Annotated in this window: 82 protein-coding genes (2 of these 82 running past the window's edge); 38 read left to right on the top strand and 44 right to left on the bottom strand. The window is 70.6% G+C overall.

Annotation, left to right across the window (positions count from 1 at the left end):
• Both ABD743_RS18745 and ABD743_RS18740 read right to left on the bottom strand, forming a co-directional pair.
• A protein-coding gene (locus ABD743_RS18745; RefSeq protein WP_344723388.1) for a thiolase family protein crosses the window boundary here: on the bottom strand, positions 1-981 show its 5' portion. It extends 174 nt beyond the left edge of the window; 981 of the gene's 1155 nt are visible here — the first part of the coding sequence; it begins with the start codon at positions 979-981; its stop codon lies off the left edge, out of view.
• A gap of 78 nt (positions 982-1059) precedes the next feature.
• A complete protein-coding gene (locus tag ABD743_RS18740) occupies positions 1060-2733 on the bottom strand; it encodes an extracellular solute-binding protein (protein ID WP_344723387.1) in 1674 nt (557 codons plus the stop codon).
• Between the two features lie 546 nt (positions 2734-3279).
• On the opposite strand from ABD743_RS18740, the gene ABD743_RS18735 reads away from it, so the two are divergent.
• From ABD743_RS18735 to ABD743_RS18715, 5 genes are all read left to right on the top strand, one after another.
• Entirely contained in the window at positions 3280-3828 is a 549-nt protein-coding gene (locus ABD743_RS18735) for a UGSC family (seleno)protein (protein WP_344723386.1), read from the top strand.
• Positions 3825-4895, top strand: a complete 1071-nt coding sequence (locus tag ABD743_RS18730) for a hypothetical protein (protein ID WP_344723385.1) — start codon at positions 3825-3827, stop codon at positions 4893-4895. Before ABD743_RS18735 ends, ABD743_RS18730 begins: the two co-directional genes overlap by 4 nt.
• The gene (locus tag ABD743_RS18725) at positions 4892-5134 is read left to right on the top strand and encodes a hypothetical protein (protein ID WP_344723384.1); all 243 of its coding nucleotides are present in this window, start codon (positions 4892-4894) and stop codon (positions 5132-5134) included. Before ABD743_RS18730 ends, ABD743_RS18725 begins: the two co-directional genes overlap by 4 nt.
• Positions 5131-5988 carry an IclR family transcriptional regulator gene (locus tag ABD743_RS18720; RefSeq protein ID WP_344723383.1) on the top strand — a complete coding sequence of 286 codons (858 nt, stop codon included), beginning with the start codon at positions 5131-5133 and terminating at the stop codon, positions 5986-5988. The genes ABD743_RS18725 and ABD743_RS18720 overlap by 4 nt, the downstream gene beginning before the upstream one ends.
• Before the next feature lie 65 nt (positions 5989-6053).
• Positions 6054-6983 (top strand): SDR family NAD(P)-dependent oxidoreductase, encoded by a 930-nt coding sequence (locus tag ABD743_RS18715; protein WP_344723382.1) that lies wholly within the window; start codon positions 6054-6056, stop codon positions 6981-6983.
• Positions 6984-7001: 18 nt separating this feature from the next.
• Here the strand turns inward: ABD743_RS18715 and ABD743_RS18710 are convergent, their stop codons facing one another.
• From ABD743_RS18710 to ABD743_RS18685, 6 genes are all read right to left on the bottom strand, one after another.
• Positions 7002-8174: an acyl-CoA dehydrogenase family protein gene (locus ABD743_RS18710; RefSeq protein ID WP_344723381.1), complete on the bottom strand. Its 1173-nt coding sequence runs from the start codon at positions 8172-8174 to the stop codon at positions 7002-7004.
• A gap of 176 nt (positions 8175-8350) precedes the next feature.
• Entirely contained in the window at positions 8351-9973 is a 1623-nt protein-coding gene (locus ABD743_RS18705; RefSeq protein ID WP_344723380.1) for an ABC transporter substrate-binding protein, read from the bottom strand.
• A gap of 135 nt (positions 9974-10108) precedes the next feature.
• Entirely contained in the window at positions 10109-11731 is a 1623-nt protein-coding gene (locus ABD743_RS18700; RefSeq protein WP_344723379.1) for an ABC transporter substrate-binding protein, read from the bottom strand.
• Positions 11732-11970: 239 nt separating this feature from the next.
• Positions 11971-13320 (bottom strand): Rieske 2Fe-2S domain-containing protein, encoded by a 1350-nt coding sequence (locus ABD743_RS18695; RefSeq protein WP_344723378.1) that lies wholly within the window; start codon positions 13318-13320, stop codon positions 11971-11973.
• A 1192-nt stretch (positions 13321-14512) separates the two neighbouring features.
• Positions 14513-15700 (bottom strand): LLM class flavin-dependent oxidoreductase, encoded by a 1188-nt coding sequence (locus tag ABD743_RS18690; protein ID WP_344723377.1) that lies wholly within the window; start codon positions 15698-15700, stop codon positions 14513-14515.
• 24 nt (positions 15701-15724) lie between these two features.
• Entirely contained in the window at positions 15725-16519 is a 795-nt protein-coding gene (locus ABD743_RS18685) for an alpha/beta fold hydrolase (RefSeq protein ID WP_344723376.1), read from the bottom strand.
• 381 nt (positions 16520-16900) lie between these two features.
• On the opposite strand from ABD743_RS18685, the gene ABD743_RS18680 reads away from it, so the two are divergent.
• From ABD743_RS18680 to ABD743_RS18650, 7 genes are all read left to right on the top strand, one after another.
• Positions 16901-17782 carry an AraC family transcriptional regulator gene (locus tag ABD743_RS18680; RefSeq protein ID WP_344723375.1) on the top strand — a complete coding sequence of 294 codons (882 nt, stop codon included), beginning with the start codon at positions 16901-16903 and terminating at the stop codon, positions 17780-17782.
• Between the two features lie 85 nt (positions 17783-17867).
• A complete protein-coding gene (locus ABD743_RS18675) occupies positions 17868-19475 on the top strand; it encodes an ABC transporter substrate-binding protein (protein WP_344723374.1) in 1608 nt (535 codons plus the stop codon).
• A 41-nt stretch (positions 19476-19516) separates the two neighbouring features.
• Positions 19517-20683, top strand: a complete 1167-nt coding sequence (locus ABD743_RS18670) for an acyl-CoA dehydrogenase family protein (RefSeq protein WP_344723373.1) — start codon at positions 19517-19519, stop codon at positions 20681-20683.
• On the top strand, positions 20680-21855 hold the full coding sequence (locus tag ABD743_RS18665; RefSeq protein WP_344723372.1) for an oxidoreductase: 1176 nt from the start codon (positions 20680-20682) through the stop codon (positions 21853-21855). The genes ABD743_RS18670 and ABD743_RS18665 overlap by 4 nt, the downstream gene beginning before the upstream one ends.
• A gap of 83 nt (positions 21856-21938) precedes the next feature.
• Positions 21939-22370 carry an SRPBCC domain-containing protein gene (locus ABD743_RS18660; RefSeq protein ID WP_344723371.1) on the top strand — a complete coding sequence of 144 codons (432 nt, stop codon included), beginning with the start codon at positions 21939-21941 and terminating at the stop codon, positions 22368-22370.
• Positions 22360-22743, top strand: a complete 384-nt coding sequence (locus tag ABD743_RS18655) for an ArsR/SmtB family transcription factor (RefSeq protein WP_344723370.1) — start codon at positions 22360-22362, stop codon at positions 22741-22743. The genes ABD743_RS18660 and ABD743_RS18655 overlap by 11 nt, the downstream gene beginning before the upstream one ends.
• Positions 22744-22821: 78 nt before the next feature.
• Positions 22822-23580 carry a DUF899 domain-containing protein gene (locus ABD743_RS18650; RefSeq protein WP_344723369.1) on the top strand — a complete coding sequence of 253 codons (759 nt, stop codon included), beginning with the start codon at positions 22822-22824 and terminating at the stop codon, positions 23578-23580.
• Positions 23581-23601: 21 nt separating this feature from the next.
• Here ABD743_RS18650 and ABD743_RS18645 read toward each other — a convergent pair whose 3' ends face one another.
• On the bottom strand, positions 23602-25224 hold the full coding sequence (locus tag ABD743_RS18645; protein WP_344723368.1) for an ABC transporter substrate-binding protein: 1623 nt from the start codon (positions 25222-25224) through the stop codon (positions 23602-23604).
• A 349-nt stretch (positions 25225-25573) separates the two neighbouring features.
• Here ABD743_RS18645 and ABD743_RS18640 point away from each other — a divergent pair, with 349 nt between their 5' ends.
• The gene (locus ABD743_RS18640; RefSeq protein WP_344723367.1) at positions 25574-26644 is read left to right on the top strand and encodes an iron-siderophore ABC transporter substrate-binding protein; all 1071 of its coding nucleotides are present in this window, start codon (positions 25574-25576) and stop codon (positions 26642-26644) included.
• Positions 26645-26718: 74 nt separating this feature from the next.
• Here ABD743_RS18640 and ABD743_RS18635 read toward each other — a convergent pair whose 3' ends face one another.
• From ABD743_RS18635 to ABD743_RS18625, 3 genes are read right to left on the bottom strand one after another with little or no spacing between them, the layout of a single operon-like run.
• Positions 26719-48093, bottom strand: coding sequence for a non-ribosomal peptide synthase/polyketide synthase (locus tag ABD743_RS18635; protein ID WP_344723366.1), 21375 nt, complete (start codon positions 48091-48093; stop codon positions 26719-26721).
• 58 nt (positions 48094-48151) lie between these two features.
• Positions 48152-48388 (bottom strand): MbtH family protein, encoded by a 237-nt coding sequence (locus tag ABD743_RS18630; RefSeq protein ID WP_344723365.1) that lies wholly within the window; start codon positions 48386-48388, stop codon positions 48152-48154.
• Between the two features lie 42 nt (positions 48389-48430).
• Positions 48431-49738, bottom strand: coding sequence for a lysine N(6)-hydroxylase/L-ornithine N(5)-oxygenase family protein (locus ABD743_RS18625; protein ID WP_344723364.1), 1308 nt, complete (start codon positions 49736-49738; stop codon positions 48431-48433).
• Positions 49739-49935: 197 nt separating this feature from the next.
• Between ABD743_RS18625 and ABD743_RS18620 the strand changes: the two genes are divergently transcribed.
• Together ABD743_RS18620 and ABD743_RS18615 are read left to right on the top strand one after the other, a co-directional pair.
• A complete protein-coding gene (locus ABD743_RS18620; RefSeq protein ID WP_344723363.1) occupies positions 49936-51624 on the top strand; it encodes an ABC transporter ATP-binding protein in 1689 nt (562 codons plus the stop codon).
• A complete protein-coding gene (locus tag ABD743_RS18615) occupies positions 51621-53390 on the top strand; it encodes an ABC transporter ATP-binding protein (RefSeq protein ID WP_344723362.1) in 1770 nt (589 codons plus the stop codon). The genes ABD743_RS18620 and ABD743_RS18615 overlap by 4 nt, the downstream gene beginning before the upstream one ends.
• A gap of 3 nt (positions 53391-53393) precedes the next feature.
• Here ABD743_RS18615 and ABD743_RS18610 read toward each other — a convergent pair whose 3' ends face one another.
• The 8 genes from ABD743_RS18610 to ABD743_RS18575 form a co-directional block, all read right to left on the bottom strand.
• Positions 53394-55400, bottom strand: a complete 2007-nt coding sequence (locus ABD743_RS18610) for an acyltransferase family protein (protein WP_344723361.1) — start codon at positions 55398-55400, stop codon at positions 53394-53396.
• Positions 55397-57643 carry a protein translocase subunit SecD gene (gene secD / locus ABD743_RS18605; RefSeq protein ID WP_344723360.1) on the bottom strand — a complete coding sequence of 749 codons (2247 nt, stop codon included), beginning with the start codon at positions 57641-57643 and terminating at the stop codon, positions 55397-55399. The genes ABD743_RS18610 and secD overlap by 4 nt, the downstream gene beginning before the upstream one ends.
• Before the next feature lie 48 nt (positions 57644-57691).
• A complete protein-coding gene (locus ABD743_RS18600) occupies positions 57692-58069 on the bottom strand; it encodes a hypothetical protein (protein WP_344723359.1) in 378 nt (125 codons plus the stop codon).
• A 69-nt stretch (positions 58070-58138) separates the two neighbouring features.
• Positions 58139-59068, bottom strand: coding sequence for an SPFH domain-containing protein (locus ABD743_RS18595; RefSeq protein WP_379659432.1), 930 nt, complete (start codon positions 59066-59068; stop codon positions 58139-58141).
• 2 nt (positions 59069-59070) lie between these two features.
• Entirely contained in the window at positions 59071-59502 is a 432-nt protein-coding gene (locus ABD743_RS18590) for an NfeD family protein (RefSeq protein ID WP_344723358.1), read from the bottom strand.
• Positions 59478-60026 carry a hypothetical protein gene (locus ABD743_RS18585; RefSeq protein WP_344723357.1) on the bottom strand — a complete coding sequence of 183 codons (549 nt, stop codon included), beginning with the start codon at positions 60024-60026 and terminating at the stop codon, positions 59478-59480. The genes ABD743_RS18590 and ABD743_RS18585 overlap by 25 nt, the downstream gene beginning before the upstream one ends.
• A 139-nt stretch (positions 60027-60165) precedes the next feature.
• Entirely contained in the window at positions 60166-60843 is a 678-nt protein-coding gene (locus ABD743_RS18580) for a response regulator (protein WP_344723356.1), read from the bottom strand.
• The gene (locus tag ABD743_RS18575) at positions 60840-61853 is read right to left on the bottom strand and encodes a sensor histidine kinase (protein WP_344723355.1); all 1014 of its coding nucleotides are present in this window, start codon (positions 61851-61853) and stop codon (positions 60840-60842) included. The genes ABD743_RS18580 and ABD743_RS18575 overlap by 4 nt, the downstream gene beginning before the upstream one ends.
• A 295-nt stretch (positions 61854-62148) precedes the next feature.
• Here ABD743_RS18575 and ABD743_RS18570 point away from each other — a divergent pair, with 295 nt between their 5' ends.
• The 3 genes from ABD743_RS18570 to ABD743_RS18560 all read left to right on the top strand — a co-directional run bounded on the left by ABD743_RS18570 (position 62149) and on the right by ABD743_RS18560 (position 64260).
• Positions 62149-62370, top strand: coding sequence for a hypothetical protein (locus ABD743_RS18570; protein WP_344723354.1), 222 nt, complete (start codon positions 62149-62151; stop codon positions 62368-62370).
• Between the two features lie 80 nt (positions 62371-62450).
• Entirely contained in the window at positions 62451-62909 is a 459-nt protein-coding gene (locus ABD743_RS18565) for a CBS domain-containing protein (RefSeq protein ID WP_344723353.1), read from the top strand.
• A gap of 64 nt (positions 62910-62973) precedes the next feature.
• Positions 62974-64260 carry an ArsB/NhaD family transporter gene (locus ABD743_RS18560; RefSeq protein ID WP_344723352.1) on the top strand — a complete coding sequence of 429 codons (1287 nt, stop codon included), beginning with the start codon at positions 62974-62976 and terminating at the stop codon, positions 64258-64260.
• A 15-nt stretch (positions 64261-64275) separates the two neighbouring features.
• On the opposite strand, the gene ABD743_RS18555 is transcribed toward ABD743_RS18560, so the two are convergent.
• Positions 64276-65904, bottom strand: coding sequence for an ABC transporter substrate-binding protein (locus ABD743_RS18555; RefSeq protein WP_344723351.1), 1629 nt, complete (start codon positions 65902-65904; stop codon positions 64276-64278).
• A gap of 462 nt (positions 65905-66366) precedes the next feature.
• On the opposite strand from ABD743_RS18555, the gene ABD743_RS18550 reads away from it, so the two are divergent.
• Entirely contained in the window at positions 66367-67302 is a 936-nt protein-coding gene (locus tag ABD743_RS18550) for an SDR family oxidoreductase (protein WP_344723350.1), read from the top strand.
• Positions 67303-67330: 28 nt separating this feature from the next.
• Here the strand turns inward: ABD743_RS18550 and ABD743_RS18545 are convergent, their stop codons facing one another.
• The 3 genes from ABD743_RS18545 to ABD743_RS18535 form a co-directional block, all read right to left on the bottom strand.
• On the bottom strand, positions 67331-68353 hold the full coding sequence (locus ABD743_RS18545; RefSeq protein ID WP_344723349.1) for an LLM class flavin-dependent oxidoreductase: 1023 nt from the start codon (positions 68351-68353) through the stop codon (positions 67331-67333).
• 159 nt (positions 68354-68512) lie between these two features.
• Positions 68513-71278, bottom strand: coding sequence for an ATP-binding protein (locus ABD743_RS18540; RefSeq protein WP_344723348.1), 2766 nt, complete (start codon positions 71276-71278; stop codon positions 68513-68515).
• 148 nt (positions 71279-71426) lie between these two features.
• Positions 71427-71849, bottom strand: a complete 423-nt coding sequence (locus tag ABD743_RS18535) for a nuclear transport factor 2 family protein (RefSeq protein ID WP_344723347.1) — start codon at positions 71847-71849, stop codon at positions 71427-71429.
• A 99-nt stretch (positions 71850-71948) separates the two neighbouring features.
• Here ABD743_RS18535 and ABD743_RS18530 point away from each other — a divergent pair, with 99 nt between their 5' ends.
• Entirely contained in the window at positions 71949-72662 is a 714-nt protein-coding gene (locus ABD743_RS18530; protein ID WP_344723346.1) for an ArsR/SmtB family transcription factor, read from the top strand.
• Here ABD743_RS18530 and ABD743_RS18525 read toward each other — a convergent pair.
• Together ABD743_RS18525 and leuA are read right to left on the bottom strand one after the other, a co-directional pair.
• Entirely contained in the window at positions 72617-73348 is a 732-nt protein-coding gene (locus ABD743_RS18525; RefSeq protein ID WP_344723345.1) for a FadR/GntR family transcriptional regulator, read from the bottom strand. The genes ABD743_RS18530 and ABD743_RS18525 overlap by 46 nt on opposite strands.
• A 42-nt stretch (positions 73349-73390) precedes the next feature.
• Positions 73391-75208, bottom strand: coding sequence for a 2-isopropylmalate synthase (gene leuA, locus ABD743_RS18520; RefSeq protein ID WP_417716251.1), 1818 nt, complete (start codon positions 75206-75208; stop codon positions 73391-73393).
• A 633-nt stretch (positions 75209-75841) separates the two neighbouring features.
• Between leuA and ABD743_RS18515 the strand changes: the two genes are divergently transcribed.
• From ABD743_RS18515 to ABD743_RS18495, 5 genes are all read left to right on the top strand, one after another.
• Entirely contained in the window at positions 75842-76177 is a 336-nt protein-coding gene (locus ABD743_RS18515) for a histone-like nucleoid-structuring protein Lsr2 (protein WP_241036474.1), read from the top strand.
• 1185 nt (positions 76178-77362) lie between these two features.
• Positions 77363-77656: a hypothetical protein gene (locus tag ABD743_RS18510; protein WP_344723343.1), complete on the top strand. Its 294-nt coding sequence runs from the start codon at positions 77363-77365 to the stop codon at positions 77654-77656.
• Positions 77649-77882, top strand: a complete 234-nt coding sequence (locus tag ABD743_RS18505; RefSeq protein WP_344723342.1) for a hypothetical protein — start codon at positions 77649-77651, stop codon at positions 77880-77882. Before ABD743_RS18510 ends, ABD743_RS18505 begins: the two co-directional genes overlap by 8 nt.
• Before the next feature lie 57 nt (positions 77883-77939).
• Positions 77940-79238, top strand: coding sequence for a hypothetical protein (locus ABD743_RS18500; protein ID WP_344723341.1), 1299 nt, complete (start codon positions 77940-77942; stop codon positions 79236-79238).
• A complete protein-coding gene (locus ABD743_RS18495; protein WP_344723340.1) occupies positions 79235-80218 on the top strand; it encodes a glutamate ABC transporter substrate-binding protein in 984 nt (327 codons plus the stop codon). The genes ABD743_RS18500 and ABD743_RS18495 overlap by 4 nt, the downstream gene beginning before the upstream one ends.
• A 13-nt stretch (positions 80219-80231) precedes the next feature.
• On the opposite strand, the gene ABD743_RS18490 is transcribed toward ABD743_RS18495, so the two are convergent.
• The 5 genes from ABD743_RS18490 to ABD743_RS18470 all read right to left on the bottom strand — a co-directional run bounded on the left by ABD743_RS18490 (position 80232) and on the right by ABD743_RS18470 (position 86796).
• On the bottom strand, positions 80232-80798 hold the full coding sequence (locus tag ABD743_RS18490) for an FHA domain-containing protein (protein ID WP_344723339.1): 567 nt from the start codon (positions 80796-80798) through the stop codon (positions 80232-80234).
• Positions 80799-80863: 65 nt separating this feature from the next.
• On the bottom strand, positions 80864-82138 hold the full coding sequence (locus tag ABD743_RS18485; RefSeq protein WP_344723338.1) for a vWA domain-containing protein: 1275 nt from the start codon (positions 82136-82138) through the stop codon (positions 80864-80866).
• A complete protein-coding gene (locus ABD743_RS18480; protein ID WP_344723337.1) occupies positions 82135-83211 on the bottom strand; it encodes a PP2C family protein-serine/threonine phosphatase in 1077 nt (358 codons plus the stop codon). The genes ABD743_RS18485 and ABD743_RS18480 overlap by 4 nt, the downstream gene beginning before the upstream one ends.
• Complete coding sequence (locus tag ABD743_RS18475) at positions 83202-85562, bottom strand: serine/threonine-protein kinase (protein WP_344723336.1); 2361 nt, start codon at positions 85560-85562, stop codon at positions 83202-83204. Before ABD743_RS18475 ends, ABD743_RS18480 begins: the two co-directional genes overlap by 10 nt.
• Positions 85563-85632: 70 nt before the next feature.
• A complete protein-coding gene (locus ABD743_RS18470; protein WP_344723335.1) occupies positions 85633-86796 on the bottom strand; it encodes a hypothetical protein in 1164 nt (387 codons plus the stop codon).
• A gap of 161 nt (positions 86797-86957) precedes the next feature.
• Between ABD743_RS18470 and ABD743_RS18465 the strand changes: the two genes are divergently transcribed.
• On the top strand, positions 86958-87338 hold the full coding sequence (locus tag ABD743_RS18465) for a nuclear transport factor 2 family protein (protein ID WP_344723334.1): 381 nt from the start codon (positions 86958-86960) through the stop codon (positions 87336-87338).
• Between the two features lie 9 nt (positions 87339-87347).
• Here the strand turns inward: ABD743_RS18465 and ABD743_RS18460 are convergent, their stop codons facing one another.
• From ABD743_RS18460 to ABD743_RS18445, 4 genes are all read right to left on the bottom strand, one after another.
• The gene (locus tag ABD743_RS18460; RefSeq protein ID WP_344723333.1) at positions 87348-88706 is read right to left on the bottom strand and encodes a hypothetical protein; all 1359 of its coding nucleotides are present in this window, start codon (positions 88704-88706) and stop codon (positions 87348-87350) included.
• Positions 88707-88867: 161 nt separating this feature from the next.
• Positions 88868-91603 carry a helix-turn-helix transcriptional regulator gene (locus ABD743_RS18455; protein WP_344723332.1) on the bottom strand — a complete coding sequence of 912 codons (2736 nt, stop codon included), beginning with the start codon at positions 91601-91603 and terminating at the stop codon, positions 88868-88870.
• Between the two features lie 40 nt (positions 91604-91643).
• Entirely contained in the window at positions 91644-92093 is a 450-nt protein-coding gene (locus tag ABD743_RS18450; protein ID WP_344723331.1) for an acyl-CoA thioesterase, read from the bottom strand.
• A 164-nt stretch (positions 92094-92257) separates the two neighbouring features.
• Positions 92258-92668, bottom strand: coding sequence for a PPOX class F420-dependent oxidoreductase (locus ABD743_RS18445; protein ID WP_344723330.1), 411 nt, complete (start codon positions 92666-92668; stop codon positions 92258-92260).
• Between the two features lie 145 nt (positions 92669-92813).
• Between ABD743_RS18445 and ABD743_RS18440 the strand changes: the two genes are divergently transcribed.
• The 7 genes from ABD743_RS18440 (at position 92814) to ABD743_RS18410 (ending at position 97710) form a co-directional block, all read left to right on the top strand.
• Positions 92814-93032 (top strand): ATP-binding protein, encoded by a 219-nt coding sequence (locus ABD743_RS18440; protein ID WP_344723329.1) that lies wholly within the window; start codon positions 92814-92816, stop codon positions 93030-93032.
• Positions 93033-93184: 152 nt separating this feature from the next.
• On the top strand, positions 93185-94000 hold the full coding sequence (locus tag ABD743_RS18435) for a mycofactocin-coupled SDR family oxidoreductase (protein ID WP_344723328.1): 816 nt from the start codon (positions 93185-93187) through the stop codon (positions 93998-94000).
• A gap of 68 nt (positions 94001-94068) precedes the next feature.
• Complete coding sequence (locus ABD743_RS18430) at positions 94069-94833, top strand: SDR family oxidoreductase (protein WP_344723327.1); 765 nt, start codon at positions 94069-94071, stop codon at positions 94831-94833.
• A gap of 143 nt (positions 94834-94976) precedes the next feature.
• Entirely contained in the window at positions 94977-95369 is a 393-nt protein-coding gene (locus ABD743_RS18425) for a dihydrofolate reductase family protein (RefSeq protein WP_344723326.1), read from the top strand.
• A gap of 31 nt (positions 95370-95400) precedes the next feature.
• Positions 95401-95700, top strand: coding sequence for a hypothetical protein (locus tag ABD743_RS18420; RefSeq protein ID WP_344723325.1), 300 nt, complete (start codon positions 95401-95403; stop codon positions 95698-95700).
• On the top strand, positions 95693-96700 hold the full coding sequence (locus ABD743_RS18415) for a CobW family GTP-binding protein (protein WP_344723324.1): 1008 nt from the start codon (positions 95693-95695) through the stop codon (positions 96698-96700). The genes ABD743_RS18420 and ABD743_RS18415 overlap by 8 nt, the downstream gene beginning before the upstream one ends.
• Positions 96697-97710: a WD40 repeat domain-containing protein gene (locus ABD743_RS18410; protein ID WP_344723323.1), complete on the top strand. Its 1014-nt coding sequence runs from the start codon at positions 96697-96699 to the stop codon at positions 97708-97710. Before ABD743_RS18415 ends, ABD743_RS18410 begins: the two co-directional genes overlap by 4 nt.
• 111 nt (positions 97711-97821) lie before the next feature.
• Here the strand turns inward: ABD743_RS18410 and ABD743_RS18405 are convergent, their stop codons facing one another.
• From ABD743_RS18405 to ABD743_RS18385, 5 genes are all read right to left on the bottom strand, one after another.
• Positions 97822-98187: an MmcQ/YjbR family DNA-binding protein gene (locus tag ABD743_RS18405; protein ID WP_344723400.1), complete on the bottom strand. Its 366-nt coding sequence runs from the start codon at positions 98185-98187 to the stop codon at positions 97822-97824.
• 237 nt (positions 98188-98424) lie between these two features.
• Complete coding sequence (locus ABD743_RS18400; protein WP_344723322.1) at positions 98425-101565, bottom strand: glycoside hydrolase family 38 N-terminal domain-containing protein; 3141 nt, start codon at positions 101563-101565, stop codon at positions 98425-98427.
• Between the two features lie 34 nt (positions 101566-101599).
• On the bottom strand, positions 101600-102409 hold the full coding sequence (locus ABD743_RS18395) for a carbohydrate ABC transporter permease (protein ID WP_344723321.1): 810 nt from the start codon (positions 102407-102409) through the stop codon (positions 101600-101602).
• Positions 102410-102419: 10 nt separating this feature from the next.
• On the bottom strand, positions 102420-103349 hold the full coding sequence (locus tag ABD743_RS18390; protein WP_344723320.1) for a carbohydrate ABC transporter permease: 930 nt from the start codon (positions 103347-103349) through the stop codon (positions 102420-102422).
• The gene (locus ABD743_RS18385) at positions 103346-104650 is read right to left on the bottom strand and encodes an ABC transporter substrate-binding protein (RefSeq protein WP_344723319.1); all 1305 of its coding nucleotides are present in this window, start codon (positions 104648-104650) and stop codon (positions 103346-103348) included. The genes ABD743_RS18390 and ABD743_RS18385 overlap by 4 nt, the downstream gene beginning before the upstream one ends.
• A gap of 115 nt (positions 104651-104765) precedes the next feature.
• On the opposite strand from ABD743_RS18385, the gene ABD743_RS18380 reads away from it, so the two are divergent.
• The 3 genes from ABD743_RS18380 to ABD743_RS18370 are packed head-to-tail and all read left to right on the top strand — an operon-like array spanning position 104766 to position 108401.
• Positions 104766-106466 carry a class I mannose-6-phosphate isomerase gene (locus ABD743_RS18380; protein ID WP_344723318.1) on the top strand — a complete coding sequence of 567 codons (1701 nt, stop codon included), beginning with the start codon at positions 104766-104768 and terminating at the stop codon, positions 106464-106466.
• On the top strand, positions 106463-107335 hold the full coding sequence (locus ABD743_RS18375) for an ROK family protein (protein ID WP_344723317.1): 873 nt from the start codon (positions 106463-106465) through the stop codon (positions 107333-107335). The genes ABD743_RS18380 and ABD743_RS18375 overlap by 4 nt, the downstream gene beginning before the upstream one ends.
• A 10-nt stretch (positions 107336-107345) precedes the next feature.
• A complete protein-coding gene (locus tag ABD743_RS18370) occupies positions 107346-108401 on the top strand; it encodes a LacI family DNA-binding transcriptional regulator (protein WP_344723316.1) in 1056 nt (351 codons plus the stop codon).
• 31 nt (positions 108402-108432) lie between these two features.
• Here the strand turns inward: ABD743_RS18370 and ABD743_RS18365 are convergent, their stop codons facing one another.
• Together ABD743_RS18365 and ABD743_RS18360 are read right to left on the bottom strand one after the other, a co-directional pair.
• Positions 108433-109467: a magnesium and cobalt transport protein CorA gene (locus ABD743_RS18365; RefSeq protein ID WP_344723315.1), complete on the bottom strand. Its 1035-nt coding sequence runs from the start codon at positions 109465-109467 to the stop codon at positions 108433-108435.
• Between the two features lie 40 nt (positions 109468-109507).
• Positions 109508-109648 carry a hypothetical protein gene (locus ABD743_RS18360; RefSeq protein WP_344723314.1) on the bottom strand — a complete coding sequence of 47 codons (141 nt, stop codon included), beginning with the start codon at positions 109646-109648 and terminating at the stop codon, positions 109508-109510.
• A gap of 27 nt (positions 109649-109675) precedes the next feature.
• On the opposite strand from ABD743_RS18360, the gene ABD743_RS18355 reads away from it, so the two are divergent.
• Positions 109676-110398, top strand: a complete 723-nt coding sequence (locus ABD743_RS18355) for a DUF4118 domain-containing protein (protein ID WP_344723313.1) — start codon at positions 109676-109678, stop codon at positions 110396-110398.
• A 46-nt stretch (positions 110399-110444) separates the two neighbouring features.
• Here the strand turns inward: ABD743_RS18355 and ABD743_RS18350 are convergent, their stop codons facing one another.
• Positions 110445-113156 carry a helix-turn-helix transcriptional regulator gene (locus tag ABD743_RS18350; protein WP_344723312.1) on the bottom strand — a complete coding sequence of 904 codons (2712 nt, stop codon included), beginning with the start codon at positions 113154-113156 and terminating at the stop codon, positions 110445-110447.
• Positions 113157-113544: 388 nt separating this feature from the next.
• On the opposite strand from ABD743_RS18350, the gene ABD743_RS18345 reads away from it, so the two are divergent.
• Positions 113545-114513 carry an amidohydrolase family protein gene (locus ABD743_RS18345; protein WP_344723311.1) on the top strand — a complete coding sequence of 323 codons (969 nt, stop codon included), beginning with the start codon at positions 113545-113547 and terminating at the stop codon, positions 114511-114513.
• A gap of 9 nt (positions 114514-114522) precedes the next feature.
• Here the strand turns inward: ABD743_RS18345 and ABD743_RS18340 are convergent, their stop codons facing one another.
• A protein-coding gene (locus tag ABD743_RS18340; protein WP_344723310.1) for a class I SAM-dependent methyltransferase crosses the window boundary here: on the bottom strand, positions 114523-115343 show its 3' portion. The gene runs 64 nt beyond the window's last position; only the last 821 of its 885 coding nucleotides appear in the window; its start codon lies off the right edge, out of view; it ends in the stop codon at positions 114523-114525.

Here is a 115343-nt window from a genome sequence, read left to right as displayed (position 1 = left end):
CATCGGCCGATCCCCGTCGAACCCGATATCGTGTTCACGCACCCATTCCCACGCCGTCCCCCGATCGGCATGCCCGAACCCCTCCAAGGTGAACAGAATCGTCGGCAGGAAGTTGTCGTACACCTCCAGCGCTTTCATATCCTCCGGACGCAGCCCGGACTGCTGGTACACCCGCCCCGCGACGTCCGTGCAGGCGTCGAAGAAGAAGTCCGTGCTCGTGTAAAAGTTCGTCAGCTCCGCCATCCCGGCCGTCGCGGCCACCCGCACCGGCGGCTTGGCCAGTGCCCTGGCACGTTCCATCGTGGTCACGATGAATGCGACGCCGCCGTCGTTGATGATGCAGTAGTCGAACAACCGCATCGGTTCGGCAATGAACCGGGATCCCATGTACTGCTCGTGGGTGATCTCTTCCTGGAAGACGGCCAGGGGGTTGCGGGTGGCATTGCGCCGGTTGTTGATGGCCAGCGGGGCGAGGGCGTCTTCGGGCGCCCCGTACAGGTGGCGGTACCGCTGGTACATCATGGAGACGTACGCGCCCGGCGACGTCATTCCGTACATCGCGTCGTAGCCCGCCGTGGGGCCCGCGCCTTCTCCGGCTCCCTCGCCGCCGTACTTCATCTGTGCGGAACGCCCGTTGTTCCCGTACACGCACGCCACGACCTCGGCCGCCCCGCTCGAGATCAATGCCACGGCATTCTGGAGGGCGACACCGCTCATCCGACCGGAGCCCTCGAGCTCCTGCACGAAGCGGGGATGATGGATCCCGAGCACGTCGGCCATCCGGTTGTAGCCGACCCGCGAGACCAGGAGACCGTCGAGCTCCTCCTTCGCCATCCCGGCGTCGTCGAGAGCGAGCCGTAGTGCCTCGGCGCCGAGAGCGTGCGCGTCCCGCTGCACACCTTTCTCCAGAAACAGCTCCCGATGGTTTGTCTGACCGACGCCCACGACCGCAATCTCACGCGAACCGACCGCACCGCTCATTCGGCGTCCTCGTCCGGCAGACATCCCACTAGAACCACAGCCATTCCTTTCGTCGTGTCAACGCTTTGCCGTACCCGCCTACCTCGACGCCGCGAATACCTCTTGGTACTCCTGTGCGATCCGGTCGCCGCCCTGCGCCTTCCACGTCCGGACCGCGTCGTCCCAGGTCGACAGGGGCTGGTTACCCTTCATGATCTCTGCCTGGGCATCGCCGATCGCCCGTTCGAGGGTGGCCCACTTCCGCCCCTCGGTCTCCGAGTAGAGGCCAAGGCTGGCGTTGGCCACCGAGGTCTCCATCATCGACTTCTCGATCTCGTACTGCTTCCTGACCGAATCGGCGATTCCGGGTGTGTACAACACACGCGGCGGACACGCGATGTAGGGAAGCCCGAACCCGGTGAACTCCGCCTTGCCGAGCGGCGTGATCACCGGGTCACCGCCCGCACCGTCGGAGTTCCAGTGCGTGCCCTCGGAACCGAAGTTGATGAACCTGTACTCTTCCGAGCCGAACGGCGTGGCCAGGTAGTTGGCAATCTCGAGCAGTGTCTTGATGCGCTCGGGTTCACTCTGCTTGATAGCTGTGATGCTGAAGGCAGGCGTCCGCTGCCAGGCGCGGGCGTCCGTGTCCGCCGCGTACGGCACCGGCTTGGCCCCACCGATCCTCATCTTGTCGCTGATGCTCAGGTTGAAGAACCGCGGCAGCGATGTGAGGCCGCCGGGGATCCCCATCACTGCACGCCCGATCGCCATGTTCGTCACGAAATCGACCGTGGCACCGCTGAACGCCTCGGGATGCACGTAGCCGTCCTTGACCAGGCCGGCACATACACTGATCGCTTCCTTCGTCCGCTCATCCGCGTGATAGCTCGTGAACGTTCCGTTGTTCTCCGACCACACGTTCCCGACGCCCATGCACTGGAGCACGTAGGCGAAGGTTCCAGCCGGAGCCTTGGCAGTGGGCTCCACCACGTGTGTGAGCGCCCACTGGCTGTTCCTCGGGTCGTTGACCGCCTTGACGAGGTCCAGGAACTCGTCAAACGTCCCGAATGTCGCACTGAGACCCTTGCCCTCGATGATGTCGTCGCGCGTGAAGAGGTAGTTCACCATCTTGTACGCCGGGATAGGGATCCCATATATCCCGCCGTTGTACATCACCGAGGTATCCCAGAAATACCCTGGAATGTTCGCAAGGAAGGGATAGTCTTTCACCTTGTCGCCGGCCAGGAACGGCGCCAGATCCTGAAACTTCGCCTTCAGAAGGTCCGGAAAGGACGGCGGGTAGGTCTGGAACTGGACGAAGTCGGGGATGTCGTTGCCGGCCAGCACGGTGGGGAGCTTCGAACCGTAGTCCCCGGCCGGAACCTGCTGCATCTTCAGGTTCACGCCGAGCCGCTGATTCACCTCCTGCCAGTAACGGTTGTTCTCGACGCCAGGCACGATCGGGTCGTAGGTGAGGACCATCGCGCTCACGTCACTGCCGTCACCGGGCACACCCTCGGTGAGCTTCATGGGGTTGCTCGGATACTTCAGGTAGGTGTCGGCCAGGCCGAAGTCGTTGCCCGGCAGGTCGGCCGGCGGCTTGTTCGCATACGGAACGTACGTCGGTGTGACGGCCCTGCCCTGGGAAGCCCCGCCAGGCGCCGACCCACCACCACCACATGCCGACAGGAGCCCAGCCGCCCCCAGCATCGCGGCGCCCGTCAGACCGGCCCGCAGAAACGATCGTCGATCCACCCCGTTGTGTATCGGCATTGACGAATCCTCCAACCCTCAGAGATCTCCCGTGGACGCGAAAGGCGCGCTCCTTTTCAGGGCACGCCAATATCGGCCATTGCGCATGGCGTCGGCCGGGCCGAAGAGCAGTCATCAGACGGTAGTACGTATGACGTAGTACGAGATTTGATGTTCCACCGTGGACATCGGCGCTGTCAAGCGATCCCTGGGAAGACCGTCTCCGCTGCTGGCCCATGGGGGACGAGCGCGGGTTGCCGCGGTCTGCCGAGCTGTCGGGCGATCGGGCTTCCGCGACGGATGACCTAGGCGGCGCGACGGGCGTCGCATGTGGTCGGCGCACCGCTTCTCCGCAGGTCGGACGGCATGAGCGAAGGCAGCCCGCGCTTCCACGGCACGGAAGTCGCATAGCAGAGGCGTGCCGCTCGCAATTACCGTCGATCCGGACCGACGGTGCAGGGCCCCGCCGCCGGCACCCGGAAGCCGGACGCTGATTGCGGATCCGGCACCCGCCACTCACACCGTGCGGCAGCCCCATGTGCGCCGCGGCGACGGGAGGGACCCACGTTGTTCGAAGCCCTCATCGACCCCACGGCAGGTGCAACCCTGTCCGGCGGCGCCACCGCGCTCGCGCCCCGCCCCGCCGATTTGCACGGACGCACGGTCGGGCTGCTGGCCAACACCAAGCGCAACGCCGAGCAGTTCCTGGACGCGGTCGCCGACCTGCTCGCCGCCGAGCACGGGACGGCGGACGTGGTGCGCCGCCGCAAGCTCAGCATCACCGACCCGGTGCCCGCCGACACGCTGGCCGAGCTCGTCGCGGCGTGCGACGTGGTCGTTGTCGGGGTCGGTGACTGCGGCTCGTGCAGCGCCTCCGCCGTCGCCGACGGGTTGGCGCTCGAGGCTGCAGGAGTGCCGGCCGTCGTGATCTGCAGCGACGCGTTCACCGTGAGTGCCGACGCGATGGCGCGGCTGCAGGGCAGCCCCGGCTATGGCTACATCACCACCGCGCACCCGGTCGCCCCGCTCGACGCCGACGGTGTCCGCGAGCGGGCACGGCTAGCCCTGCCGGAGATCGTCGGGACGCTGACGACGGACGGCGCGGCGGCGGCGTGACTCTCGACTCGGCGCTCGAGCAGGACACCGAACGGCTCGACTACGCCCGACGCTTCGTCGAGCACGCGTACGAGCAGGGCTGGACCGACGGACTGCCGGTCGTTCCGGTGACGGCGGAGGTGGTGGAGGAGTTCCTGGCCGCCACGCCCCGGGCCCGCACCGAGATCGTCGCCGCGATGCCGAACCTCGACCGCGCCTGCACGGTGGAGCAGGCGGCGGTGAACGCAGCCATGGCCGGCTGTCTACCGGTCCACTTCCCGGTCGTCCTCGCCGCGTGGGACGCGCTGATGGGCGAGCGGGTCGTCACCGGAGGAGCGTGGCAGAGCACGAGCGGGCCGGCGCCGCTGATCATCGTCAACGGCCCGGTCCGGGGCGAGCTCGGGATCAACTGTGCCGGCGGGGTGCTCGGTCCCGGATTCCGGGCCAACGCCACGATCGCCAGGGCGGTCGGCCTCATCGTGCGCAACGTCCTGGGGGTCCGCCCGCAGGAGCTGGAGCAGGCCACGCAGGGCGTGCCCGGGCGGTGGTCGCTGTGCATCGGGGAGAACGAGGAGGAGAGCCCCTGGGAGTCGCTCGCGGTTGAGCTGGGACTGCCGGCAGGTGCGGACGCGGTGACGGCGCTGCTCCTGCGCACCTGCGAGTTCGTGGACAACCGGCACACCACGGTCGCCGAGGAGGTGCTGTGGGACCTGTGCGACACGGTCTCGCGCACCGGAGCGGCGATCGGGCGGCACTCCTCGGCGGGCCTCGTCCTCGGGGTGGAGCACGCCCAGTTGCTGGCCGGCGCCGGCTACACCAAGGCCGACGTGCAGCAGTGGATGTACGAGCACGCGGTGCGCAGCCACGCGGACCTGGAGCGTGCGGGCAAGGGCCTCGGCCGCATGGAGGGCCCGGGCATCGACGCACACGGACTACACATGCTCGCCGCGCCCGAGCAGCTGCTCGTCGTCGTGGCCGGGGCGCGCAACGCCGCGATGTCGATGGTCGTGCGGCCTTTCGGGTTCGGGGGCTGGTCACGCACGGCACATCCGGTCGACCGGGTCCGCATGGGAGGACCGACCTCGTGACGATCGACGAAACCGCCCTCGCCGGACTACGCGCCACCCTCGCCGCCGACGACTACGCCATGGAGATGCACCAGGACGACACCGGGGTCCAGGTGCGGATCACCGCAGGGCCCGAGGCGTGCGCCGACTGCCTGGTGCCCAAGCCGATCATGCGCAGCATCCTGCACGGCGCGCTCGGCGTGCCGGAGGAGGCGATCGGGCTGGTCTACCCCGGCGACGACCCCGGAGCGCGACCGTGACAGGTCGTGGTCCCGGAGGCGCCGGCCCGGGCCGTGATGCGAAGGATGTGCCGCGGGACGCGTTGCGCGACTCGCCATTGCGACGGTTGCTGCTCCTGCTGGAGTCCTTCGACCCGCAGCACGACGAGCTGACCCTCACCGAGCTGAGCAAGCGCTCCGGGCTGCCGCTCACCACCACCCACCGCATGATCGGCGAGCTGACGGCGGCGGGCATACTGGAACGCACGGCGGCGGGCCGCTATCACGTGGGCCTGCGGCTGTGGGAGACCGCCGCGCTCGCCCCGCGGGCGCTCGGCATGCGTGAGACCGCGTTCCCGTTCCTCGAGGACCTCTTCCTGGCGACACGGGAGAACGTCCTGCTCGCCGTGCGCGACGGCGACGAGATGGTGTTCGTGGAGCGGCTCTCCGCGCCGCGGGCGATACCGGTGCTGTCCTTCCTCGGCAGGCGCCGCTCGCTACACGCGTCCAGCTCCGGTCTGGTGCTGCTCGCCTACGCGGAGCCGGCACTGCAGGAGCAGGTGTTCGCAGGCCCGCTGCGCCGCTACACCTCGCGGACGCTGGTCGATCCGACGGTGCTGCGCGCAGAGCTGGACCGCATCCGCCGGTGCGGGCACGCCATCTCCGAGGGCCACATGTCGCTGTCGGCGGTGTCCGTCGCCGCGCCGGTCAGGGACGAGACCGACACCGTCACCGCGTCCCTCACCGTCGTGCTGGCCGGGAGCAGTGCCGACGCGCGCCGCCTCGTGCCGGCGGTGGTGGCCGCGGCCCGCGGAGTCTCCCGTGCCCTCGGTGCCCCGAGCGCCCAACGCAGCCGCAGGCTCCGCGGGGGGCGCCGGCCGGTGGCGCCCTTCTGATCGCGGGTGCTGCGCGCGGCCGCCCCCCTGACCGACGTTCGACACCGCACGAGACGGGAGCACACGTGGAGATCTCGCTGGAGGGCAAGGTCGCCCTCGTCACCGGGGCAGGCCCCAACATCGGCAGCGGAATCGCATTGGCCCTCGCCCGCTACGGCGCGACGGTGGCCTGCAACGACATCGATCCCGCCGCAGCGAAGGCCTGCGTGGACCGGATCGAGTGCAACGGCGGCCGGGCGATCGCGGTGCCGGGCGACGTCACCGACGAGCAGCAGGTGATCGCTTACGTGCAGCGGGTGATCGACGAGCTCGGACAGATCGACATCCTGGTCAACAACGCCGCGCTGCTCGGTGGCAAGGGCGTGCTCGACGAGAGCGCGGAGTTCTTCTCCCGCGCCGTGCAGGTGGCGGCGATGGGCAACTTCCTCAACACCAAGTACGTCGGGCGGCACATGGCCGAGCGCGGCATCCGCGGCTCGATCGTCGCGATCTCCTCGTCGAACGGCTGGTCCGGGTCCGCAGGCGTGATCGCCTATGCCTTCCACAAGGGCGGGGTGAACAACTTCGTCCGGGCCGCGGCGATGGACCTCGCGCCGTACGGGATCCGTGTGAACAGCTACACGCCCACTGCCCCGACCCCGGACAACCCCACGCTGATCGCCGAGCGCGGCGCGGGCGGTGTGCTCGACCGGCCCCGCACCGGCATCGGCGGCGCCACGGGCGACGAGGAGTGGCGCAGGCCCTCACGGTGGACGGGCGAGCGGCCCCCGATGGCCCCGATGGGCAGCACCGGCACTCCCACGGACATCGGGCACTGCGTGGCGTGGCTCTCCTCGGATTACGCGCGCCTCATCACCGGCTGCGACTTCGTGGTCGATGGTGGCGCACGGGCGAAGAACTTCGCCTACTTCCCCGGCCCCGCCGCCGACCTCGCCGGACCTTCGCCGGTGATCCCGCTCGACGTGACAGGCGAGCTGGACCGGGAGCCGACGTAATAACGCGCAGGCAGGACCTCACAACGCGAGGAGGGGTGGCTCTTCACCGAAGTACAGCCCGCCGGCCATCTCCCAGATTCGCGTCTGACCCAGAATGTGTTGGACCAGGGTGTTCAGATCGCGCAGTTGGCGTTCCAGCGGGCACCCTTTCTGAATGGCCGCGGTGCCGACCGTGTCCACCAGCAGTTGCACCGCAGTACGGCATGTCGTCACCGTGTGCACGAAACAGCCCGCGAGCTGACCTCGCAGTTCGAAGGACGGCTCGTCGCCTGCTTCGAGCGTGGCCCACAAGGTGGCGGCAGTGTCGTACGCGTAGCTGCGAGCCGCGCCGACCATGGCTCGGGCCCGGGCGATCCCGGCCCGGACGCGGGGTTCGTCCCTGGCCGGGATCATCTCGGGCATCGACACCTTGCCCGCGATAATGCCGGTGGCCACGTCGCAGGCTTCGAGGGCGACACCCAGCGGCACGCCCACGAAGTTGACCACGAACATCCCGCGCCAGGCGTAGAGGGTGCCGGACCGATGGTTCTGGCCGTACACCCAGGTGTTCTCGGCGGGCACGAACGTGTCGGTGATCGTGTAGTCGTGGCTGCCGCTTCCGGCCAGGCCGCCCGGGTTCCAGGTATCCAGCACCTGCCATTGTGCCGCCGGCAGCATCGCTATCCGCTGTTCCGACACGCCGTCGGCCGACGTTCGAGGTGACCCCTTCTCGGTGACGCGAGCACCGCCCAGGATGACGTCGGCATGCGTCGAGCCGCTGCCGAACGACCATCGGCCCGACAGCCGGTAGCCGCCGTCGCACACCTCGAGAGTGCCCGCCGGAACGACCCAGCCGGCCGTGATCGCATCCAGGTCGGGGTAGAGCGACCGGGCGGTTGCGTCGTCGAGGAAGCCACTGAAGTAGCCGCTGTCGGAGCCGATCATCGCGCACCAGCCAACCGACGCATCCGCTCGCGACAGCGTCTCGATGATCTCGATCTGCGTGCAGATGTCCAGCTCGGGCCCGCCCCACGCCTCAGGCATCGACATCCGGAACACCCCGGTGGACCGAAGTGCGTCGACGACCGGTGCGGTCAGGCGGCGAGCGGCCTCCACCTCGGACGCGGACTCCCGCAACAGTGGCCCGATCTCGCCGGCTCTCGCACGGATGGCGGGACCATCCAATGCCGGGCCGCCGTCAGCTTTCGCCATTGCACAATTCGGGATTCATGCGGTGGAGCCGAGCCAATCGGACAGAATTCGATAATCCGGCCGACGCCCTGAATGGCCCCCGTGAAGACCCTCCTATGACCATCCCGTCAAGGTAGCACTGCCGGTACCAGCACGATGACGCGAAAGCCGCGAGCGGAATGTGAACAATGGTCGGTCTACTGCTTGATCCACACCCCCTCGAACCAGGTGCCCGCTGTCATGTAGCGGTAGACGCCGTTGACCGCGGCTCGGGTGATGTTGGACGAGTAGTTCCGGCTGTACCACCCGACGGCGAGGTCGCGGGCGGACAACAGCTCCACCTGCTGGTAGTCCTTCGTGCGCTGCGCCTCGTCGGTCGTGAGCATCGCGTCGTCGAGCAGCTGGTCCACCTCGGGGTTCGAGTACTTGCCGTAGTTCCCGCTGCCGCCGCTGCGCAGGAGGTTGGCGACCGCCGGGTAAGGCGTGTCGATCGAACCGAGATAGGTCGTGAGCTGGAAGTCGCCGCTCTGCATGACGGCCGAGGAGAACTGCGCGAGGTCGTACAGCTGGATGTCCACCTTGACGCCTATCGCCGCCATCTGCGCCTGGACGAACTCCGCGAACGAGGTGCGGCTGTTGGAGGTCTTGAAGGTGAAGTCGGGATTCCCCCCGTCGGCCCGGTAGGCCTCGACGAGCTGCTTGGCCTTCTCCAGGTCGTACGCCGGCCAGGCATCCGAGGCAGCCTGCGTGTGGTACGGGCTACTGGCGTCGAAAAGACTGTCCGCAGCGATCATCTGGTTGCCGTACTGACTCGCCGAGAGCGCCTTCAGATCGATGGCTCGGATGATGGCCTCGCGCATGCGACGGTCGTCGAACGGCGCCCTGACGTGGTTGAACTGAAGACGCTCCCCGCCGGAACCCGGCCCGTAGTACACCTTGAGGTTCGGATCCGCGAGTGCGCGGCTCAGCTCCTGGTAGTAGCCGCCGTAGATGAAGTCCACATCGCCGTTCTTCATCGACGCGAACCTGGTCTCCGTGTCGGGAAGCGGCCGGAACTCGATGCCGTCGAGATACGGCATCCCCTCCTGCCAGTAGTTCTCGTTGCGGGTGAACGTGATGCGGGAGTCCCTGACCCAGTCGACGAGTGTGAACGGGCCGACGCCGACCGGATGGGTGCCGATGGCGTCGCCGTACTTCTGCAGGGCCGTCGGCGACACGATCATCCCGAGCGTTCCGGAGGAGTAGCTCAGTGCGAAGACCGTCGGGAACTCGCCCATCGGCTCTCCGAGGACGAACTCCACCGTCAGTGGATCGACCACCCGCATCGAACTGATCCGCTCGGCGAACCGGTGCGCGGGCGACGCGACGGTGTCGATGTGCCGCTGCACGTTGAGCACCACGGCGTTCGCGTCGAGATCGGTGCCGTCCTGGAACTTCACCCCGGGACGCAGCCCCATCCGCCAGGTGAGGCCGTTGTCGGGGCTCTCCATGGACTTCGCCACGAAGGGCTCGGTCCTGCCGTCCGGCGTCAGCCTCATCAACGAGTCGTAGACCACGGACGCGGCCTGGTTGGCGTTCTGGACCACGGGGTCGAAGCTGACCGCATCGCGGTCCATCCCGACCCGCAGCGTCCCGCCGCGCTGCGGTTCGCCTTCGGCCGCACGGTCACCACCGTAGGGACTCACCGCTCTGAGGGTCTGGACAGCGGCAGCGTTGCCCTGGGCCTGCACCGCGCCGCAGGAGGCCGTCAGCGCGGCCAGGCCGATGGCCGTCACGAACGCGACCAGCGCGCGCCGATAGCGTCGTGGAATTCGAATCACTGCGTGCTCCTCCGGATCGACGCCCGCCCTGACCGGCATTTCTCGCGACAAGTCGGTCCTCGCCGGCGCCGGCCTCGAACGTCGTCGTGGCCGGCGCCGGTGCGGGCGGTGTTCTGCAGTTCAGACCGGATTCGCTCAGCGATCCAGCCACGTCGTTGCGTAGAACATGTCGCGCGAGACGTATCGGACGACACCCTTGACGTCCGGTTTCGCGATCGTCGACAGGTATCCACGGCTGTACCAACCCACGATCAGGTCCTGGTTGGCCAGCAGTTCGATCTGTTGGTAGAGCCGCGTTCGCTCTGCCTTGTCGCTGGTGCTCAGCGCCTGGTTCAGCAGCTTGTCCATCTCGGGGTTGGAATAGCGGCCGTAGTTGCCGGGGCCGTCGGTACTGAACAGTCGCATCGTCGACGGATACGGCGACTCCCAGGGACCGCCCACCCAGCTGGTCAACTGGAAGTCGTTGCTCTGGACGACCGCCGAGGAGAACTGGGCCAGGTCGTAGAACTTCAGATCGACGGTGATGCCGATCGCGGCCATCTGCGCCTGGATGAACTCGCCGAACGCAACCCGGTTGGGAGCGTTCGACGTCTTGAAGGTGAAGTTCGGGTTGCCGCCCGACGCGCGGTACTCCTCGACGAGCGCCTTCGCCTTCTCCAGGTCGAATGCCGGCCACGCGTCCGAGGCGGCCTGGCTGTGATACTCGCTGCTCTCACCGAACACGCTCTTCGCCGGTTGCAGCTGGTTGTCGTACTGGCTCACGCTCAGCGCATTCACATTGATCGCCCGAATGATCGCCTCACGCATCCGGCGGTCGTCGAACGGAGCCCTGGCGAAGTTGAAGTACACCCACTCGGCCCCGTTGGCCGAACCGTAGTAGGTCGTGAGATTCGGGTCGGCCATTCCCCGCGAGAGCTCGGTGATGTAGCCACCGAAGATCAGGTCGACGTCACCGTTCACGATCGACGCCCAGCGCGACTCGGTGTCCGGCAGCGGGCGGAACTCCATCCCGTCGAGGTACGGCATGCCCTGCTGCCAGTAGTTCGGGTTGCGCGCCATCACCAGCCTGCTGTCGCGCACCCAGCTGACGAACGTGAAGGGACCGGCCCCGACCGGGTTGTTGCCGATCTGGTCCCCGTACTTCTCCAGCGCTGCGGGCGAGACCACGAACGCGAGGCTGCCGGTTCCGAACGGCTGCGCGAACCCGCTGGCGAAATCGCCCGTCGGCTCGGTGAGGTCGAACTCCACCGTCGTGGCGTCGACCGCCCGCATGGACTTGATCCGCTCGGTGAGCTGGTGGCCGGGCGAGGACACCTTGTCGATGTGGCGCTGCGTGTTGATGATCACCGCGTTAGCGTCGAACGGGGTGCCGTCGGAGAAGGTGACGCCCGGGGTGAGCGTCATCTTCCAGGTCAATCCGTTGTCGGACGACTCCATCGACTTGGCGAGGTAGGGCTCGATCGTGCCTTCGGGACCGAGCTTCAGGAGGTAGTCGTAGATGGCGGACGCCGCCTGGTTCGCGTTCTGGACGGTCGGATCGAAACTGACGATCTCCCGGTCCATTCCCAGAAGTAGGGTGCCGCCCCTCTTCGGAGTGCCCTCCGTGGCCGGATCACCACCGTACGGGTTGATCGTCCGGACCGAGGAACCCGTGGTCGGCGGCGCGCTTTCCGCCGCGCCGCAAGAAACCATCAGTGCGCCGACCATGACCGTCGCGAGAACCGCGACGATTCTCGAGGTGAAATTCTGCAACCGCATCGTACTCAACTCCCCATTGAGTTCGAGCGACTGGTCGCCGTGCCGTCCGTTCCGGGAATTCGGAAGGAACAAGCAGGCACGGCGACAGCCGCCCGGGACCGCGGCGCGGACCTGCCCGCAGCCCGAGAAGCGGGTGCGTGCAGGCCCTGCCCGGCCGAGTGATCATCGGTGGACGCAGCGCGTCCGTGCATTGCAGATAGCTGCCGGGACCCGCACTGGTCCCGACGTGACGAATGCGATCAGGAACCCGCGACGGGTTGGCGGTCGGCTGCCCAATCGGTGTCCATCTCCTGCACCAGTGGGTCGTCGTTGGTGCCGAGAACCCGCCAGTCCTCGCCCGGCTCGAGGATCTTCTCCGCCGAACGGACCTCGCGGTAGTCGTGCTCGTCGGAGGTGGCAGGCGCTTCGCCGCCCGCCTGCACGTCCTTGGCTGCCGCGATCAGCAGCCGGCGCATCCGGATGATCGCCCTGTCCGAGGTGCCCAGGCGCTCCTGGGTGCGGTCGTAGATCGGACCCATCGACTCGGTCACCATCAGGTCCTGGCTGGCGAACTCGGCGACGCCGGAGTAGGTGAGGGTGCGCTGTTCGTCGCGGTCGATGCCGTAGTCGTTCTCGGCGGTGTACTCACGCGGGACGATGCCGTTGCCGTTGACCTCCGCGCGGGCCAGCTTGAACGGGGCCACCGCGAACAGGTTCGCCCCGCCCACACCCCGGGAGTTGTCGATCACGCGGGTGGTGAAGCTGTAGCGCCAGCAGTTCTCGTCGTCGATCGGCACGAACATGCCCAGCCGGACACCGAACGGAACGGTCGCGACGGCGGTGTTGTACGGGTAGCAGAACGCGGTCATCCGGACGTGGGTGAACCCGTTGGGGGTGGTGCGGATCCCGGCGTACTTGAAGCCGTACCAGGTGTCCTCGACCTCCAGGCGCGGCGCGCGGTCGTGGCGCCAGAACTTCCAGGACATCGCATTGGACGGGTAGCCGGGCTTGTCGCTGCCGTCGTCGGGAATCTGCTCGACACCGTCGAACTGGTGCAGCCAGGAGACGTGCGAGGTGTCGAGGTTGCCCTCCATCGCCTGCACCCAGTTGCACGTCGTGTGCATCTTCGAGGCGGCGACGTGCTCCGGCGCGAGTGCCTCGGTGCCGAAATCCCGGAACGGAGTGATCTTGTCCGGTGGGCCCATGTAGGTCCACACGATCCCGCCCGACTCGTGCGTCGGGTAGGACTTGAGCGTCACCTTGTCCTTGAACACGCTGGTCGGCGGCTCACTGGGCATGTCGACGCACGCGCCGTCGGCGTCGAACTTCCACCCGTGGTACGGGCAGCGCAGCCCGCACTCCTCGTTGCGTCCGAAGTAGAGCGACGCGCCACGGTGCGGGCAGTTCTCCCCCACCAGGCCGAGGCGGCCGTTGGTGTCGCGGAACGCCACGAGGTTCTCGCCCAGCAGCCGGACCCGCACCGGGTCACCGTCGGGCGTGGGCGCCTCGTTGACCAGGAGCGCCGGCGTCCAGTAACGGCGCAGCAGCTCGCCCATCGGGGTTCCGGGCCCCACCCTGGTCAACAGCTCATTGTCCTCGGTTGACAGCATTGTCCTCCTCTTTCCGGCTTCTCAGGCCGCTCGATCGACCGGCAGCAACCAGGTTGCCGGTCTCGATTTAGCTCGTCGCAGCCGTCGGGGGAGAATGCCGACACAGCACCAACGAACCGGCCCCGGTCGTTGCTCATCCCCCGGCATCACGAATCAGTCACCCCGACATCGTCGTGTTTCGGTCCCGCCCCATGCCGACCAGGCAATACGCACCCGGGACCCTCGCGGTCGACCCCTCTCGCCGCGAGACCCATTCGTGCGCCGCCCAGGCCACCCGAATGTGTGATCAGAACCATAACTCTCGGACGCCCGGAGTGGCAACCAGATTGTTAACAATCTCGTCACCGAGATGATCAACTGGCGAGTCCGGCGGACGGGGAGCGACCGGACGCCGGGGGCCGCCGCAAGCCCCGGTCAGACCCCGCGGCGGCGTACGGCGAGCAGCGCCGCAGCCGTGGTCGACGCGGTCGAACCGCTCAGCGGGTGGCTGGCCGCGGGGCCTGACGCGGCTGCGAGGCCAGAAACGACAGAGCTGGTCGGCGGCGCCTGCTCACCGGGAAGCCGGCCTGGCCTCCGCTCGTGATCGGCAGGTCGGACCCGGCAACCGTGCTGGGCGTGGGCGTGTGGCCCTTGAGCACCGCCGGGAGCCGACCGGCGCCGCCTCGGTGGGCGGCTGGCTCAGTGACCATCATGATCGGCATCCGGGGACCCACAACCGGGCCACACACGGCCGTGCGACCCCAAATGATGATCAACGCTGACGGCAAGGCGGTACCCGCCGCCGGACGGCCTCCGTGCCGTCCATGATCGACAGCTTGGGACCGGCAACCGGGCCGGGCGCGGTTGTGAGGCCCCAATCGTTGATCACCGCCAGGACCGGGAGGGGCCGCCCTTGCCTCGGTGGGTAGCGGGCCCGGTGCCAGATCATGATCGTCATACGGGGACCCACAACCGGGCCACACACGGCTGTGTGGACCCAAATGACGATCACCGCGGACACCCAGCCGACGCTCGCCGGGGTACGGCCCCCGTGCAATCCATGATCGGCGAGTCCGGCCGGGCGACCGTGCTGGGCGCAGGTGTGTGGCCCCAAACGTTGATCATCGTCAGAGGTCGGCACCGCGGGCGATCAGCTGACCTGCACGACCCGGGACCGGTTCCCGTCGATCGTCACCACGGCCGCGGGGACCGGTCAGATAACCGGTGTCTGCGCGAGGGCGGGAGCCTCGGGCTGCGCCGCTGCCGCCTTGCGGAAGTGGGGAATGACCTCACTGGCGAAGATCTCGGTGTTTCGCCGGGTGAGCTCGGGGGACATGTCGCCGATGGCCAGCAGGACCATCATCTGGCCGAATCCGAGCTCCTCGCGGAACTCCTCGATGCGGTTGCGAACGGACTCGGGTCCACCCACGATGACGAGCCCCTGCTCCACGAGATCCTCGAAGCTCGTGTCGCCGTAGGAGCCCGTGCGCGACCTCAGCAGGCCGCGAAGGGCCTGCGGGGACATGTACCCCGGCGGGAAGACCAGCGGGCTGCTCTGCCGGAGTCCTCGTTTGAACAACCATTCGACGTGCTGCTTCGCCTCGCGATGAGCAGAGGCGTCGGTCTCGCCCACGAACACCGGGATGGCCAGGGCGATGTTCTCCGGGTCGGGCTCGTAGCCGAGGTCGGCCGCCGCCTTGCGGTAGCCGTCGAACCACGTCTTGACCACGCTGGTCGGGGCGTAGACCGAGACGTACATGTACCGGTTCTCGGCGACCCAGCGCATCGTCTCCGGGCTACCCGCTCCCGGAACCGCGATCGGCGGGTGCGGGGACTGCAGGGGTCGCGGCCACACGTTCACATAGCGGTACTCGTAGTGCTCGCCGATCCACTCGAAGGGGCCTTCCGTGGTCCACGCCTTCTTGATCAGGTCGTGGGCCTCGTTGAACCGGGACCGGGACTCGGCCGGGCTGACGCTGTGCGCGAAGTGCTCCCAGCCGATACCTCGAACGAACCCGGACACCAGCCGGCCGTTGGTGAGGTGGTCGAGCATCGCGATCTCCTCGGCCACCCGCAGCGGGTTTCCCCGGATCGGGAGCGCATTGCCGAGCACCAAGATCCTCGACCGGCTGGTTCTGCGCGAAAGGGCCGCGGCCATGATGTTCGGGGAGGGCATCATGCCGTAGGCGGACTGGTGGTGCTCATTCACCACAACGCCGTCGTAGCCGAGTTGGTCGGCGTACTCCAACTCGTCGAGGTAACGGTGGTAGAGCTCCACGCCCTTCGCCGGATCGAAGTGCCCGTTGGAGAACGTCAGCGACGGCGACGGGTACTTCGCAACATCGTCGAAGTCGTCCGGCAGATAGGGATAGGGCATGAGATGGAAGAAGTTGAATTTCATGTCACAATCCTTGAAATAGATTATTCAGTCAACAATGAAGGTGGTCACGGCCGCGGCGATCTCTGCCGGCCGTTCACCGTGGAGCGCGTGCCCACAGTCGGGGACGACGACGAGTTCGGCGTCGGGGATCGCAGCCGCGTAGCGCTCGCAGTGCAGGCGCGGAACGATCCGGTCCTCCGCGGCGGCGACGATCCGGGTCGGTGCGCTCACTCGCTTCAGGCGGCGCTCCAGCTTCGGATTGTTGAGAAACGGCCTCCACGCGAACCGGGCGAGCGCGCCCAGGTCGCGGTAGCTCTGCATGACCTGCTCGACCGTCGGCTCGGCCCCGAGAGCGGCGGCGACGAGCACCGGATCATGGAAGAGCGCCGGGACGAGTTGCTCAGGCGTCATGATGAACAGATCGGCGACCGGCGCTTGCGGAATGCGCAGACCAACAGGTCCCAGGAGCACGAGTCGACGGACGCGCTCGGGCGAGTGCACGGCGAGCTCTGCTGCGAGCCACCCTCCGAAGGACGCACCGACCAGGTCAACCTGGTCGAGGTCGAGGTGATCGAGCAGGTCGAGGTAGTGGTAGACGAGGTCGTCGACCGTCGTGAGCTCGGCGAGATCATCCGATGCTCCGAACCCGGGGTGATCCGGCGCGATGACGTCCGCGCTTTCGCTGAGGAGTTGGTGGAAGGGCGACCACTCCCCCGTCCCGCCTGCGGCGTGCAGGAACAGGGTCGGCCGGCCCTCGCCTGCTCGGAAGAGACTGATCGAGCCGCTGCCCATCGGCACGCGTTGGGCCGCGACCGCGGCGGGCTGGAGGGCTCTGGACATGCATCCTCCCGGTGGGGATGAACTGTGTGCCCACGCCGCCACGGCGGAGGCTCCCGCCGTGCTGGTCGTCGGTTCCCGGCACTTCGAGGCTATGGAGGCCGCGTGGTCGTCGGCGATCCCATTCCCGCGCGAGTTGTAGCCAGTTCCTGCACCGAGCGCCTACCGACCCCTTGACTTCACCCCACCCGCAAGCCATGCTGGGAATATAGCGGACAATCGTCCGCCAGGCGGTTCCATAGCGCAGTTCCGGAGTCGATGATGACAACGGCGCAATTCCCCGACGAAACCGACTATCAAATCGGCAGTGCCCAGGGTTTCTGCTCCTCGAACCCGGGCGAGGTTGAAATTCGCACCGAAGAACTGCTTCGGTGCGATCACCAGATGACCGTGCTCGCCGGGCAGGCGCCCTTTCGCGCCCGCGTGGCGTATTCGGCTCTGGACGGCTTCAGTCTGATGGCCACGAGCTACGGCCCGCCGATCGAGATCGTCTGTGTTCCGCCGATCCCATGGGTGACCATCAGCTTCCACTCCGGCGGCGAGTCGGTCTTCACCCACAGCAACGGTCACAGCACCCGGGTAGGCGGCTCGCGCGCCGCGATCCTCACCTACGAGCACGGCGTGCGGATGCGCAGGCCCGCCGGCGTCCGCGCCCTGATGGTTGCGGTGCCGAAGGCGCGAGTGGAGCGATACCTCGAGCGGATCCTGCAGCGCCCGCTGGACGAGCCGCTGCGATTCGAGTCCACCGTGGACCTCGACGGAGACGGGCGGGGCATCGCCGGCGCCGTCGCAACCGCCCGGCGGGTACTCGCGAGGTACGCACCCGACGTGCCGCCGCCGATCGTAGCCGCTGAGCTCGAACACAGCATCCTGTCGGCGCTGCTGTTCGGACAGCAGCACAACTACATGGACGCGATGCTGAGCCCGTCGCCGCTGCCGTCGTCGCGGACCGTCGAACGGGTTCTCGAACTGGTCCACTCAACATGGGAGACGCCGCTCACGGTGGCCGACCTGGCCGATGTGGCGGGGGTGAGCGAACGCTCGCTGTACACGGCGTTCCAGCAGCAGCTCGGCGCCTCACCGATGGCCTATGTCCGACGCCACCGGCTGGAGCGCGCGCATGACGAGCTGCTCGGTGCGGCACCGAACGGGCGGACGACCGTCACCGGAGTCGCACTGCGCAATGGATTCACTCACGCGGGTCGATTCGCGGCCGCCTACCGACGACGGTTCGGGGAGTCGCCGTCCGAGACGCTTCGACGCTGACCTGTCGCACATTGTTCGTCCCGACGCGCCGGACGCCTGTCCGATAACCGGACGGCTGTGCACTCGAACTCGACGAGGAGTTGCGATGTTGCGGTTGCCATCGGCTCTCCGGTGGTGTGGTGCCCTGCTGGCCGCGGCCGCACTCGTGCTCACCGCGTGCGGCGCGCCGCCGACGGCCGAGACCACCCACCCCACCATCAGATCCACCAATCCCTACGGCGGTGACCCGGCCACCGAGGGCACGCCGAAGAGGGGAGGCACCGCCCTCATCGGCATGGACCGCGAAGCGGTCAGCTTCGACACGACGGTCCAAAACACCAACTCCGCCGCGTTCGCGGTCTACGACACCCTGCTGAAGGTCAACCCGCAAGGCGTCGCCGAGCCGTACATGGCCGAGTCCATGGACACCCCGGACGGCGGTCTGACGTGGAGACTCGGGCTGCGCGAGGGCGTCATGTTCACCGACGGCACCCCGCTCGACGCCGAGGCCGTGCGCATCAACATCCAACGCCACATCGACAAGGTCACCTCGCCCGCGCACGCACTGGCCATCCGCATCGCGGCGATGCGTGTCGTCGACCCGCTCACCCTGGAGATCACGCTCACAGAACCCTTCGGGGTGTTCCCGCTGATGTTCGCCCAGCCCATCAGCACCGGGTCCCTCGGTGTGATCATCTCTCCCGCCGCGTTGCAGAAGTACGGGGCGGACATCGGCGCCCACCCCGTCGGCGCGGGACCGTTCAGGTTCGTCGAGTGGATCCGCGACTCGCGCATCGTGCTGGAGCGCAACCCGAACTACTGGCAGAAGGGCCTGCCGTATCTCGACAAGCTCGAGTTCCGGCCGCTGTCGGACACCGAGAGCCGTTACGCCTCCATCCAGAACGGCGACGTCGACATCATTTACGGCGCGTTCAACGAGGAGCTCGTGCGCGCCGTGCAGGACGAGAACCTGAGCGTCTACTACGGCGAGCAGAACGGGGGCGAGCTCCTGTACTTCAACTTCAACCGCCCGCCGTTCGACGACAGGCGCATGCGGGAGGCCGTGGTCCGCGCGATCGATCTCAAAGCGCTCTCCGCGGTCCACTACAGCAACCAGATCGTGCCGGCCGACAGCCTGTTCACCGCGGACAGCCCGTACCACGACGACGCGGCGTCGACGCTGTGGCCGACGCACGACCCCGCGCGGGCGAAACAGCTCGTCGACGAGTACCGGGCGTCCGGGGGCAACCCCGACTTCGTCCTCAAGACGGTCAACACCTGGCTCGACTTCGCCGCGTTCATCCAGGCACAGATGGCCGCAGTCGGGATCACCGTGAAGGTCGAGGTCTACGACCTGGCGCAGTACGCCTCGCAGGTGGTACAGAGCGGCGACTTCGATCTGTCGACCACGGTCGGGTCGTTCGACAACCCGTACCCGGGCGCGGTGCGGCTGCTCAGCTCCACCGGCAACCAGAACTACGGCAAGTACAACAACCCGAAGGTCGACGAGCTGCTCGACCAGGCCGCCGGCACCGTCGACGAGACGCAGCGGCAAGCCGACTACCGCGAGGTCGAGAAGATCGTCAACGAGGACCTGGTGTTCTGCTGGCTCAGCCGCGGCTTCGTCTCGACGATCACCCGCAACGACGTGAAGGGCGTCGTCCGCTACCTGTTCCGCGACATGTACTTCGCCACGCTGTGGCTCGACCGGTGACCGCGGTCGGCCCGGGCGGGCGCCGACACGGGAGTTCGACGATGACCCACACACTTGTGCCCGCCACGGATGCGGGCGGCCGGACCGCCGCGCTGATGGCCGCCGTCCGCCTGCAGCGTCCGGCCTTCGAGGCAGCGGCCCTGCCCGCCGAGCAGGAGCGCACGCTCCCCGCGGACATCGTCGCGATGATGCGCGATCTCGGCCTGTTCTGGCTCAAGACCCCTACCGAGCTCGGGGGGAGCGAGCTCGACCCGATCTCGTTCTGCGACGTCCTGGAGGAGATCGCCTACTACGACGCCTCGGCGGGCTGGGCGGCGATGATCGGCAACGGCACCACCGGCTGCATCGCCGCCTGGCTGGCCGACGAGGGGATCGCCGAGATCTTCACCGACGACCCGCTGCCGATCATGGCGGGCCAGTTCACGCCGCGCGGGTCGGCGACAGCGGACGGCGACGGCTTCCGGGTGTCCGGTCGCTGGAGCTTCTCGAGCGGCATCCTCCACTCGTCGTGGCTGGTCGGTGGCTGCCGCATCGACGGCACCGACGAACTCGTGCTCGCCGTGGTGCCCAAGAGCGAGGCCACGGTGCACGACACCTGGCACGTCGCCGGCCTGCAGGGCACGGGGAGCCACGACTTCTCGCTCGCCGACGTCCACGTCCCGGCGGCGCGCATCTGCCGCTGGTTCGGAGCCGCGCCGATGCGGGGCGGGTTGCTCTTCCGGCAGCCGCAGCTGCTCTTCCTCGCCAACGAGCTGAGTCCCGTCGCCGTCGGCATCGCCCGCCGGGCCGTCGACGACATGTACGAGATGGCCGCCGGCACCGCGCGTGGGCCCGGCGGATCGGCACTCGCCGAGCGACTCGCGTTCCAGAAGGACATCAGCGTGGCGGAGAGCCGGGTCCGCGCGATGCAGCTGCTCTACCGCGACGCCGTCGCGCAGGCCTGGGACATCGCCCGCACCGGCGCCGACGCCCCGCACGTGCTGGTCTCTCGGCTGCGGGCCCAGCACACGCTGATCGTCGAGGAATGCCTCGATGTGGTCTCGCGGATCTTCCGGTACGGGGGCGGGCGCGCGCTCTCGCTGAAGAACCCGATGCAGCGCCACCTGCGCAACCTGACCGCAGCGATGCAGCACGTCTACATCTCCGACGAGAACTACGAGGTCGCCGGCCGGGCCCGGATCGCCGAAATCGCGGCGGAGCGCTCGTGAGCACGGCGAGCTGCGACACCAGCACCGTCCCGTTCGGCGACGACCACGGGGACCTGGACTTCTCCCCCATGTTCACGCCGGTCACCGTCCGCGGAATGACATTGGCCAACCGCTTCGTCCTGCCCGCGATGCAACGCAAGTGGTGCGAGAACGGCGAGCCGATGCCCCAGCTCATCGAGTACTACCGGCGCCGGGTCCTCGGCGGCAGCGCACTCGTGATCACCGAGGCCTGCGCCGTCGACCACCCGACGGCCACCCAGGTGCCGCACTACGGGTGGATCTCCGAGGCCACCCGCGATGCCTGGGCCGACGGCGTGCGGCGGGTCCGCTCGGCGGGTGGGCACATGTTCGTCCAGCTCTTCCACGAGGGCGCGTGCCGCTCCGAGGGCGGGAACGGGCCCCTCTCCGCGTACCCGACGCTCAGCCCGTCCGGGCTCGAGCACCCGGACGTGCCGAGGGGGCGCGCCGCGACGGGCCGGGAGCTGGAGGAGATCAAGGACGCGTTCGTGCGCGGCGCCCGCATCACGAAGGAGATCGGCGCGTCCGGCGTCGAGGTGCACGCCTGCCACGGCTACCTGCTCGACCAGTTCCTCTGGGCCGGCACCAACCAGCGCACCGACGGATACGGCGGGCCCGACATCCGCGACCGCGTGCGGTTCCCCGCCGAGATCGTCGCGGCGATCCGCGACGCCGTCGGGCCCGACTTCCCGATCTCATTGCGGTTCTCGCAATGGAAGGAGATCGACTACGGCGCGCGCATCGCCGAGACGCCCGGTGAGCTGGAGTTGATGCTGGGCATCCTGCGCGACGCGGGCGTGGACATGTTCCATGCCTCGGCCCGCCGGTTCTGGATCCCGGAATGGCCCGGCTCCGACCTCGGCATCGCGGGCTGGACGAAGAAGCTCACCGACGCCGTGGTGGTCGGGGTCGGCAGCGTCGGCTACGACCTCGACGTCATGGAGAGCCTGCGCACGCAGAAGGAGGCGAGCTCCACCGGACGGGCCGGGCTCGCCGAACTGCTGCGCCGCTTCACGGCGGGCGAGTTCGACCTCATGTCCGTCGGACGCGGGCAGATCGCCGATGCCGAGTGGGTGCACAAGGTCCGCGAGGGACGGTTCTCGGACATCCGGCCGTTCGTCCGTGCCGACGTCCGGTCGCAGGCCGAGCCCTGACCAGCTCTCCGGCAGCCCGTTGACGCAACTCTTCAGTTGCTATAGTGTCGCAACTGTTCGGTTGCTACTCACTGGAGGTTGCCATGGGTTTTCCTGATCGCATCGAGCGGACCGTGGAGGTCGCGCACCCGCCGGCCACGGTGTGGGCCGCGCTCACCACGGCCGAGGGGCTGGGCACCTGGTTCGGCAACGAGGCGACGATCGACCTGCGTCCGGGTGGATCGGCCCGGATGTCGTTCACCGGCGGCCACACCGCCGACATGCGGGTCGAACGGGTCGAGGAGCCGACGGTGTTCGGCTTCACCTGGCACATCTTCGGTCTGCCCGATGAGGATCCGCGTCGGACCTACGTCGAGTTCACGCTCGAACCGGCCGGCGCGGGCACGCGGCTGACCGTGGTCGAATCCGGGTTCGCCCAGTTGCCGGAAGACACCCACCGCAAGGCCTTCGACGGCAACACCCAGGGCTGGGCGAGCGAGCTGGGCGACCTCGTCGACTACCTCGATGCCGCCTGACGTCGAGGCGATCGCCGAGCAGGTCTTCATCGCCCTGGCCGACCCGAGCCGGCGCGCCATCCTGGCCGCGCTGGCTTCGGGGGGTCCGGCGACCGCCACTGACCTGGCGGATCGCCTGCCGATCACACGGCAGGCGATCGCCAAGCATCTGGCGCTGCTGACCGAGGTCGGCCTGGTGACGGCCGAACCGGGCGAGCGGCGCCGGGTGCGCTACCGGCTGCGCTCCGCGCCGATGCAAGTGGCGCAGCAGTTCCTTGCCGCGCTGGCCCGCGACTGGGACGGCCCGCTCGGTGCGCTGAAGGACCACCTCGACCGGTCCGCGCCCGGGCCCGCCACCACCTCATTCGACGAAAGCCGAGGTCATCGTGAGTGACCATGCGTTCATGGCGGTACAAAACGGTAATACCGGTCAGCGCACGAGCGCGGCCCTGGACTGAAAGGTGGACTCGCCATGAAGACACCCCCGATCGTCACGCCGCGGGAGTGGGAGGCAGCGCGCCAGCAGCTGCTCGTGAAGGAGAAGGAGGTCACCCGCGCCCGCGACGCACTGGCCGCGGAGCGCCGGCGGATGCCATGGCTGGCGGTGGAGAAGAACTACGAGTTCGTCGGGCCCGAGGGCACGGCGAGCCTGCTCGACCTGTTCGAGGGCCGTCGCCAGCTGATCGTCTACCGCGCATTCCTCGAGCCCGACGTGTACGGCTGGCCCGACCACGCGTGCCGCGGTTGTTCCATCGTGGCCGATCAGGTCGCTCACGTCGCCCACCTGAACGCCCGTGACACCACCCTCGCCTTCGTCTCGCGCGCGCCACAGCCGGACATCGCGCGTGTGAAGGCGCGGATGGGCTGGTCGATGCCCTGGTACACGATGACCGACGAGTTCGACGCCGACTTCGGTGTGGACCAATGGCACGGCACGAATGCGTTCATCCGCGACGGCGACAGCGTGTTCCGCACCTACTTCATCAACAACCGTGGCGACGAGGCCATGGGCGGAACCTGGAGTTACCTCGACATCACCGCACTCGGACGCCAGGAGGAGTGGGAGGACTCACCCGAGGGCTACCCCCAGACGCCGCCGTACGAGTGGTGGAACTGGCACGACGACTACGGCGATGCCGCGCTGTCGCAGGAATGGCTGGCCAAGGTCGCCGCGGCCGGCGCCACCACCGGCCGGCCCCCGGAAGACCGAGGACCGGCCGGCTGCTGCTGATCGTGTGGAGCTACGAGGGCATCAGGGCGTCGTCGACTTCCAGGTGCCCGCCCAGAAGAGCTCGCTGGACAGATAGCGCGAGACACCCTTCACGTCCGGCTGTGCGATCGCGGCCTTCGCGGCACGGGAGAGCCACAACACCGGCAGGTCGGTGTTGATGAGCTCCTGCACCTTCTGGTAGGCGGCGACCTGCACCGCCGGATCGGTTGAGCTCTTGGCCTCGTCGAGCGCGGCGTCGACCTGCGGGTTGGAGTACTTGCCGTAGTTGTTGATGCCGCCGGTGTAGAACTGGTTGAACATGAACGGGAACGGGTTCTCGTAGGGCCCGCTGATCCAGGTCGCGGTGCCGAACTGGGTGCCCTGGACGACCGGCCCGATGAACGTCGAGATGTCGTCGAACTGCAGGGTGACGTTCACCCCGATCGCCGCCCACTGCGCCTGCAGGAACTGGGCCATCTGATGGTCGTCCGGCGAGTTGCCGGTGTTGAAGGTGAAGTCCGGGTTCCCACCCGACGCCTTGTAGTCGGCGATCAGCTGTTTAGCCTTCTCGACGTCGAACTTCGGGTAGCTGTCGGCCGCCTTCTGGCTGTAGTACTGGTCGCCCTCGGCGAAGGCCGTGGACGCGAGCTGGCCGGCGTTGTCGTACTGGGTGGCGTTGAGCGCCTTCGGGTCGATCGCCCTGATGAGGGCTTCCCGGACGTTGCGGTCGTCGAGCGGCGCCTTGGTCAGGTTGAAGTAGAGGAACTGACCGTCGCCGCCGGCGCCGTAGTACGTCACGAGATCCTTGTTCGCCGACGACCGTGAGACCTCGCTGAAGAAGCCACCGATGTCGAGGTCGATGTCCCCGTTGACCACCGACACGTAACGGCTGTCGGTGTCGGGCAGCGGCCGGAACTCGATCCCGTCGAGATAGGGCTTGCCCTTGTCCCAGTAGTTGTCGAACCGCTTCACCGTGATCTTGTTGTTCGGGATCCAATCCACGAAGGAGAACGGACCGGCGCCGACGGGATGGCGCCCGTAGTCGTCGCCCCACTTCTGCACGGCGGCAGGCGATGCGATCGTGCCGAGGTTCCCCGAGGAGAACGGCAGCGCGAACGAGACGGGGAAGGAGCCGGTCGGGCGCTTCAGCGTGAACGTGACCGTCAGGTTGTCGGTGGCGGTCATCGTGTCGATGGGTTCGGTGTAGAGGTGCCCGAGGGCGGTCGGGATGTCCCGCTGCCTCGCGACATTGAAGATCACCGCATCGGCGTCGAGCGGTGTGCCGTCCTGGAACGTCACCCCCGGTCGGAGCTTCAGCACCCATGTGGTGCCCTCGTCCGGCGTGGTCATCGACTCGGCCAGCAGAGGCTGTGGCACACCCTTGCTGTCCATCTTGAGGAGCGAGTCGTAGATCGCCGACGCCATGAGGTTGGACCCGATCGTCGGGTCGAAGGACCTCGCCTCGGTGTACATCCCGACGATCAGCGTGCCGCCCCGCTGTGGCGTGCCCTCCGTGGCCGGATCTCCGCCGAACGGCTTCGACGTGTCGAGCCCGGCCGCGCTGGTCACCTGGGTACCGAGATCGGACCCGCACGCCGTGGCGACCAGCGCCAGCACGAGCAGGACGCCCAGGACCGCCAGGCTCCGGCGAGGCCTCGTCCGCACACTCCGATGTGTGTTCATCGACCCACTTCACCCTACGTAATTCGCCCACCGGCTTTGGTGGACGAATCATCGATACATGGAAATTCAGGACAAAGGGCTCTCACAGTGCCGAGTCCATTACCAGCCGCCGGATAGACGTCATGGCCCCTGCACCCGCGCTGATGCCGCGGACGGCCCAGCCAAGCACGACGTGCGACCCCAAGCTGGCCACCACGTGCACCGGAACTTGTCATTGCGTGCAGTGCCGGCGTGATCGTTTCCGGGCTGATATGTGAGGCAAGCCTAACCTCCGCTAAGGTCCTCCTGATCACGCCATAACCGGAGGAATCGCCGTGAGAGGGACAGCACCGTGAACTCGAGAGTCCTGCGAGCCGCCGCGGCCGTGCTGGCGCTGGTCGCGCTGACAGCCGCCTGCGGAGGCGCCCCGGCTCAACCCGCCGCACCGAGCGCGCCGGCCGCGCCCGGCGGGTCCGCCACCGACTCGTTCCCCGTCACCGTGACCGGAAAGATGGGCACAGCGGTGATCCCCGCCGCGCCGCAGAGGGTCGTCACCGTCGGCCTGCGCGACCAGGACTTCGCCCTTGCGCTCGGCGTCCAGCCCGTCGGGGTCGCCGAGTGGTACCCCGAGGTCGCCGGCGGGATCGGGCCGTGGGCGAAGGAAGCGGTGGGCACCTCGGCACCGAAGGTCGTCGCCTCGATCGACTCGGTGAACATCGAGGCGGTCGCCGCGTTGCAGCCGGACCTGATCCTGTCCATCTACGCCGCCTCCGACCCATCGGTGTACGACAAGCTGTCGAAGATCGCGCCGACCGTCACCGCGCCCGTGGACACCGAGGACTACGCCCTGTCCTGGGAGCAACAGCTCACCCAGACGGGCGCCGCGCTGGGGCAGTCGGCCAAGGCCGCCGCGCTGGCGACGGACCTCAACGGCAAGATCGCGGCGGCCAAGGCCGCGCACCCGGAGTTCTCCGGCCAGAGCGTCATCTACGGCGGCCTCGGCGGCGAGCCGGGCGCGTACACCTCCACCGATCAGCGCGGCCGATTCATGACGTCGCTCGGGTTCACGATCCCCGCGGCGATCGACGGCCTCGCCACACCGGAGGAGGCGTACTTCGTCGGGATCAGCAAGGAGAACTATCGGATGTTCGACACCGACGTCGCGGTGATCGTCGGGAGCACGGCCGACCCGGCGGAGGCGGTAGCGGCCGAACCGCTCTACGGCGACCTCGCCAACGTGAAGGAGGGGCGGGCGGTCTTCCTCAACGAGCTGAACGGCGTCTGGGCCGCCGCGCTCGCCTACGACAGCCCGCTGAGCCTGCCCTACACCCTGGACAACTTCGTGCCCGCGCTCGCCGCAGCCGCGGACAAGAACCCGGCCACCGTCGTTCCCACGGAGCCGCTGCTCACCGCTGCCGGCTGACACGTCGTCAGCGACCTGACGAGGAGAGCCCGACCCGGACACCGGATCGGGCTCTCCTCTCGTTCAGGCGCCGGTCAGCCCGCTGCTCGCACCAGTGCGGTGAGCGCACCCGACCAGGTACGCGCCAGATCCTCGACGGTCTCCTGGTCGAGCACCCCGGCAGGCCACGACCAGTGCACGACGAGCTGCGGACCGCCGGGCAGGTCCTGCGCCATCGCCGTGACGCTCAGAGCGTGCCCGAGCGGCATGCCGTCGTCCATCGGCACCTCCGCCGCCTCCTCCTCACCCGAGACGGCCGCCCACTCCTGCTCCGACCCGGATCGGGTGTAGCCGAACCGGCCGAGGTAGTTGAACTCGATCTGCGGTGCCGGCAGGCCCGCCAGCACCGGCGCGCCGGCCGGGTCGAGGTGACGCAGCAGCCCGTAGCCGATGCCACCGTCGGGCACCGCAGCCCGATGCTCACGGACGCGATCCACGGCCCGTGCCGCGGCCGACGGGTCGGCAGCGGCGGTGTCGAGATCGACGTCGCCGGTGTCGGGGCGCAGCGGGTGGACGCTGGTGAACCAGCCGACCGTCCGGGACAGCTCCGCCCCGTCGAGGAGCTCCTCCGCGCGGCCGTGACCCTCGACGTCGACGAGGACGGCGTTGCCCGCGGCACCGCCATGTCGGCGTCGCCAGTCGCCGACGGCCAGGGCGAGTGCGGCGAGCAGGACGTCGTCGACGCCCGAGCCGTACGCCGCGGGAGCCGGCCCGAGCAGCGGCTCGGTGACCTCTCTGGGGAGCACCACCCGCACGTCCTGCTGGGTCCCGACCGTGTCGACGGTGCGGTCGAGCGACCGGAGCAGCGGCAGCGGCGAGCCGCCTCCGAGCATGGACGTCCAGAGCGGCAGCTCGGCGGCCCGCCCGGCCGCAGATGCCGTGAGCGCGGTGGCCCAGCGCCGGAACGAGGTGCCCGCCTCCGGCAAGGTGGCCGGGCGCCCCGCTCGCAGTCCGCTCCACGCCGCCGCCAGGTCGAGCGGCAGGATCCGCCACGAGACACCGTCGACCACGAGATGGTGCAGGCACAGCAGCAGCCGGCCGGGAGCAGCACGGCCCGCGTCGAACCAGACGACCTGCGCCATCACCCCGCCGTCCGGGTCGAGCCGGTCCCGGGCTCGCTCCGTCTCGGCCGTGATCACCGCGGCGCGGGCGTCGAGGTCGAGGCCCGCGACGTCGACGCGGCGCACCCACTGCGCGGCGTCCACATCGGCAGGCTCCGGGACGTGCAACGACCAGTGGTTCCCCTCTGCGGGGCGGACGAGGCGGGCACGCAGCAGGTCGTGGTGCCCGGCCAGTGCCCGGATCATCGCGACGAGCGCTCCCATGTCGAGCTCGGCGGGGGTGCTGAGCAACGCCACCTGGTGGTAGCGGGCGAAGGGGCCGCCCAGCTCACGCAGCTCGTGCATGACCGGGGTGAGCGGGACCGTTCCCGAGCCGTCGTCCGTGGCCGGGGACGGGAGCTCCTCGAGCGCGGTCGCGACCTCCGCCAGCGCAGCGGGGGTGCGGTGCGTGAACACCTGCCGCGGCGTGACCCGCAGCCCTGCGGCACGCGCGCGCCCGACCAGTGCCATCGCGAGAATGCTGTCGCCGCCGAAGGCGAAGAAGTCGTCGTCGACACCGATCCGTGGCAGCTCCAGCACCTCGGCGACGGCCCGGCACAACGCAGCCTCCTGGGCGGTGCGTGGCTCCCGGTCCGACACCTGCGCGGCCAGGTCGGGCGCGCGCAGCGAGGCGCGGTCGAGCTTGCCGTTGGCGAGCAGCGGCAATCGGTCGAGCACCACGACCGCGGCGGGCACCATGTGCTCCGGCAGGGACGCGGCCACGTGCGAGCGCAGCTCACCCGGTTCGAGCGGCACAGTGGCCTCCGAGACTGCCTCGACGTGCGCGACGAGCGTGCCGCGGCTGCCCGCCGGCACCGTCACGACCGCACGTGCGACGCCGGGGTGGCGTTCCAGCGCGGCCTCCACCTCGCCGGGCTCCACCCGGTGGCCCCGGATCTTGACCTGGTCGTCGGCACGCCCGCCGTAGGCCAGGACTCCCGCCTCGTCGAAGCGGGCGAGGTCCCCGGTGCGGTACATGCGCTCGCCCGGGTACCACGGGTCGGCGACGAACCGCTCGGCAGTGGCGCCCGGTCGGCCGAGATAGCCACGCGCGAGCCCGGCGCCGGCGAGGTAGAGCTCCCCCGCGACCCCCGGTGGCACCGGGCACAGCCCGGCGTCGAGGACATAGGCGCGGGTGTTGGCCACCGGGCGCCCGATCACCGGCTTCTCCGCATCCGCGACGCTCGCCACCAGCGCGTCCACCGTGGACTCGGTGGGTCCGTAGAAGTTGAACGCCGCGGTCCCCTGCAGGTCCCGCAACCGATCCCACAGCGTCTCGCCGACGGCCTCGCCGCCGAACCCGACGACAGCCAGCGGGCAGCGTTGCCCGTCGAACAGTCCCAGGTCGGTGAGCTGCGCGAGGTGCGACGGGCTGAGCTCGACGAAGTCGACCTCGCGCAGCAGCGCCACGAACTGGTGGGGGTCGGCCCGGACCTCCTCGGTCACGACGTGCACGCAGTGCCCGTCCAGCAGCCACAGCTGCGGCTGCCACGAGGCGTCGAACGCGAACGACCAGGCGTGCGCCACCCGCAGATGGCGGCGTCCGGTGCTCTCCCTCGCCGGGAGGTGCACCTGGGCACGGTGGCTCGCGAAGAGGTTGACCAGCCCGCGGTGCGGCACGACCACGCCCTTCGGCCGCCCCGTCGACCCCGAGGTGTGGATCACGTAGGCGGGGTGCTCCGGCAGCAGGGGTGCGGTCCGGTCGGCGTCGGAGAGGGGGTGGCCCGACCAGCCGCCGAGGTCGAGGACGTCGAGGTCCAACCGGGGCGGCCCGTCCTCGGGCAGCTCGACCCCGGAGTCGGTCAGGACCAGCAGGGGCGCGGCGTCGGCGAGGACATCGCGCAGGCGCTGCATCGGGTACGCCGGGTCGAGCGGCACGTAGGCCGCGCCCGCGGTGTGCACCGCGAGGATGGCGGCGATCGCCTCCGCGGTGCGGGGCAGCGCGACAGCCACGAGCTGCTCGGGGCCCGCGCCGTGCGTGATGAGCAGCCGGGCGAGGCGGTTCACGCGATCGGCCAGCTGCGCGAACGACCAGGCGATCCCGTCCGAGGCGAGCGCGGGTGCGTCGGGTGTGGCGACCGCCTGCGCCGCGAACAGCGAGGCGACGGTGGCGGGCTTCACGTCCCGTGCGGTGTCGTTCCAGGTCACGAGCACTCGGTGCTGCTCGGCCTCATCGAGTACGCCAACGCTGCCGACCGGGCGGTCGGGATCGTCGGCCAGGGCCGTGAGCAGTGCGAGCATGCCGCTGCCCAGTCGCGCGGCCGTCACGTCGTCGAACAGGTCGGGGCGGTACTCGGCGGTCAGCCGGATCTGCTCGGCCACGATGCTCTCGCCGAGTGCCTCCACCTCCCACGTCAGCGGGTAGTGGGTGGCGTCGACGCTGTCGCGCTCACGCACGCGCACACCGTCGGATGCGCCCAGCTCGGGATCGCCGCCGGGGTAGCTCTCGAACACCACGAGCGTGTCGAACAGCTCGCCGATCCCGGCCTGCCGGGTGATCTCGGTGAGGCCCAGGTGCTGGTGCTCCAGCAGCGCCGTTCCCTCGTCCTGGATGCGGTCGAGCAGAGCGCCGAACGCTTCCGCCGGACGGACCCTGGTGCGCACCGGAATCGTGTTGATGAAGAGCCCGACCATGGTCTCCACGCCGTCGAGCTCGGGCGGACGCCCGGCCACGGTGGCGCCGAACACCACGTCGTCGCGGCCGGTGAGGCGGCCGAGCAGCACCGCCCACGCGCCCTGCACCAGGGTGTTCAGTGTGAGTCCGCGGGCGCGGGCCAGCTCCACGAGACGTGCGGTGAGCTCCCTCGACGTGTGCACGGTGTGCCGGCGTGGGGTCATCGGCTCGCGGGCCGGGGCAGCAGGCGCGAGCCTCGTCGGCTCCGTGATCCCGGCCAGCTGCGCTGCCCAGGTCCGCTGCGCGGCACCACGGTTGCGGGCGGCGAGCCAACCGAGGTAGTCGCGGTAGGACGCCGGGGCGGGAACCGCGGCGGGGTTTCCGTCGTGCTCGTAGAGAGCGGCGAGGTCGGCGAGCAGAGGCGCGGTGGACCAGCCGTCGAGCAGCAGGTGATGGTGCGAGATCAGCAACCGGTGCTGCTGGTCGCCGGTGCGCACCAGCACCGCGCGCAGCAGCGGCGCTTCAGCCGGGTCGAAGCGGCGGCGTTCGTGCGCGCACTCCTGCTCCCAGGCCTCCTCGAGGTCGGGCCGCTCCCGCAGGTCCAGCTCGCGCCACGGCGCGGGGCCGGCGCGACCGACGAGCGCGACCGGGCGACCGGAGCGCAGGTACCTGTAGGACGCCCGCAGCTGCGGGTGGCGCACCAGCAGTGCGTCGAAGCAGCGGCGCAGGCGATCGGTGTCGATCGGCCCGTCGATGTCGAGGGAGAACTGGACGGTGTAGACGTCCGTGCTCGTGCCCAGCTCCATGGCGGCGTGGAACAGCAGCCCCGCCTGCAGCGGAGCGAGCGGGAGCACGTCGACCAGGTCGGGCGCGACGGCGGGCACCTCGGCGGCCTCGTCGGCGGTCAGCTCGACGAGGGTGAGGCCGGACGAGCCGTCGGCAGGCACGATGTCCGGCCGCACCCCGGCGACGGCGGCCAGCCCCGCTGCGCTGCGGTGCCGGAACACGTCGCGGGCGGTGATCACCAACCCCGCGGCGCGGGCGCGCCCGACGAGCTGCATTCCGACGATGCTGTCGCCGCCGAGCGCGAAGAAGTCGTCGTCCACCCCGACCCGCTCCAGACCGAGCACGTCGGCCAGCACGGCGCAGAGCACCTCCTCGCGGGGGGTGCGCGGGCGGCCTGCGGAGACGGCGGCGGCCAGGTCCGGCGCCGGGAGCGCGGCGCGGGCGAGCTTGCCTGCGGTGGTGCGGGGCAGCGCGTCCAGCACGACGACGGCGACCGGCACCATGTGGGCGGGCAGCAGGCGGGCGGCGTGCCGGCGCACCTGCTCCGGGTCGACCGGGTCGGCACCGGTCACGACGTAGCCGACGAGCCGTCGCACGCCGGGGACGTCCTCACGAACCACGGCAGCTGCGGCCGCCACGCCCGGGTGCCCGGCCAGCGCCGTCTCGACCTCACCGAGCTCGACACGGAAACCGCGCAGCTTCACCTGGTCATCGGCCCGGCCGAGGATGCGCAGCACCCCGTCGCGGGTCCACGTGGCCCGGTCGCCGGTGCGGTACATCCGCTCCCCCGGTGTCCAGGGATCGGCGACGAACCGCTCCGCGGTGAGGGCGGGGCGGCGAAGGTAACCGCGGGACACTCCGACGCCGGCCACGTACAGCTCGCCCACGACACCGGGCGGCACGGGGGCGAGCGCATCGTCCAGGACCAGGGTGAGCACACCGGCCAGGCGGTAAGGGCGGCGGCCGCCGTCGACGTCGCCGTGCCAGCCGTACGCGTCCACTGTGGTCTCGGTGGGCCCGTACAGGTCGTGCACGGTGACGCCGGTGGCGCACAACCGCCGCCACAACGCGTCGTCGATCGCCTCGCCGCCGACGACGACCACGGAGGGCCGATGTGTCCCGGTGGTGAGGAGCCCGTGGGCGAACAGCTCACGCAGGTAGGTCGGGGTCAGGTCGAGGACGTCGATCCGCTGCTCGCTCACCCGCTGCACGAACGCCACCGGCTCGGTGTGGTCGTCGACGACGTGCAGCTCGTGCCCGGCCAGGAGCCACAGCATCGGGTCCCAGGACGCGTCGAAGGTGAACGAGGCTGCGTGCAGCACCCGCAGCCGCGCGCCGGCTGGGTCCATCAGCGTCGCGCGGTGCCCGTCGAGCAGCGCGGCCAGGCTGCCATGGGTGCCGGTGACCCCCTTGGGCCGGCCGGTGGAGCCCGAGGTGTGGATCACGTACGCGGCCTGCGCGGGGTGCGGTGCGGGCAGATCGACAGGCGCGGGGTCCGGCAGGTCGTCGACGTGCACACGCTGCAGGTCGGGCACGCCCTCGGCGTCCCTCGTGGTCAGCACCAGCGTCGGCGCGGCCTCGCTCAGCACCAGCGCGGTGCGCTCGGGTGGCGCGGTCTCGTCGAGCGGCAGGTACGCCGCACCCGAGCGGAGCACGCCGAGAACGGCCGGCACCATCCACGCGCGGGGCAGCGCGAGTGCCACGATCTGCTCAGGTCCGGCGCCGTGGCCGCGCAGCACGCGTGCGAGCCGGGCACTGAACGCGTCGAGCTCGGCGAAGCTCCAGTTCCGTTCGCCCGTGACCAGCGCGGTGGCATCGGGGCCGGCCGCCACCGTCTCGGCGAACACCTGCAGTACCGAGGGCGGCGCGTCCACAGGGGATCCGGCGGCCCACTCGTGCAGGAGCCGGTCGCGCTCACCCACGTCGAGAATGTCGATGTCGTCGATGGGCTGGTCGGGGGCTGCCACGACCGCGGCGAGTACCCGCTGCAGCCGCTGCGCGAGCGCCTCGGCGGTAGCGCGGTCGAACATGTCGGCGCGGTACTCGACCGCGCCGCTCAGGCCGTCGTCCTCCTCCACGACGTCGAACGAGAGGTCGAACTTCGCCGTGCGCTGGTCCACGACTTCGGGACGGTCGGTCAGCCCGGCGAGCTCGAGGCGCGATGCGGCGCCTGCGGCAGGCAGGTACACGACCATCACCTGGAACAGCGGGTGCCGCGCCAGCGAGCGCGGCGGGTTGAGATGCTCCACCACCTGCTCGAACGGCACGTCCTGGTGGGAGAAGGCGGCGAGATCGGTCTCGCGGACCCTGGCGAGCAACGCCCGGAACGTGGGGTTGCCGGAGGTGTCGGTCCGCAGCACGAGGGTGTTGAGGAAGAACCCGACGAGGTCGTCGAGCTCGTCCTCGGAACGGCCGGCGATGGGGCTGCCCAACGGAATGTCGGTGCCCGCACCCAACCGCGTCAGCAACGCGGCGACCGCGGCCTGCACCAGCATGAACATGCTGACGTCAGCGGAGCGGGCCAGCTCCCGAAGCCCCGCCTCGACGTCGGCGTCCAGGGTGAAGGTCACCAGACCGCCGCGGTGGTCGCTCTCGGCGGGCCGGGGACGGTCGGCGGGGAGGACGAGCTCGTCGGGAAGGTCGCTCAAGGCCTCACGCCAGTACGTGAGCTGGCGGGCGGCGAGGCTTGCCGGGTCGGTGCGGTCGCCGAGCAGCGTGCGCTGCCAGCGGGCGAAGTCCGCGTACTGGACGGGGAGCGCCGCCTGCTCCGGGGCACGCCCGGCGAGCCGCGACGCATACGCGGACCGCAGGTCCTGGATCAGCGGCCGCGCCGACCACTCGTCGGCGGCGATGTGGTTCACCACCAGCAGCAGGACGTGCTCGTTCTCGTGCAGCCGGTACAGCGTGGCGCGTAGCGGGATCTCGGCGTCGAGGGCAAACGCGTGCTCGGCGGCCGCAGCCAGCCGGGCGGGGAGTCCGTCCTCGTCGACCGGTTCGACCTCCAGCGGCACCGGAGCCGGCTCGAGAACTACCTGTGTCGGCACGCCGTCGTGCTCGGCGATCACGGTGCGGAACACCTCGTGCCGGGCGACAAGGTCGGTGAGCGCCTCTCGCAGGGCAGCGACGTCGAGCCCGCCGGTCAGCCGCCATGCCGTGGGGATGTTGTAGGTGGGGCTCGGGCCCTCGACCTGGAACAACGCCCACATGCGCTGCTGGGCGAACGACAGCGGGAGCGGCGCGGTCCGAGGCGCACGGATGAGCCGGGGCCGCGGAGATTCGGCGTCCGTCTCGCTGTCGATCACCGCTGCCAGGCCCTCGACCGTCGGGTGGTCGAACACCGCACGCAACGGGAGCACCGCGCCCAGCTCCGTGCGCGCACGCGCGATCAGGCGCATCGCGAGCAAAGAGTGGCCGCCCAGGCCGAAGAAGCTGTCGTGGACACCGACCCGCTCCACGCCGAGCACGTCGGCGACGATCGCCGCCAGGACCAGCTCGGTCGGGGTGCGCGGTTCCCCGCCCGCCGACGCCCGGGCCATCGGGGGCGCGGGCAGCGCGCGGCGGTCGAGCTTGCCGCTCGGGCTCAGCGGCAGCGCGCCCAGTTCGAGGATCGCTCCCGGCACCATGTGTTCGGGCAACCTGGCCGCGAGGAACTGCCGCAACTGCTCCTGGTCCGTCCTGGCTCCGTGGGACGGCACCACGTAGCCGACGAGGCGCTGGTCACCGGGTCGGTCCTCCCGCAGCACCACCGCGGCCCGGGCCACCGAGTCGTCGGAGAGCAACCCGGCCTCGATCTCGCCGAGTTCGATGCGGAACCCGCGCAGCTTCACCTGGTCGTCGGCCCGGCCCCGGTACTCCAGGACCGGCCCGACCCAGCGGGCCAGGTCACCGGTGCGGTACAGGCGCTCGCCCGGCGACCACGGATCCGCCACGAACCGCTCGGCGGTGAGCCCCGGGCGTCCGAGGTAGCCGTGGGCGAGCTGGTGTCCCGCGAGATAGAGCTCTCCCACGACGCCGTCCGGCACGGGCGAAAGCCGCTGGTCGAGCACCAGCGTGTGCGTGTTCCACACCGGTGCTCCGATGGGGACGGTCGCACCGGGGGCCGCACCGTCGCTCCGGTGCCAGGTGACGTCCACCGACGCCTCGGTGGGCCCGTAGAGGTTGTCCAGCCGGACTCCCGGCAGAAGGGCGTGGAACCGGGCCGCCAGCTCGGCGGGCAGCGCCTCACCACTGCAGATCACGCGGCGCAGCCCGGTGCAGTCGCCCGCGGCCGGGTCGGCGAGGAACTCCGCGAGCATCGACGGCACGAAGTGCACCGTCGTTATCCGCTCGTGCCGAATGGTCTCCGTCAGATACGCCGGGTCCCGATGGCCGTCGGGACGGGCGACCACCAGCGTCGCCCCGGCGAGCAGGGGCCAGAAGAACTCCCACACCGAGACGTCGAAGCTCGACGGGGTCTTCTGCAGCACCCGGTCGTCGGCGCCGATGCCGTAGGTGTCCTGCATCCAGGCCAGCCTGTTGACGATCCCCGACTGCGGCACGACCACGCCCTTGGGCCGCCCGGTCGAGCCCGACGTGTAGATGACGTACGCCGGGCTCCCGGCCCCGTGGCCGGATGGGCTCTCCTGCTCGCGCAGGCGTCCGGACGGGTGGCGCTCCAGCTCGGCGGCGAAGGCCGGGGTGTCGATCCGCAGCGCGCCGGGCAGGTCGGTGACGGCGAGGACGACCGCCGGGCGGGCGTCGTCGAGCATGGACCGCAGGCGCTCGGGCGGGTAGGTGGTGTCGAGCGGCAAATACGCGGCGCCCGCCTGGTGCACGGCGTGCAGCGCGACGACCAGCTCGGCAGATCGCGGCAATGCCACGCCGACCACGGACCCCGGTCCGACCCCGCGATCGCGCAGCAGCCGGGCCCAGCGACCGACCTCGACGTCCAGCTCGGCGTAGGTCAGCGCTGCGCCGTCGGCCAGCACGGCGACGGCGTCCGGCGTGCGGTCCACCTGCTCGACGAACAGCTGGGGCAGCGTGCGGTCGGGCACCTCATGAGCGGTGCCGGGATCGATCACCGTGGCCCGCTCGGCGGGCGTGAGCATCTCGACGGTGCCGATCGGGCGGTCCGGGTCGGCCGCCACCTGCTCCAGCAGCCCGACGAGCCGTGCGAGCAGCAGCTCGGCGCCGGTGCCGTCGACGCGGTCGAGGGCGTGGTCGAGCAGCACGGTGACCGCGCCGTCCGGGTGGTCGACGACCGTGACGTGGAGATCGAACTTCGCGTGTGTGGTGGGCAGCGCGAACCACCGGGCCGACAGCCCGAGCCGGGTGCCACCGTGGTCGGTTAGCCGGTGGTAGCCGCTCATCACCTGGAACAACGGGTTGCGACCGGCCTCCCGCGGCGGGTTCAGCGCCTCCACCACGAGGTCGAACGGGACGTCCTGGTGGTCGAACGCCGCGAGATCGGTCTCCCGTGTGCGCGCCAGCAGCTCGGTGAAGGTGGGATCGCCCGCGAGGTCGCTGCGGAGCACCACGGTGTTGACGAAGAAGCCGACGAGGTCGTCGAGGGCCGCGTCGGCGCGTCCGGCGACGGGCACCCCGAGCGGGATGTCGTCCCCGCCGCCGAGCCGGTGCAGCCAGGCGGCCGTCGCTGCGTGGGTGAGCATCGACATGCTGGTGCCGGTGCGTGTGCACAGCGAGCGGAGCGCGTCGGCGGTGCCGGCAGGCAGCTCGGCCCGCACCTGTGCTCCGGAACCGTCCCGCATGCGGGGCCGCGGGCGGGGGAGCGGGAGCGCGATCTCGTCGGGCATCCCGTGCAGGGCCCGCGCCCAGAACGCGAGCTGGGCGGCCGCGGTGCTCGTCTCGTCATCGGGATCGCCGAGCAGCCGCTGCTGCCACACGGTGTGGTCGGCGTACTGCACGGGAAGCGGCAGCCATGCGGGCGGCGAGCCCGCCACGCGAGCCGCATAGGCGGTGTCGAGGTCGGCCAGCAGCGGGCGGTCGGACCATTCGTCGGTGGCGATGTGGTGCAGCACGAGGACCAGCACGTGCTCGGACGCCGTGCTCTCGAACGACGGAAGCTCGACGACCGTGACGCGCAGCGGCAGGTCCGCACCGAGGTCGAAGGGGCGCCCAGCCAGGTCGGCGACCAGGTCCGGAAGCTGCGCCTCCGTTGCGGCCACGACCGTGGCCTCGGGTTCCGGGTCGTCGAGGATCCGCTGGTACGGGGTGCCGTCATGGTCCTCCACGACGGTGCGCAGCGACTCGTGGCGGGTCACGACGTCGGTGACGGCAGCTCGCAGGGCCGCGGTGTCGAGGTCGCCGGTGAGCCGCACGACCAGCGGATAGTTGTAGGCCGTGTTACCGCCTGCGTCGAGGCGGTCGAGCAGCCAGAGCCTGGCCTGTGCGGGTGCCAGCGGAATCAGTGCGGGCCGCGCGCCTGCCTGCAGCGGCGGCCGCGCAGGCGCCGACGCGACGGCACGCAGGGCCAGCAGCGCGGGCGTGCGCGCCTCGAACAGGTCCCGGATCGCCAGCTCGGCTCCGAGCGCGGTGCGGGCCCGGCTGATCAGGCGGGTGGCGAGCAGCGAGTGCCCGCCGAGGTCGAAGAAGTCGTCCTCCACACCGACGCTCGGCAGCCCGAGCACCTCGCCGAACAACGTGCAGAGGGTCGCCTCCGTCTCGTTCTCCGGCGGCCTGCTCGTGGAACGCCGGACCGTCGGCTCCGGGTCGGGCAGCGCGGCGACGTCGAGCTTGCCGTTGGCGGTGAGAGGAAGATCGGCCACCGGGACCAGCGCCGAGGGCACCATGTAGTCGGGCAGCCGCTGCTTCAACGCGGCACGCACGTCGGCCACGAGCGCGCCGGCTCGGCGGGCTGAGGCGGGGTCGTTGGCGAGAGGTGTGTCGGTCTCGCCGGCCACGTACGTCCTCACCGGTGTTCCCGGTCCACGGAAGAACACGGCGTCCACGGCGCCGACACCGGACCACGTGACCGCCACCCGGTAGCCCAGCTCCGCGGCCAGCGCGTGCACGTCCTCCTGCTCGACGGCCTCCGGCACGGTGCTGACCAGCCTGGTCCGGGCCCGGGCCACGGGCTCTCCATCGGCCAGTGCACGCAGGGCAGCGCGCTCGCCGGCCACGCGGACGTCGGGGATCCGTGCGACGCGCAGCAGCTCGGGCCGGTGGCTGCGCAGGTGTTCGGCCAGGCCGTCGAGATCGCCGATCTGCAGCCCCCACAGCAGTGTCGGCGCGTCGGCCAGCGGACGTGCGTCGGTCGGCTCGCGGTGCAGCACCGCGTCGTAGCGGTGGCGGGTCAGCTCGTTGTGCGCGCGGCCCCGCCGGGTGCGGATCGAGACCGCCGTGCCCGGCACCTGCGCCGCGAGATCGTCGAAGAACTCCGGCGCGAGCAGCAACTCCTTCTCCATCGCGACCGCGCGCTCGACGGTGCGCGTGACGGCGCCGGCATCCTCGGATCCGTCGCGGCCCAGCTCGATGGCCGTCCGCAACGTCGGCAGCAGGCCCAGGTGGCGCACGTCGCCGACGAATACCGCTCCTCCGGGCACCACCAGCTCCAGCGCACCGCGGACCACGCGGGCCAGGTAGTCGGCGCTGGGGAAGTACTGGACGACCGAGTTGATCACGACGGTGTCGAAGAACCCGGACGGCAGGCCGCTCAGGTCGTGCGCCGGGCGGGCGAGCAGCTCGACACCGGCGAACCGATCCGGATCGGCTGCGACGTCCGCGCGCAGCTTCGCGATCACCGGCGCCGCCAGGTCGGTGGCCCAGTAGGCCTCGCAGTCCGGCGCGAGCCTGCCCATCAGCAGCCCGGTGCCGACACCGATCTCCAGGACGCGCCGCGGCGCCAGCTCGCGAATCCGTTCGACGGTCGCCTCGCGCCACTCCCGCATCTCCGCGACCGGGATCGGCTCACCGTCGTAGCTCGAGTCCCAGCCGGCGAACTCCCTGTCCCCGTAGTCGTCGCCACCGACCACGGTGGGGATCTCGGTGTACTCGTCGGAGTAGACCTCCTTCCACTCCGCGACCTGCTCGGCCTCGACCGCCGCGCGCACCGTGTCGTCCAGTGGCGCGGGCACGACGTAGCCCACCAGCTTCTTCGTCCCGGCGCCCGCAGCGGGGTCGGCCACCGCGACCACGGCCGAGCGGGCCACCCCTGGGTGCTCGTCGAGCGCGGCTGCGACCTCGCCCAGCTCCACCCGGTAGCCGCGGATCTTGACCTGGTCGTCGGTGCGGCCGAGGAAGTCGATGATCCCGTCGGGACGGCGGCGCACCAGGTCGCCCGTGCGGTACATGCGCTCGCCGGGGCACCAGGGGTCGGCGACGAACCGTTCCGCGGTGAGCGCCGTGCGGTTGAGGTAACCGCGCGCGAGCCCGATGCCGGCGATGTAGAGCTCGCCGGGCACGCCGTCGGGCACCGGTCGCAGCCAGGCGTCGAGGACGTGCGCACGGGTGGCGCGGATCGGCCGTCCGACGGTGGGGGTGGCGCTGTCGTCGGTGCCGCCGCCGAGGGTGTTGATCGTGTACTCGGTGGGGCCGTAGAGGTTGTAGCCGGTGGTGTCGCTCGTGTCCCGCAACCGGTTCCACACCGCGTCGGAGACGGCCTCGCCGCCGAGCAGCACGAGCGGCGGCCGGTGCGCCCCGGGCCGGTCGTCGGCGTCGTCGAGCAGGCCGGCGTCGAACAGGTGGTGGGCATAGGTGGGTGTCACGTTGACGACGTCGACGGCGTGGGTGTCGCAGTAGGCGACCAGAGCGGCGGCGTCACGGCGCAGCTCCTCGTCGCACACGTGCACCTCGTGGCCCTCGACGAGCCACAGCAGTTCCTCCCACGACATGTCGAAGGCGAACGACACGGTGTGGGCGATCCGCAACCGCCGCCCGCCGGCCAGTGCGACCGCGGGGTCGAAGATCTCGGCGCGGTGGTTGAGCTGCATGTTGGTCAGGCCGCGGTAGGGCGTGACGACGCCCTTGGGCCGTCCCGTCGAGCCGGACGTGAAGATCACGTAGGCGGGGTGCTCCAGGCGTCCTTCCCGCGAGCGCGCGAACGCGCCCAGCTCGTCGTCGCGAAGCGGCCCGGCGGGCAACGCGGCACGCTCCGCCAGCACCGCGGGGTCGTCGAGGACCACCACAGGGACCTCGGCCGCCGCCAGGGCCGCGGCCGTGCGCGAGGTGGTGAGCATGCAGATCGGGTCGGCGTCGAGAAGGATGTCGACGAGGCGCTCGGTGGGGTGATCGAGCTCCAGCGGCAGGTAGGCGGCCCCCGTGCGGAGCACCGCGAAGAGCGCCACCACCATCTCCGTGGAGCGGGGCAGCGCCAGCGCGACGAGCCGCTCCGGGCCCGCCCCGCGGGCGAGCAACAGCCGGGCGGTGCGGTCGATCGCGGCGTCGAGCTCGGCGTAGGTCAGCCGCTCCCGGCCGGCGACGAGTGCGATGGCGTCGGGCGTGCGGGCGGCCTGCGCCGCGAGCAGGTCCGCGACGGTCTCTGTGGTCGGCAGCTCAGGCAGGGGCGTGCGGTCCGCCCGTTCGGTGGGCAGCACCGCGTCGACCCGGGCGACGGGCGCGGACGGGTCGTCGAGCAGCTGCTCGAGGATCCGGGTGAAACGTGCGAGGTAGGCGTCGGCGATGGCCGGCTCGACGACGTCGGGACGGTGGGAGATCATCACCTCGAACCGCTCCCCCGGCGTGACCACCAGGTTCAGCGGGTAGTGCGTGGCGTCCACGTTGGACAGACCGGTGACCCCGAAGCGGCGCAGGGCTGTGCGCTGCGCGTCGTCGGCCCCACGCATCACGAACAGCGTGTCGAACAGCCTGCGGTGCCCGGACTCACGCTGGATGACCCCGAGGCCCATGCTCTCGTGCTCCGAGAGCGCCAGGCGCTCGTCCTGCACACGGCGGAGCAGGTCGAGCACCGGCTCCTCGGGACGGAACGACATGCGCGCGGGGACGGTGTTGAGGAACAGACCGATGGTGTCCTCGATGCCCGGCACCTCGGCCGGACGACCCGCGACCGCCGTGCCGAACACGACGTCGGTGCGGCCGACTGCGGCTGCGAGCGCGAGCCCCCACGCCGTGGAGAACACGGTGTTGGCGGTGAGGCCGTGCCGGTGCACGACGGCGCGCAACCGATCGCCGGTGCCGGCGGGCAGCACGGTTTCCACCACTCGGGGCGGCCGGGTGGTGGTCGCTGCGGCGGGGTCGACGAGGGTGGGTTCGGCGAGATCCGCAAGCGCCGCACGCCATGCCGCGGCACCACGGGCGGGGTCCTGCCCGGCGAGCCAGGCGAGGTAGTCGGCATAGGAACCGGGGGCAGACAGGGTCGCGGACTCACCGGCGTAATGCGTGAGCAACGCGGTCAGGAACAGCCACGCGGACCAGCCGTCCCAGAGCAGGAGGTGCCGGTTGACCACGAGCCGATCGACCTCGCCGAGGCGCACCACGAGCAGCCGGAACAGTGGCGGGCTCGCCAGGTCGAAGCGGCGGGCACGGTCGGCCGCCATGACATCCTCCAGGCGGGCGGAGCGCTCGGCGGGGGGCAGCACGGACAGGTCGATCTCGGTGACCGGAGGGTCGAGCCGCTCAGCGATGAACTGCAGCGGCCCGGGAAGCCCGTCGCTGGTGAACCCGGCGCGAATGCTCGCGTGGGCGGCCAGCACCGCGGCGCATGCCTCCCGCAGGCGGTCGATGTCCACCCTGTGGTCGAGATCGACGGCTTCCTGGACGGTGTAGGCGTCTCCCGCGCCGGAGTCGAACCCGGCGTGGAAGAACAAGCCGTCCTGCAGGGGTGACAGCGGCCAGACCTCGGCCACCGGCACCGGGCTTATCCGGGCGACCTGCGCGAGCTCGGCGTCCGACAGGCCCGCGAACTCGCCGGGGGCCGTCATCGCCGGTTCCGCGTCGCCGAGCAGAGCAGCGATGCCCGCCGGCGTGCGGCCGGTGAACACGTCGCGCGGCCCGACGGCCAGCCCGGCGCGCCGGGCGCGGCTGGACACGCTGATCGAGGAGATACTGTCGCCGCCGAAGCGGAAGAAGTCGTCGTCGACACCGGCCCGGTCGAGCCCGAGCACATCGGCGAACACGGCACACAGCACGCGCTCCGCCGTGGTGGCCGGTTCCCGCGACGGACCGCCGGATCGCGGTGCGGCCGGGGCGGGGAGTGCGGCCCGGTCGAGCTTGCCGCTCGGGGTGACCGGCAGGTCGTCGAGCAGCACGAACGCCGACGGCACCATGGGCTCGGGCAGCGCGGCGGCCAGGTGGGTGCGCAGTGCGTCGGGTTCCGGCCGGCTTCCCGCGGCCGGCACCACGTAGGCGACGAGCACGGTCGCCGAGCCGTCCCGGCGGGCGATCACCGCGGCTCGGGCCACCTCAGGGTGCGCGACGAGTGCGGCCTCGATCTCGCCCGGCTCGATCCGGTTGCCGCGGATCTTGACCTGGAAGTCGGAGCGGCCGAGGTACTCCAGCTCACCGTCGGGCAGCTTGCGCACCAGGTCGCCGGTGCGATACATCCGCCCGCCGACCTGCCACGGGTCGGCGACGAACCGGTCCGCGGTCAGCCCCGGCCGCGCGTGATAGCCGCGCGCCAGCTGGACGCCGGCCAGGTACAGCTCGCCGGTCACGCCGTCGGGCACCGGGCGCAGGCAGCCGTCCAGCACGTGCAACCGGGTGTTCCACACCGGTGCTCCGATGGGGACGGACGCACCGCCCTCGTCGGCACACGGGTGGAAGGTGACGTCGACGGCCGCCTCGGTCGGGCCGTAGAGGTTGTGCAACGGGGTGCCGGTGAGCGCGTGCCAGCGCCGGGCGGCGTCGCCGGACAGGGCCTCGCCACTGCTGAACACCCGCCGCAGGCTCGCCGACCAGCCCGGACCGGGGTCGCTGTCCAGGTCGGCGGCGAGGAATGCCGCCAGCATCGAGGGCACGAAGTGCATCGTGGTGATCCGCGCGTCACGGACGAGCCCGGCGAGGTAGACCGGGTCACGGTGTCCGTCCGGCCGGGCGAGCACCACGGCGGCGCCTTCGCACAACGCCCAGAAGAACTCCCACACCGACACGTCGAACGTGGCCGGGGTCTTCTGCAACACCCGGTCGTCGGCGTCGAGGCGGTACTCGTGCTGCATCCACGCCAACCGGTTCACGATCGCGCGGTGGGTGACGACGACGCCCTTGGGCCGCCCGGTGGAGCCGGAGGTGTAGATCAGGTATGCGGCCTGGTCAGGGGTGGCGCGCCGGACCGGCGCCACCGGACCGGCACCGTCGACGGCCACCGCGGCGACTCCTGCCAGCGGAGCACCGTCGAGGGTGACCACCGTGTCGACGCCCGCATCGGCGAGCGTGGCCGCGATGCGGTCGGCGGGATGATCCAGATCGACCGGCAGGTAGGCCGCGCCCGCCCCCAGCACGCCGAGCAGGGCCACCATGAGCTCCGCCGAGCGCGGCACCGCCACCGCGACCACGCGGTCGGGCCCCGCACCCCGCGCCGCCAGCCTGCCCGCGAGACCGCGGGCCCGTTCGCACAGCTGCGCGTAGGTCAGCTCGGTGCGCTCGTCGACCACGGCGGTCGCGTCCGGAGTGCGGGCCGCCTGGGCCTCGATCAGGTCGAGCAACGTTGCGGACGGCACGGCGTGGCTCGTGTCGGCCGGCTCCGGTGCCGCACCGAGCGGGAGCGATGCCACGCTCGAACCGAGGTCCGCCGCCATCGCCGTGAGCACCCGGCCCAGCTGCCCGGAGACGAGCTCTGCGACCGCAGCCGGCACGCGGCCGGCGTCGTACTTGAGCGTGAGGCGCAGTCGCTCTCCGGCGTCGACGATCAGAGCGACCGGGAAGTGCACGGCGTCGAACACGTCGACGCCCTCGACACGCAGCCCGGCCGCCGGCGCCTGCGTGCGCGGGTAGTTCTCGACCACGACGAGGGTGTCGAACAGATCGGGCAGGCCCGCGGCACGCTGCAGCTCACCGAGCCCGATCTGCTGATGGTCGAGCAGCCCGGTCTGTGCGTCCTGCAACCGGCGCAGGACGGCCGACAGCGGGTCGCCCGGCAGCCAGCGCAAGCGCACGGGCAGGGTGTTGATGAACAGTCCGACGGCCGACTCGATCCCGTCGACGGCGGCGTCGCGGCCCGACACAGTGGTGCCGAACAGCACGTCACGCTGGCCGGTGAGCTGTCCGAGCAGCAGCCCCCACGCCCCGTGCACGACGGTGCCGAGCGTGATCCCGTGTGCTCGCCCACCCTCGACGAGTGCGGCGGTGACCTTCTCGTCCAGCACGGTGCCGAGCTGGGCGTGCGGCCCGCCGGCGGGAGCACCGGCGCGCGCGATCGCCGGCACCAGGTGCGTCGGGGCGTCGAGCCCTGCCAGCTCCGCCTGCCAGGCCGCCCGCGCGGCGGCGTCGTCGCGGCCGGTGAGCCACCGGAACCAGTCCCGATGCCTGTCGAATGCGGCCCGGTCGGACAGTGCCCCTTCCGAAGGGGCGCCGTCGGTGCCCGACACCCGGTGGCCGTAGCGCTCCAGCAGGTCGCGGATCAGCACCATCACCGACCAGCCGTCGATCACGATGTGCTGGAACGTCAGCACCAGCCGCGCCGCGCCGTCCCCGAGGTACACCAACGTCACACGCAGCAGCGGCGGCCGCGCGAGGTCGAAGCGGCGGGCGCGGTCGGCGGCCAGCAACTCGTCGAGGCGCTCCGACTGTCGGGTGGCGGGCAGCCCGGACAGATCCACCTCCTGCCAGGGCAGCGTCACCCGCGCGGCCACCGCCTGCACGACCCGCCCGTCGGCGAGCTGGCCGAATCCGGCGCGCAGCTGCGGGTGCGCGTGCAGCAGGTCCTGGGCTGCGGCCCGCAGCGCGCTCGCATCGATCGTCGTCCGCCCCGCCGTGGCGAGGTGCAGGACCTCCTGGATCAGGTAGACGTCCGGGCCATCGCCGTCGAGGGCGGCATGGAAGAAGAAGCCCTCCTGCAGCGGCGAGACAGGCCAGACGTCGGCGGCGTCGGCCAGCGGGTGGGTGGCGGGCAGTTCGACGAGCGGCCCGGTCGACGGGGCACGGTCGTCGCGTCCGGCGTCGTCGCGCACCTCGACGACCGGGGCCAGCTCGGCCACGGTGCGATGGGTGAACACCTGTCGCGGGGTCACGATCAGGCCCGCGGCACGCGCCCGCCCGACGAGCTGGATCGAGATGATGCTGTCGCCACCGAACGCGAAGAAGTCGTCGTCCACGCCGATGCCCGGCACGTCGAGCACCTCGACGAACAGCGCGGTCAGCAGCTCCTCACGAGCCGTGCGGGGCTTGTGCCCGGTGACCTGCGCGGCCAGGTCGGGCACCGGCAGCGCGGAGCGGTCGATCTTGCCGCTCGTGAGCACCGGAAGCGCGGGCAGCGCGACGACGGCGGGCACCATGTACTCGGGCAGCCGTGCGGCGAGGTGCGCCCGCAGGTCCCTGCGCAGCGTGGCGATGTCACGGAACGGGGCGGGCACGTTCGCCAGCGGTGCGGCGGTGGCACCGGGCCGGTAGGCCGGCCCCGCCGAGGCGCCCGGCCGGTGCAGCAGCGCGTCGAACCGGCCGTCGCCAGCCCCGGCCATCCAGGTGGTGGCCACCCGGTACCCGAGGCGCTCACCCAGCGCGTGCACGTCCTCGGGGTCGACGCCGGCCTCCGGCTCAGGCCCGCCGTCCACTGTCGCCAGCGCGGCCAGGTCGGGGCGCAGCCGGGCGTTGGGCACTCCGGTGAGCCGCAGTGCAGCGGGAGCGTCGTTCTCCAGGTACGCCTCGAGTGCGGGGAGGCTCTGCCACGCCCGCTCGTCCGGTACCGAGCCGACCGCCGGCTCGTCCGCACGCAGGACGACGTCGTAGCGGTAGCGACTCAGCTCGTCGTGGGCGGTGGCGCGCTTCAGCCACAGGTCGACAGCCGCGAGCCGGGGGATCTCCGCCCGCAAGCCCGCGAAGAAGTCGGGCTCGCAGAGCAGCTCCCCCTCCCACGCAACGGCGCCATCGAGAGCGAGACGGTCGACCTTCCCGGTGCGGGCCTGCTCCACGCCTGCGCGGAAGGTCCGCAGCAGGCCGGCGTGCCGGACGTCGCCGACGAACACGGCACCACCGGGGGCCAGCAGCTCGACGGCGCGGCGCAGCACGCCCGCGAGGTAGTCGGCGCCGGGGAAGTACTGCACCACCGAGTTGATCACGATGGTGTCGAAGAGCCCGCCGGGGAGACCGTCGAGATCGTCCGCCGGTCGGGCGGCCAGCTCCACCCGCCCGGCCAGCTCCGGATCCGCCGCGACGCGGCGGCCCAGTGCGGCGATCGCCTCCTCCGACAGATCCGTCCCGAAGTAGTACTCGCAGGTGGGGGCCACTTCCGAGAGGATCAAGCCGCTGCCGACGCCGATCTCCAGCACCCGCCGCGGCGCCAACTCCCGGATGCGCGCCACGGTGGCCGCGCGCCAGGCCCGCATGTCCTCGCGCGGAATCGGGGCGCCGTCGTAGGTGGAGTTCCACCCGGCGAAGTCCTCGCGGTCCGCGGCGTAGAGCAGCTCGTGGACGTCCTTCCAGTCGTCCACCCTGGCCTGGCGCGGCCCGTCGAGCCGCGGCACGACGTAGGCGACGAGCCGCCGCTCCCCCCGCTGGTCCTCCCGGACCTGCACCGACGCCTGCGCCACGGACTCGTGCGCCCGGACGACCGACTCGATCTCGCCGGGCTCGATGCGGTGGCCGCGGATCTTGACCTGGTCGTCGACGCGGCCCAGGAAGTGCAGGTCGCCCTGGTCGTCGCGGCGGACGACGTCACCGGTGCGGTAGAGGCGCTCCCCCGCCGTCCAGGGATCGGCGACGAACCGCTCCGCGGTGAGGCCGGGCCGCCCGAGGTAACCCCGGGCAAGGCCGGGCCCGCCCAGGTAGAGCTCGCCCTCCTGCCCGTCGGCCACCGGGCGCAACCTCTCGTCGAGGACGTGCGCGGTGGTCATCGGGTCGGCCACGCCGATCGGCACCGACCTGCCGCGCAGCCGGTCGGGGTGGGCCTCGCCGAGCGTGGAGTTGACCGTGGCCTCGGTCGGGCCGTACGCGTTGAACATGCGCCGGCCGCGCCCCCACCGCGCCACCAGTTCGGGGGCCACCCGCTCCGTGCCGGCCAGCAGCGTGGCAGGCGGCAGCGTCAGGCCGACGGGCATGGCCGCGAGCAAGGTGGGCGGCAGGATCATGAACGTGATGCCGTGGCGGTGCGCGTACTCGGTGAGCTCCGCGCCGGGCACGCGGCGCTCGGTGGGCACGACGACCAGCCGCCCGCCCGAGAGCAGTCCCAGGCACAGATCCCAGAACGCGACGTCGAAGCTCGGCGAGGCGAACTGCAGCACCCGGCTGTGCGGACCGATGCCGAACCGCTCCACCTGCGTCGCCAGGAGCTTGGCCACGCCGGTGTGCGACAGCACCACGCCCTTGGGACGGCCCGTCGAGCCGGAGGTGTAGATGACGTACGCGGCGTTGTGGACCGACAGTGCGGGGAGCGGATCATTCGCGGGCGCGGCGGCCAGCGCCGCCACCACCTCCGGCGCGTCGAGCACGATCTGCGGGGTCGCCGCCGGCAGGTCCGCCGCCACCTCGGCCGTCGTGACCAGCACCGCGGGTGCGGCGTCGGTCAGCATGTACGCGATGCGGTCGGCCGGGTGGTCGGCGTCGACGGGCAGGTACGCGGCGCCGGACTTCAGCACCGCGACCTGCGCGACGATCATGTCGATCGATCTCGGTATCGCCAGCGCCACCACCTGTTCCGGGCCGGCGCCGTGCGCGGTGAGCAGGTGCGCCAGCCGGTTCACCCTGGCGTCCAGCTCTCCGTAGGTGAGCTCCTCGTCCTCCAGCACGAGCGCAACGGCCTGGGGCGCGCGGCGCACCTGCTCGGCGAACAGAGCGGGCCAGGTCTGGGCGTGCGGGCGTGGTCCAGGCATGCGTGTACCCCGGGAGTCGCGAGTGGGTTGTGAGGAGGTGTGCGGGAGGAGCCGGAGCTCAGTCGGAACGGCCGGCGTCGGCGGGTTCGTCCATCGCCACCGCCAGGCTGCGCGGCCGCATGTCGGTCCAGTGCTCCTCGATGTGGTCGAGGCACTCCCGCCGGGCACCCGGCCCGTGTGTGACGGTCCAGCCGGCCGGGACCGGCACGAACGTGGGCCACAGTGAGTACTGGCCCTCGTCGTTGACGAGCGCGTAGAAGGTGCCGTCCTCGTCGTCGAAGGGGTTGGTGGACATGCGTGTCTCCTCTCGATCAGGGGTGACGGGGCGGCGCGGCGCTCAGGCGCGCCGGGTGGAGTCGGCCAGCCGCGGCGGAGGGGATGTCACACGGGCGGCGATCGACCCGGCGATCTCACCGGCCCGCACGGAGACGTTCGACAGCAGCGTCGACGAGAGTCCGTGCGTGTGTTCGGTGGGCCCCTGCACGTAGACGCCCGCGGTGATCTCCGGCCCGGTCGACACCCGGTAGTCGCGGCCGATCTCCAGCCCACCGACCGCATCGCGGCGGCAGTGTTCGGCCACCTCTCCCAGCAACGCGCAGGGGTCCGACGGCCGGTAGCCGGTGGCGTAGACGACCAGGTCGGCGGTCAGCACCTCGCGGCTGCCGTCGAGCATCGACTCGACCGCCAGCTCGACGCGCCCGTCGACCTCGCCCTCGATCTGGATGGCGTCGGCGACCCTGCTGACGTTGAGGAACCGCAACCGCTCCCGGCCGCTGACCTTCTCGTGGTAGTGGCGCCGGTAGAGCGCCTCGATGAGCTCGGGGTCCACCACGGAGTAGTTGGTATTGCCGTGGTAACCCAGGATGAGGTCCTTGACCTCGGCCGGCGCGCCGAAGAATGCGTCGACGGCGTCGGGGTCGAAGACGCGGTTGGCGAAGGAGCTGTCGTCGGCCGGGCTGTAGCCGTAGCGGCTGAAGACGGCGCAGACCTCGGCGTCGGGGAACGAGCGGTGCAGGTGATCCACGGCCTCGGCCGCGCTCTGCCCCGCTCCGACCACGACCACCCGCTGCGGGTGGGCGAGCGAGCCGATCCTGGTGAGCAGCTCGCTGCTGTGCCACACGCGGTCGCCCCTGTGCACCCCCGCCGGCAGGTGCGGCACGAGCCCGGTGGCGAGCACGACGTTGCGGGTGCGCAGGACGGTGCCGCGCGAGGTGTGGACGTCGAGCAGGCCCGGGTCGTCGGACACCACCTCGATGCGCTCGACCGACGTGCCGTAGTCGACCCGGTCGGCGAACGAGGCCGCCGCCCATTCCAGGTAGTCGTGGAACTCCAGGCGAGTCGGGAACGAGCTGCCGTAGTTGATGAAATCGACGAGCCGGCCACGATCCTGCAGGTAGGACAGGAAACTGAAGCCGCTCACCGGATTGCGCAACGTGACCAGGTCCTTGAGGAACGAGATCTGCATCGTCGCGTCCTCGAGCAACATCCCGCGATGCCAGCCGAAACCCTCCTGGCGCTCGACGAACCTGGTCGTCAGCCCGGATCCCTGCTCGTCGAGCGCGATCGCCAGCCCGAGGTTCGACGGCCCGAACCCGACCCCGACGAGATCGTGGACTGCACTCGGGGGCGGTACCTCTTGCGGCATCGTCGTCCTCTCTTCGGCGGTACCAAAGTGACCCATTTGTACTCTTACGTGAGGCTAGCCTAAGTTCAAGAGGTGATGTCCGAGATCTTCCCCAGCTCCCCCTTCGGCCCCCTCGGCACCCGCCCCGAGTCGCAGCCCCGCAGCGAGCACGGTGAGTATGGCTAGGCAAACCTTACAAAGTCGAGAAGAAGGATCCGATGCCTCGATCTCGCTCCGGCAGCCGTGCTGTGCTGACCGGTTCCGTCGGCGCGTTCCGGCGACACGTCTCCGCGGCAGCGCTGTTCCTCTGCGGCCACCAGGCAGGCGAGGCCCTGGTCCCGGTGCTCGTCGGCGTGATCATCGACGAGGCGATCACCACCGGCGACCCTGCGGCGCTCGCCTTCTGGCTGCTGGTGCTGGGGCTCGACTTCGCGATGCTGTCGTTCAGCTACCGGTGGGGGGCGCGCCAGGCCTGGCTGGGGGACGTCCGCGCTGATCAACGCCTGCGGCTGATGGTCACTGCCCGCATGCTCGACCCGCGCGGCGGCGCCGAGGTGGGCAGGCTTCCCGGCGCTCTCGCAGCGATCGCCACGTCCGACACCAAGCGCGTCGGCATGGTCAACTTCGCGCTCCCACTGGGGATCGCGAGCACGGCGGCGCTGGTGGTGGCCACGGTCTCGCTGCTGCGGATCTCGGTGCCACTCGGGCTGCTCGTCCTTCTCGGCACGCCGCTGCTGCTCGTGCTGGTGAGACTGCTCGGGCGACCGCTCGAGCGGCGCAGCGGGCCGGAGCAGGAACGCGCCGCGCACGCGTCGGGCGTGGCCGCCGACCTCGTCAGCGGGGTGCGGGTGCTGAAGGGCATCGGCGCCGAGCCTGCGGCGGTACGCCGCTACACCGCCACCAGCCGTGACGCGCTCACCGCCACGCTGCGGGCCACCAGTGCGCAGGCCTGGTACGAGGGCGCGGTGCTGGCCGCGAACGGGCTGTTCCTCGCGCTCATCGCGCTGGTCGGGGGCCGGCTGGCCACCGCGGGCGAGATCAGCATCGGCGGGCTCGTCGCGGCAGTGGGGCTGGCGCAGTTCCTCGTGGAACCGCTGCAGATCTTCGGCTGGGTCAACGGGAAGTTCGCACAGGCCCGCGCGTCCGCCACCCGCATCGCGGAGGTGCTCGCCGCGGCGCCCGCGGTGCGCGACGGATCGAGGGCCCTGCCCGCGCATGTCCCCGGGGCGCTGGCGGTGCGTGATCTTCACCACGGCAGCCTGAACGGCGTCGAGTTCGACGTCTCGCCGGGCGAACTGCTGGGCGTGGTGGCGTCGGACCCGGCCGCCGCGGTCGACCTGCTCGCCTGTCTCGGGCGCGAGGTCGACGCGAAGGGCGACGTCGAACTCGACGGCGTGCCACTGGCCGACTACCCGCCCGACACCGCCAGGGCGACGGTCCTCGTGGCCGTGCACGACGCCCAGCTCTTCGCCGGCACCGTGGCCGAGAACGTGCGGGCCGGCGGGCCGGCCGATCGGGACGTCGCCCCGGCGATGGCGGCGGCGCAGGCCGACCAGGTGGCCGACGCGCTACCGACAGGCACCGACACCCTCGTCACCGAGCAGGGCCGCTCGCTCTCGGGCGGACAGCGCCAGCGCCTCGCGCTCGCACGAGCGCTGGCGGTGGACGCGCCGGTGCTCGTGCTGCACGACCCCACCACGGCGGTGGACCCGGTCACCGAAGCCCGGATCGCCTCCGGTCTGCGCGAGGTGCGCCGCGGCCGTACGACGGTCGTGCTCACCACCAGCCCGGCGCTGCTCGCCGTGACCGACCGGGTCGTGGTGCTCGACGACGGGGTGGTCACCGGCGCCGGTACCCACACCGAACTGCTCGCCCGCGACGACTACCGCGCCGTGGTGCTGGCATGAGCGCAGCGGCCGAACCCACAGCGCGACACCTCCTGCCCACCGCCACCACCAGCCGGATTCGCGCCACTCTCGGCGAGCTGCTGCGGCCCCGGTGGGCCGTCGCGGCGGCCGCGGCAGCGGCACTGGTGACCGGCGCGGCGGTGAGCCTGGTCGCGGCGCCGCTGCTGGGCCGCATCGTCGACCTGGTCGCCGCCCGCAACCCGCCCGACACGCTTTACGGTCCGGTGCTTCTGCTCGTCGTCGTCGCGGTGGTCCAGGGGCTGCTGGCGGTGCTGGGCATCGCCCTGGTCGCGCGGGTCGGCGAGAGCATGCTGGCGCAGCTGCGCGAACGGTTCGTGGAACGCGCGATCGGGCTGCCGCTGGAACGGATCGAGGCGGCCGGCTCGGGCGACCTGACCTCCCGCGTCACGTCCGACGTCGCGCAGGTCGGCGAGGCCGTGCGGGAGGCCGTCCCGGAGTTCGCCCGGTCGGCGCTGATCATCGCCCTCACGCTGGTCGGGCTGGCGGTTCTGGACTGGCGCTTCATGGTGGCGGCGCTGTGCGCCGTACCGGTCCAGGTCCTGACCGCGCGCTGGTACCTGCGCCGCTCCACGTCGCTCTACGCGCAGGAGCGGGTGGCCGGCGGAGCACAACAGCAGCAGCTCCTCGACACGATCAGTGGAGCCGCCACCGTCCGCGCCTTCGGGCTGCACGGCGAGCACGCCGAGCGGGTGCGCTCGCGCTCGGAGGACGTGGTGCAGATCGCGCTGCGGGTCGTCCGTCTCCAGACCGGGTTCTTCGGCCGGCTCAACCTGGCCGAGTTCATCGGCGTGGCCGCGGTGCTGACAACAGGGTTCCTGCTGGTCCGCGGCAACGTCGTGTCCATCGGCACGGCGAGCGCCGCAGCGCTCTACTTCATCAACCTGTTCGGCCCCGTCAACCAGGTGCTGTTCCTGCTCGACACCGTGCAGTCGGCCGCGGCGAGCCTGGCCCGGATCATCGGGGTCGCCGACCTCCCTGGCGAACAGCAGCCTGCCCAGCCCGTCCACCCGGCCGATGCGCGCGTGCACACCACAGCACTCGGCCACGCCTATGTCGACGGCCATGACGTGCTCGACGCCGTCGACCTCGACATCGCACCCGGGCAGAGGGTGGCCCTGGTGGGTGCGAGCGGCGCGGGCAAGACCACGCTGGCCAAGCTGGTGGCCGGGGTGCACTCCCCCACCCGCGGTGTCGTCCGGATCGGCGGGGCGGCGCTGCGCGAGCAGGGGCCCGCCATCGTCCGGCAGACGGTCGCCCTGATCACCCAGGAGGTGCACGTCTTCGCCGGTCCGCTTGCCGATGACCTGAAGCTGGCGAAACCCGATGCGACCACCGACGAACTGCTCGACGCACTCGCAGCCGTCGACGCGCTCGGGTGGGCGAAGGCCCTACCCGACGGTCTCGACACGGTGGTCGGTGCCGGCGGCCACACCCTGACCGTCGTGCAGGCCCAGCAACTGGCGCTGGCGCGCCTGGTGCTCGCCGACCGGCCCGTCGCGATTCTCGACGAGGCCACGGCCGAGGCGGGCAGCGCGGGCGCCCGGGTGCTGGAGGTCGCGGCTCAACGGGCGACGGCCGGGCGGACCGGGCTGATGGTTGCCCACCGGCTCACCCAGGCGGCCACGGCCGACACCGTCGTCGTGCTCGACTCCGGGCGGGTCGTCGAACACGGCACGCACGACGAGCTCGTCGCCGCAGGCGGGCGGTACGCACAGCTGTGGGCGGCCTGGTCGGGCAGCCGCTGATCGTCATCGCTCGACGGCCGCGTGGAGCGGGTCGGCGAGCAGGCCGGCCATCGTGGTGCTGTAGGTGGCGCTGAGATGGTTGTCGTCCATGTAGACCAGGACGTTCCCGATCACGGCCGGGCAGCGTTCGGGGTCGCACACGGCGTCGGCGATGTCGACGAACGTGACGTTGGACGGGACGTCCGGCAGCAGGGTCCACGGCGGAGCCGGGGTGTAGACGTCGGCGCGGGCGATACCGCAGGAGTCGAGATCGTCGGGGCGGGTCTGCACGCAGTCGGGAACGGAGTGGGCGAACCGGGGCGTGTCCCGCAGCGCCACCACGGCGATCCCGGCCGCGTCGAGCCGGCGCCACTGCTCCACGAATCCGGGCGGCGTCTGCTCGGTCAGCCCGGCGCGCGCGTCGCGGCTGGCGAGGGTGATGACGGTGTCGGGTTGCATGGCGAGGATCTCGTCCATCGCGGCGGCGTTCCAGGCCAGGCAGTCGGGTTCGTCGGGAACCACCTCCGAGGCGGTGGAGAACGGGCAGGCTCCGCGGATGATCGTGGTGAGCTGCCAGTTGCTCTGCTGGGCGATCGGCACGACCGCGCCGGAGAGCTGCTGGACGTGGGAGTCGCCGACGAGGACGACCCGCCGGGCGGGCGGCTCGGTCGCCGGCAGGGTGCACATGTTCATGGGGAAGGCGGCCATGGACGTGCAGTCCCAGTGCTCGATACGCACCCAGTCGTCGTAGATCGAGACGGGCGGCGGGAGCAGCGGCGCCGGTTCCACGGCTCCGGTCCGCAGCGCCGTCGCGCCGGGGTGAGTGGCGTCGCCCGCCATCGCGTCGGGCTCCGGTGGCCGGACCCCGACGACCTGCCAGGTGACTGCCACGAGGAGCACTGCGGCGGTGCCGGCCGCGGCGATCCGGTAGCCGGTTCGCACATCGGCCGGCCGGCGCAGCGCCGGTCGTTCCACGAGGTGATGGGTGAGGGCGGCGAGCCCGAGCGAGGTCAGGATCACGATGGCGCCGCCGACCGGCCCGACGGTCTGCTCGCCGGTGACCGCCAGGTATCCGACGAGCACCACCCAGTGCCAGAGATAGAGCGAGTAGCTGATGTCGCCGAGGTAGCGGGCGGCACCGCCGGCAAGGAGCCGGTCGGCGCCAGCACGGGAACCGGTCCGGCCGGCGACGAGCACGAGGGCCGCGCAGCCGGTGGGCCACAGCGCAGCGGCGCCGGGGAACACGTCCGCGACCGGGATGGCCGCGCCGCATGCCACGAGGCCGACGACTCCGAGCCACCCGGCTGCGATCCGTGCGCGGGGCGAGAGCGCGATCCGGTCGATGGTGAGGGCGAGCAGCCCGCCGAGAGCGAACTCCCAGAGCCGGGTGAGGGTGTGGAAGTACGCGAGTGGCTGGTTCGTGATCGTCAGCTCCACCGAGTACGCGAGGGAGGCGACGAACAGGCTCGCCAGAACGGCGGTCATCCGGGGACGCAGCCGGGCCGGGGAGCCGACGCAGCTGACCGCGACGACCGCGACCAGGAGCGGCCACAGGAGGAAGACCTGGCCCTGGATGGACAGCGACCAGAAGTGCTGCACCACGCTGGTCATGTTGGTGCGGGCGGCATAGTCGACCGAGTCGGCGGCCAACTGCCAGTTCTCCACGAACAGCGCCGCGGCGGCGATCTCCCGAATCGTCTGTGCCCAGCGCCCTTGCGGCAGCACGGCGATGCTCAGCACTGCCGTCGCCGCGAGCACGACGGACGCCGCCGGGATCAGCCGCCGCAGCGTCCGGCTCCACTGCAGCCGGACGTCGAGCGCGCCCCGTTCCGCGGCCCGCACCAGCCCTCCGGTGAGCAGGAACCCCGTGAGCAGGAAGAACACGTCGACGCCGCCGGACACCCTGCCGATCCACACGTGGTAGACCACGACGAGGGTGACGGCCAGCGCGCGCAGTCCCTGCAGCTCGGGCCGATAGGCCGCGCCCGCCGGTGCCTGTGCGCGTGGGGCCGACGGCCCGGATGCCGTCACAGCACGGCTCCCGTGCTGCGGCGCCGGGCGGCCGCCCGCCGCGGTGCGGGTGGCCGGCGCCTGCGCTGCAGCTCGATCGCGAGGGGAGCCGCCACGCTGATCGTCGACGCCGTGCCGACGACGATGCCCACGAGCAGCGCGAGGGCGAAGTCGACGAGCGTGTCGCCGCCGAGTACGAGCAGCGCCGCGAGGATCACCAGGGTGGACACACCGGTGTTGACGGTGCGGGGAAGCGTCGCCAGCACCGCCGCCCCGACGAGCCTGCGCAGGGCCGGGCCGTGCTCGGTCGTCCAGCCCTCGCGGACCCGGTCGAACACGACCACCGAGTCGTTCACGGTGTAGCCGATCACGGTGAGCAGCGCCGCGAGGAACACCCCGTCCACCGGCCTGCCCCACCAGGCGAACACCCCGACGACCACGGTCACGTTGGCCATCAGCGCGACGACCGCACCCACGCTGAAGACCCACCGGAAGCGGACGGCCAGGTAGATCAGCTGCGCGGCGAGCGCCACCCCGAGCGCGATGAGAGCGCCGTGGCGTAGTTCCTCGCCGAGGCTCGGGCCGATCCGCTCGTCGCGCAGCAACTCGGCGCCACCCGCCGCATCCGCCAGGGCACCGCGCACGGCAGCGATGTCCTCGTCCGTCAGATCGCCGCTGCGGACGGACAGCCCGCCCGTCCCGGTGGCCTGCACGGCGAGTGTGGGGAACCCGGCGTCGGCGACGGCCTCGCGCGCAGCCTCGGGTTCCATCGGCCGGGCGGTCGAGAACTCGACCGCCCGGCCCCCGGTGAACTCGACACCGAACTCCAGTCCGCGGGCCACGACCCCGGCGAGCGCGAGCAGGACGACGATCGCCGAGCAGACCAGCAACCGCCGATGCCGGCGCAGCAGGTCGGGGTCACGGCGCCCGAGCCAGGTGCGCACGGGCCCGAGCGAGGCGAGCCCCGACCACGCGGGCCGCTTCCGTATCCACTGCCGACGCACGAGCCAGATCGTCAGCATTCGAGACAGCACGAGCGCAGAGAACAGCGAGACGAGCACGCCGAGCGTCAGGGTCACGCCGAACCCGCGCACCGGCCCGGATGCGAGGCCGAAGAGCAGGCCTGCGGCGAGAAGCGTCGTGACGGCCGAGTCGGCCACGGCGGGCAACGCACTGCGATAGCCGATCTCGGTGGCCCGGTCCAGCCGCCGCACGCGCTGGTACTCCTCGCGGGCCCGTTCCGCCACCAGCACGTTCGCGTCGACGGCCATCCCGATCGCGAGCACGAAGCCCGCGAGCCCCGGCAACGTCAGGGTCGCGCCCAGCGCGGTGAGGCCCGCGTAGCTGATCACCACGTACGCGGCCAGCGCGAGCACGGCGGCCAGTCCGACGAGCCGATAGACCGTCAGCAGGAACACGCCGGTCAGCGCCACCCCGATCGCCGCGGCCACCGCGCTGGCCTCGATGGCGGCCGCACCGAGCGTCGGGCCCACCGTCCGCTGCTCGATGATCTCGACCGGCACCGGCAGCGCTCCCCCGGAGATGAGCACGGCGAGATCGCCGGCCTGTTCCCGGCTGAACGACCCCGTGATCTGCGTCGAGCCACCGGGGATCCCTGCTCCACAGCCGATCGACGGGTCGAGCTGCGGGGAGGAGATCACGCGATCGTCGAGCACGATCGCGATGCGACGGGCCGGATCACCCGCCGGAGCGCAGGCCGCCTGCGCGGTGAGCTGCTGCCAGCGCTGTCGTCCCTCCCCGGCGAACGCGACGTCCACCACCGATCCGATGACGCCGGGCGTTCCGGTGGAGGCACGGGCCCCGGAGACGTCCTCACCTGCCAGGGCGGGCGGGCCGAGGGCCAGCGCCGCTCCGTCCTCGTCCGGCAGGATCCGGGCGGTGCCGGGACTCGCCGCGCCGAGCACAGGATGGATCGTCAGCTGCGCGGTGCGGCCCAGGACGTCGGCCGCTTCCGCAGGGTCCTGCACTCCGGGCAGCTCGACGACGATGCGCCGCTCCCCCGAGCGCGACAGTGAGGGTTCGGCGACGCCGAGGCCGTCGACGCGATCGCGGAGGACGCCGAGCACACGGTCGGTGGCCGCGGCGTCGGCCACGGTTCCGGGCGCGTCGCGGGTCTCCAGCACGATCTGCGTGCCGCCGCGCAGATCGAGGCCGAGGGTCGGGCGGAGGGTCACGGCCGACCAGATGGACGGGACGAGCACGGCGAGCGCCAGCAGGGCGCGCACCATCACGGATCGGGGCACACAGGTCCTCGGAACGGGGCCACCGCGCATACGCGTGTGGCCAGGGGATCAGAAGGTCGGCTGATCCCCGGCGGGCGGCGCCCGCCCCGGTATTGCGGTGGACTCGCCCGTGCGCTGTGAGATCGTGCCGCGCACGGGGGTGTGGGAACACGCCGCAGGCGCGACGGGCACGGGCGAAACGGGTTCGATCGCCGGGTGACTGCCGATCGCTGTGCAAGCGGTCGGGACGCGGCCGATACGCACGCTGGCGTCGCCGGGCGGCGTCTGATCAACACCCCAGCCGAGTGCGGCGGGCGCCGACGGCGCCGGCGCGGCCGGCCCCTCCGAGTGCGCGGAGGGCAGGGCCGCTGCCGTGAGGACGAGCGCTGCGAGCAGCGCGAGCAGCGAACCGAGAAGGCGACGGACGAGCGCAGCCTGCTGCTCCACGCGCCCACCTCCCGACATCCGCCCCCGGATCAGGCGAAACCGAAACCCTACCCGGCCCGCGGGTCCGGCCTACTGCCGCGCGCTTCTCCCGCAGGGACGCGGCAGGTCACCTGCGACCCCGGAGCCGTCGCGGGCCGCGGTGCGGTCGGCCGCCCCGGCGCCGTCGGCGAACGCCCGCGAGACGGCCGTCAAGGCGGCGGTGATCTCGGTGGGGACCATCCAGAACGTGGAGCCCGGGCCCTGGGCGAGCTGGGGAAGCACCTGGAGGTACTGGTAGGCGAGCAGGTTCGGGTCGGGGTTGTTGCGGTGCACGGCCTGGAACACCTCGTCGATCTCGCGGGCGCGGCCCTCCGCCTTGAGGATCGCCGCCGCGCGCTCGCCCTCCGCGCGGAGGATGGCACCCTGCTTGTCGCCTTCGGCGGTCAGGATCGTCGCGCGTTTGTCCCGCTCGGCGCGCATCTGCTTCTCCATCGCGTCCGTGATGCTGACCGGCGGGTCGATCGCCTTGATCTCCACCCGGTTGACGCGCAGGCCCCACTTCCCGGTGGCGTCGTCGAGCACGGTGCGCAGCTGCGAGTTGATGCTGTCGCGGGACGTGAGTGCGCGCTCCAGGTCCATCGACCCCACGACGTTGCGCAGGGTGGTGACGGTGAGGTGCTCCACGGCCCGCAGATGGTCGGCGATCTCGTAGGCGGCCGACCTGGGGTCGGTCACCTGGAAGTAGAGGACGGTGTCGATCTCCACCACGAGGTTGTCCTCGGTGATCACCGGTTGCGGGGCGAACGACACGACCTGCTCGCGCAGGTCGATGGGCGGGTGGACCCGGTCGACGTACGGGATGACGATGCTCAGGCCGGGCTGCAGCGTCCGGTGGTAACGCCCCAGCCGCTCGACGTTGCGGGCGCGCGCCTGGGGCACGATCCGCACCGCCCGCACGACCGTCACGACCACGAGCACGCCGACGAGCAGCCCGGCGGCGAGCAGCGGCGGAAGGCCCATGGTCACTCCCGCGAGTGCACGACGGCCGTCGCGCCGTCGATCCGGATGACGTCCACGGCCCGCCCGACGGGGATCACCCCGGTCTCGTCGAGGGCGCGGGCCGTCCAGTCCTCGCCCCCGATGCGGACGGTCCCGGCCCGCCCGGTCACGTCGTCCACGACATAGCCGGTGCGCCCGGGGAGCGCGGCCACCCCGAAGCGGACCTCGTCGACCCGGGGACCGTGCCGGGCGGCCGCTCGGCGCAGGACGACGATTCCGGCCGTGGCGGCCACCGCGAAGACGCTCACCTGCAGGGGCACCGGCAGCCCGATGGCCGCCACCACCGCCGTGACGAGCGATGCGCCGGCGAGCAGCCCGGAGACCGCGGTCAGGGTGAAGGCCTCGGCGATACCCAGCACCACCGCGCCGGTCAGCCAGAGGATCCACGGATCCATCCGTCAGTCCTCCTCGGTCGCGATACCGCTGTTCGCTCGTCGCCCGGCCCGTCAGGGCGGGAACCCAGCGGGTGGGCGTGCGTCAGCAGGCGCCGGATCGCCCGCGGGTCGTCGTCGAGATCGACATCCGTCGGCGGAACGGACGAACCAGCGCAGCCACTCGTGGCCCAGTCCAGGACCTCGGCGGTGGTGGGCACGAGGTCCAACGCGGATGCCCGGGAGTCGGCGAAGTAGCTCAGGTCGGCACTTGCAGAGCGGTGGGACGAGGACCACCCGTGCGACGGGCACCAGCGCAGTGTCCGGCCGGCCAGCTCCGGCCGGCCCGGGCAATGCAGGAACGTCAGGCGGATCTCGAGCGGATCGGGCCTGCCGCGCTCGGCCAGCAGCCGTCCGAGGTCTGCCACCAGCTCGTCGACCAGACGCAGACCGCGCCGCCCGGCCTCCAACATGACGTCCAGCCGGTACCCGTGCACGGCCGCGGACGCATCCGGACCGAGCGCGGCGACCAGCGCGTGGGTGTCCATCCTCGACCCTCTCGTCGTGGTCAGGTCCTGGTGCCGCTCCCTGGGCAGGAGCGCTCCGGCCAGCCTGGTGCGGCGGGATGCCGGTGGCCATCGGGTCCGACACCCATCTCCGCGTCCTGTGACATGCAGCGGGACCGGCTCACGGTTCGACGAGGCCTGCGCGGATGGCGTATCGGGTGAGGTCGAGCCGATCGCGCATCCCGAGCTTCTGCAGGATGTTGGCGCGGTGCCGGTCGACGGTCTTGCTGCTGATCACGAGCGTCTCGGCGATCTCCTTGGACGAGTGTCCTTCCGCGATGAGCTTGACGATCTCCTCCTCGCGCGGGGTGAGGATGGTGTCGGGAAGACGGTCGCCCTGCCTGCTGCGCTGCAGGTAGTCGCGGATGAGCGCGGTGATCGCACCCGGGTAGAGGAAGGGTTCACCGCGCATCGCCGCGCGGCAGGCCTCGAGCAGGTCGCGATCGGCCACCGACTTGAGGACGTAGCCGGACGCGCCCGCCTTGAGGGATTCGAAGAAGTACTGCTCGTTGTCGTACATCGACAGCATCAGGATGCGGATACCCGGGGCCCGCCGTGAGATCTCCCTGGCGGCCTGGATGCCGGTCATCCGCGGCATGGCGATGTCGAGGATCGCGAGGTCCGGGCCATCGGAGGAGGGCGTTGCTGACGAGGCGGCGACGATCTGCACGGCCTCCGCGCCGTCGGACGCCTCCGCCACGACCATGAGGTCGGGTTCGGCGTCGAGGATCAGCCGCAACCCCCGTCGGACCAACGCATGATCGTCGGCGAGCAGGATCCGGGTCTTGGAGGAGTTCACGGGTTCCGCCTCTGCTGGGTGGCCGTGGGCACGACGAGTCGCACGTCGGTACCGCCGCCGTTCGGTGTGGTGATGGTCAGGTCGGCGCCGATGAGCAGGGCACGCTCGCGCATCCCGCGGATTCCCGCACCTTCGTGGAGCACACCGCCCCGTCCGTCGTCGGTGACGCGAAGGGTGACCGCCTCCGGGGTGGAGTGCACGGCGAGCTCGACGTGGGTCGCGTGGGCGTGGCGGGCGACGTTCGTGAGGCTCTCCTGCGTGATCCGGAAGAGGACGAGCTCGACGTCGCTGCTCAGCACGGGCAGCTGCACGTCTGCCACCCGCTTCACGGGTACACCGCTGACCTGCGTGAACTCGGTGACGAGCGCGCTGAGAGCGCTGACCAGACCGAGGTCCTCCAGCACATCGGGCCGCAGCCGCCTGGCAACCTGCCTGACCTCGTCGAGGCTCGCCCGGACGGTCTCCTGCACCGAGTGCAGCTCCTCGGCGAGGTCCGCCGGGGCGCGGTCGACCGTGCGCTTCAAGCTCAGGAGCGCGGCGGTGAGGCTCTGTCCGATCTCGTCGTGCAGCTCACGTGCGATGCGCCGCCGTTCGCCCTCCTGCGCCGCGAGCGCATCCGCGCTGCTCGTATCGCGCTCGGTCTCGAGCCGATCGAGCATCGCGTTGAACGTCTCGATCAGGTGGGTGAGGTCGCCGTTTCCACGCTCCGCGAGCCGGTCGCGGGAACGCAGCAGATCCACCCGCTGCATGAGCGCGGTCAGGGCGTCCAGTGGAGCAAGACTCCGGCGCACCAGCAGGGTGTTGGCCGCAAGGATCAGCGCCAGGCCGACGATCAGCACCGGCAGCTCGGTGAGCAGCACCGGCGAGGACACGGTGGCCGGAGAGACCGCCAGCACGAGCGTGCCGACGGTGAAGACCGTGCCGTTGATCAGGGCGAGCCGGCGGAACAGCGCGTGCGCCGGCGCGCGCGTGCCGGAGCCTGCGGCCAGGCGTGCAATGCGCTCGCTCATGGCAGCAGGGTCTCCGCCCGGCGGTGCTCCCGTCCATCCGGGGCGGGCACCAGCGGCTGCGCATCGGGATGAGGCGCGGTCACCGGATCTACATGCCGTGCCCGGCCCGAGGTGGGTGCTGGACCCGATGGTGCGCCCGCCCGGCTCTGCCGAGACTCGGTTGGCGGCAGCGGGACGGGAGGTACGGAGATGGGCGCGAGCGTGCCGACGTCTGTTCCGACATGCGCAGGACGCTCGACCCGTCCCGCTGCCGCCACTCGGTCACCCCACGTCCGGGAGAGGCGAGCCTTCCACGGTGGACATCACCCGTTCCACCGTGCACACCCGCGGCGGACGGCTGCACATCGTCATCGAGCCCGATGAGGCCGATGAGCTCGCGGAGATCCTGCCGAGCAGGCCGATGTCCGATCGTCTCGCCGCGGTCGAACGCCGGCTGGCCGACCTCGCCGGCCCGGGGGGCCGATCAACGCGCGCCCGGTACGCACCCGGGCGATCGACGCAAGGAGGTGGCATGTGACAACGCTCGGGGTGGGCACAGGACCCGTAGGGTCGGGCGATCGCCCGCCGCGGACGGGCCGAGCGCAAGGGGGCGGCGCCATGAAGGCAGGCGACATCGTCGAGCAGCTGCCCACCGTGACCAGCGCGGACCTGGTGTCCACCGCAGTACGGCTGATGGCGCAGTCCCACCTCCCCGGCCTGATCATCGTCGACGAGCGGTCGAGACCGCGCACGGTGCTCCCCGGGACGCAGGTCCTCCGGCTCTCGGTCCCCAGGACGCACCAGGAGGACCCGGCACTGGTTCGGACCATCGACGAGCCCCACGCGGACGCGTTCTGGCAGGAGCTCGGCGACCTGACCGTCGGCGACTGCCTGCCGCGCCCACCGGCCCGCCCGGCGACCGTGCCGCCGGAGGCGACTCTGCTGGAGGTCGCCGCGCTCATGGCACGCCTGCGCAGTCCGCTCGTCGCGGTCGTCGACCGAGCCGGCGTTCTCATCGGGGCCATCACCCTGGACCGGCTGCTCCGCACCCTGGCCGCCGCCGAACCCGGCGGCTGACCAGCGGAGATCCGACGCCGACGCCCGCCGACCCGCGGACGGTCCGGCGTCCGAGGTGCCCGCGATGAGCGCGGTCCTCGCACTGGGCATCTTCGTCGTCGCGTTCTTCTACATCGCCACGGAGAAGGCGGACAAGGTCAAGACCGTGCTGATCGCCGCCGGGGCGATGGCGGTGCTCGGGCTCACGCCCGGGTCGGAGGTGTTCTTCTCCGAGCACGAGGGCATCGACTGGAACGTCATCTTCCTGCTGTTCGGAATGATGGTGATCGTCGGCATCATCAAGCAGACCGGGGTGTTCGACTTCCTCGCGATCTGGGCCGCCAAGCGGTCACAGGGGCGCCCGTATCGGCTCATGGTGATGCTGATGGCCATCACGGCCATCGCCTCACCGTTCCTGGACAACGTCACCACGATCATGCTCGTCGCCCCGGTCACGGTCGTGGTGTGCAACCGCCTGCGCATCCCGGCGCAGCCCTACCTCATCGCCGAGGTGCTCGCCTCGAACATCGGCGGCGCCGCCACGCTCATCGGCGATCCGCCCAACATCATCATCGGAAGCCGCGCCGGACTGTCGTTCAACGACTTCCTCGTCCACATGGCGCCGATCGTCGTCGTGATCTTCGTCGTGTTCGTGCTCTTCACCCGGGTGCTGTTCCGGCGCTCGTTCCGGTACAACCCGGACCGCGTCGCGGAGGTGATGACGCTCAACGAGCGCCGCGCTATCACCGATCCCCGCCTGCTGGTGCGCTGCCTCGTCGTGCTCGCCGTCGTGATCGCCGGCTTCGGGCTGCACTCCGTGCTGCATCTAGAACCGTCGATCATCGCCCTCGTGGGAGCCGGGGTGATGCTCCTCGTCTCGGGTGCCGACGTCTCCGACACCCTGCGCGAGGTCGAGTGGCCCACGCTCGTGTTCTTCATGGGGCTGTTCGTCATGGTGGCCGGGCTGGTCCACACCGGGGTCATCGCCACGGTCGGCACGTGGACCATCGCGATGGTGGGCGACAACTGGTTCGGCGCAGCCACGGCACTCATCTTCGGCTCCGCCGTCCTCGGCGCCTTCTTCGACAACATCCCCTACGTCGCCACCATGGCCCCCGTCGTCGAGAGCCTCGTCGCACAGGTTCCCGACCCGGCCACCGGTCAGGCGCTCTGGTGGGCGTTCGCACTCGGGGCCGACTTCGGCGGCAACGGCACTGCCGTCGCCGCCAGCGCCAACGTGGTCGCCATCGGAATCGCCGCCCGCACCGGCCACCGCATCTCGTTCTGGCAGTTCACCAGATACGGAATCGTCGTCACCGTCCTCAGCACGACGATGGCCTGGGTGTATGTGTACCTCCGCTACTTCATGTAGCTCCGGCAGTGCCGGTCACCCGCTACGGTCCAGCCACAGGGTCGCGTAGAACATGTCGCGCGAGAGGTAGCGGTCCACTCCCTTCACGTCGGTGCGCGTCACGGTCGCGAGATACGCCCTACTGAGCCAGCAGACCGCGAGCTCCTGGTTCACCAGCAGCTCCAGCTGCTGGTACGCCTTCGTCCGGGCGTCCTCGTCAGCCGTGCTGGCGGCCTCGGCGAGCAGCGCATCCACCTGTGGGTTCGAGTACTTCCCGTAGTTCGCGCTGCCTCCGCTGCCGAACAGTCGCTCAGTGGCCGGATAGGGAGAGTCGAACGAGCTCACCGTCGTGGTCAGGTCGAAGTCACCGCTCTGCACGACCTGCGCGGAGTACTGCGCGAGGTCGTAGAGCTGCACGTCGACGGTGATCCCCACCGCGGCGAGCTGTGCTTGGACGAACTCGCCGAACTGCCCACGGGCTGTCGTCGACTTCAGCGTGATCGAGGTGCTGCCGCCCTCGGCCCGGTACTCGTCGACGAGCTGCTTGGCCCGCTCGAGGTCGAAGGCCGGCCAGGCCTGTGTGGCCGCGTCCGTGTGGTACGGGCTCTCGGGTCCGAAGAGGCTCTGGGCCGTGACCAACTGGTTGTTGTACAGACTCGCGCTGAGCCCGCGCAGGTCGAGTGCCCTGACCACCGCCTCGCGCATGCGGCGGTCGGTGAAGGGCGCCCGGTTGAAGTTGAAGTAGAGCAGCTCACCGCTGTCGCCCGGCCCGTAGTAGACGTTCAGGTTCGGCTCCTGCAGCGCCCGCACCAGTTCGGTGTTGTAGGCCGCGAGGATCACGTCGACGTCGCCGTTCTGGACGGAGGCGTAGCGACTCTCGGTGTCCGACAACGGCCGGAACTCGAGTTCGTCGAGATATGGCTTGCCTTGCTGCCAGTAGCTGCCGTTGCGTTCGAGTTTGACGTGGGACCCGGGAATCCATTCTGCGAGCGTGAACGGCCCGGCGCCGACGGGATGGCGGCCGATGTCGTCGCCGTACTGCTGCAGCGCGGCCGGGGAGATGACCATCCCGAGGGTTCCCGTGAAGGTCGGCTGAGCGAACACGACGGGGAACGAGCCCAGTGGCGAGTCCAGTGTGAACTCGACGGTCAGCGGATCGACCGCGCGCATCGAGGCGATGCGCTGCGCGGTGAGCCGGGCGGGAGAGGTGGGCTTGTCGATGTGCCGTTGCACGTTGAGGATCACGGCGTTCGCGTCCAGCGGGGTCCCGTCGGAGAACATCACGCCGGGACGGAGGGTCATGCGCCAGGTGAGCCCGCCGTCGGACGTGTCCATCGACTGCGCGAGATAGGGCTCGGCGCCGCCATCGGACGTCAGCTTCATCAGCGAGTCGTAGACGGCGAACGCAGCCGGGTTCGCGTTCTGCACCGTCGGGTCGAAGCTCGCGATGTCCCGGTCCATCCCGACCCGCAGGCTCCCGCCCGCCTTCGGCGTGCCCTCGGTCGCGGGGTCGCCCCCGAACGGATTGACCGCTTCGATCGCGGGTCGACCCCCTGCCCCATCGGCAGGCGGACCTGCACTCCCGCAGCCGGCGAGCACCATGAGGCTGATCGCCATGACCAACGCACCGAGGGCTCGTAAACGACGGCCCGACACCTGCACCATGCGCAACTCCTCGTTGAGTTCTGGTACGCAGTCATGCGGGGCGGAGCGACCGCCGGCATCTCGAGTGCCGGCGAGAATGCCTCGCCCCCGATTCGGTCGGTGGCCGACCCGGCTGGTCGGTCATCACGATGTGGAGTGCGGATCCGGCTCGAAAGCACTGCGGGACGCCTGCGACGCCGCAGGGTGGCCCGACTCATTGCGGCCCCTACCCTGACCAGCGCGTATCGATATCTCAGCATCCCGCTGGGACACCATCGTCCCTCCTCCGAGGAGCAATGAAGCGGAGTTCGGCAACGGTAACCGGCCGTCGCAGAGGACCAGAAACTCCCATTGCTTCTACCGCGACATCAGCATTGCTGATGGCGGCGTGCCGCTGGTCGCCTACCTGTGACAAGCCTGCTCATCAGATCATGGAACTCACCGAGGTTCGCTGTGATCCCGGCTTTCTGGCACCCTCGGTCCGTGGCGTGGACGCCGGATCGTGAGGCGCTTCGTGATCGGGTCGCGGTGGTCGCCGGGGCGACCCGCGGCGCAGGGCGTGGAATCGCCATGGCGCTGGGCGAGGCAGGCGCCACGGTCGTCTGCACCGGACGCAGCAGCACGGCCGGTGTCGCGACGATCCGGTCCGACTACGACCGCGCCGAGACCATCGAGGAGACCGCCGAACTCGTCACCCGACTCGGCGGGGCCGGGATCGCGATCCAGGTCGATCACCTCGAGTCCGACCAGGTGCGACGCCTCGCCGATCGCGTCCGCGACGACCACGGCCACATCGACGTGCTCGTGAACGACATCTGGGGCGCGGAGGTGCTCAAGGGCCGGCCGCCGGAGTGGAACACCCCGATCTGGCGACACGACCTGGACCGCGGTCTGCGCATCCTGCGGCTGGCCATCGACACCCACCTGATCACGTCGCATCACCTGCTGCCGCTGCTGATCGACCGCCCTGGTGGGCTGCTCGTCGAGGTCACCGACGGCACCACCGCCTTCAACGCCGACCGGTACCGGATCTCGGCCTTCTACGACCTGGCGAAGGTGGCGGTGAACCGGCTCGCCTTCTCCCAGGGCCACGAGCTCACAGACCATGGCGCAACCGCCGTCGCCATCACCCCGGGCTGGCTGCGGTCGGAGATGATGCTCGACAACTTCGGCGTCACCGAAGACAACTGGCGCGATGCCCTGCAGCCCGGTCTCGTCGAGGGCTACCCGTCGGCGCCCGACGGGTTCGGCTCCTCGGAGTCGCCCCGGTACGTCGGGCGCGCCGTCGCAGCGCTCGCCGCCGACCCCGACCGAGCACGCTGGAACCAGCATTCCGTCACGTCCGCGGATCTCGCCCGCGACTACGGCTTCACCGACATCGACGGCTCCCGACCCGACAGCTGGGCCGCGCACGACTGACCAGATCGCAATCCGCGCCGGGCGGCCCTCATTCGAGTTCCGAGAACGCCGGCATCACCTCGTCGGCCAGCAGCGCAACCGATCGCTTCGACACCTCCAGCGGCAGGTCCCCGAAGGCGAGACGACAGAGTAGGTAGTTCACTCCGGCCTCTGCGGTCTCTCTGAGCGCGGCTTCGCGGACCGTCGCCGCGGAACCGACCAGGCACATTCCCGAGGAGACGGCGGCGTCGAAGGACGGCGCGAACGGCAGCGGGAAAGGGACGTCGTTCTCCCGCCACAGCAGCGTGAGGTGGTCGTACCACAGCTCGTACGCCGGGCGGGCGGCGTCACGCGCCTCGGCGTCGGTGTCGGCGATGACCACATGCCGGTTCATCCCGAGCAGGGGAAGTGTGGACGTCGCCCCTGTTCGGGACCAGGCTGCGCGGTAGGCGTCGGTGAGCCGCCGGATATCGGAGGGCCTCACACCTCCGACGACGATGTTGACGTCGCGTTCCGCAGCCCACCGCGCCGACTCCGGCCGGGCCGCGGCGTACCAGAGCGGCGGATGAGGACGCTGGACCGGCATCGGATGCAGTGGCACGCCACGGAGCACGAAGCGCGGACCGTCGGCGCTGATCCGTCCGGAATCGGCACCGGCAAGCAGGATCTCGACCGCTTCTCGGTAGATCTCGGCCGCGTCGTCCGGGGTGACGCCGAAGAAGCCGAGCTCGATCGGGGAGGCGCCGCGCCCGATGCCGAGCTCCAGGCGGCCACCGCTGAGCTGATCCAACATGCACATCTCCTCGAGAACCCGCACGGGATGCTGCAGGCCCAGGACGGAGACCAACGGGCCGAACCGCAGACGGGTGGTCCGCTGCGCAACCGCGGCGAGGAACATGCCCGGCGACGGCGCCATGCCGAGTGGGGTGCCGTGGTGCTCGGCCACATGGTAGGCGTACAACCCGGCCCGATCGTAATGCTCGGTCAGCGCGAGCCGGTCCGCATACTGCCGCCCGATATCTGTATCGGGGCCACCCGCACGGTCGAGATGGTCGAATACTCCGAATTTCACAAATCGCCTCCTGTGCCGCAATGCCCAGAACCCGTTGTCTCCGCTGCAGTATCCAGGATCCGCGCGGTACCCATGGACGATTCCGGCAGAATGAGATCGAGGTTGCCAGAATCGCATTCACATGCGATCGAGGCGGTCCGTAGCAGATGGTCGGGCCCGCTACCTTCGGCGAGATGATCGACGGTGCGCCATGGGATCGACGCCGCCGGAGGAAGAGCGGCGGAGCTGCCTGCGTGAGGTGATCTGGAGCTTTCCGAAGATGTTGGTCATGTGCCACTCGATGGTGCGCGGGCTGAGGAAGAGCCGGGCCGCGATCTCGGAGTTCGTGAGGCCCTCTCGCACGAGGCGCACGACCTGCATCTCCTGCGCGGTGAGCTCGCTGCTGGTATCAGCCGTGTGTCGTGGGGCGGGCTCGCCGCTCGCCTCCAACTCGCGCGCGGCGCGCCGGGCGAACGCCTCGGCGCCCATCGCCGCGAACATCTCGTAAGCCGTGCGCAGGTGCCGGCGCGCGTCCGTTCGCCGTTGTTCGCGGCGTAACCATTCGCCGTAGACGAGGTGCGCGCGGGCTAGCTCGCTACGGACACCGGCACGGGCGAGACGGTCGATCGCCTCGCAGTAGACGTCCTCGGCCGCGGGGCCATCGGTCATCAACGCCCGTGAGCGGGCTGCCATGCCCAGCCCCCAGTCCGTACCGCCGGCGCGGGTCGTCTCGGTGATGCGTTCGAGAGACGCGACGGCCTGTTCCGGTTTCCCGCTGCGAGTGGCCGCCTCGATCAGCTCGACCTCGGATGCCCAGGTGGGCATGCCCACCTCCTCGGGATGCTGCTCGCCGACCTGCCTGGCCGCGGCCAGCGCGTCGTCGTACCGGCCGAGGCTGTTGCTCAGCAGCGCCTTCGCCCAGCCGGTGATGGTCAACCCGATTGCGTAGCCCCGGCGCTGCCCTTCCGCGGTAGCGATCTCGTTCAGCCGGCGGACCTCCTCTTCGCGGCCACACCACGCGGCGATCAGCGAGGCGGCGTAGGGAACGGGAGGCCCTGCGATCGCCTCGGTGACCGAGTCCAGCTCCTTGCCCAGGGAGGCTGCCGCCTCCAGCTCGCCCGCGAGTGTCTGCACCGGAATGCGGGAGCTCATGGCCTCGGTGAGCACGGCGAGCGCGCCGGCATCGCGGGCGAGCCGGACGAAATCTGCGGTGAACACGTCCCAGATCTCGAAGTCCCACACCAGCGATGCCGAACGGCACGCGAGCCAGTGCCAGCGCAGCGCGTCCTCCTCGCAGATGTGCTCGCGAAGGGCGCGGAACGCGTCGCAGACCAGCGGCATCCCGGCTGCGTGGCCATCGGTGAACCGTGCCACCAGACCGTCGAGAAGGAGATCGACGGGCCGTGGGGGCGTTTCCGCGGGAGGAGCGGACCGTGCGGCCTCGGCCACTTCCTGCAGGCTGGTACCGCCGCTGGTCGGACCGGCGACCATCGCCGTGGACAGCGCCTCGAGATAGGTCTCACGTGACAGCCGCACGTCCGACGACCGGAGCTCGCCGGCCGCCCTGAGCAGCAACGGAAGAGCGTCGCTGCACCGCACGTCGAAGGCGATCCGGGCGTGCAGCAGATCGGCTTGTGCCAGCTGCAGTGGCGTCAGCGGGCCGGCCTCCGCCACCGACGCCAAGCCGAGGGCTGCGCCGGGCAGACCGGCCTGCTGTTTGGCCTGCGCCGCGGCGAGCGCCCGCCCGGCCCGACACGCAGGCTCGGACGTCAGCTCCGCCGCACGTTCCAGGAACGCTGCCACTGCGGCCAGTCCGCCGCGCCCTTGCGCTCGCCCCGCCGAGCGCTCGAGTTCCGCGGCGACATCCTCGTCCGGCTCCGGTGCGGCCTGCGCGGCATGCCAGGCCCGACGGTCCGGATCGACCTCGGGATCGGTGGCCTCCGCCAGGACACGGTGAGCGCTGCGCCGATCCTCCGTCGACGCAGCCCGGTAGACCACCCAACGCTCCAGCGGATGACGAAACAGCACCCGCTCGCCGATCTCGACCAGTCCCGCCCTGATCGCCGCCGCCTTGGCCACCATGCCGATCTGCAGTCGCTGAGCCGCCCGCCACACCAGAAGCGGCTCACCCGGCGGCTCCGCCGCCGCAACCAGCAAGTACCGCTGCGTATCCACTCCCAGCTGCCCGAGCTCCTGTCGGAAGCGCTCCTCGATCCGGGACGGCAGGGTCGCCGTGCTCACCGGCCCGAACCCGCCGGCCAGCTCCCCCTGCACAAGTCCCCGCGACAGCTCCACGAGGGCCAGCGGGTTCCCCCGCGTCTCGGCCACGATCCGGTCCCGTACCTGCTCGTCCACCGGCCAGACGAGTGCCGCGTTCAGCAGCTCACGGGCCTCTTCGTCGGGCAGACCGGTGACCGCCAGCTCGGGCAGCCCGTCCAACTCCGGCACGTCCGCGGGGGCGCGGACGGCGACGACCACAGCGACCGACTCCAGTCCCAGCCGGCGGGCCACGAAGGTCAGCGCCTGAACCGATGCCGAGTCCAGCCACTGCACGTCATCGACGATGCACACCAGCGGCCGCTCACGGGCCATCTCGGCCAGCAGGTCCAACACCGCAAGACCCACGCGGAACCGGTCGGGCGCCGGTCCGCCGCTCAGCCCGAAAGCCGTGGACAGCGCCTCCCGATGCGGACCGGGCAACCGCTCCACCTGGCCCAGCATCGACTCGCACAGCTGGCGCAACCCGGCGAAGGCCAGCTCCATCTCCGACCGGACGCCCGTGACGCGCTCTACCCGACACCCCCACGCCTGCTCGGCCAGATGGTCCAGCAGGACCGTCTTGCCCACACCGAACTCACCGCGCACCACCAGTGCCCGGCTCTCGCCCGACCTCACCGCGTCGAGCAGCTCGTGGAGGACCCGACACTCGCTGCGCCGGTCAAGCACGACAACAAATCGGGTATTGCCCGACAATGCGGATCATTTCGGCGCCTCCAATGATCTCGGATACGGACGCCACCGTTTTTCCGCAGTATTCGCGGCCCGGTCCCCGGATACAACCGCCATGGATCGAGCCGGCTACTACGCATGATCCTTATCTGGGGTGGTCGCCTTTGGCGAGCGTGCCGACGCCGAGCCAGCCCCAATAGACACGGTGGTGGGCGATGAGCCCGTCGCGGATCTCCATCATCTCGACGATGTCCATCTGGTCACCTTCCGGGGACTCCCGCGGATACTCCCAGGTGAGCCGGGAGCCGTTGGTCAGGAAACCGCCGCGGAACCGGCGGCGATTCGCGGGCTGGTGGGAGAACACCTTCTCCACGAACCGCCGCAGGTTCTCTCGGCCGCGCACGATGCCCTCGTCGGTGCCCAGCAGATAACAGACCAGTGGGCTCTCCAAGGTCGCGTCGGGCTGGTACAGCGCCATCGCTGCGTCCAGATCCTTGGCTCCCAGCGCCTCGTCCCAGGCGGTGAAGATGTGCTCGATCCGCCCCTCGACCGTCGTCGGCTCAGCCATGGTCGTCACCCTCTTCCTGTCGTTGATCGTTGACGAGTCCGACGCTAGGCGCGCAACGTTTTGCTCCGGACCCAATCGTGGATGTGGCACCGTGATGGCATGACGAGCGAACCGACGGTGGGGCGTGTCCTCGATCGAGATCTGGCGCCGGTGGCGTCGCTGATCGGCGACCCGACTCGGATCGCGATGCTCGCCGCGCTGGCCGAAGGTCGCTCGCTACCTGCCGGCGACCTCGCCCGTCGCGCCGGCGTGCATCCGGCCACCGCGACCGCGCACCTGCGCCGGCTGGTCGAGGGTGGCCTGGTCGTGGTGCGCGCGCAGGGCCGGCACCGCTATCACGAGCTGGCGGGACCTCGGGTGGCCGCGGCAGTGGAAGCGATGGCGCAGCTCGCGCCGGCCACACCGGTTCGCTCGCTGCGAAGCGATCGAGCCGCCCGAACCCTTGCCGAGGCGCGCACCTGCTATGACCACCTCGCCGGGCGCCGCGGCGTCGAACTGCGCGACCGCTTGCTCGCCGTCGATGCCCTCCGGATGTTCGACGACCGTGATCACGAAGTGACGGCGGCCGGACGTCGCCTCATGGCGGATATGGGGGTCGAGCTGCCGGAGCTGGACAGGACGCGTCGGGTTTTCGCCCGGACCTGCCTGGACTGGACCCAACGGCGCCCGCACCTGGCCGGCGCGCTTCCCGCCGCGCTCACTCACCGGATGCTCGATCTGGGATGGGTGAGCCGGGCGACCGGGCGGGGCCTGCACGTCGCCCCGGACTACGACCGCCGGCTCGACACCTGGTTGTCGGGCTCGAACGGATAGGGCTCGCCGCGCAGCCGCACCAGAGTGGCGTGCACGTTCCTCCGGGTCGCCACGACGGCTGCATCGGAGTCGCCGTCGGCGATCGCGTCGACGAGGGCATGGTGGGCGGCTTCCACCGCGGCGTCCTCGTCGGGGTTTCGCAGAGCGCTGTCCGCGACGATGTCCTCCGCCGCATTGCGTAATGCTCCGAGGAACGACCCGAAGACCTCGACGAGCACGTTGTTGTGGGCGGCGGCCACCACTGCGGTGTGAAATTTCAGGTCGGCTTCGACAAGCGCGGCAGCGGACGTCGCGGCGTCCCGCTCCGAGAGCGCGTCCCGCATCCGATCGACGTCCTCGGGGGTGCGGCGCTGTGCCGCGAGCTCGGCCGCCTCGACTTCGAGTGCGACCCGCACCTCGTAGACCTCGGCGATCGCAGCGCGCCGCAGTTTCTGTTCCAGCGCCGGAAGCGGGGTTGCCGAGACCACGATCGTGCCCAGCCCGTGCCTGGTCTCGAGCTGGCCCGTCGTGATCAGAGCGCGCATCGCCTCACGCGCCGTCGGCCTGCTCACGCCGAGCTGCCTGCTCAACATCACTTCGCCCGGCACTCTGCTACCGACCGGCCATTCCCCGGAGGCGATGAGACGGCTCAGCTCGCTGGTCGCCTGCTCGACGAGAGATCGGCGCCGCACCGGCTGAACCGCCACCATCGCCTCCGTCACCATCAGTAGCTCGCCCCCGGCGTGAACCTATCGTTCGGCATCGACCTTCTCGGGCGCGGCGCGGTTCACGGCGGCGATCACGGCGTGCACCGACGCAGTGAGCACCGAGGCGTCCAGCCCGACACCCCAGGCGTCGACTCCGTTCACGCGGCACAACGCATACGCGGCCGCGACGCTCTCCCGCCCGGGCGACGTGGTCTGTTCCTGGAAGTCGAGGACGTCGACGTCGATGCCCACTGCTGCAAGACCTTCCGCCAAGCCGGCGAGCGGTCCTGCGGAGGTCCCCTCGACCGCGCGCACCGGACCTCCGGTGCTCACCTGGGCGGAGAAGAGGTGCTGGCCTGTCCGGAGCTGCCAGGTTCCCCAGTCGTGGAGGTCGACAGCACCCGGCCCGGACGTCGTGCCGGGCTCCACGTACTCGTGCTGGAACACCCTCCACAGCTCCTCCGGGCTGATCTCCGCGCCGGTGCGGTCCGTTAGGCGTTGCACGACCGCCGCGAAGTCGATCTGGAGGCGGCGCGGCAGCACGAGGCCGGCGTGGGACTGCAACAGGTAGGCGATGCCGCCCTTCCCGGACTGACTGTTGACCCTGATCACCGCCTCGTAGGTGCGTCCGAGCTCCGCTGGGTCGATCGGCAGATAGGGCACGTCCCACGCAAGCTCGTCCTCGGCGATCCCACGTTCAGCAGCGAGAGCCGCATGCCGGGCGAACCACTTCTTGATCGCATCCTGGTGCGTGCCCGAGAACGCGGTGTGCACGAGATCGCCACCGTAGGGATGGCGTTCGTGGACGGAGATCCGGTTGCATTGTTCGACGACTCGTCTGATCTCGTCGATGTCGGAGAAGTCGATCTGCGGATCGACGCCCTGGGTGTGCAGGTTCAGCGCCAGCGTCACCAGGTCCACGTTCCCGGTGCGCTCACCGTTGCCGAACAAGCAGCCCTCGACGCGCTGGGCCCCCGCCATCAGAGCCAGCTCTGCGCACGCCACTCCAGTGCCGCGGTCGTTGTGCGGGTGCACCGAGAGGATCACCGCCTCCCGCCGGTCCAGGTTGCGGTGCATGAACTCGATCTGGTCGGCGTAGACGTTCGGCGTCGAGATCTCCACCGTCGCGGGCAGGTTGTGGATCACGGGGCGATCCCGATCCGCGTCCCAGACCTGCGTCACCATGTTGCACACCTCGAGCGCGAAATCCGGTTCCGTCAGGTTGAAGACCTCCGGGGAGAACTCGAAACGCACTTCTGCGTCCCAGCCGTCCACGGCGCGTCCGATCCGCTCGGCCGCGTCGCGGATGCGCCGCAGCAGCGCTACCCGGTCCTCGCCGATCACCATGCCGCGCCACAGCGGCGCCGTGGCGGTGTAGAGGTGCACGACCACCCGGCGCAGGCCGGATATCGACTCGATCGTGCGGTCGATCAACTCCGCCCGAGCAGGGGTGAACACGGCGACCGTGACGTCCTCGGGGACGAGTCGCTCGTGCGCGAGCTCGCGGACGAAGTCGAACTCGACCTGGCTCGCTGACGGGTAACCGACCTCGATCTCGGTGAAGCCCATCCCGACCAGCAGTTCGAAGAACTGCCGCTTGCGTCCCGGATCCATGGGCTCGACGAGAGCCTGGTTGCCGTCGCGAAGGTCGACGGGGACCCACAGCGGCGCCTCGGTGATGCGCCGCTCGGGCCACGTCCTGTCGATGAGGGGGACGTCGACCCTGTCGTGGGCGGGCCGGTAGCGGTGCGACGGCATCGCACTACACCGCTGTCGGTTCCACGAGGGCGCGGTGGCCGGTCGTGGGCCGCGCGGCGTGCGCAATGACGTGCTCGGGCGAAGTGACGGTGAACCTGCCATGGGCTCAACATAAGAGACCTCTGGTTGTCTGACAACCAGATATCTAAGACCTCTCGCGCCTCACCTGCCGACCCGTCAGCCGCTGACGTCCTGGGGGCGAGTAGCCGTCCACACCTCGACTGCCAGACCTTGATCACCGAATGGGGGCGGGCGGCCGTGTTCAGCACTGCTTGGCGGCCCAAAGCGATGATCAAGGCCCGGGCGCCCGCGCGACGACCACGTCCACCACCTGGCAAGTCACCGCTGTACACCGTCATTTACGTCCCATGATATGGTCAAGAGTTCCCAATTTTTGAGACACTCGGCGGGCTATGCGACTGGACCACGGGCCGCGAAATACGCCCGCGCGGGCAGCTCATCGGCCGGAACGGTCTGGTCCTGGCCGATCCTGCCCGGGAACCCCGCCGGGGGGCGCCCAAAGCGATTCGTGGATGCTCGGGCCGGCTGGGGTTATCCCCACATTCGGCTCCGCTCCGGGAATCCTGCGGTTCGGTCCCCGGCGCCGCCAATGATGGAGCTTCCGGCGGCCCGCGACTCCCCGACGGATCGACTTGCCATGCTGCACCGAAACAATTATCTTGATCGCGTCCCCCGATACGGTTCATCCGTAGCAACCCGTGAAAGGCAAGACACGTGGCGAAGCAGACGACAGTCACCCTGGTCGACGACTTGGACGGCAACGAGGCCGACGAGCAGGTCGAGTTTGCGGTGGACGGCAAGGTCTACGAGATCGACCTCTCGGCGGCCAATAGCGCCAAGCTGCGGGAGGCCCTCGCTCCCTTCGTTTCCGCTGCTCGCCGCACGGGGGTCCGCCGCCGTTCGGCCGGCGCCACCGCAACGGTCCGCCCGAGCGTCGACCGCGAGCAGAACCAGGCCATTCGCGAATGGGCGCAGCAGCGCGGAATGAAGATCTCCGAGCGCGGCCGCATCCCGTCCAACGTGCTCGAGGCCTACCACCAGAAGAACTGACAGGGCCCGGCCCCCACCGTTCTACCGCCGTGGGGGCCGGAGGCGCTGCGTACGCCAGGATTCACTGAGCATGCGCCTCGGCCCCCAGGTAACGAGCACGACCGGGCTCGGCAGCGCTCCCCCGCAGGTGATCACGGCACCCACGAGATCCCGCCCGCCCTCGCCGTGCCGATCACCGAACGCCCACCCTCGGCACCACGTTCGTCGCGGTCGAGGACGTCTTCTCCTATGCCGATATTCCGGTTTCCGCTCCGAGATCACGTCGGCGAGCGTGCGCTCGTCATCGTCGACTGACGGCGTGTAAGGTCGACGCTTTCGTCAGTAGCGACGCACCACACGAATCAACTGCTCCAGGTCGCGGTTGCACTCCTGACCCGGCCCACTCGGGCCGGTTGTGCGTACGAACCGCGACTTCTCTACCGTGGCCGATAGACGTCAGAGGGTAGGTCGGCGAGTTCCCGAAGCGCCGGCCCTCTGCCCTGAACAGCAACTGGTCGATCTACGGTCACTCCAGGTTCAACTCGCCCGGATAGCGTCGCCACGCGACGCTCCCGGCATACGCTCTACGTTCGGCCTCCCGCGCAGTACTCCGAATCGGCTCCACGCGGTGGGGAATGTCTCTGCGCTCGCCCAACGAGTGGACCTGCTGCCTCCAGCCCGACAACGGCGGCAACAACCGCTCGAGCGGCCGCATGCCGTTCGCGATCTTCTTCCCCGAACCCGGCAAAACTCTCGCCCAGCGCTCAGCCTTCGACGGCCCGGTCCATCCCGGTGGCGCTGATCCACTCGGCCGCGTCCGGCTGCGGTCTCCGAGCCGTTCAACAGTCACAAAAACGAAGAACCACGACACATGCATGTCCCGCGTCTCGACCAGCGGTCGTAACGACGCTGCCGCTGCGTGGTGGCCCGGCCTCCGCACGTGGCCGCATTAGACACCTTTAGACCACCCGGGGTTTGAGTTCTCGTCACGCGCACGACACGCTGGTCGCCGGTCGAGATCAGGGCGGAGCGAGGTGAACCGTGGCGGGCAGGGCGAGGGGCACAGCGATATGGACGGGCGAGGCCGAGAATCCGCGAAAGTCGGCCGGGTCCGCCGAGACGGCGACCACCGAGCGGGCAGCCGGGGTGCGCCAGGCCGATGGCCGCTTCGAGGGACGGCGCACAGCGACGGTCAACCTTCCATTCGTGACGGCCCAGTTCCGTGTGCCGGACCTGCAACCGCCGAGCCGGGAGGAGCTCGGCTGGGTCGTGCAGACGGCACGCTCGTTACTGCCGTCGGGCAGGACACTGCTGTTCTTCGGCGGACTCGCGGCAACCGCGATCGCCGGGATCATCGAGTGGCCGGTGGCCGCAGCCATCGGTGTCGGTAGCGCGTTGTCCGGTCAGGGCGCGACGCACCCGGAACCGCGCAACGGGATACAGCATGCAATGCAGGCCCGGCGAGCCGGCACGAACGCCGCCGGGATCACCAGTGCCTGACCCCATGGAGGCGGTCGGGCGACCCCTGGTGGCGACGCGGTTGCTGCAGAACCCGCTGGGTCAGCGGGCGGAACCCGGCGCCCGGGGCGACATGGTCCAGGTCACCGATGGGCTGGCCACGATCTATCTGCTCCCCCATGAGTACGACGCAGCCGATGATCGCTCGCTCCGGTGGCTGCTGGCGAAGCAACGCCCGCGGGAACGAGGTTGCCGGCGCGACTTGTGATCACTTCTCCGGGAGACCTCGGCGCTGTGTCTCGATACAGTGCGCCCGGGGGGATCAATGAGCGTGCTCACGAAGAACGCGCCGGTGTCCGTTGCGCGAGTGCGCGAGCTCGTCGCGGGCGGGGCCACGCCGCAGCGGCTACGCCGGGTCGGAGCCGTCCTGCTGGTCGGCGCACTGCTGGCCGGGGTAGTCGGGCTGGCGAACGGTCTGTCGCGCGCCGACGCCGTCGGGAGCGAGGGCGCCCGCCTGGCCACGCTCTCCGCCGACGCCGCCGAGATCTACCGCGCCCTGGCAGACGCGGACGCCATGGCCACCAGCGGCTACGTCTCCGGCGGCACCGAGCCCGAAGCCGTCCGCGACCGCTTCGACAGCGACGTCGACGCGGCATCCGAGCGCCTCGTGCGGGCAGCGGCCGGGCTCGCCGCCGACGATCCCGCCGCCGACGACGTCGTGACGATCACGTCGAATCTGCCCGTCTACACCGGATTCGTCGAGTCCGCGCGCACCTACAACCGCCTCGGTCTGCCCCTCGGCCAGACCTACCTCGGCGCCGCATCCAGCCTGATGCGGGAGACGATCCTGCCGGCCGCCGCAACGCTGCGCACCGCGGAGTACACGGCCCTCGATGCCACACTCGCCCGCGGCGGCAGCCTCCCGTTCGCCGTCGTGGTGCTCGGCATCGCTGCGCTCGTCGGCCTCGTGCACGCCTCGATCCGGGAGCGCCGCCGCACCAACCGCGTGATCAACCCGGGCCTGGTCGGCGCCGTGGCCGCGCTCGTCGTCCTGGTCGGATGGTGGGTGGTCGCAACGGCCGTCGCGGGCGGGGCACTGCGCGGGGCCGACCGGCACGGCGACGCGGCACGAGCCCTCGACGACGCCCACGCCGCCGCGCTGCAAGCCCGGAGCAACGAGAGCCTCGTGCTCGTCGCGCGCGGCGGTGCCGGGGCCTCCGACCAGGGCTTCACCGTGCAGATCGACCGCATCCTCGCGCCCGACGCGCTTCTCGACACCGCCGCCGCGGCCGATCCCGACGCCGACCTGTCGACGGTCCGGGCCGCAGCGCAGCGATGGCGCGACGCGCACGTTGCCCTCCGCGCGCTCGACGACGGCGGCCGCTTCCCGGAGGCGGTCGCCTCTGCGACCGGCGCCGACCCTCAGAGCTCCGGGGGCACGTTCGAGGCGCTCGACGCGGCCCTCCGCTCGGCGACGGACGCCCAGCGCGCCGCGTTCGCCGACGACGCCGCAGTCGCACGGGCCGCTGTTGGCGCGCTACCGGCGGTCTCGGTGGTGCTGGGGGTGCTCGCGGCCGTCGGGATCGTCCTCGGAATCGGGCGCAGGCTGGAGGAATACCGGTGACCGGACACGAGACGCGCTCACGCCCGTCGAGCAGGCTGCCGCTGATCGCCCTCGCCGTCGCCGGAGTGCTGGCGCTCGGCAGCCTGCTGCTGCCCGACGGCGGTCCGTCCGCCGCCGTGCCCGCCACGACGACCGGAGCACCCGCGGCGGCGCCGGCCCCTCCGGCCTGCAGCGAGGTGCGGGAGAGCCTGCGTCCCACCGGTCCGCTGCCCGCGCCCGGCGCGATGCCCCCCGGCTCGACCATGGCCGCGATCGCGGCACGCGGCAGGCTGATCGCGGGCGTCGACCAGGGCAAGTACCTCGCCGGCTACCGCAACCCGATCACCGGGCAGATCGAGGGCTCCGACATCGACATCGTCCACCGGATCGCCGCCGCGATCCTCGGCGACCCCAACGCGGTGCAGTTCGTCGTCCTCGACATCGCCGACCGGGCGAACGCCGTCCGGGACAGGCGCGTCGACATGGTCGTCAACAGCTTTACGGTCACGTGCGCACGGCAGGAGAACGTCGAGTTCTCCAGCGCGTACACCACCGTCTCGCAGCGGATGCTGGTGCCGGTCGACAGCGGAGTGCGTGAGGTGGAGGACCTCGCGGGGCAGCGGGTCTGCACGTCGGAGGGCTCCACCACCGAGGACGTTCTCCGTGCACTGCCGCTCGGCCTGCAGGTCTCCACCCGTGCCGGGATCCCCGACTGCGTACTCGACCTGCAGCACGGCAGGGTCGAGGCCGTGTCCAGCGACGACGTCATCCTCGCCGGGCTGGCGGCGCAGGACCCGCAGACCGAGATCGTCGGCCGCGCCCTCGACAACTCCCGCTACGCCGTGGGGATGCAGCCGGGCCAGCCCGACCTCGTCCGGTTCGTGAACGGCGTGCTGGAGCAGGCCCGCGCCGACGGCAGCCTCGCCGCGAGCAACCAGAAGTGGTTCGCGGGCCACCTCGACCAGGTCCCGCCGGTCGCGCCCGCTGTCTACCGCGACTGACCCGACGCGCGGATCAGGGGGCGTGGACGCTGAGCGTCGTCCAGGCGCCGAGCTTGATCACGGTGCCGTCCGGCAGCGGCACGGGGGTGTTGGGCGGGATGAGGTCCGTGCTGTCGCCGATCGTCGTCCCGTTGGTGGACTGGAGGTCGACGATCGTCCAGCCGCCGTCGGCACCGGGCAGCAGCAGCGCGTGCAGCGTGGAGACACCGGGGTCGAGCGGCGGGCCGGACAGGTCGATCTCCGGGTCGATCCCGCGGGAGCGGCTGCGACGCCCGATCGCCATCTGCGGGCCGCTGAGCGTGAACCGGCGCTCCGGGGCGTACGGCGGGAACTCGAGCGTGGCGGCATCCGGCCCGTCGCGGCGGCGGACCTCCTCGAACCACGCCCGGTCCGCGCGAACGACCGCCGTCCAACCGGCATCCGGTGCGGGCTGCGCGGCAGGAGCGGTGTCCGGCACCGGCAGGTCGGCGTCGTGCCCGCACGCCTCGCAGAACCGCCCACCCCGCGGCTCCCCGCACCGCGCGCAGTGCGCAGGCGGCTCAGGTGCCGGCGCGGGCGGTGACGTCGTGGGCGCGGTCATGCGAGCGCCGCACGTGTCGCAGTAGTCCGTGGTCGACGACTCGTGCCCGGCCGGGCAGGCGGCCATCAGCCCTCACCCCCACGTACCCGCACGGTCTTCACCGACCGGGTGTCGAGGGTCATCTCGTCGGCGGCGGACACGTCCTTCCGCAGGCGGACCGTGCCCGAAGGCGCATCGACGACCTCGACGACCTTCTCCAGCAGCCTCGCCGTGCCGTCGTTGCCGGACGCATCAGCCAGTGCCACGGCCCGGCCCAGGCGCGCGGTGGCAGTCGGTTCGTCGCCCGCCTTGCGCGCGGCGAGACCTGCCTGGATCGCCTCGGCGAGTTCGGCCTGCCCGGTGTAGTGAGCCACCCCCGGGCTGATCCTGGTCGAGAGCGCGACGTCCTCGGTCCAGACCGCCCGCATCCTGCCCTGGTCGCCCAGCGCCTCGTCCGAGCCCGATCGGACCAGAGTGACCCGGCCCGCGAGCATCTCGTCGCCGACCGCCCCGGGCGCCACCTCGACGCACACGTGGTACTCACGGCTCTCCGCGCCCCACGAGCCGAGCGGGTAGTCGCCGCGCAACGGGCCCGCCTCGGCGCGGCGGGCCGTGAGGTCCTCGACCGCGGGCGAGACCTGCTTGACGAACCGGATCGTCGCCCCGCGCGGTGTCCAGAGCCGCAGGGCGACGTCCGCAACACCCTTGCCCATCGCCGCACCCATCAATGACCGGAAGTCGCCGGCGAGGTCGGCAGGGTCTGCGACGATGTCGACGGTGCCGAGCAGCGCCGAGGCGATCGCGCGCAGTTCGTCGACCCGCCAGTCGGTGCCGACGCCACGGCAGTCGCACGCGATCACCCCGGTCACCGACCTCAGCTGCTCGGCGAACCAGTCGGGGGCCTCGCCGTTCTTCCCGTCGGTCAGCAGGATCGCGTGCTTGATCGAGCCGGGATGGGCCGCGGCGATCTCACCTGCCGCCGCAAGCCAGGCGCCGATACCGGTGCCGCCGCCCGCCTGCAGGAACCGCACGACGGTCGTCGCCTCGGCGCGGGTGGCCTCGCTCGCGACGGCTGTGCCGCTCGGGGGATACACCTGGCTCGCCACGTGCGTCCCGGCGATCACGGCGAAGGCGACCCCGTCGCGCAGTTCGGCGATCGCCGCTGCTGTGGCCTGCCGTGCGGCGTGGATCCGGTCGCCCTGCATCGACCCCGAGCAGTCGATCACGATGACCTCGAGGACATCCGACGGTGGAGCGGGCGCGGTGAGGTCGCCGGATGCCGTCACGGTGACTATCGCGTCGACGCGGGTTTCGCCCGCAGCGAGGTACGGGTTCTGGTCGACGTCGACGGCAAAGGTCATGCCGGACTCCTCTCGGGTAGGGGGATCGCGACGACCGTGACGTTGTCCCGGCCGCCCGAGTCCAGCGCGTACCGGGTGAGCAGGGCGGCGATCCCGTGCGGGGTGTCCGCGGCGCCCGCGATACGAGCGAGGTCGCCGGGGTCGGGCAGGTAGTTCCACAGGCCGTCGGTGCACAGGAGCAGCAGCCCACCCTCGGCGTCCACGGTGGTGACATCGGGGTACGGCTTCCCGTCCGCTCCGAGCCACCGGGTGATCGCGTGGGCGCGCGGATCGGCCATCGCCGCCGCGGGGTCGAGCACGCCGGCAGCGACCTGTTCATGGGCCCAGGAGTGATCGGCGGTCAGGAGCCGTGAGTTCGGGCCGTCGAGGTGGTAGACGCGGCTGTCGCCCACCCACGCGACCGTGACCCGGCCGGACGGCCCGACCAGCGCGGCGACGAGGGTGCACGACGGTGCGTCGGCCTCTCTCTCGGCGGCCAGCTCCGCAACGGCCTCGGCCGCGGCGCCGACGGCACGCCGCAGCAGCCGTTCCTCCTCCGCAACGCTCGGAGCCGACTCCGGCACATGGTAGGAGTCAGCGGCCGGGCGCACCCGGACCGTTCGCCCGGTACGCGGTTCCTCCGGTCCGGCGCCCACCGGCACCGGCACGGGTGCGGGCTCGGCGTTCAGCAGCACGGAGAGGGCCGCTTCGACGGCGGCACGGGAGGCGTCCTCTGGCCGCCTCGTGCTGGAGACGCCGTCACAGACCACGGCGGCGACCACGCCGGTGTCACGGCGGAGCCCGAACGCCATCGCGTCCTCGTTGCGGGCGTGGACGTGGCCACGATCGCTCACACCGGCCAACCGGCCGAGGTCGGCGGCGACATGATCGGTGCCGCCCGGGAGTCGCCTGCCGCAGACGCCGCAGTAGTCGGTCTCGTCCGGTGCAGCACCGCAAGCGGCACACGGGCCGCGGGGTGGGCGGGCATCGACCGTGCCGGCCCGGCGCAGCGTGAGGTCCAAGCCGCATCGCTCGCAGAACCGGTCGTCCACGCCGACGTCGGCCGCGCAGCGCGGGCAGGCGTTCACACCCATGTCCGGGGCCGTTCGGCGTTTGCGCGGTCGATGAGCGCCACCCGCTGGGCGTGGTCCGTGACGAGACGCGCCGACGCCCGCAGACATCCCTCCAGAGCCAAGCGCAGGTCGTGCTCGCGCCAGGGAACCCCGAGCAGCGGACCGTCCCCCGTGCTTCGGGTGGCGATCGCGGAGGTCAGCAGGGCGGCACGGACTCCCTGGTCGGTGGCCCGGTCCAGCCGCAACGCCTCGACCCGCGCAGCGGCGGCCTGCAGCTCGCTCGCCGGGACCGACGTGCCCCCTGCGACCGTCGCCTCCACCACCGCGAGCTGGGCCGGGACGTGCATGCTCGAGGTCATGGGGACGGCGTCGAGAGCACCGATCGCCTGAGCCCGGTCCCCTGCCCGGAGACGGCAGCGTGCCCTGACGAACGCTGCGTCGGCCAGTGCCGGGTCGGTCGCGGCCAACAGCGTGGCAAGTTGCTCCGCGTGCGCGTCCGCTCCGGCCCGCTCGGCCGCGGCAGCGAGCGCGAGCTTCGGGGCCTGCTCGCCCGGCAGCGTCGAGTAGACGGCGTCGAAGGCGGTGACCGCCGCCGGGACGTCGCCTTCCACCAGCGCGGCGATCCCGGTGAACCAGTCGAGCCGCCAGTCGCCCGCCTCGTCCCGGCGCAACTCGTCGATCGCGGTCCGTGCGGCCGCGGTGTCGCCGGCGTCGATGTCCGCCCGGATCAACCGCAGCCGCAGTTCGGGGCTCGGCTCCCCCGGCCCGCCGGTCTGCGCGCTCGCCTCGGCGATGCGGACGATCTCCGCGCGGTCGACCGTCGCGGTGGCGGCGAGCACTCCGGCTGCGGGATCCGCAGGGTCCACCAGCGGGACGGGCAGCATGGCCGCGACCGCCGCGGGGTCCGGGCGCCCGACGCCGTCCTCGCTGATCAACAGTCCGGGCGCGAAGGTGCCGCGCGGCGGACCGAACAAGGTGGACGCCGTAGGTCGCGGCCGTCCGTCCTCCGTGGCCAGAACCTCGCGCAGCACCCCGGTGAGCTGCTCGGCCATCTCGTCGCAGGAGTCGAAGCGGCGAAAGGGATCCGGGTCCGTCGCCCGGCGCAGGAGCCGGTCGAAGGACGGATGCCGCGTGAGCACCGGGTGCGCGTCGGGATCGGGCAGCGGGGTCGGCACTCCGCGGCGTGCGGGCGGCATCCCGAGCGCCAGCACGGCGAGCGTGCGCCCGACGGTGTGCACATCGGACGCCGGCGACGGGCCGAGCGTCGCGATCTCGGGTGCCTGGTAGCCGATCGTGCCGAAGACGGCGCTGGTCCGGTCGTCGACGCCGATCACGGCGCCGAGGTCTATGAGCGTGAGCTGCCGGTCGTACTGGATCACGTTCTCGGGCTTGAAGTCGCAGTAGACGAGCCCGCGGGAGTGCAGGTAGCCCAGCGCCGGCAGCACCTCCAACGCGTACGCGACGGCCTGGCCGACGGGCATCGGGTCGAGGCCACCGTCGGCGAGCCTGCGCTTCTCCATCAACTGCTTGAGCGAGGAGCCGCCGACGTAGTCCATGACGATGTACTCGACCGGTGTGCCGTCGTCATCCGGATGCCGGACGAAGTTGTAGATCTTGACGATGGTGGGGTGGTCGACCTCGGCGAGGAAGCGCCGCTCGGCCACGGCGGCGGCCATCGCGTCGGCGTCACCGGCGTCGAGCAGGCCCTTGAGCACCACCGGCCGGTCGTTCACCGCCCGGTCGAGCGCCAGGTAGATCCAGCCGAGGCCGCCGTGCGCGAGGCAGCCGAGCACGTCGTACTGTCCGCCGACGAGGATGCCAGGGGTGAGCTTCGGGACGAAGGAGAACCGGGTTCCGTCCTTCGGGCAGAAGCCCTCCACACGCCCTGGTTGCCCGTCGCGACCGCGCCCGACCGGGCTGCCGCAGCGGCTGCAGAACCGGTCCGACTCGGCGACCTGCGGGTCGGTCATCAGCGCGCTCACCGGCTCGAGGCGCGGCACCGGCGGGACGTCGACCATCCCGGCGCCGAGCCGGCTGCGGGTGGCCGCGGTACCGCTGCGCCCGCTGCCGCGGCGGGTGGGCCTGCTGGCGCGGCTTCCGGATCCGCCGGACGAGCTGCTGGTGGACCAGGTCGGCGCCGCAGCCGCCGTGCTGGGGCCGGCATCGGTGTCGATCCCGACCGCTGCCGGCGCGAGGCCGCACGTGTCGCAGTAGCCCTCGTCGATCGTGCCGTCACAGCCCGGACGACCGCACGACCCGGGAGGCGCCACCGTCGCGCTCGCCGAAGGCGGCGTGGCCGGGGCCAAGCCGCACGTGTCGCAGTAGCCGTCGTCGATGGTGCCGTCACAACCCGGCCGGGCACAGGCGCTCATCGCTCGTCCCCACTGCGCTCAGCCGGCGCTACGCGAAGGCGCCGTGACGCCGGCCCGCTCGCAAGCTCGATCATGCGGTTCTCCCCTCGGCCTGCAGCAGGCGCTGGTATTCAGCGAGCGCGCGGGTGGCGGCCGCCAGGTCACACGGCCGCGCCCACAGCACGGCCCGCAACTCCTCCTCCAGCCGGAGGATCTCGGGCTGCTCGGAACGACCGAGGCGGTGTGCCTTGGCGCGGTAGGCCTCGTAGCGCCCGCGCAGCTCGCCACGGCGCTCGATCAACCCGCTCGCCAGCTCCCGGGCGGCCCGCAGCGTGTCGGCCTCCGCCGCGACGGCGACGAGCAGGCTCTCGAGCGCCGCGGCCCTCGACGGCCAACCATCGATCGCGAGGAGGGCGGCCCGCCGGGCGCGCAGCGCGGGCCGCCGGTCGGGCGGTGCGGACGGCAGCGTGACGACGACGATCTCGGCGGCTCTGGCGCGGTCGGCGACCATCCGGCCGCGCAGGGCGTCGAGCTCACCGAGTGCGGCGTCGAGGCGGGCTGTCTGATCGGGCCAGCCGTCCCGGACGGCGGTCGCTGCGCGAAGCCGCGCGACGACTGCCCCGACGTCCCGGGCGAGCGGGCCGGTGTCGACTGCCGAACCGAGCGGATCCGTGGTCGCGGCCCGCTCGACGACGTCCAGCCTGCGGGTCAGCTCCGCGACGGCGTGCTGCTCGGTGCCGAGGTCGTCGGCGATCCGGCGGGCGACACGAAGCTGTTCGGCGGGCGAGGCGACGCGGGCGAGAGCGTCGCGGTACGCGGCGTCGGCGCGTGCGACGAACGCGCTGACGCGATCGAACGCCGCCTCCATCCGGCGGTGGAGGGTGTCGAGGTCGACGTGCTCGACACGCTCGGGGACACCGGTGAGCCCCCGCTCATGGAGCGGGAGAGCGGTGCGGGACACCTCGATCGACGGATCGTGCAGCAGCCGCCGCAGTGTGGCGAGATCGCCGCCGTCGGCGGCGGCAGTGGCGGCGTCGACGATCCTGCGGTGGTCATCGAAGTCGCGCCACAGCCCGGCGAGCTCACCTTCGATGCCCACCCAGAGCTGCGCGGTCTGCCCCGTGAGTCCGCCGCTGGTGAGGAGGGCATGGCCGGGATGGCGCTCGAGCTCGACGAGCGCGCTCGCCATCCTGCCCTGCACCGCGACCCGCTCGGCCAACTCGGCCCGAAGTGGACGCGTTGCCCCGTTTGTCATGCCGTCCCCCCGAGGCGGCAGGGTAGCGCGTTCAGCCGGTGCCGAGCAGGATCTCCTTGGGCCGGGAGCAGGCCGAACTACCGGCCACGGGAGCGGGATCGCCGCCCCGAGGGCGCCCTGGGCGATGGGACGTCGACGCATTCACGGAAGGAGATACCGCCATGCATGACGACGACGTGCGGCACGCTCTACAGCGGCACTGGGCGGCCTCCGACGCCAACGACTTCGAGACGGAGCACGACATCTACCGGGACGACGCGGTGCTCGACTACCCGCAATCGGGCGAGCGCATCCGCGGTCGGCGCAATATTCAAGCCTCGCGCGTCGCGCAGCCGAGCGACAAACGTTTCACCGTGCGACGCATGCTGGGTATCAACGATCTGTGGACCAGCGAACTCGTCCTCACATATGACGGGCAACCGTTCTATGTGGTGAGCATCATGGAATTCGAAGGTGGGCAGGTCGTCCACGAGACGCAGTACTTCGGTGAGGCGTTCGAGCCGGGGCCGTCTCGCGCGCAGTGGGTCGAAAGAATGGGGTGAAGGGTCGGGTCATTGCAGCGGGATCGCCGCCCCGATCGCATCCAGGCCGACCGCCTGCACGATCGTGTCGACGAGGGCGCCCTGGCTGGTGTCGAACGTCCAGCCGATGGGCCCGTCCCCGAATTGCCAGTAACTCTTGAAAGCGGCTTGGAAATCCGCGTCCTCGACGCCGAAGGTCACGTCCACCTGGTTGGCGGGACCCGGCTCGAGGGAGGCACAGACCGCGTTCGCCGTCTTGTTGAGGTTGTCGTCGAAGCTGACACCCGCCGCGGACAGGGCGGTCTTGACCTCGGGGAAGGCCAGGCAGCGTAGCAGGACGCCCCGCCCACTGACGTAGTCCTTCGAGAACACGAAGCCCGTCATCGAGTCGTTCGACATGAGCGCCTTGAACGGCGCTTCGCGCACGATGCCGTCGGCGCCGACGAGCAACTGCTGCACGCCTTGCGCGATCTGACGGATCCAGGTGGTGACGTCGGTCGTGAACGCGGTCTTGTCGAAGGTGGGGTCGACGTGGGCCTGGACGTAGAGGGCCAACTCGTCGGCGATCTGGAGCATGCCCGCCAGGGCAGCGAGGATCAGGCCCTGGTCGCCGGACCAGGCGCAGCCCGGTTCGTACGGCGGGTTGTCGAGCGAGTTGTAGATCCCGTCGGGCAGTGGTCGTTCGTTGACCAAGCCGCCCATCACGCCTTTGTTGAACGTGACGAGCTTCAGGTACTGGTACTTGGAGAGGTTCGGCTCCGTGAACCACCGGCTGAACCACTGGTATTGGGCGTAGGCCATCTTGAGGTAGCCCTGGGCGGCGGCCGTCTTCTGGGGCGTGGCGGTCTTCAGCGTGTTGTAGAGGCGCAGGGACAGCAGGAAGAACCCGGCGTTGGTGACCGTGTTCTTGATGCCCATGGGGTTGCTGCTCGCCGAGGCACTGCTGTTGCGGCAACCGTGCGGTACCGGCATCACCTCCGTCGCCAGGTCGTAGCCCGTGCCGACCATGCGTAGCCAGCACGTCTGCGCGATGTCGAGGTAGACGGCGGCGTGGTTGTGGCCACCGCTCAAGTCGTACGCGCGCAGGAAGTCGTATGCGCTGAGCGAGGCGAGGCCGCACCAGGCGAAGTCGTCGTCCCACACGCCGACGTTGTCCAGCATCGGCTGGAAGAACTGGTCCTCGGTCTGGGGCTGGGTTCCGGTCCCCAGCCTGGTGGCCATGCCGTCGCGCCATTGTTGGGCCTGGGCGGGCCATTTGCTGTACGCGGCGTTGACGAAGTGGATGGCCGCGTCGAGGGTGTTGGCTCGGGTCCAGAAGTCGGTGATCGCCCAGCGATTGTTGTACAGGTACCCTTGGTAGATCGGATTCACGCAGGAAACCGGGTCCATAGCGCCTCCTTCGGGACAACGATTGCCCGACTAATTGCGGCGACTGTTGAGCGCGCCCAGGATGGCCGTCTGCATGTGCCGGCGGCAATACGACATGCAGTTGATCCCTCTGCGTCAGGTGTCACTTTCCGTGACTGAGGCCGTGGCCGCCGGCCGGGGGATCAGCGGCGGAGCTGCCTGCGTGAGGTGATGTTGAGTTTGCCGAAGATCTTGTGCAGGTGATATTCGACCGTGCGCGGACTGATGAACAACCGGGCTCCGATCTCGGGATTGGTGAGGCCCTCCCGAACCAGACGCGCGACCTGCGCCTCCTGCGCGGTCAACTCACCGCCGGTCTCCGCAGGACGTCTGCGGATGGTCTCCCCGGTGGCCCCCAGCTCGCGCTCCGCACGCCGGGCGAACGCTTCCATCCCCATCGCCGTGAACATCTCGTAGGCGGTGCGCAGCTGCACCCGCGCATCCAACCGCCGGCCCTCGCGACGCAACCACTCCCCGTACAGCAGATGGCCCCGGGCAAGTTCCCCCCGAACCCGGGTGCGTCCGAGCCGCTCGATCGCCTCCCGGTAGGCACGCTCCGCCGCATAACCGTCGCTCGTCAACGCCCGGCAGCGAGCCTCGATACCCAACCCCCAGTCGGTTCCACTCGCGCCGGTCGACTTCGCGATCTGCTGCAGGGCGTCGTCAGCACGCTCGGGCATCCCGATGCGGGTGGCGGCCTCGACGAGCTCGACCAGAGCCCAGGCGGTTGACGCGTTCAGCTCCTCCGGGTGCTCGCCGGCTCGCTCAGCCGCGACCATCGCTTCCTCGTAGCGTCCGAACCCGTTGTTGAGCACTGCCGTCGCCAACCCGGTGACGGTCAGCCCGAGTCCCTCGCCCCGAGACACCGCCTCGTCGAGAACGGTGTCGATCAGGTCGGTGGCCGCTTCCTCGCGGCCCCGCCAGGCGGCAAGCATCAGGCCGCCGTAGGGCACGAACGGGCTCCCGGTCGCCTCCGTGACACCGTGCAGCTCGTCGCCCAGCGCCTCAGCCGCATCCAGCTCACCGGCGAACACGTGCGCGATCGTGCGGGCGCTGAGGGCGAGCGAAAGCACGGACAGCGCTCCGGTCTCCCGCGCGAGCTGCAGGAAGCGGGTGACGATCGCCTCCCACGCCTCCTCGTCCCACAGAGCACGGGCGATGCGGCAGGTGAGCCAGAGCCAGCGCAGCCCCTCCTCCTCGGGGAGGTCCGGGCTGCGGAACGCGACCAGCGCGCGCTTCAACGTCGGTATGCCCGCCGCGAACCCATCCGTATATCCCACCGCCAAACCGTCGAGGAGGAGATCGGCCGCGCGTGGAGGCCGCTGCGACGGGGGTGCGGAACGTGCGGCGGCAGCGGTCTCCTGCAGGCCGTTGCAGCCCGCCAACGGGCCGGCGAAGATCGCTGCGTCCAATGCGTCCAGGTAGGTCTCCCGAGCCAGCCGCACGTCGAGCGGTTCGAGCTGTTTGGCGGCCCGCAGCAGCAGCGGCGGCGCGTCACGCCCACGGCTGACGGTGAACGCGATCTGCGCCCGCAACAACTCCAACCGGCCACGTTGCAACGGATCCAGTGGCCCCGCCGACGCAGCGGACAGCAGTTCCAGCGCTGTGTCGGGTGCGCCGGCCTGGTGCTTGGCCTGCGCCGCGGCCAGCGCACGCTCGGCCCGACGCTGCGGCTGGAGAGTCAGATGCGTGGCCCGTTCCAGGAACGCCGCGGCCGCAGTGCGGCCGCCGCGGGACTGCGCCCGCCCCGCCGAACGCTCCAGCTCCGCGGCGACGTCTTCATCCGGGCCCGCGGCCGCCTGGGCGCGGTGCCAGGCCCGGCGATCGGGATCCGTGTCGGGATCGATGGCCTCCGCCAACGCACGGTGCGCGTACTGCCACTCCTCCACGCCGGCGGCCCGGTGAACCGCCGAGCGCAGCAGCGGATGACGAAACCGCACCTGAGCAGCGATCTCGATCAGGCCGGCGGCGACCGCGGGCGCCGCCGCCTCATGGCCGATCCCCAGCCACTGAGCGGCCCGCCAGATCAGGACGGGGTCGCCGAGCGGCTCCGCCGCGGCGATCACCAGCAGCTCACGGGAGTCCGCCGGGAGCGGCGCGAGCTGCCGTCGGAAGCTCTCCTCGATCCGCTTCGGCAATGCCATCGTCGTGGGCAGCCCGAACCCGCCGGCCAGTTCGGCGGGCGTCAGGCCACGCGGCAGCTCCAGCAGTGCCAGCGGATTACCGCGGGCCTCCCCGACGATCCGGTCGAGCACCCGCGCGTCCACGGGACCGGGCAGCGCCGAGCCCAGCAACGCTCGGGCGTCCTCGTCGGGCAGACCGCCCACCACCAGCTCCTGCAGACCCGTCGACTCCTCCTCGTCCGATTCCTGCTCCTCGCCGGGCTCACGCGACGCGAAGATCATCGCCACCGACTCGGCACCCAGCCGCCGTGCGGCGAACATCAGAGCCTGCGCGGAGGCACGGTCGAGCCACTGAACGTCATCGACCACGCAGACGAGCGGCTGCTCCCGCGCCACCTCCGCGAGCAGCCCGAGCACAGCGAGACCGACCAACAGGCGGCCCGGCGGGTCGCCGTTGCTCAGCCCGAAGGTGGTGGCCAGCGCATCACGCTGCGGACCGGGGAGATGGGCCAGCTGATCCAGCATCGGGGAGCAGAGCTGATGCAGCCCCGCGAACGGCAGCTCCATCTCCGACTGGACACCCGCAGCGCGCGCCACGCGGCAGCCCGAGGCCCGCTCGACCAGGTACTCCAACAAGGCCGTCTTGCCCACGCCGGGCTCGCCGCGCACCACCAATGCCCGGCTCTCGCCCGACCGAACAGCCTTGAGCGAACGGTCGAGCGCCTCGCACTCGCTGCGCCGATCCCGCAACGCCACCGGCGCTCGTCCGCCTCGCGTCACCTCAGGAGTATCCGGCCTACTCGTGCTGTTCACTCGCCGTGGCGCCGGCCGGTTCCAGAAGCTCGGGCTGGGCGGCGAGCGCGCGAAGGATTCGATGAGGATCCGCGACGAGACGCCGGGTGCTGTGATCGAGCATCCCCATGATCTTGACCAGCTCCGTGGCCAGGACGTCGTCGCCGCGGATGAAGCGATGCAGGAAGGTGAACGTTCTTCCGGAGCCGTACGTGGGCTCGCAGGTGACGGTCACATGTTCTCCGATGCGTAACTCACGGAGGTAACGCGCCTGAGCTTCGAGGATGACCGGGCCCACCTTGTTCTCCATGAAGGTCTCGGGCACGACTCCCGCGCGTCGCAGGAACTCCAGCCTGACGTGGTCGGCCCAGTCGTAGTAGGCCGCGTTGCTCAAATGCCCGTTGAAGTCCACTTCGTACTGCCGTGCAGCCAACTGCAGGCTGAAGATGCTCATGCCCTGCCTTCACCAGCTCCGGGTCGGACACAGCGACTGTCGTCCGGCATCACTGCGATCCGCATCCGTGTGGATCCCGAGCCACATCCCCGGCGGGCATACCAGGGACGGCACGTGTGCGAAGCGAAGCTCGGCGTATGGACGCGGCCTTGTCCGCCGTTCGGTCAGCCGGAGCGGTCGGGGCCCGCGCGGGTCAGCGTCACGCGCAGCAACACCCGCCGCTCACGCTGCATCGCCGTGCGGTATTCGTCCCAGTCCTTGTGCTCGCCCGTGATCTGCCGGTAGTAGTCCACCAGGCCGTCCATCGCATCCGGCAGAGACACGATCTCGGCACGGCCCTCCACCTGGATCCAGCTCCCGAAGAAGCCATCGGGCAGCACACACAGCCACAGCCGTTGGTCCCTGCGCACGTTGCGCACCTTGACCGCGGTCTCCCGGGTGCTGACGAGCACGCGCCCGTCGTCGTCCATGCCGACCAGGACCGGTGACATCTGCGGAGTGCCGTCCTCGCGCATCGTGGCGAGCACCGCCCGGTGTTGCTTGCGGATGATCTCTCGCGCCTTGTCGAGATCCATCCGGCGACCGTAGTACGCCGAGGCCGTGAGCACCGGCCGAGCCCGCGGCGTGTCAAGCAGTCATCGGTTGTGGCGCCCGCATCGGCGCGCCCCGATACTCCTTGCGCGGCGCGGCGCGGATCCGCGCCGGTGGCGGTGTTGCTGGGTGTCGCAGGATCGGCGCAGTGAGTGTGACGAGCTCGACCGCCTGCGCGAGGCTGTTCGGTCGGGCGAGAGCCGGGCACTGCTCGTGCGCGGCGAGCCGGGTGTGGGCAAGACGGCCCTCCTCGACTACCTGGTCGAACGCTCGTCGCACTATCGCGTGGAGCGGACCATGGGTGTCCAGCCGGAGATGGCAGCTCCGGCGCTGATGCCGTACCGCTGAGTCCTCCCCCGGTCCTCCTCGCCCGCTTCGCCCGGTGCCCTCACTAGGGATCCGACCCGGGATTCCCACGGAGGCGCCCACAGCGTCGCCGTCCGACGGTTGAGATGCCGGCCATCCGGGCGGGATCCGTATGCCGCAGAACGGAGCAGAGCATGGGAAGAGTAGACGGCAAGGTTGCTTTCATCACTGGTGGTGCACGTGGTCAGGGCCGCAGTCATGCGGTCCGGCTGGCCGAGGAAGGCGCAGACATCATCGCCGTCGACATGTGCAAACCCCTCGCCTCCGCGCCCTACGACCTCGCTTCCCCCGAGGATCTGTCAGTCACGGCAAGGCAGATCGAAGCGCTCGGCCGGCGCGTTGCCACGTTCGAGGCGGACGTTCGGGACGAATGGGCGATCAGGAAGGCGTTCGAGGCCGGAGTCGGCGAGATCGGCCCCGTGGACATCGTGATCGCCAATGCCGGGGTGGCATTGCTGGCCGTGGACGAGGCCCACGAGGCCTGGCAGGACACGATCGACATCAACCTCACCGGTGTGCTGAACACGATCGAATCTGTGGTGCCGTCGATGATCGAGCGCGGTGTGGGTGGGTCGATCGTTGTGGCCAGCTCGGTCGCGGGTCTTCGCGGTGTACTCGGCCCGTCCCGCGCTGCGCTGGGGTACGTCGCCTCCAAACACGGCGTGGTGGGCCTCATGCGCTCCTACGCGAACATCCTCGCCCCACACTTGATCCGCGTGAACTCCGTGCACCCCTCCGGCGTCGAGACACCCATGATCACCGCGGCATCGATGGCAGCCTTCCTGGACGCGAACCCCAAGATCGCGGCGGGGTTCGCCACTCCGATGCCGATTCCTCTCCTCGAGGCGCGCGACGTCAGCAATGCGGTGCTCTACCTCGTGTCCGACGACGGCCGCTATGTCACCGGCACCACGTTGTCCATCGACGGCGGACGCACCAACAAGGTCTGAGAACACACATTCCATCCGACAGGGCGGTTTCGGTTCCCCGTTCTGTTGTCACAGCGAAACGGGAAGCCATGACATCCATCAGCGGATCGACCGTCCTCGTCACCGGCGGGCAACGCGGCCTGGGCAAAGCGTTCGTCGACGCCGCGCTCGAACTGGGTGCGGCCAAGGTGTACGCAACGGCACGCAAGCCACGACCCAGCGCCGACCCGCGGGTCGTACCGCTCGCGCTCGAGGTGACCGACCCGTCTTCGGTGGCGGCACTCGCCGATCAGGCCCGTGATGTGTCCATCGTCATCAACAACGCCGGTGCGACACTGCGCAAGCCACTCATCAACACCCCGATCGACGACCTCAGGGATCTGTTCGAGACCAATCTCTTCGGCGTCCTGCGAGTCACCCAGGCCCTCGCGCCCACCCTCGCCACCAACGGCGGCGGCATATTGATCAACATCCACTCCGCCATGTCCTGGATCGCCGGAGCAGGCCCCTACGGCGTCACCAAGGCCGCGTTGTGGTCAGCGACGAACTCCCTGCGCATCGACCTGGCCGCCCAAGGGACCCTGGTCGTCGGCGTCCACCTCGGATACACCGAAACAGACATGACCGCCGACCTCGACGTAGTGAAGAACGATCCTCTCGAACTGGCCCGCGACGTGCTGGTCGCAGCCGAGAACGGACAGACCGAGGTGCTGTCGGACGACGTGAGCCGGCACTTCAAAGCGGCGCTCTCCGGTCCGATCGAAGGACTCGAGTTCACCATCGTCGACGGCAACGTGGTGACCAAGCACCCGCCCACCGGGGCCGTGACTGCCGAGGCCCGTGCGAGACGGTGATCATGGCTGCGGGTGGGTGGGAGCTGGCCGGGCTCCCCGGGTTGGCGTCCCGGCCTTCGGCTCTTGATCGCCAGTTCGGGACCGAAGCCTGCACCTGGCACGGCTGAGGGGCCCGAGACGGTGATCATGGCCGTGGGCGGCGGGTGCTGGTCGGCGGTCCCCACGCGGGCGGCCGGGTTTCGGGTCTTGATCGCTGCTTGGGGACCGGGGACCGCGCCAGGTGCCGTTGCGCGTCCCCAACCGTTGATCTCCCTCACCAAGGAGCTTGGCGCCCGACGACCCTGCTCCGCGGCGAGCCGATCCAGACCGTCGAGGCACTCAAGGAGCAGCCGGGATGGGAACTCCAGATCCACGGGAGCGCGCGACTCGGCAACACCCGGTTGGCCGCCGGCCTCGTCGACACACTCCGTCTCGTCGTCGCCCCAGCCCTGTCCTGTTCCGGGCGGCGGCTGCTCGACCACCCGAGCGGCCCCGGTGGCGGAGTACGAGGGCGTCGCAGCCTTCGTCCAGTGACACATGCACGCCCATCTATTTGAAAACCATATTCAGTAACGGTTGACTCGTGGCGTGACCTTCCCCCCGCTGCCTCTCAACCTCGGCGGCGCGCCTCGTGACCCGGGCCGCGGGCGCCGCGCCACAGAGATCGCCGATCTGGTGCGTACCCTGCTGCGGCTACCGGCGGATGCGCCGGTCACCGTGTTTCCACTCGCCTGTCGCGAGCCCGGCTGCCCGCCGGTGGAGACCGTGATCGCCGTACTCGCGCCACCCCGGCGGCGCTGGACGATCCACCGCCCGCTGGCCCAGATCGACGAGGGGGTCGTCACCGACCTACTCACCCACAACCCGCAGGGATTCACCCATGACTGATCAGCGCATCCCCGTAACCGTCCTGACCGGGTTTCTCGGCTCGGGCAAGACCACGCTGCTCAACCGGATCCTCACGGAACAGCACGGCCGCCGCATCGCCGTGATCGAGAACGAGTTCGGCGAGATCGGGGTGGACGACGCGCTGGTGCTCGACGCTGAGGAGGAGGTGTTCGAGATGAACAACGGCTGCATCTGCTGCACCGTGCGCGGCGACCTCATCCGCATTCTCGGTGCCCTGCTTCGGCGCAAGGACCGGTTCGACGCGATCCTCATCGAGACCACCGGCCTGGCCGACCCCGCTCCGGTCGCGCAGACCTTCTTCATGGACGACGCCCTGCGCGACGAACTGCGCCTCGACGCGATCGTCACGGTCGTCGACGCCAAGCACGTCCTGCGCCACCTGGACGAGGTCAAACCCGACGGGGTGGAGAACGAGGCCGTCGAGCAGATCGCGTTCGCCGACCGGATCGTGCTCAACAAGATCGATCTGGTCGAGGCCGCACAGGCCGCCGAGGTGACCCGCCGGATCCGGTCGATCAACGCGCCGGTCATGGTGCTTCCCGCCGTGCGCGGCGACGTCGACCTCGCCGACGTCCTCGATGTCCACGCCTTCGACCTCGACGCGATCCTGGCCGGCGAGCCGGAGTTCCTCGACCCTGACTCCGAGCACCAGCACGACGAGTCGGTGACGAGCGTCGGGATCGAGGCCGACGGCACCATCGACCCGGGCGCACTCAACACGTGGTTGGGCGCGCTGCTGGCGACACGCGGGCAGGACCTGTATCGGAGCAAGGGCGTGCTCTGCCTCGCCGACACCGACCGCCGCTACGTCTTCCAAGGCGTACACATGCTCCACGACGGCGAGCTCGGCGAGCCGTGGCGCGACGGGGAGTCCCGGCGCAACCGGATCGTGTTCATCGGCCGCAACCTCGACCGCGCGGAGCTGACCGCCGGGTTCCGCTCGTGCCTGACCACAGCGACGGTCGGGGTGGCCGGATGACGACGGCGACCACGGACGCCCGCTGGACCGTCGATCTCGGCGAGCCGGTGATCCACTGCGTGCCCGTGCCCGGCGGGCTCGCGGCCGGCGGCTCGGAAGGCACGATCGTCGTCGTCGACCTCTCCAGCAGCGTCCTGCTCCGGCTGCACCTGGGCGACTTCCTGCTCGGCATGGCGGCCAGCCCGGACGGCACACGTCTCGCCGCAGGCGGCGGCGAGCGGGTGGCGGTCTGGGACCTCGCCGACGGCCGCCTGCTCGCCGAGCACCCCGCTCAGTGGAGCTCGGCCCTGGTCTGGTCCGCCCGTTCCGACCTGCTCGCCGTGGGCGACGGCAAGCAGGTGCGTGTCCTCGACCGCGACGGCGCACCCCGCTGGACCTCGACCCCGCTGACGTCCACTGTGGCTGGGCTGGCGTTCCTCCGACGCGACGGCCGCCGAATCACCGCGGCCGCGTACCGAGGCGTCACCATCTTCGAACCCGATTCCGACCGGCTGATCGAACACCTTCTCGCCCCGGGCTCGATCGCCGGGATCGCCGTCGCCCCCAACGGACGCTGGGTCGTCGGCGGCAGCCAGGACGCCACACTGCACGGCTGGAAGGTCCCGGGCGGCGATGACTTCCGGATGAGCGGTTTCCCCACGACCGTCTCCCGGCTCGCATTCGAGTCCGGCGGACGCTGGATGGCCTGTGACGGTGGCGACGCCGTCGCGTTCTGGGACTTCTCCGGGCACGGGCCCACCGGCCGCGAAGCCGTGCTCGGCGAAGGCCACCGCGGCCTGATCACCGCACTGGCCTGGCATCCCGGCAACGCACGCACGCTCGTGACCGGTGACGGCAACGGCGATGTCCTGACGTGGGTACTCGGCACGTCCGTCCGCCCCGGAGACCGCATCCGCCCCACGCACGCCCGGTCCACGGGCGACCCGATCGACGCCCTCGCCGTCGTCGACGGCTACCACCCGGTCACCGGGCACCGATCTGGCGCGATCACCTGCGGCACGGCATCGTGACATCGACGAACAGACATCCCTCGCCGACGCCGTCGAGTCGTGGCCAGCCACCCGCCGCCCCGCACACCGTCGGGTTCGGCGTGATCAGCTTGCGTCGTCCGACCCGCAAGGTCAGGAACTGCCCTCACGCGCAGCGAGCAGCTCCAGATGTGCGGCGGCGACGCGCTTCGGCACCACCATCCGCCAGGCGTCGATCACCAGCTCGCGCATCTCCTTCTGCCCGAGCTCGGCCAGCCACGCCTCGACCCAGTTGTAACGCATGTCGGACGACGTCGGCAGGAAGAACTTGTGCGGCGCTGCCGCGACGAGTGCTGCCCGCTCCTCCTTGGGAAAGGCAAAACCCATCGCCCGCTCGTCCCTACTGAACGCGATGTACACGATCTGTCCGACGCGGAATTTGACGCGGTCGCGGATCAGGTGTTCTTCCGTGCGCGGCAGCGACCGAGCCACTCCTCGCACGTCCTCCACTCCGACCACCCCACCATCATCGGCCATCGGCCCTCATGCGAGCACGGGAACTCCCCGCCGGGACGATCGCCAGGAAAACCGGGCCGGGATGTCACTGTCCGGCCTTCTCAAAACGCAGCAGCGCGGCGGCGCCGCTCTGCTCGACCGATGCCAGGCGCAGTCCTTCGACGCCCTCGGGGCCGACGAACAGTCGCCGTCATGGCTGTCCGGGCCGACAAACCGGCCGTGTCGGCGCGCTGAACACCGTCAGTCCATGAATGGTTGCAGTACGAGCAGTACTCCGATCGTTCCCAGGCGCGGGAGATTCACGGTGACCGCGTCCCCGACGATCTGGAGCTCGTCCAGGCGGTCGCCCAGGAACGTCGCCGTTGCCGCCTGCGCGACGGCTACTCCGGCACGAACATGGAGAGTCACGGACTCCTCCGCGTAGGACTGCAGGCGCAGGAGCACGGCGCCGTCGTCCCCGGGCTCGGGCCGCGATACCGAGATCAGCCGCACACGGTCGTCGTCCAGCTGCACCAGCGAGCGCTCCGGCGTGGGGTCGGACTCCATTGGCCCGGTGGCGAGGACGCCGTGCACCGGCTGCGTCAGGTCCGCCGCGGTGCGGATGCCCAGCCCGGACGCCGACAGCTGCTCACCGGCCCGGCGCACCCCCACCGCGTACGTCACGGACGCCTCGAAGCCCTGCTGGGACGGGAAGTTGGTGTCCCAGACGTTGTTGTGCACCCAGGAGTACAGGGTGGCGGGCTCGCGCGGGCTCGTGGAGTCAGGGAACGGTGCGTAGGGCAGCGCGATCGTCTCCGGGTGGACGAGCGGCGCCTCGTGTGTCGCCCAGGCGACCACGTGCTCGCCGTCGGCGACGCTCACCCAGTTGCGCACCGCGCGCATGTGCTGCGGTGCGCCCGGCACGTGCTCCAGCCCGTCACCGGTGAGCGCGCCGGTGATCTCGTAACGGACGGTGGGGTCGTTCGCTGCGAACGGGAAGGCGAAGAAGGCGCTCTCCTTGGTCATCGTGGCCGGCTTCGACAGCCGGTTCTCGATGTCCAGGCGCGGCTGGTCCCGGCCCAGCCGCAGGGTGGTACGGGCCCAGCGCACTCCGTCGGCGGCGAACTCATAGGTCAGCAGCTGCTCCACCCCGGTGTCGACCCGCTCGATGAACGCGGCGGGCCGCGCCAGGGTGCGGCTGCCGAGCAGCTCGAGGTCCGGTGACACGGCGGTCTTGTTCGACTGATGGTTGTAGCCGCCCGCGGTGGTGTACGTGTCGTAGACGTAGGCGTTGAACCCGACCGTCGCGTCGGCGTTCACCAGCTCGCGACCGGTGGCGAGCTCCACGATCGACGCGATGCACGCTCGGACCAGGTCCACGCGGACACGCAGGTGCTCGTTCTGGATCACCAGCGGGTCGGGGTGCTCCGGGGTCACTGGTCCGACGTCGCCGGTTTCGCCCGACCGCTCCACCACGTCCAACCGCACATGGCCCAACGGCGGAAGGTCGGGCACGTGGACCGTGACGATCCGGCCGGCGTCGCGGTGGTTCGGGTTCTGCTGGGCGGCCACGGTGATCGGCAGCGGCTTACCGGTGCGGCCGTCCCTCACGTCGATCGGCCTGTCCAGCGGCACGCGGCTCTCCCGGACGAACAGCCGCACCGCCGCTGTCCGCGTCGCCGCGACGGTGTTGGTGGCGTAGTAGGTGACGGTGGCGTCGGCGGCGGCCGGCAGGGTCTCTCCCAGCCGCGCGGTGGCGTGGTCGGTGAACGTCGCCGCGTCGTCCTGCGCGTTGATCCCGTGGGCGTACTTCCAGTGCCACTGCTGCTCGCCGGAGCCGAACCCGCTGTCCCCGTCCGTCCACGGGTTACCCGCGCCCCACGTGTGCTCGTTGAACAACGAGATCGAGCTGTAGACCTTTGTGGAATGCTCCCCCTCGTGGGCGAGCGGGCTTCCGCCGAGCATCGCGGACATGCTGCTGATCGTCTGTGCGTCGACGACGCCGGCCTGCGCCTTCCGCGTCATCGCGAGCGGGCGCGCGCCGGAACCGACTCCCTCCACCCACCAGTCGCCCCAGTCACCCTCGAACTCCTGGATCTGCCCTGCGAGCCGCTCCTCGGCGTCGCGGAAGAAGTCCTCGTTGCGTGACATCCGCAGCCGTGGGTAGAGCCACGTGTCGTTCCAACGTGCGACCGTGTCGGCCATGATCAGCCGCGGTGGCGCGTTGTCGCCGAAGTGCCCCTGGACGCGCAGGTGCAGCACGTCCCACGGGTAGGGCTCGCGGTCGTGCACCGCGTCGCCGTGCCAGCCGAACATTCCCGGCGGGAACGGGTAAGGCCGGCTCCCCAGCGCGGTGAGGTAGGCCGGCAACAGGCCGTCGACCTGGTCGTAGGAGGTGTCGAAGCCGAGTACCGAGCCCTCCATGTAGGCAAGACCGTGCGGGCTGTCGGTCATCCAGACCAGCACCGAGTTGCCGGCGGGCGAGCGCCAGCGAAACAGCCGCGGCAGCTTCTGCCCGCCGTTGAGGTGGGGCACCGAGCGTCCCGCCCAGTTGTGCGCCACCGACAGGTAGCGCACGCCGATCTGCGCGAGCGCGTCGGGCAGGCCTGCGACGGTGCCGGGCACGTCGGTCTGCATGGCGGAGGTGAACTCCACGCCGTAGCGATCACGCACCGCACGCGCCGGCCGCAGGAGCTCGTGCAACTCGTCGGTGGAGCAGGTGTCGGTGTGCAGGTTGTAGGGCAGGGCGGTGAGCTCGATCTGCCCGGTCCGGACGTAGGAGATGAACTCTTCGACCCGCTCAGGGGAGCGGGCTGCGGCCCACTGCTGGAACGACCACAACGACTCGACCGCCCACCGGAACTTCGCCTCGTCCGGCCGGTCGGCGGTGGCCCGGACGAGGTCGAGGCAGGAGTCGAGGAACGCGACGTGCTCGGCGAGCACGGTGCCCTGGGGGTCGGTGTAGCCGATGTCCAGGTGCGAGTGGTGGACGAGATGGATCGTCCATTCCCGAACGGGGTTCAGCACCACGTCGAGTTCGGACTCGCCGTCGAGCGACGGGATCGCGACTCGTAGCGCGGTCGGCCGATCGACGGCGGGCACCAGCAGGCGCAACGAGCCTGCCGGGCCGTCGGTGTCCTCGACCGCCACCGCGCTGCCGGTCTCCGTGCGCACGACGACGTCGACAGCATGGAGATCCAGGTCCCGGCCGAGCCCGTCGACCTCCACGCGCACGGCCTGCCGGCGGCCGCCGCCGGGCGTGGCGCGTAGCAGCCCCTCGGCGATCACTCGGACGGACCGGCTGCCGAGCCGGCCGCGGCCCGCGGTGGCGAAATCGACCATCCCCGCGCGTGCCTTGTCGTGTGACCAGGGGGTGGCGGCGATGAGTGCCTTGGTCGTCATGGAGGAGGTCGGCCCCTTCCGTCTGGGCTGATCGTCAGGACGTGAGCTTCAGGCTGCGCGTGAAGAAGCGCTGGAACACGAAGAACAGCAGGATCGTCGGGAGCGACGCCACGAGCGCTCCGGCGAGCACCACGGGCGGCCCGACGTTCGAGTAGTTGCTGGTCAGGTCGGCGAGCGCGGCCATGGCCGGCCTGACGTTGGGGCTGGTCCCCAAGGTGATGCCGAACAGCATGTCGTTCCAGATCCACGTGAACTGGAACAGGAACGCCGCCACCATCGCACTACTAGCCAGCGGCAGGTGCACGGAGACGAACATGCGCAACCAGCCTGCCCCGTCCAGCGCCGCGGCCTCGCGCATCTCCCGCGGGACTGTCGTCATGTAGTTGCGCATGACGAAGAACGCGAACGGCACCGCGAGCGCGGCGTAGATCAGCAGCATCCCGTACTGCGTGTCGTACAGAGAGGTGGCGGCGTACCCGCTGAACAGCGGCGCGAGGAACATCTGCAGCGGCAGGATCGTGCCGACGTAGATCGCCCAGAACCACACCGCCGGTCGCTTGATCGGCATCACCACCACGGCGAACGACGCGAGCGCCGCCACCACGACGGCCAGCAGCGCGCCGAGCACGGCGTAGATCAGGCTGTTGACCATCCCGGAACCCACGTTGGCCGTGGCGAACGCCTCGCCGACGTTGTCGAGGAACGCCCACGACGTGGGCCACCACGACGGGGTGCCGGTGTAGTCGCCCGCCGCGGTGAAGGAGTTGACGACCAGCAGGTAGCTGGGAACCAGCCAGACCAGTGCCGTCACCACGATCACGATGTTCTTGACCGTACGTCCCATCATCGGCTCCTCAGCTCGTCCGCAGCTGGCGACGCAGGTAGATCCAGGACGCAGCGACGACCACCAGGGTGAGGACCACCGCGACGGCGGCGCCCGCTCCGTAGCGCGCGAGCGTGAACGTCTCGCGGTACATGCTCAGCGCGAGGGTCTCCGACGCGGTGCCGGGGCCACCCTGGGTGAGCAGCCAGACGATGTCGAATGTCTTGAGGCTGTTGACCACCGAGATGCCCACGACCACCACCGTGATCGGCCGCAGCTGGGGCAGCGTGATGTGCCAGAACAGCCGCACGCCGCTCGCGCCGTCGAGGCGGGCGGCCTCCACCGTGGACGGTGGGATCGCCTGCAGCCCGATCAGGAAGAGGATCACGGCGACCCCGGTGCCCTGCCATGTGCTGGCGAGGATCATCACCACGGTGTTGAGCGGCCAGTGCAGCAGCCAGCCCTGCTGAAGGTCGGCGAGGCCGAGCGCGGCCAGACCGCCGTTCAGCGCCCCGTCGTCGCGCAGGACGAACGTCCACACCACCGCCGTGGCCGCGCCGGACAGCGCGTAGGGCAGCACCAGGCTGAACCGGGCGGCGTTCCCCCAACGCAGCCCGTGCGTCCCCACCGCGACCAGCAGCCCGATCACCACCGGTAGCGCGAGCGTGCCCGCCACCCACATCAGCGTGTTGAGCACGGTCTGGCCGAAGCCCGCGCTGGTGAACAGCGTGACGTAGTTGTCGACTCCGGCCCAGGTACGCGTGAAGCCGTTGTCGACGAAGAAGCTGCGGTAGATCGTCTCGAGGAACGGCAGGATCATGAGGACGGCGACGAGCGCCACCGCCGGAAGCAGGAACAGCGCGATCGTCAGCACCAGCCGCGGGCTTCGGCGCCCGGTTGTGCGGGCGACGGACGGTTCCGGGGCGGCGACGTCGGCCGCGGCCGGAGTCAGGACGCTCATGCCTTCCAGGCCTCCCATTCCGCATCGGCGCGGTCCTGCAGGCGACGCAGCGTCGCGGCGCCGTTGTCGACGGTGGGCGTGACCATGAAGGCGCTCAGGTCGCGCACGTTGCCCTCGACGAGCACCGGCGGCGACGCCTCCCAGTAGCGGGTGAGCTCGCGCGGTCGAACCCTCGCCACCTCCTGTGCGAGGCCGACGACGATGCTGCCCGCCGGCAACGCGGCCGGGTTGGCCGACGCGTCCCCGAGCGCGTCCACCCAGGGCTGCTGCACCTCCGTGGCGAGCCACGCGTCGGCCACGGCCATCGCCGCTTCGTGCTTGTGCGCGTTCGCCGAGACGCAGAGCGCCGCGCTCTCCACCACCACACCCGGGTGCGCGCCCGGCACTACCGGCGGCACCAGGAAGAGCCCCACGTCCGCGGCCCCGAGCCCGGCGCTGGTGTAGCTGTTGACGTTGAACGTGCCGCCGAGGGACATGCCGAGCGTCCCGTCCTGGAACATCCCCGGGTAGCCCTGGGCGTCGATGTCCGGGCCGGAGAACAGGTCCTCGGCGTACATCTGCGCCCACAGCTCCATCGCGGCCATGGCGACGTCGTCGACGTAGCTCACGCGGCCGGCGGTGACGTTCTCGTAGTAGTCAGGGCTGTGGCCGATCAGCAGTTGGGAGAACCAGATCACCGACTCCCACGAGCTCGCGCCGGTGGCGCCGATGGGCGTGATCCCCGCGTCGCGCAGCGTCCTCGCCACGTCGAGGAACTCGGTCCACGTCGCCGGCACGGACACGCCGGCGGCATCGAAAGCCCGGCGGCTGTAGAACATCGGGTAGTAGCTCTTGTAGAGGGGCAGCGCGTACGGCCGCCCGTCGGAGCTGAAGGACGCTCTCAGGCTCGGGTCCACCCAGCCCTGGGCCTGCGCGTGGTCCCACGCGGCGCTCAGGTCGGACAGGATCCCGCCGCGGGCGATGTCCTGCAGGCGATACCCGTTCCACCACTTGAACAGGTCGGTCGTGCTGTCGGTCTGCGCCGACATCCGCACGATCTGCTGGTACGTGCTCTGGTTGGGCACCGCACGCACCGCGAGCCGGTATCCCACGCGGCGCTCGAGCTCCGCGGACGCGGCGTCGTAGGCGTCGGACCAGGTGGCGACGTCGTTGTTCAGCGTCAGGACGTTACCCGGGGCGGGCCGGGTGTAGGTCCCGCGGGCACACCCGGTCAGCGCGGCCAGGCCTGCTGCGCCGACGATGCCGAGCAGGGAGCGGCGGGAGAGTCCACGGGGGCGCGGGCTCGGCGGCCGATCGGACATCGGGCCTCCGATCATCGGTGAACGGTGTCAGCGAAGGTATCCGTACCATGAGCATTGAGCAAGAGCGCTGGGGCAACTTAAGGTATCGATATCTCGATCGCAGTGAGGAGCTTGTATGAGGGTCCCCGGCTACGACGCCAGCCCGCGCTACCTGCCGGTGGGCGGACGGGTGGACACCGGATGGGACGGACCGGTGGCCGCACTGCCGCCGGGGCCGCTGATCCTCGCCGTCGACGGGCCGGGCCTCCTGGACTGGCGCCGACTGCTGGACGACCTCACCGCCGGTCTGCGGATGAGCTACGCCGAGGTGCGAGTGGCCGACACATACGAGCGCTTCGCCGCGTGGGAGACCGTCGTCGAACTCACGACGTCGGCTGAGCTGCCCGACGACCCCGACTTCGTCCGCCTCGCCGAGGGATCGCTCGCCGATCTCCTCGACACCACCGACTCATCCGAGCCGCCCGCCGACGGCGTGCTCGTCGTCCACGGGCCGGGCGCGGCACTGCTGCCGCACGACGTGCTCTGGTACGTCGACCGGCCCAAGCGGTACGCGGAGGCGGCGATCACCACCGGCGGCGGCCGCAACCTCGGCCAGCGGTCCGGGCAGGGCACCACGCGCAGGCTGTTCTATGTGGACTGGCCGTTGCTCGACCGCCACCGCGACGGCCTGCTCGCCGCCGTCGACCGCTGGTTCGACGTCCAGGACCCGGCCCGCCCGGCCTCCCTCGACGGCGACGTCCTGCGCCGTACCGCCGCCGACCTCGCCTGTAGACCCTTCCGCACCAGGCCCTTCTTCAATTCCACGTCCTGGGGCGGGCACTGGGCGCAGCGCGAGCTGGGCATCAACCCGGACTCACCCAGCACGGCGCTGGGTTACGAGTTGATCGCACCGGAGAGCGGTGTGCTGCTCGGGGAGAGCGCCGACGCGCAGGTCGAGATCCCGTTCGCCGCCGTGGTCGCGCTCCACCCCGAGGAGGTGCTCGGCACCGACGTGCACCGGAGGTTCGGCACCTCCTTCCCGGTGCGCTTCGACTACCTCGACACCGTCGGCGGCGGCAGCCTCTCGGTGCACTGCCATCCGCAGCCCGAGTACATGGCGCGCGTATTCGGCTGGCCCTACACGCAGCACGAGACCTACTACGTGATGGAGACCAGCGGCGGCCGATCGATCTACCTCGGCCTGCACGAGGACGTCGACGTGGCCGCGTTCAACGCCGAGGCGCACGCGGCCGCCCACGACCACGTGCCGTTCGAGATCACCGACCACGTCCAGGAGCATCCGGCCACAGCCCACCAGCTCTATCTGGTGCCCGCGGGCACACCGCACGGCAGCGGCGAGGGCAACGTCGTGCTGGAGATCAGCGCCACGCCCTACTTGTACTCGCTGCGGTTCTACGACTGGCTGCGCAGGGACGCGGCGGGGCGCCAGCGGCCGGTGCACGTCGACCACGCGTTCCGCAACCTCGACACCACGCGCCAGGGCAAGGCGGTGCAGGAGCAGCTCATCCAGGACCCACGGCCGCTGCGGGTGGGCGACGGCTGGTCCGACGAGCTGATCGGCATGCTGCCCGAGATGTTCTTCGAGGTCCGCAGGCTCGCGCTGCGCGCCGATGCGCAGGCACCGCAGGAGACCGCAGGGAGCTTCCACGTGTGGACGGTCGTCGAAGGAGCCGGCGCGACCTTCCGGACCGGTACGCACACCCACCGACTGGCGTACGCCGAGACTCTCGTGGTGCCGGCCGCCGTGGGCTCCTACGCCGTGGCGGGCGCGGGTGGGCAGGTCCGCCTCGTGCAGGCGCTGGTCCCCCGGCCATGACCGTCGTACCGGTGCTGGAGATCGGTGGCACCCACGTCTCGTCCGCGCTCGTGTCAGCGCCCTGGACGCTGCGCGACGAACAGGTTCACCGCTCCCCCGTGCACGCGGACGGCACGGCCGTGGAGATCGTCGACGACCTCCTGCACGCAGCCATCGCGCTCGGCCCCCGGCCGGGGGCCCGGTGGGGCGTCGCGATCCCCGGGCCGTTCGACTACACCTCGGGTGTCGGGCGGTTCGACGGCGTCGGCAAGTTCGACGCGCTGCGCGGCTTCGCCCTCGGCGAGGTCCTCACCCGCGAACTGCAGGGCGCAGAGATCGTGTTCCTCAACGACGCACACGCGTTCGGCCTCGGCGAGTGGCGCGCCGGGAACACCGCGGGCCACGACCGGGTGCTGGTCCTCACGCTGGGCACCGGGGTGGGCAGTTGCTTCCTCGACCGCGGCACCGTCGTCGCCTCCGGCCCGGACGTCCCGCCGGAGGGACGTGCCGACCTGCTCACCATCGACGGCGCACCGCTGGAGGACACGGTCTCCCGGCGTGCGCTGCTGGCCCGTGCCGGAGCCGGCCGCAACGGGCCGGACGTGCGTGATCTCGCCGTACGCGCCCTCGCCGGCGACGCTTCCACCCGCGCGCTCTTCACCAGGGCGTACCGCGCGCTCGGTAGGGCCCTCGCCCCGTGGATCGTCCGGTTCGGCGCCTCCCTCGTCGTGCTCGGCGGAAGCGTCGCGGCATCATGGGCCCTCGTGGCTGGCCCGTTCCAGGCAGGTCTGGCCGACGGACGGGCCTCCGCGCAAGTCGTCCCGGCGTTCTCGGCCCACGCCGGACTCGTCGGCGCGGGCTGGTGGGTGTATGCATCCGGGACCCCGTGAGGAGGGCGTCGTGGGTTCGATCACGCCGGGCATGTCGCCCGAACGCACGTCGTCACCGACGATGCGAGACGTTGCCGCGCATGCCGAGGTGAGCCCGATGACGGTCTCCCGCACGCTCCGGGGCGATCCTCGCGTGTCTCCCGAGATGCGGGCCCGAGTGCTCGCGTCCGTCGAGGTGCTGCGCTACCGCCGCAACGACGTGGCTCGCGGCCTGCGCACCGGAGGTTCGAGCGGTCTGCTCGGCTTGATCGTCACCAACCTGGGCAACCCGTTCTACTCGGAGCTGGCGCTCGGAGTCGAGAGCCTCGCGTCGGAACATGGATTGCGTGTCGTGATCGGGAACACCGGCGGCGACCTCGACCGGGAACGGCAACTCGTCGACGACATGGCCTCGCGCCGGGTCGACGGCATCATCGTGGTCCCGGCCGGCAACGACCACGCGCACCTCGAGCCCGCCGGGCTGCACGGCCTCCCTGTCGTGCTCGCCACCCACCCACCGTCCGGGGTCGACGTCGACGCCGTCATCGTCGACGACTTCGGTGGCAGCAGGAGTGCCACGTGCGCACTGATCGCACAGGGCCACCGTCGCATCGGGTTCCTCGGCCTCGGCCGGTCGATGTGGACCGGTGCCGAACGACTGCGCGGTTTCTGCTCGGCCCTGGAGGACGCCGGCATTCCCGTCGAGGACGCGCTGCTGCGCAGTGTCGCGCCCGTCGCGGGAGCCGCCGAGGCCGTGACGACGGAGCTCCTGTCCATCGCCGACCCACCCACCGCCGTGTTCGCTGCGAACAACCGCAACACTCTCGGCGCCTACCGCGCGATCGCCGAGCGCGGCGCCGCGACAGCGCTCGCCGGTTTCGACGACGTCCCACTGGCCGACCTGTTCGCCGCGCCGATCAGCGTGGTCACCTATGACACGGGCGAGGTCGGCAGGCGCGCGGCCACCCTGCTGCTGGATCGCATCGCCGGGGCAGGACAGCCATCCGCACATCCGCGGCTGGTGACCGTTCCCACCAGCCTGAAGGACTATCGGCCCGCATGCGGTCCCCAAGCGGCCCCGGTCTGATCGCTCGAGGCAGGGCGCCGGTCGGCACGGGTCACATCCAGCCGCTCCGCTTGAACAGCGTGTAGAGCCCGAACGCGAGCAGCACCATCACGAGCAGGGCCAGTGGGTAGCCGAGAATCCAGTGCAGTTGGGGCATGTGGGTGAAGTTCATGCCGTAGATCGTGGCGATCAGGCTGGGCGCGAACAGGATGGCCGCCCAGGAGGAGATCCGTTTGACCTGCCCGCTCTGGCCGTAGCTGGCCTCGGTGAGAGCGGTGAGTTCGGCGCTCTGCTTCTGGGCGACCAGGGCGGCGTTGACCGCCATGACGTCGACGAGCAGTTCACGGAAGTTCTGTGCGCGTTCGACCGCGCGGGTGCTGTGGTCGGCCACGTCGCGCAACGCCCGGCGCAGCTCCAGGTCGGACTCCCCTGCCTGGGCCTTCAGATGATCGCGAAACTCGGAGCAGAGCAAAGGCAACGGCTCGACGGCGCGCTGGAATGTGATGACCTCGCGAGTCAGGTGATAGATCCGTTTCGACGCGGTCGGATCGCCGTCGAATACCTGCTCCTCGATCTGGTCGATATCGGTTTGCAGGCCGTCGAGCACCGGACCGTAATCGTCGACGACCTTGTCGAACACCGCGTAGAGAACCGCGAAGGGTCCGGTCCGGAGCAAGTTGGGATCCTGCTCGAGGCGCTGTCGTACCGGGCGCAGATCGGGCTCCTCGGCATGCCGGACGGTGATCACGAAATCGGGCCCGAGGAACAGATGCAGCTCGCCGATCTCGATTGCCTCGGCGGAGTCGACGTATCGGACCGGCCGCAGGACGACGAACAGGATGTCGTCGTAGCGTTCCACCTTCGGCCTCTGGTGCGCCGTGATGGTGTCCTCGACGGCCAGTCTGTGCAGGTTGAACTCCTGCGCCACCGCGTGGATCTCGTCGGGATCCGGGCGCAGCAGCCCGATCCAGCAGAAGCTGTGGCCGTCGCCAGGGCAGGCGCGCAACTCCGAGAAGGTGCGGTCCATCGAGTCCGGCTGCACCTCGCGGCGGCCGTCGATGTAGATAGCGTTGTCGACCACCGGCATGACGCGGCTCCCAACGGTGAGGCAGGTGCCCGGCGGCGGATCAGACCGGGGCCACCGGACAATTCTCCCATCGGAATGCCACGGCGTGCTCGACATCGGCCACGACGAGATCCGAATGGTCGATGCCCGGGACATGAGGTTTGATGGGGCGGTGCAGGTGGAACCGATCCTGCAAGCTCATCGGCCGCTCGTTGTCAGCGCTGCTGCCGTGGCACCCCTGGTTGCCTGCGCAGCGCTGAGCCCGCTCCGCGTCAACTTCGCGAACACCAATATCGCGCTCGTGCTGGTACTGCTCATCGTCGCCGCTGCCGCCACCGGCATCCGAATGGCCGGCCTCGTCGCCGCGTTGTCGAGCGCAGCATGGTTCGACTTCTTCTTCACCGAGCCGTTCAGCCAGTTCAGCATCGTCGAGCGCGCGGACATCGAGACGGCGGTGCTGCTCATCCTCGTGGGCGGCGCCGTCACCGAGATAGCCCTCTGGGGGCGGCGCCAACAGGCCCGTGCGAGCAGCGAGCAGGGCTACCTCGACGGCGTGCTGAGCACCGCCGCGGCAGTCGGCGCCGGCCGCTCGTCCACCGACTCCTTGCTCGACCACGTGTGCGATCAGATCGTCGCCGTCCTCGGAATCGACCGCTGCCGCTTCGATCCGGGCGACGACGCCATCCTCGCGACCCTCAACAACGACGGGACCATGACCTACAACGGCCACCCGTTCGACGTCGGTCGGCTCGGGCTACCGACCGACTCCGAGATCGCGCTCGTGGTGCAGAGCGGTGGCGTCGTCCATGGCAGATTCCTGCTCACCGCCGCCACCCGGATCGTCCGGCCGACGCTTCAGCAGCTCCGCGTCGCGATCGCACTCGCCAACCAGGTAGGTGCCGCGCTCGCCACCTCCGACGGGCACGCCCCGCGCACCGACCCGAACCAGTAGCGACGACCGGTGTCGGCCACGCCTCTCGTCCGACGCCCGGTCATGTTCAGATCTGGTTGCGTGAGGTGATGTCGAGCTTGCTGAAGAGCCTGCTCAGATGCCATTCGACGGTCCGCGGACTGATGAACAGCCGAACCCCGATCTCAGGGTTCGTGAGGCCCTCACGAACCAGGTGAACGATCTGGGCTTCCCGCGCGGTGAGTTCCTTGGTGGTCTCGGTGCAGCGCTTGCGAGCGGTCTCGCCGGTGGCCAGCAACTCGCCTGCCGCCCGCTGGGCGAACGCCTCCATCCTCATCGCGCTGAACATGTCGTGGGCGGTACGCAGCTGCTCGCGCGCGTCGAGCCGACGGCGCTCGCGGCGCAGCCACTCGCCGTACAACAGGTGGGCCCGGGCGAGCTCCCCCCGCAGGCGGGTGCGGCCGAGCCGATCGATCGCTTCGCGGTAGGCGTCCTCGGCGCCTTGGCCGTTGCTCAGCAGGGCGCGTGAGCGAGCTTCGAGGCCGAGTGCCCAGTCGGTGTCGTTGGCGCGCGCCAGCAGGGAGAGCCGCTCGAAGGCCGCGGCTGCGAGTTCGGTCTCTCCGCCATGGGTGGCCGCCTCGATGAGTTCGGTCAGCGTTCCGCGGGCGAGCGCGCTCATCTCCTGCGGGAGCGCGTCGCAGGCCTGGGTGGCCGGCGCAAGCGCGTCCTCGTACCGACCGAGGCCGTTGTACAGGACGGCCTGCGCCCACCCGACGATCGTCAGCCCGATCCCCTCGCCGCGGCGCCGGACCTCGGAGCTGCCCGTCGCGATCAGTTTGACGAGGTGGTCTTCGCAGCCGCGCCAGGCAGCGAGCATCACGGCGCTGTGCGGCCACGAGGCCTCCCCGGTCGCCGCGGTGGCCGCGTGGAGCTCCTCGAGCAGCGACTCCGCCGCGGTCAGATCACCCAGGACGACATGTGCGTTGATGCGTTCGTTCAGGGCCGTGGGCAGCCTGCCGAGCGCGCCGGTGTCACGAGCGAACTGGACGTGGCGATTGGCGAGCAGGTCCCAGGCCGCGTCGTCGCCCAGGTCTCCGGCGGTGAGATGGGCATGCCGGAGCCAGCGGAGACCGTCTTCGTCGGACAGGGTGGGGCTGAGGAAGGCGCTCAACGCCCGCCGCAGCAGCGATGTCCCCGCCGTGTAGCCGTCGGTGAACCGCGTCGCCAGGCCGTCGAGAAGGAGATCGGTCGCGCGTGGGGGCTGCGGTGCGGCGGGCGCGGCCCTTGCCGCTTCAGCCACCTCCCGGACATCGGCGCCGCACGCCAGGTGGCCGGCGTGCATGGCCGCGGCGAGCGCGTCCAGGTAGGTCTCGCGGGCCAGCCGCAGGTCGAGCGGCTCGAGTTGCTTGGCGGCCTTGAGAAGCAGCGGGGCTGCATCGGAACCGCGGTTCATTGCGAAAGCGAGCTCTGCACACAGCTGGTCCACGCGGGCATGCTGCAGCGGGTCCAGCGGGCCTGCTGCCGCGGTCGACAGCAGTTCCATCGCCGCGTCGGGTGAGCCGGCCTCCTGCATGGCATGCGCTGCAGCCAGCACGCGCTCGGCCCGTCGTGTCGGCTCGACGGTCAGGTGGGCGGCCTGTTCCAGGAATGCGGCGGCCGCTGCCGGCCCGCCGCGCTCCTTGGCGCGCTCCGCCGAGCGCTCGAGGTCAGCGGCAATGCCCTCGTCGAAGCCCTGCGCCGCCTGGGCGCGATGCCAGGCGCGGTGATGGGGATCCGCCGAGGGATCGATCGCCTCAGCCAGTGCCCGGTGCGCGCTGCGTTGTTCCTCCACGGAGGCTGCACGCAGAATCGCTGCGCGCATCGTGGGATTCCGGAACCGCACCTGGGCACCGATCTCGACCAACCCGGCCGCGGGCGAGGCCGCCCCGATCCCGATTCCGTGCCGATGAGCCGCCCGCCACACCAGCACCGGGTCACCGAGCGGTTCTGCCGCGGCGATGAGCAGCAGGCGCCGTGTGTCGCCCGGTAGGGACTCGAGTTGCCGCTGGAGGCTCTCCCCGGTCTGCCTCGGGACCGCCGTCCTGCCTGGCAGGCCGAACCCGCCGGTCAACTCGGCCGGTGTCAGTTCCTCCCGCAGCTCCAGAAGCGCCCGGGGGTTGCCTCGAGTCTCGGCGACGATCCGGTCGACTACTCGCTCGTCCACCGGTCCGAGCAGCGCCTGGCCCAGCAGCGCCCGCGCATCATCGTGCGCCAGGCCCGTGACCACCAGCTCCGGCAGGCCCGTCGTCTCTTCCTTCTCGTGTCCGCGCGACGCGAAAACCAAGCCCACCGACTGGGCCCCCAACCGCCGAGCGACGAACGTCAACGTCTGCGCCGATGCCTTGTCGAGCCACTGCGCGTCATCGACCACCCAGACGAGCGGCTGTTCCCGGGCCACCGCGGCCAGCAGACCGAGCACGGCCAGGCCGACCAGGAAGCGACTCGGCGCCTCGCCCTTCTGCAAACCGAACGCCGTGCACAACGCGTCGCGCTGGGGATCAGGCAGGCGCTCGAGCCGGTCCACCATCGGGGCACACAGCTGATGCAGCGCAGAGAACTCCAACTCCATCTCGGCGGGGACACCTGCGGTCCTGGCCACGCGGAACCCCGGCGTCTGCCCGGCCACATGGTCCAACAGTGCCGACTTGCCGACTCCCGGATCGCCACGCAGGACGAGGACCTGGCTCTTACCCGCCCGTACTGCGTCGAGCAGCCGGTCGAGCACCTCACGCTCACGGCGTCGGCCCCGCAACACGTCCACCACCCACCGCCTCAGGTCACCGTCGACTGGTCAGGCACACGATCACCTGCAGACCGGACACGATCGGGGCCATCGTTTGGTCCCGATCGGCATCAACAGGAGTCGTTCGAGCGATTGGCTTGCTGTCATCACGTCGTCGCCGCGCCACAGTCGCTTCGAAGTGGCACAAGCCGTGCGGGTAAGGGTGCCGCTCGACCGAGCGGTTGTCGTGATGGCCTCCGGCCATCTTCCATTACCGGCTGGCCGGAATCCGGTGTGCCCGCTGCCACTGCCATCGCGGCACGATCCGGATGAACCGCCATCGACCCCGGGCAACGCGGCGTCCGACGTCCCTACCTCGGCCGCGCGGCTCTCCGGTGGCCGGGTGTCGGTGGGGCAGGCTGGAGCCATGACTGGCACCTGGATCGACGTGCACGCGCACTACAACCCGCCGACCACGGCGGAACGGCGGGAGGCGAGCTGGCGGGCAATGCGGGAGGCCTGCTTCATGGTGCCCGAGCCGTACCACTGGACCGTGGAGAAGACGCTCGACCACATGGACCGCACCGGCATCGGCATGCAGATGCTGAGCGACCAGCCCGCCGGAACCGAGGCATTGCGTGCCTCGAACGACTACGGCGCCGAGCTGGTGCAGCGGTACCCGCATCGTTTCGGTCTGCTCGCGGCGCTGCCCACCGACGACCCGGCAGCGACGATGGCCGAGCTCGACCGCTCCGACGAGCTCCGCGCGGACGGGTTCGCGGTGACCTGCCGGCGCAACGGCGTGTACCTCGGCGACCCGAGCCTCGAGCCGATGTGGACGGAGCTCGATCACCGTGGCGCCACGGTCTTCGTCCACCCGGACGCCTACGCCGACGCGACGCAGGGCCGTCCGGCGCCGTTGATCGAGGTGGGCTTCGAGACAACGCGGACGATCGTGGACATGGTCTACGCCGGTCTCTTCCGGAAGTACTCCACCATGAGACTGATCGTCGCGCACTGCGGTGGCGGTGGCGCGCTCCCGGCGATGACGGGCCGGCTCGGGCTGCTGGGGGCCGAGCCGTGGGTGCCCAACCCGAACGCGCTGACCGCCGAGGAGATGCGTACCCAGCTGCGGCGGCTGTACCTCGACACCGCCGCCACCGGGTTCGCATCCTCCCTTGCGCCGGCACTCGTCATGACAACGCCGGACCACCTCGTGTACGGCTCCGACTCCGGGGTGCCGTGCAGCACCGAGGAGACCATCGAGGCCAACAAGCAGGCACTGCTGGCGTTCGACGGCCTCACCCGTGAGCAGCGCGAGGCCGTCGGCCGCAACGCCGCGGCGCTGTTCCCCGCTGCCGCAGCCCGCCTCGACGGATGCACCGCAGCGGCCTGACGTCGGTTCCTACTCAGCCAGTTGAAAATGCCAGACGATCGTCACCGGCCGTCCGGCGTTGACGGCGTGCGCCGCGTCGGGCACCAGATCGGCGAGGCTCCAGGGCCAGCGCTCCCACGGTCCTACCCCTTCGCTCGCACCAGACCGTGGAGGGCCGGCCGGCGATCGGGGCTCCTCGCAGCGTCGCACCTGCAGACCGACCGGCAGGGCCGCCCGCAGATAGTCACCGACGAGGTGGCGATAGGTCGACACGCGTGCGGGTCGGCCGCCTGGCCCGACGACGGAGGGAATCGAGCCGAGAGCCACCGATTCCTGGTGACCGTCCGAGATCACCAGATGCCCGCCGGGGCGCAGGACCCGTGCGAACTCCGTCATCACGGGTTCGAGCGCCGGAACGTGGTTCAACGCGAGGCCGCACACGATGACGTCGGCCGAATCATCGGCAAGCGGCAGATCCTGAAGATCACCCGACCGGAAATCGACCTGCGGCACACGAGTACGTGCTCGGGCGAGCATGTCGGGTGAGCTGTCCACACCGATCACCTGATGACCATGTGCCACCAGGTACTCCGCATACCTGCCGGTGCCGCACGCGGCGTCGACGGCGATGCCCGTCGGCCGCCCGTCGAGGATCTCGCGCACGAGAGGTTCCTCGAAATCGAACAGCCCGTTGCGCGGCTCGTCATAGGTCTTCGACCACACGCGGTATCCGTCAACCGTGTCGACGCGGTCGACCAGAACGCCTTGTCCGATCAACGACTCGTCGTCGAGCAACTCACGGACCTCGGCGAGACGCGCCTCGACGAACTGCCGGTCGAACTCCCCGGTGA

It is taken from the genome of Pseudonocardia yunnanensis, assembly GCF_039534065.1.
GTDB classification, from domain to species: Bacteria; Actinomycetota; Actinomycetes; order Mycobacteriales; family Pseudonocardiaceae; genus Pseudonocardia; species Pseudonocardia yunnanensis.
The sequence above is the reverse complement of the archived record's forward strand: the minus strand, read 5'-3'. Positions and strand labels throughout refer to the sequence as shown.

Coding starts and splice junctions, on each gene's coding strand:
- ABD743_RS18375 (WP_344723317.1), top strand. CDS start 106,463: ATGACCGTCGTACCGGTGCTGGAGATCGGTGGCACCCACGTCTCGTCC.
- ABD743_RS18360 (WP_344723314.1), bottom strand. CDS start 109,648: ATGAGCTTGCAGGATCGGTTCCACCTGCACCGCCCCATCAAACCTCAT.
- ABD743_RS18660 (WP_344723371.1), top strand. CDS start 21,939: ATGGGTTTTCCTGATCGCATCGAGCGGACCGTGGAGGTCGCGCACCCG.
- ABD743_RS18435 (WP_344723328.1), top strand. CDS start 93,185: ATGGGAAGAGTAGACGGCAAGGTTGCTTTCATCACTGGTGGTGCACGT.
- ABD743_RS18675 (WP_344723374.1), top strand. CDS start 17,868: ATGTTGCGGTTGCCATCGGCTCTCCGGTGGTGTGGTGCCCTGCTGGCC.
- ABD743_RS18655 (WP_344723370.1), top strand. CDS start 22,360: ATGCCGCCTGACGTCGAGGCGATCGCCGAGCAGGTCTTCATCGCCCTG.
- ABD743_RS18480 (WP_344723337.1), bottom strand. CDS start 83,211: ATGGGTGTGAACGCCTGCCCGCGCTGCGCGGCCGACGTCGGCGTGGAC.
- ABD743_RS18365 (WP_344723315.1), bottom strand. CDS start 109,467: ATGCCGGTGGTCGACAACGCTATCTACATCGACGGCCGCCGCGAGGTG.
- ABD743_RS18615 (WP_344723362.1), top strand. CDS start 51,621: ATGAGCGCAGCGGCCGAACCCACAGCGCGACACCTCCTGCCCACCGCC.
- ABD743_RS18595 (WP_379659432.1), bottom strand. CDS start 59,068: ATGGGCCTTCCGCCGCTGCTCGCCGCCGGGCTGCTCGTCGGCGTGCTC.
- ABD743_RS18625 (WP_344723364.1), bottom strand. CDS start 49,738: ATGCCGCAAGAGGTACCGCCCCCGAGTGCAGTCCACGATCTCGTCGGG.
- ABD743_RS18400 (WP_344723322.1), bottom strand. CDS start 101,565: ATGACGACCAAGGCACTCATCGCCGCCACCCCCTGGTCACACGACAAG.
- ABD743_RS18585 (WP_344723357.1), bottom strand. CDS start 60,026: ATGGACACCCACGCGCTGGTCGCCGCGCTCGGTCCGGATGCGTCCGCG.
- ABD743_RS18535 (WP_344723347.1), bottom strand. CDS start 71,849: ATGGCTGAGCCGACGACGGTCGAGGGGCGGATCGAGCACATCTTCACC.
- ABD743_RS18390 (WP_344723320.1), bottom strand. CDS start 103,349: ATGAGCGTCCTGACTCCGGCCGCGGCCGACGTCGCCGCCCCGGAACCG.
- ABD743_RS18565 (WP_344723353.1), top strand. CDS start 62,451: ATGAAGGCAGGCGACATCGTCGAGCAGCTGCCCACCGTGACCAGCGCG.
- ABD743_RS18385 (WP_344723319.1), bottom strand. CDS start 104,650: ATGTCCGATCGGCCGCCGAGCCCGCGCCCCCGTGGACTCTCCCGCCGC.
- ABD743_RS18345 (WP_344723311.1), top strand. CDS start 113,545: ATGACTGGCACCTGGATCGACGTGCACGCGCACTACAACCCGCCGACC.
- ABD743_RS18690 (WP_344723377.1), bottom strand. CDS start 15,700: ATGAAATTCAACTTCTTCCATCTCATGCCCTATCCCTATCTGCCGGAC.
- ABD743_RS18560 (WP_344723352.1), top strand. CDS start 62,974: ATGAGCGCGGTCCTCGCACTGGGCATCTTCGTCGTCGCGTTCTTCTAC.
- ABD743_RS18630 (WP_344723365.1), bottom strand. CDS start 48,388: ATGTCCACCAACCCCTTCGACGACGAGGACGGCACCTTCTACGCGCTC.
- ABD743_RS18670 (WP_344723373.1), top strand. CDS start 19,517: ATGACCCACACACTTGTGCCCGCCACGGATGCGGGCGGCCGGACCGCC.
- leuA (WP_417716251.1), bottom strand. CDS start 75,208: ATGGCAGGTTCACCGTCACTTCGCCCGAGCACGTCATTGCGCACGCCG.
- ABD743_RS18410 (WP_344723323.1), top strand. CDS start 96,697: ATGACGACGGCGACCACGGACGCCCGCTGGACCGTCGATCTCGGCGAG.
- ABD743_RS18650 (WP_344723369.1), top strand. CDS start 22,822: ATGAAGACACCCCCGATCGTCACGCCGCGGGAGTGGGAGGCAGCGCGC.
- ABD743_RS18395 (WP_344723321.1), bottom strand. CDS start 102,409: ATGGGACGTACGGTCAAGAACATCGTGATCGTGGTGACGGCACTGGTC.
- ABD743_RS18575 (WP_344723355.1), bottom strand. CDS start 61,853: ATGAGCGAGCGCATTGCACGCCTGGCCGCAGGCTCCGGCACGCGCGCG.
- ABD743_RS18710 (WP_344723381.1), bottom strand. CDS start 8,174: ATGGCGAAAGCTGACGGCGGCCCGGCATTGGATGGTCCCGCCATCCGT.
- ABD743_RS18695 (WP_344723378.1), bottom strand. CDS start 13,320: ATGCTGTCAACCGAGGACAATGAGCTGTTGACCAGGGTGGGGCCCGGA.
- ABD743_RS18620 (WP_344723363.1), top strand. CDS start 49,936: ATGCCTCGATCTCGCTCCGGCAGCCGTGCTGTGCTGACCGGTTCCGTC.
- ABD743_RS18485 (WP_344723338.1), bottom strand. CDS start 82,138: ATGACCTTTGCCGTCGACGTCGACCAGAACCCGTACCTCGCTGCGGGC.
- ABD743_RS18470 (WP_344723335.1), bottom strand. CDS start 86,796: ATGACAAACGGGGCAACGCGTCCACTTCGGGCCGAGTTGGCCGAGCGG.
- ABD743_RS18685 (WP_344723376.1), bottom strand. CDS start 16,519: ATGTCCAGAGCCCTCCAGCCCGCCGCGGTCGCGGCCCAACGCGTGCCG.
- ABD743_RS18465 (WP_344723334.1), top strand. CDS start 86,958: ATGCATGACGACGACGTGCGGCACGCTCTACAGCGGCACTGGGCGGCC.
- ABD743_RS18380 (WP_344723318.1), top strand. CDS start 104,766: ATGAGGGTCCCCGGCTACGACGCCAGCCCGCGCTACCTGCCGGTGGGC.
- ABD743_RS18450 (WP_344723331.1), bottom strand. CDS start 92,093: ATGAGCATCTTCAGCCTGCAGTTGGCTGCACGGCAGTACGAAGTGGAC.
- ABD743_RS18590 (WP_344723358.1), bottom strand. CDS start 59,502: ATGGATCCGTGGATCCTCTGGCTGACCGGCGCGGTGGTGCTGGGTATC.
- ABD743_RS18415 (WP_344723324.1), top strand. CDS start 95,693: ATGACTGATCAGCGCATCCCCGTAACCGTCCTGACCGGGTTTCTCGGC.
- ABD743_RS18475 (WP_344723336.1), bottom strand. CDS start 85,562: ATGAGCGCCTGTGCCCGGCCGGGTTGTGACGGCACCATCGACGACGGC.
- ABD743_RS18680 (WP_344723375.1), top strand. CDS start 16,901: ATGACCGTGCTCGCCGGGCAGGCGCCCTTTCGCGCCCGCGTGGCGTAT.
- ABD743_RS18460 (WP_344723333.1), bottom strand. CDS start 88,706: ATGGACCCGGTTTCCTGCGTGAATCCGATCTACCAAGGGTACCTGTAC.
- ABD743_RS18700 (WP_344723379.1), bottom strand. CDS start 11,731: ATGCGGTTGCAGAATTTCACCTCGAGAATCGTCGCGGTTCTCGCGACG.
- ABD743_RS18530 (WP_344723346.1), top strand. CDS start 71,949: ATGACGAGCGAACCGACGGTGGGGCGTGTCCTCGATCGAGATCTGGCG.
- ABD743_RS18500 (WP_344723341.1), top strand. CDS start 77,940: ATGAGCGTGCTCACGAAGAACGCGCCGGTGTCCGTTGCGCGAGTGCGC.
- ABD743_RS18740 (WP_344723387.1), bottom strand. CDS start 2,733: ATGCCGATACACAACGGGGTGGATCGACGATCGTTTCTGCGGGCCGGT.
- ABD743_RS18555 (WP_344723351.1), bottom strand. CDS start 65,904: ATGGTGCAGGTGTCGGGCCGTCGTTTACGAGCCCTCGGTGCGTTGGTC.
- ABD743_RS18430 (WP_344723327.1), top strand. CDS start 94,069: ATGACATCCATCAGCGGATCGACCGTCCTCGTCACCGGCGGGCAACGC.
- ABD743_RS18490 (WP_344723339.1), bottom strand. CDS start 80,798: ATGACCGCGCCCACGACGTCACCGCCCGCGCCGGCACCTGAGCCGCCT.
- ABD743_RS18445 (WP_344723330.1), bottom strand. CDS start 92,668: ATGGATCTCGACAAGGCGCGAGAGATCATCCGCAAGCAACACCGGGCG.
- ABD743_RS18635 (WP_344723366.1), bottom strand. CDS start 48,093: ATGCCTGGACCACGCCCGCACGCCCAGACCTGGCCCGCTCTGTTCGCC.